The sequence below is a fragment of the Mesorhizobium sp. M1088 genome, assembly GCF_040318575.1.
Taxonomy (GTDB): domain Bacteria; phylum Pseudomonadota; class Alphaproteobacteria; order Rhizobiales; family Rhizobiaceae; genus Mesorhizobium.
Map to the genome: position 1 here is coordinate 1 of NZ_JAMYMO010000028.1, position 83578 is coordinate 83578.

Annotated in this window: 75 protein-coding genes; 37 read left to right on the forward strand and 38 right to left on the reverse strand. The window is 62.8% G+C overall.

Annotation, left to right across the window (positions count from 1 at the left end; genetic code table 11):
* Nucleotides 1-298 precede the first annotated feature (298 nt).
* Nucleotides 299-1768 carry a cobyric acid synthase gene (locus tag NKH49_RS24665; RefSeq protein ID WP_352928326.1) on the reverse strand — a complete coding sequence of 490 codons (1470 nt, stop codon included), beginning with the start codon at nt 1766-1768 and terminating at the stop codon, nt 299-301.
* A 1-nt stretch (nt 1769) separates the two neighbouring features.
* Nucleotides 1770-2384 (reverse strand): dimethylsulfonioproprionate lyase family protein, encoded by a 615-nt coding sequence (locus NKH49_RS24670; RefSeq protein ID WP_352928328.1) that lies wholly within the window; start codon nt 2382-2384, stop codon nt 1770-1772.
* 152 nt (nt 2385-2536) lie between these two features.
* Between NKH49_RS24670 and NKH49_RS24675 the strand changes: the two genes are divergently transcribed.
* Genes NKH49_RS24675 through mmsB form a run of 3 tightly spaced genes read left to right on the forward strand, consistent with a single transcriptional unit; the run spans nt 2537 to nt 5051 of the window.
* The gene (locus NKH49_RS24675; protein ID WP_352613986.1) at nt 2537-3703 is read left to right on the forward strand and encodes an isobutyryl-CoA dehydrogenase; all 1167 of its coding nucleotides are present in this window, start codon (nt 2537-2539) and stop codon (nt 3701-3703) included.
* Between the two features lie 51 nt (nt 3704-3754).
* Complete coding sequence (locus tag NKH49_RS24680) at nt 3755-4123, forward strand: four helix bundle protein (RefSeq protein ID WP_352539673.1); 369 nt, start codon at nt 3755-3757, stop codon at nt 4121-4123.
* 43 nt (nt 4124-4166) lie between these two features.
* Nucleotides 4167-5051 carry a 3-hydroxyisobutyrate dehydrogenase gene (gene mmsB / locus NKH49_RS24685; protein WP_352539672.1) on the forward strand — a complete coding sequence of 295 codons (885 nt, stop codon included), beginning with the start codon at nt 4167-4169 and terminating at the stop codon, nt 5049-5051.
* Nucleotides 5052-5457: 406 nt separating this feature from the next.
* On the opposite strand, the gene NKH49_RS24690 is transcribed toward mmsB, so the two are convergent.
* The 6 genes from NKH49_RS24690 to NKH49_RS24715 all read right to left on the reverse strand — a co-directional run bounded on the left by NKH49_RS24690 (nt 5458) and on the right by NKH49_RS24715 (nt 12442).
* A complete protein-coding gene (locus tag NKH49_RS24690; protein ID WP_352766891.1) occupies nt 5458-6282 on the reverse strand; it encodes a class I SAM-dependent methyltransferase in 825 nt (274 codons plus the stop codon).
* Nucleotides 6283-6394: 112 nt separating this feature from the next.
* Entirely contained in the window at nt 6395-6694 is a 300-nt protein-coding gene (locus tag NKH49_RS24695) for a hypothetical protein (RefSeq protein ID WP_352766893.1), read from the reverse strand.
* A 19-nt stretch (nt 6695-6713) separates the two neighbouring features.
* Nucleotides 6714-7022 carry a DUF6422 family protein gene (locus NKH49_RS24700; protein ID WP_352928331.1) on the reverse strand — a complete coding sequence of 103 codons (309 nt, stop codon included), beginning with the start codon at nt 7020-7022 and terminating at the stop codon, nt 6714-6716.
* 454 nt (nt 7023-7476) lie between these two features.
* Nucleotides 7477-8862, reverse strand: a complete 1386-nt coding sequence (locus tag NKH49_RS24705) for an aspartate aminotransferase family protein (RefSeq protein WP_352766895.1) — start codon at nt 8860-8862, stop codon at nt 7477-7479.
* Between the two features lie 254 nt (nt 8863-9116).
* Nucleotides 9117-11186: a prolyl oligopeptidase family serine peptidase gene (locus NKH49_RS24710; protein WP_352928333.1), complete on the reverse strand. Its 2070-nt coding sequence runs from the start codon at nt 11184-11186 to the stop codon at nt 9117-9119.
* Nucleotides 11187-11281: 95 nt separating this feature from the next.
* Nucleotides 11282-12442, reverse strand: coding sequence for an MFS transporter (locus NKH49_RS24715; protein ID WP_352470304.1), 1161 nt, complete (start codon nt 12440-12442; stop codon nt 11282-11284).
* A 209-nt stretch (nt 12443-12651) separates the two neighbouring features.
* On the opposite strand from NKH49_RS24715, the gene NKH49_RS24720 reads away from it, so the two are divergent.
* The 4 genes from NKH49_RS24720 to NKH49_RS24735 all read left to right on the forward strand — a co-directional run bounded on the left by NKH49_RS24720 (nt 12652) and on the right by NKH49_RS24735 (nt 19952).
* Nucleotides 12652-14229, forward strand: a complete 1578-nt coding sequence (locus NKH49_RS24720; protein ID WP_352470303.1) for a trimethylamine methyltransferase family protein — start codon at nt 12652-12654, stop codon at nt 14227-14229.
* A gap of 132 nt (nt 14230-14361) precedes the next feature.
* Nucleotides 14362-16947, forward strand: a complete 2586-nt coding sequence (locus NKH49_RS24725; RefSeq protein WP_352470302.1) for a GcvT family protein — start codon at nt 14362-14364, stop codon at nt 16945-16947.
* An 88-nt stretch (nt 16948-17035) separates the two neighbouring features.
* Entirely contained in the window at nt 17036-18613 is a 1578-nt protein-coding gene (locus NKH49_RS24730; protein ID WP_352470301.1) for an ArnT family glycosyltransferase, read from the forward strand.
* Nucleotides 18614-18638: 25 nt separating this feature from the next.
* The gene (locus NKH49_RS24735; protein WP_352614063.1) at nt 18639-19952 is read left to right on the forward strand and encodes a M24 family metallopeptidase; all 1314 of its coding nucleotides are present in this window, start codon (nt 18639-18641) and stop codon (nt 19950-19952) included.
* 109 nt (nt 19953-20061) lie between these two features.
* Here NKH49_RS24735 and NKH49_RS24740 read toward each other — a convergent pair whose 3' ends face one another.
* Nucleotides 20062-20862, reverse strand: a complete 801-nt coding sequence (locus tag NKH49_RS24740; protein ID WP_352613979.1) for a phosphate/phosphite/phosphonate ABC transporter substrate-binding protein — start codon at nt 20860-20862, stop codon at nt 20062-20064.
* A gap of 83 nt (nt 20863-20945) precedes the next feature.
* On the reverse strand, nt 20946-21956 hold the full coding sequence (locus NKH49_RS24745; protein WP_352928335.1) for a fatty acid desaturase: 1011 nt from the start codon (nt 21954-21956) through the stop codon (nt 20946-20948).
* 228 nt (nt 21957-22184) lie between these two features.
* On the opposite strand from NKH49_RS24745, the gene NKH49_RS24750 reads away from it, so the two are divergent.
* Both NKH49_RS24750 and bmt read left to right on the forward strand, forming a co-directional pair.
* Nucleotides 22185-23027, forward strand: coding sequence for a helix-turn-helix domain-containing protein (locus tag NKH49_RS24750; protein WP_352928337.1), 843 nt, complete (start codon nt 22185-22187; stop codon nt 23025-23027).
* Nucleotides 23028-23115: 88 nt separating this feature from the next.
* Nucleotides 23116-24132, forward strand: coding sequence for a betaine--homocysteine S-methyltransferase (gene bmt / locus NKH49_RS24755; RefSeq protein ID WP_352454606.1), 1017 nt, complete (start codon nt 23116-23118; stop codon nt 24130-24132).
* Between the two features lie 149 nt (nt 24133-24281).
* Here bmt and NKH49_RS24760 read toward each other — a convergent pair whose 3' ends face one another.
* The 5 genes from NKH49_RS24760 to NKH49_RS24780 all read right to left on the reverse strand — a co-directional run bounded on the left by NKH49_RS24760 (nt 24282) and on the right by NKH49_RS24780 (nt 30234).
* The gene (locus NKH49_RS24760) at nt 24282-26399 is read right to left on the reverse strand and encodes a vWA domain-containing protein (protein ID WP_352470297.1); all 2118 of its coding nucleotides are present in this window, start codon (nt 26397-26399) and stop codon (nt 24282-24284) included.
* A 2-nt stretch (nt 26400-26401) separates the two neighbouring features.
* A complete protein-coding gene (locus tag NKH49_RS24765) occupies nt 26402-26962 on the reverse strand; it encodes an RNA polymerase sigma factor (RefSeq protein WP_352452095.1) in 561 nt (186 codons plus the stop codon).
* 68 nt (nt 26963-27030) lie between these two features.
* On the reverse strand, nt 27031-27777 hold the full coding sequence (locus NKH49_RS24770; protein ID WP_352928339.1) for a dienelactone hydrolase family protein: 747 nt from the start codon (nt 27775-27777) through the stop codon (nt 27031-27033).
* 104 nt (nt 27778-27881) lie between these two features.
* Nucleotides 27882-28553 carry a hypothetical protein gene (locus NKH49_RS24775; protein WP_352928341.1) on the reverse strand — a complete coding sequence of 224 codons (672 nt, stop codon included), beginning with the start codon at nt 28551-28553 and terminating at the stop codon, nt 27882-27884.
* Between the two features lie 106 nt (nt 28554-28659).
* A complete protein-coding gene (locus NKH49_RS24780) occupies nt 28660-30234 on the reverse strand; it encodes a trimethylamine methyltransferase family protein (protein ID WP_352500948.1) in 1575 nt (524 codons plus the stop codon).
* 308 nt (nt 30235-30542) lie between these two features.
* Here NKH49_RS24780 and NKH49_RS24785 point away from each other — a divergent pair, with 308 nt between their 5' ends.
* Entirely contained in the window at nt 30543-31241 is a 699-nt protein-coding gene (locus NKH49_RS24785; RefSeq protein ID WP_023676506.1) for a cobalamin B12-binding domain-containing protein, read from the forward strand.
* An 81-nt stretch (nt 31242-31322) separates the two neighbouring features.
* Here NKH49_RS24785 and NKH49_RS24790 read toward each other — a convergent pair whose 3' ends face one another.
* Nucleotides 31323-31463 (reverse strand): EncA/B family entericidin, encoded by a 141-nt coding sequence (locus NKH49_RS24790; RefSeq protein WP_352928343.1) that lies wholly within the window; start codon nt 31461-31463, stop codon nt 31323-31325.
* 64 nt (nt 31464-31527) lie between these two features.
* Here NKH49_RS24790 and NKH49_RS24795 point away from each other — a divergent pair, with 64 nt between their 5' ends.
* Entirely contained in the window at nt 31528-32157 is a 630-nt protein-coding gene (locus NKH49_RS24795; protein ID WP_352500949.1) for a DUF1638 domain-containing protein, read from the forward strand.
* Nucleotides 32158-32215: 58 nt separating this feature from the next.
* On the opposite strand, the gene NKH49_RS24800 is transcribed toward NKH49_RS24795, so the two are convergent.
* Nucleotides 32216-32731: a hypothetical protein gene (locus NKH49_RS24800; protein WP_352500950.1), complete on the reverse strand. Its 516-nt coding sequence runs from the start codon at nt 32729-32731 to the stop codon at nt 32216-32218.
* Nucleotides 32732-32857: 126 nt separating this feature from the next.
* Entirely contained in the window at nt 32858-33688 is an 831-nt protein-coding gene (locus NKH49_RS24805) for an NAD-dependent epimerase/dehydratase family protein (protein ID WP_352928345.1), read from the reverse strand.
* A gap of 121 nt (nt 33689-33809) precedes the next feature.
* Between NKH49_RS24805 and NKH49_RS24810 the strand changes: the two genes are divergently transcribed.
* The 10 genes from NKH49_RS24810 to NKH49_RS24855 all read left to right on the forward strand — a co-directional run bounded on the left by NKH49_RS24810 (nt 33810) and on the right by NKH49_RS24855 (nt 43302).
* Nucleotides 33810-34385 (forward strand): DUF4893 domain-containing protein, encoded by a 576-nt coding sequence (locus NKH49_RS24810; protein WP_352928347.1) that lies wholly within the window; start codon nt 33810-33812, stop codon nt 34383-34385.
* A gap of 78 nt (nt 34386-34463) precedes the next feature.
* On the forward strand, nt 34464-35246 hold the full coding sequence (locus NKH49_RS24815; protein WP_352679962.1) for a formyl transferase: 783 nt from the start codon (nt 34464-34466) through the stop codon (nt 35244-35246).
* A 43-nt stretch (nt 35247-35289) separates the two neighbouring features.
* Nucleotides 35290-36201: a fatty acid desaturase gene (locus NKH49_RS24820; RefSeq protein WP_352928349.1), complete on the forward strand. Its 912-nt coding sequence runs from the start codon at nt 35290-35292 to the stop codon at nt 36199-36201.
* Between the two features lie 235 nt (nt 36202-36436).
* Entirely contained in the window at nt 36437-36739 is a 303-nt protein-coding gene (locus tag NKH49_RS24825; RefSeq protein WP_352452105.1) for a virulence factor, read from the forward strand.
* Nucleotides 36732-37355, forward strand: coding sequence for a methylenetetrahydrofolate reductase C-terminal domain-containing protein (locus tag NKH49_RS24830; RefSeq protein WP_352454616.1), 624 nt, complete (start codon nt 36732-36734; stop codon nt 37353-37355). Before NKH49_RS24825 ends, NKH49_RS24830 begins: the two co-directional genes overlap by 8 nt.
* On the forward strand, nt 37352-38443 hold the full coding sequence (locus NKH49_RS24835; RefSeq protein WP_023676515.1) for a methylenetetrahydrofolate reductase: 1092 nt from the start codon (nt 37352-37354) through the stop codon (nt 38441-38443). The genes NKH49_RS24830 and NKH49_RS24835 overlap by 4 nt, the downstream gene beginning before the upstream one ends.
* Before the next feature lie 80 nt (nt 38444-38523).
* On the forward strand, nt 38524-39498 hold the full coding sequence (locus NKH49_RS24840) for a methyltetrahydrofolate cobalamin methyltransferase (protein ID WP_023676516.1): 975 nt from the start codon (nt 38524-38526) through the stop codon (nt 39496-39498).
* A 113-nt stretch (nt 39499-39611) separates the two neighbouring features.
* Nucleotides 39612-41681 carry an ASKHA domain-containing protein gene (locus tag NKH49_RS24845; protein ID WP_023676517.1) on the forward strand — a complete coding sequence of 690 codons (2070 nt, stop codon included), beginning with the start codon at nt 39612-39614 and terminating at the stop codon, nt 41679-41681.
* A 186-nt stretch (nt 41682-41867) separates the two neighbouring features.
* Nucleotides 41868-42050, forward strand: coding sequence for a hypothetical protein (locus tag NKH49_RS24850; protein ID WP_352500957.1), 183 nt, complete (start codon nt 41868-41870; stop codon nt 42048-42050).
* Between the two features lie 268 nt (nt 42051-42318).
* Complete coding sequence (locus NKH49_RS24855) at nt 42319-43302, forward strand: alpha/beta hydrolase (RefSeq protein WP_352539654.1); 984 nt, start codon at nt 42319-42321, stop codon at nt 43300-43302.
* A 5-nt stretch (nt 43303-43307) separates the two neighbouring features.
* Here the strand turns inward: NKH49_RS24855 and NKH49_RS24860 are convergent, their stop codons facing one another.
* The gene (locus NKH49_RS24860; RefSeq protein WP_023676521.1) at nt 43308-44207 is read right to left on the reverse strand and encodes a LysR substrate-binding domain-containing protein; all 900 of its coding nucleotides are present in this window, start codon (nt 44205-44207) and stop codon (nt 43308-43310) included.
* Nucleotides 44208-44436: 229 nt separating this feature from the next.
* Between NKH49_RS24860 and NKH49_RS24865 the strand changes: the two genes are divergently transcribed.
* The 4 genes from NKH49_RS24865 to NKH49_RS24880 all read left to right on the forward strand — a co-directional run bounded on the left by NKH49_RS24865 (nt 44437) and on the right by NKH49_RS24880 (nt 46613).
* Nucleotides 44437-44622 (forward strand): hypothetical protein, encoded by a 186-nt coding sequence (locus tag NKH49_RS24865; RefSeq protein ID WP_352452109.1) that lies wholly within the window; start codon nt 44437-44439, stop codon nt 44620-44622.
* 335 nt (nt 44623-44957) lie between these two features.
* Entirely contained in the window at nt 44958-45092 is a 135-nt protein-coding gene (locus tag NKH49_RS24870) for a hypothetical protein (protein WP_013894968.1), read from the forward strand.
* Nucleotides 45093-45442: 350 nt separating this feature from the next.
* Complete coding sequence (locus NKH49_RS24875) at nt 45443-46381, forward strand: GlxA family transcriptional regulator (RefSeq protein ID WP_352501106.1); 939 nt, start codon at nt 45443-45445, stop codon at nt 46379-46381.
* Between the two features lie 58 nt (nt 46382-46439).
* Nucleotides 46440-46613, forward strand: coding sequence for a type II toxin -antitoxin system TacA 1-like antitoxin (locus NKH49_RS24880; RefSeq protein ID WP_352928351.1), 174 nt, complete (start codon nt 46440-46442; stop codon nt 46611-46613).
* Between the two features lie 10 nt (nt 46614-46623).
* Here NKH49_RS24880 and NKH49_RS24885 read toward each other — a convergent pair whose 3' ends face one another.
* The 8 genes from NKH49_RS24885 to NKH49_RS24920 all read right to left on the reverse strand — a co-directional run bounded on the left by NKH49_RS24885 (nt 46624) and on the right by NKH49_RS24920 (nt 56975).
* Nucleotides 46624-47406 (reverse strand): ABC transporter ATP-binding protein, encoded by a 783-nt coding sequence (locus NKH49_RS24885; protein WP_352500960.1) that lies wholly within the window; start codon nt 47404-47406, stop codon nt 46624-46626.
* Nucleotides 47403-48179 (reverse strand): ABC transporter permease, encoded by a 777-nt coding sequence (locus tag NKH49_RS24890; RefSeq protein WP_352539653.1) that lies wholly within the window; start codon nt 48177-48179, stop codon nt 47403-47405. The genes NKH49_RS24885 and NKH49_RS24890 overlap by 4 nt, the downstream gene beginning before the upstream one ends.
* A 71-nt stretch (nt 48180-48250) precedes the next feature.
* Entirely contained in the window at nt 48251-49201 is a 951-nt protein-coding gene (locus tag NKH49_RS24895) for an ABC transporter substrate-binding protein (RefSeq protein ID WP_352452114.1), read from the reverse strand.
* Nucleotides 49202-49315: 114 nt separating this feature from the next.
* On the reverse strand, nt 49316-50164 hold the full coding sequence (locus NKH49_RS24900; protein WP_352681622.1) for a DUF1194 domain-containing protein: 849 nt from the start codon (nt 50162-50164) through the stop codon (nt 49316-49318).
* Between the two features lie 100 nt (nt 50165-50264).
* Nucleotides 50265-50990, reverse strand: coding sequence for a site-2 protease family protein (locus NKH49_RS24905; RefSeq protein ID WP_352928353.1), 726 nt, complete (start codon nt 50988-50990; stop codon nt 50265-50267).
* Between the two features lie 245 nt (nt 50991-51235).
* Entirely contained in the window at nt 51236-53797 is a 2562-nt protein-coding gene (locus NKH49_RS24910; RefSeq protein ID WP_352928355.1) for a GcvT family protein, read from the reverse strand.
* 268 nt (nt 53798-54065) lie between these two features.
* The gene (locus tag NKH49_RS24915) at nt 54066-54329 is read right to left on the reverse strand and encodes a hypothetical protein (protein WP_352452117.1); all 264 of its coding nucleotides are present in this window, start codon (nt 54327-54329) and stop codon (nt 54066-54068) included.
* 156 nt (nt 54330-54485) lie between these two features.
* Complete coding sequence (locus tag NKH49_RS24920) at nt 54486-56975, reverse strand: mechanosensitive ion channel family protein (protein ID WP_352500963.1); 2490 nt, start codon at nt 56973-56975, stop codon at nt 54486-54488.
* Between the two features lie 253 nt (nt 56976-57228).
* On the opposite strand from NKH49_RS24920, the gene NKH49_RS24925 reads away from it, so the two are divergent.
* The 4 genes from NKH49_RS24925 to NKH49_RS24940 all read left to right on the forward strand — a co-directional run bounded on the left by NKH49_RS24925 (nt 57229) and on the right by NKH49_RS24940 (nt 62428).
* Nucleotides 57229-58488: a sarcosine oxidase subunit beta gene (locus NKH49_RS24925; RefSeq protein WP_352928357.1), complete on the forward strand. Its 1260-nt coding sequence runs from the start codon at nt 57229-57231 to the stop codon at nt 58486-58488.
* A gap of 70 nt (nt 58489-58558) precedes the next feature.
* Nucleotides 58559-58855, forward strand: a complete 297-nt coding sequence (locus NKH49_RS24930; protein WP_023676536.1) for a sarcosine oxidase subunit delta — start codon at nt 58559-58561, stop codon at nt 58853-58855.
* Nucleotides 58852-61848: a sarcosine oxidase subunit alpha gene (locus NKH49_RS24935; RefSeq protein WP_352928359.1), complete on the forward strand. Its 2997-nt coding sequence runs from the start codon at nt 58852-58854 to the stop codon at nt 61846-61848. The genes NKH49_RS24930 and NKH49_RS24935 overlap by 4 nt, the downstream gene beginning before the upstream one ends.
* Nucleotides 61841-62428 (forward strand): sarcosine oxidase subunit gamma, encoded by a 588-nt coding sequence (locus NKH49_RS24940; protein ID WP_352928361.1) that lies wholly within the window; start codon nt 61841-61843, stop codon nt 62426-62428. The genes NKH49_RS24935 and NKH49_RS24940 overlap by 8 nt, the downstream gene beginning before the upstream one ends.
* Before the next feature lie 19 nt (nt 62429-62447).
* Here the strand turns inward: NKH49_RS24940 and NKH49_RS24945 are convergent, their stop codons facing one another.
* Complete coding sequence (locus tag NKH49_RS24945; RefSeq protein WP_352452121.1) at nt 62448-63146, reverse strand: nitroreductase; 699 nt, start codon at nt 63144-63146, stop codon at nt 62448-62450.
* A 270-nt stretch (nt 63147-63416) separates the two neighbouring features.
* Here NKH49_RS24945 and NKH49_RS24950 point away from each other — a divergent pair, with 270 nt between their 5' ends.
* The 5 genes from NKH49_RS24950 to NKH49_RS24970 all read left to right on the forward strand — a co-directional run bounded on the left by NKH49_RS24950 (nt 63417) and on the right by NKH49_RS24970 (nt 71089).
* Nucleotides 63417-64010 (forward strand): helix-turn-helix domain-containing protein, encoded by a 594-nt coding sequence (locus NKH49_RS24950; protein WP_352500968.1) that lies wholly within the window; start codon nt 63417-63419, stop codon nt 64008-64010.
* Nucleotides 64011-64087: 77 nt separating this feature from the next.
* The gene (locus NKH49_RS24955) at nt 64088-66541 is read left to right on the forward strand and encodes a GcvT family protein (RefSeq protein ID WP_352928363.1); all 2454 of its coding nucleotides are present in this window, start codon (nt 64088-64090) and stop codon (nt 66539-66541) included.
* Nucleotides 66538-67437, forward strand: a complete 900-nt coding sequence (locus NKH49_RS24960; RefSeq protein ID WP_352500970.1) for a homocysteine S-methyltransferase family protein — start codon at nt 66538-66540, stop codon at nt 67435-67437. The genes NKH49_RS24955 and NKH49_RS24960 overlap by 4 nt, the downstream gene beginning before the upstream one ends.
* On the forward strand, nt 67437-68618 hold the full coding sequence (locus NKH49_RS24965) for a pyridoxal phosphate-dependent aminotransferase (RefSeq protein ID WP_352539644.1): 1182 nt from the start codon (nt 67437-67439) through the stop codon (nt 68616-68618). The genes NKH49_RS24960 and NKH49_RS24965 overlap by 1 nt, the downstream gene beginning before the upstream one ends.
* Nucleotides 68615-71089, forward strand: a complete 2475-nt coding sequence (locus tag NKH49_RS24970; RefSeq protein ID WP_352928365.1) for a GcvT family protein — start codon at nt 68615-68617, stop codon at nt 71087-71089. Before NKH49_RS24965 ends, NKH49_RS24970 begins: the two co-directional genes overlap by 4 nt.
* A gap of 211 nt (nt 71090-71300) precedes the next feature.
* Here NKH49_RS24970 and NKH49_RS24975 read toward each other — a convergent pair whose 3' ends face one another.
* The 6 genes from NKH49_RS24975 to NKH49_RS25000 are packed head-to-tail and all read right to left on the reverse strand — an operon-like array spanning nt 71301 to nt 77280.
* The gene (locus NKH49_RS24975) at nt 71301-71882 is read right to left on the reverse strand and encodes an NAD(P)H-dependent oxidoreductase (RefSeq protein WP_352928367.1); all 582 of its coding nucleotides are present in this window, start codon (nt 71880-71882) and stop codon (nt 71301-71303) included.
* On the reverse strand, nt 71879-73279 hold the full coding sequence (locus tag NKH49_RS24980) for an FAD-binding oxidoreductase (protein ID WP_502907932.1): 1401 nt from the start codon (nt 73277-73279) through the stop codon (nt 71879-71881). The genes NKH49_RS24975 and NKH49_RS24980 overlap by 4 nt, the downstream gene beginning before the upstream one ends.
* The gene (locus NKH49_RS24985) at nt 73276-74574 is read right to left on the reverse strand and encodes a cytosine deaminase (protein ID WP_352919147.1); all 1299 of its coding nucleotides are present in this window, start codon (nt 74572-74574) and stop codon (nt 73276-73278) included. The genes NKH49_RS24980 and NKH49_RS24985 overlap by 4 nt, the downstream gene beginning before the upstream one ends.
* A gap of 17 nt (nt 74575-74591) precedes the next feature.
* Nucleotides 74592-75443 (reverse strand): ABC transporter permease, encoded by an 852-nt coding sequence (locus NKH49_RS24990; protein ID WP_352490743.1) that lies wholly within the window; start codon nt 75441-75443, stop codon nt 74592-74594.
* On the reverse strand, nt 75430-76272 hold the full coding sequence (locus tag NKH49_RS24995; RefSeq protein WP_352613968.1) for an ABC transporter ATP-binding protein: 843 nt from the start codon (nt 76270-76272) through the stop codon (nt 75430-75432). Before NKH49_RS24995 ends, NKH49_RS24990 begins: the two co-directional genes overlap by 14 nt.
* A gap of 3 nt (nt 76273-76275) precedes the next feature.
* On the reverse strand, nt 76276-77280 hold the full coding sequence (locus NKH49_RS25000) for an ABC transporter substrate-binding protein (protein ID WP_352613967.1): 1005 nt from the start codon (nt 77278-77280) through the stop codon (nt 76276-76278).
* 276 nt (nt 77281-77556) lie between these two features.
* Between NKH49_RS25000 and NKH49_RS25005 the strand changes: the two genes are divergently transcribed.
* Entirely contained in the window at nt 77557-77940 is a 384-nt protein-coding gene (locus tag NKH49_RS25005) for a RidA family protein (RefSeq protein WP_352928368.1), read from the forward strand.
* Between the two features lie 57 nt (nt 77941-77997).
* Nucleotides 77998-78801, forward strand: coding sequence for a creatininase family protein (locus NKH49_RS25010; RefSeq protein WP_352928369.1), 804 nt, complete (start codon nt 77998-78000; stop codon nt 78799-78801).
* A 64-nt stretch (nt 78802-78865) separates the two neighbouring features.
* On the opposite strand, the gene NKH49_RS25015 is transcribed toward NKH49_RS25010, so the two are convergent.
* From NKH49_RS25015 to cobD, 3 genes are all read right to left on the reverse strand, one after another.
* Entirely contained in the window at nt 78866-80020 is a 1155-nt protein-coding gene (locus NKH49_RS25015) for a serine hydrolase domain-containing protein (RefSeq protein WP_352928371.1), read from the reverse strand.
* A gap of 119 nt (nt 80021-80139) precedes the next feature.
* The gene (locus NKH49_RS25020) at nt 80140-80643 is read right to left on the reverse strand and encodes a tyrosine phosphatase family protein (RefSeq protein WP_352742316.1); all 504 of its coding nucleotides are present in this window, start codon (nt 80641-80643) and stop codon (nt 80140-80142) included.
* Nucleotides 80640-81698, reverse strand: a complete 1059-nt coding sequence (gene cobD / locus NKH49_RS25025) for a threonine-phosphate decarboxylase CobD (RefSeq protein WP_352928373.1) — start codon at nt 81696-81698, stop codon at nt 80640-80642. Before cobD ends, NKH49_RS25020 begins: the two co-directional genes overlap by 4 nt.
* On the opposite strand from cobD, the gene cbiB reads away from it, so the two are divergent.
* Complete coding sequence (gene cbiB, locus NKH49_RS25030) at nt 81697-82665, forward strand: adenosylcobinamide-phosphate synthase CbiB (protein WP_352928375.1); 969 nt, start codon at nt 81697-81699, stop codon at nt 82663-82665. The genes cobD and cbiB overlap by 2 nt on opposite strands.
* A gap of 27 nt (nt 82666-82692) precedes the next feature.
* Here cbiB and NKH49_RS25035 read toward each other — a convergent pair whose 3' ends face one another.
* Nucleotides 82693-83007 (reverse strand): hypothetical protein, encoded by a 315-nt coding sequence (locus NKH49_RS25035; RefSeq protein WP_352470255.1) that lies wholly within the window; start codon nt 83005-83007, stop codon nt 82693-82695.
* Nucleotides 83008-83578 lie beyond the last annotated feature (571 nt).

An 83578-nucleotide genomic window follows, 5' to 3' on the forward strand; every position in this document is an offset into this window, starting at 1 on the left:
ATAAGGTGTTCCACGGACGGCTCCCTTGTTTGAGATCTCAACGAACTCATTCTGGCACATCCGATGCCGTCGGGCGCCGTCCACCCCATCATGCCGTGACCTTGGCCGAGGAACCAGCGGAGCAGAATTCTGCGCCGCAGCGGCGCTCCGAAGTCAGGGCATGGATCCTGGGGTCTGCGCCGCGTCGCTTCGCTCCTTGCTCCGCCCCAGGATGACGAAGCCATGGACGTTTCCGCTAATCGCCAAGGCATGTGATCCGTCGAAGCCAACGACCGTGCAAAACTTCCGCGCTAAGTATCTAACGCGCCAGCCCAAAAATCGCGTCGCAGTCGAGGTGGGTTTCCAGTTCGGCTGCGATCTCGTCCAGTGCCCGTTCGACCTCGGCGCGGTAGTCGATGCCGCCGCCCTTGACGCCGAGGCTTTCGAGGAATTTCGCCCGGAAGGCGTCGGCGGAAAACAGCCCGTGCATATAGGTGCCCGATACCTTGCCGTCGGCCGAGATAGCGCCGTCATCGACGCCGTTGATAACGGCGGACGGCCGCAGCGTATCCGGACCGGTGGTGCGGCCGAGATGGATCTCGTAGCCCTCGAGCGGCAGATCGAACGGCACCGAGCGCGCGCTGACATTGCGCACCGTCTTTTCCGGCTCCATCACCGTTTCGACGTCGAGCAGGCCAAGCCCTTGTGTCTCGGTAACGCTGCCCTCGATGCCGTCGGGATCGCGCACGCTACGGCCGAGCATCTGGAAGCCGCCGCAAATGCCGACGATGTGGCCACCGCGTTTCCTATGCGCGGCAAGGTCGCGGTCCCAGCCGTTCTCGCGCAATTTCAGGAGATCGCCGATCGTCGACTTCGAGCCGGGAATGACCACCAGACCCGCATCTTCGGGCAAGCGCTCACCAGGCGGCACGAACACCACCTCGACCTGCGGTTCGGCCTTGAGCGGGTCGAGATCGTCGAAATTGGCGATGCGCGAGAGCACCGGCACGGCGATCTTCAGCGCGCGCTTCTCGCCGGACGCCAGTCGCTCGAGCACGACGGAATCTTCCGATGGCAGCCGCGCCGCCGCCTTCAGCCACGGCACGACGCCAAAACAGCGCCAGCCGGTGAATTTTTCGATCGCCTTGATGCCGTCTTCGAACAGCGAGACGTCGCCACGGAACTTGTTGATGAGGTAGCCGACGATCATGCGCCGGTCCTCCTCCGGCAGGATCAGATGGGTGCCGGCGACCGAGGCGATGACGCCGCCGCGATCGATATCGCCGACCAGGATCACCGGCACGCCGGCGCGCGTCGCAAAGCCCATATTGGCAATGTCGCGGCTCCTGAGATTGATCTCGGCCGGCGAGCCGGCGCCCTCGACAATGACCAGATCGGCGCCCTCGCCGACCTTTGCCCAGGAGTCCAGCACCGCATCCATCAGCCGGCCCTTCAGCGCCTGGTAGTCGCGCGCCCGCGCCTCGCCGAACACCTTGCCCTGCACGACGACTTGAGCGCCGACATCGGTCTGCGGCTTGAGCAGCACCGGGTTCATGTGGATGGTCGGCGCCACGCCGCAGGCGATCGCCTGCAGCCATTGGGCGCGGCCGATCTCGCCGCCGCCTGAATCGCCTGGAATATCGGCGACAGCGGCGTTGTTCGACATGTTCTGCGGCTTGAACGGCCGCACTTTCAAGCCGCGCTTCTTCGCCGCGCGGCACAGACCGGCGACGAGCACCGTCTTGCCGACATCCGAACCCGTGCCCTGCAGCATGATCGCCTTGGCCATATCAGTCCCTGCCCTGCGCAACGGTTGCGGTGATCGTCGACTTGGCCGCCAGTGGCCCGCCACGCCAGAGATAGAGCGCCAGCAGCGGCTCCTTGCCGGTGCGCATGGCGTGGTTGATGTCAGAGGCATGGTGGATCACTTCGCCCGCCGCTCGAAGGCGAAAACCGCCGTCGCCCATGCGCCATTCGGTGCCGCCGGTCAGCGGGATGTAGATCTCCTCCGCGACATGGTGGTGATCGGGGTAGACAATGTCGGGCCCAAGGATCAGCAGGCCGCCCGCGACCTCGTCATTGACGAAATGGCCGCGTGTGCCGAACACCTCCAGCCAGCCGTAATTGTCGATGAAAACCGTGCCGAAATCCGTCTCGCCATAGGTCTGGCCCCAGTGCAGATCGCCGCGACGCTCCGCAACCAGCCGCGCCAGCGACTTGGCCGCAGCGGGAGCGAGTTCGACGATCCGGCCGAGTTGGACGAGACAAGGCAGTGCATGCGGTTCGAGCGGCCGGCCCGGCATGTCCCAGTCGATTCGGGCCATGGCGTCGCGCACCAGCGCATCATCGAACGTCTGGAGATAGGCATGGAAGCATCCAAGCAGTTCGTCGAAAGTTGTCGTCACACTTTGCTCCAAAGCGCATTCGCACACAGCCGCTGCCCAGATGGTTGGATGGAGACGATCGGGTTGCGCGGCGGCATCATTGGTCTAGATTGGACGGCGCGCAAAGCCAAAAACGATCAGGCCAGCAGGCCGGAAACATCAGGGAGCACGTCATGGACGCCGCTGTCGATGCGAGCACCAGCCAGTTCGAACTCAACGAGGACCAGCGCGCCATCCAGGAGATGGCGCAAGCCTTCGCCGCCGACCGTGTGGCGCCGAACGCACTCGACTGGGATCGCAACAAGTATTTCCCCGCCGATGTGATCCGCGAGACAGGTCCGCTCGGCCTTGGCGGCATCTATGTCCGCGACGACGTCGGCGGCTCGGGGCTCGGCCGGCTCGACGCCGTGCTGATCTTCGAGGCGCTTTCGCGGGCCGATCCGGCGTTTTCCGCCTTCATCTCGATCCACAACATGGCGGCATCGATGATCGACCGCTTCGGCAGCGACGAGCAGCGCCGGCGTTTCCTGCCGAAGCTGACCTCGATGGAATGGCTGGCAAGCTACTGCCTGACCGAGCCCGGCTCGGGCTCCGATGCCGCGGCGCTGAAGACGCGTGCGGTCAAAAGCGGCGGCGACTATGTGCTGAACGGCGCCAAGCAGTTTATCTCCGGTGCCGGCGACAGCGACCTCTATGTCGTCATGGCGCGCACCGGCGCCGACGGGCCGAAAGGCATTTCCACCTTCGTCGTGCCGAACGATGCGCCCGGCCTTTCCTTCGGCGCCAACGAGCACAAGATGGGCTGGCACATGCAGTCGACGCGCCAGGTCGTCTTCGAGGACTGCAAGGTGCCGGCCGAAAACCTGCTGTCGGTCGAGGGCGCCGGCTTCGGCATCGCCATGGCCGGGTTGGACGGCGGCCGGTTGAACATCGCCGCCTGCTCGCTCGGCGGCGCGCAATCGGCACTCGACAAGGCGCTCGCCTACACCGCCGAGCGCAAGGCTTTCGGCTCGAGGATCAACCAGTTCCAGGCGCTGCAGTTCAAGCTTGCCGACATGGAGACCGAACTGCAGGCAGCGCGCGTCTTCCTCTATACCGCCGCCTCGAAGCTCGACCGCAACGCGCCGGAGGCCTCGAAATGGTCGGCGATGGCCAAGCGCTTCGTTACCGACGCCGGCTTCAATGTCGCCAACGACGCCCTGCAGCTGCACGGCGGCTATGGTTATCTGCACGACTACGGCATCGAGAAGCTGGTGCGCGACCTGCGTGTCCACCAGATTCTCGAAGGCACCAACGAGATCATGCGCGTCATCATCGCTCGCGCGCTGATCGGACGGTAAGGCAGTAGGCAGTAGGCAGTAGGCAGTAGGCAGTAGGCAGTAGGCAGAAAGATGACCGGCAAGATCAATTCGTACAAGGATCTTATCGTATGGCAGCAGGCGATGGATCTGGCCGTCACCACCTACTCCCTGACCAAGGCATGGCCAAAAGAGGAATTGTATGGGTTGACCAGCCAAATCCGCCGCTCAGCAACCTCTATTCCCGCAAACATCGCGGAAGGTTACGGCCGAGACAACAGACGCTCCTATCAGCAATTTCTCAGGATTGCCCAGGGATCGCTGAAGGAGTTCGAGACACACCTCCAGATCGCCGAACGCATTGGCCTTGCTACGTATGATCAAGCTTATCACGTGCTTTTAGCGACCGAGGGCATCGGGAAAATGCTTCGCCAACTTATTAGCAAACTTGCGCCCGAATAGGTCGCTTACTGCCTACTGCCTACCCAAACCACGGAGCGCCATTATGACCACCATCGCCTTCATCGGCCTCGGCAATATGGGCAATCCGATGGCCTCCAACCTGGTCAAGGCCGGGTACGCCGTGCACGGCTTCGACCTGGTGCCGGAGAATCTCGTCATCGCCAGGGAACACGGCGTCGTCATCATGGCCAACGCCGTTGCGGCGGTGAAAGACGCCGATGCGGTCATCACCATGCTGCCAGCCGGTAAGCATGTTCTGTCGGTTTACGCAGACATAGTATCCAGGGCAAAAAAAGGCGCGCTGTTCATCGATTCCTCTACCATCGATGTCGAGTCGGCTCGAAAGGCCCATGCCATCGCCGCCAAGCACGGGTTGCTGTCGATCGACGCGCCGGTCTCCGGCGGCACGGGCGGTGCGGCGGCCGGCACGCTGACCTTCATGGCCGGCGGTTCGAAGGATGCCTTCGCCAAGGCCGAACCAATCCTCAAGCCGATGGCCGGCCGCATCGTTCATTGCGGCGACGACGGCGCCGGACAGGCGGCGAAGATCTGTAACAACATGATTTTGGGCATTTCGATGATCGGCGTTGCCGAGGCCTTCGTGCTGGCAGAAAAGCTCGGCCTGTCGCACCAGGCGCTGTTCGACGTCGCCTCGACCTCGTCCGGCCAGTGCTGGTCGCTGACCACCTATTGCCCGGTGCCCGGCCCGGTGCCGACATCGCCCGCCAACAATGGCTATAAGCCTGGCTTCGCGGCGGCACTGATGCTGAAGGACCTGAAACTGTCGCAGGAGGCCGCACAGAGCGTCGGTGCAGCAACGCCGCTCGGCGCCGAGGCAGCCCAGCTTTATGCGCTGTTCAACGCACAAGGGAATGCCGGCGCGGATTTTTCCGGCATCATTAATTTCCTCCGTGGTGACCCGGCGTAAGCTCCAGGTTCACAGGTTTTCGATCTGCCCAATGCGGAAAGCCGGCAAATTTAGGTTTGCTTAAGCTCTTGCTAACCCTGCAGTAACGATATGCGTTTAAAACGGATTGCGAGGCGGACATCCGCCCGGCGCTCCGGATCAGGTCTCGCGTACCGGAGCCCGTAAGTTTCGCCGTAAGTTTCGCAAGTGTATTGTTGGCGAAGCGCCATGCGTATCTGGCAAAGCCGCGTTCCGATGGAGCGCGGTTTTTGCGTTTCGCATTCTTCAAGGACAATGAGGCGATCGCCCTGGCGTGTCTCCAGATGATCGTCGGCGTCGTGGCTGCTGTCCTGAGCTACGTCGACCCACAGGTGGTCGCGCCCCAATCCCCCAGCGCGTCGGTGCCATGGCTCATCGGTCAGCTACGCTACTTGCGTGCGAGCACGACGTGGGCCTCTTGGGGGAACATCAGCTCCCCTTCAGTTGAATAGATTGCCAGCGAAAAATCTAGATCACCGGTGATCGCTGCGATGACTGCTTCCCGATCCCCGGCATCAATTCTGCTGACCAGCCCGGCCTGCGGAGTCGCTGCCAGCTGTAGTCGCACATATTCCCTAGACGAGGGAAATCGGATGTTTTGTGTCGTCGTGTGGATGGTCACCTGACGAAATCCCGCCTCGGCCACCAATCGGTAAAGCTCGTCCGCATCGGCGAGTGAATGCTCGGACCTTTTCGTTGCCGAAGCGCCTGGACCGAGGTGTCGATCCAAGGCATCCGCCAGCGCCTTCGCCGCAGGAGTGTGCTCAATAGCGCTGAAAACGTTTAAAGCCAGTCGGCCGTCAGGCACCAGAACCCGGAACATCTCACGGAGCGCACTAGATCGATCCGGAAAAAACTGCAGTCCGAGCTGGCAAAGAACCAGATCGAAGGCGGAGTCAGGGAACGGCATTTCGAGCGCGCTTCCCTCGTGCCAGTCGATACGCGCTCCAGCGCCTCTCGGGAGCGACCGAGCAACGGCGAGCATGCCCGTATTGATGTCGAGGCCGACGACCTGCCCACTTCCCATACGCTCGGCCGCCGAGCGTGCCACCACGCCGGTGCCGCAAGCTACGTCCAAAATCCGCTCACCAGATTGAGGCGCAGCACGATCCATCAGGTCCGCAGCCCACAGGGCTGTGATTGCCGGGACCAGGTAGCGCTCGTAGAGGTCCGCGGCGCTGCCTTCCAGCTGCCACTGCTCCTGCTGGGCCATAGTGTCCCTCCCGCACAACGATCTCGGGCAACGGGCCCGATCGGCGCTTCAGCAGCCATCATAAAGCGCGTGTCTGTCGACTAGCAACCGGGCAATGGAAACCGGCAGGGTGCTATTCTTCGCGTTCCGTATCACAACGGTCTTTGCACCATCCGCCCCAAGTAGAATCAAACTCGCATTCTACTGTGCACTCCACGCGCGGCATCTCGCCAATATTTACGAGGCCGATATCCACGAGTTTGTAGCGAGCGATCGCCTTTGGATATTTCCTGAAAACACCCTCAATTTCCGCCACGAAGTCCTTGTGCTCTTCTGGAGCCGGCCTTTTGAAAGGTGTTTTGGCGTCCTGCGCAAGAGATACAGTGATGACCGATTGCATAACCAAGGCTAGGATCAAAGAAATGGTGCGCATCAACTGTCTCCAATACGCCTTACGTGGAGAGATGTTTTGATGGTGGATGGCCGCAACTCCGGGACGAGGGGAAGGCCGTATCGAGGGTAGTCTGCGTCAAACATGGCCCACCATCGCCCGTGTAATCGTTGCACGGGCAGTTGCCGTGCGCCTCTATGTGCGCGTTGCAAGGGTTCCCGAACCCAAACTCATCATCAGGTAAAGTTACTCCCGCCCGCGCCAGTAGGGCCGCGGCTTCTTTCCGCGCGCTGATGATCAAGAACGCGGCCTTTTCCAGGGCTTCCGATTGTTCGCGCGTGAGACCCTCCCGAGACAGATATTTAAACATGTGTCACTCCCTCTGATTTGGATTCGCCAAATGCCTCAATTGGGAAGCAAGCATGCTTCAAATTTGCACACCGCTCGACTTGTTCGCTCTTCAACGTGGCGCAATTCGTTGCGACGTGGCGCTAAGGACAGCTAGTCGCCCATTTTGGTCTCCTTGAACGAATGATCCCTTGCTGAAGTCGATCAGGCGACGTTGACTGGACCGGACTTACGGATGGCTTACGGAAGTCACGCTGATCGGCGGCAGGTGACAAGACGGGCGCCGTTCGCACGCTTGCCGCGCTCGGCATGGACGAGTTTTGCCAGCCGGGGAGTGAGGTAGGCTTGGCGCGCCAAAGGGCGCGTTTCCACCCGCAGCCGAATTCGAACTGACTTTGTCCACGTCCTCGACCATCTGCTCGGCGATCGACGCAGCGATCGCCGAGCGTCCGACTGCAGGACGCCCGGCGATGGTTCTACCTTACCCCCTTGCGCAAATCCGCTTGCGCCAGATCGAGCGCCGTGGCGATGCGGTCGCAGGCCATGTCGATCGTCTCGCGCGTCCAGATCAGCGGCGGCGACAGGATCATCGTGTCGCCGGTAGCGCGCAGCATCATGCCCTGGACAATCGCGTGGTCGCGAACCATCACCGCTGCGCTGCCGGCAGGCAGGAAGCGCTCCTTGGTCACCTTGTCCTTGACGATCTCGATCGCCCCCATCAGCCCGAACGAGCGCACCTCGCCGACCAGATCGTGCCCACCGAGACGTTCCTGCAGGGCCCTGGCGAAGTAAGGCCCGGTGTCGTTCCTGACGCGCTCGACCAGGCCTTCACGCTCGATGATCTCGAGGTTCTTCAGCGCCACCGCGCAGGCCACCGGATGCCCGGCATAGGTGTAGCCGTGATAGAATTCGCCGCCCTTTTCGACCAGCGTCGCCGCGATGCGGTCGCCGACCAGCAGCGCCGACAGCGGCTGATAGCCAGAGGTCAGCGCCTTGGCCGTGGTGATGGTGTCGGGCTCGACATCGAAGGCTTGTGCGGCGAACCACTCGCCTGTGCGGCCATATCCGGTGATGACCTCGTCCAGCATCAGCAGGACATCGTATTTGCGGCAGATGCGCTGCACCTCCGGCCAATAGCTCATCGGCGGGATCTTCACCCCGCCTGCCCCCATCACCGGCTCGCCGATGAAGGCGGCCACCTTGTCGGCGCCGGCTTCGAGGATCGCGTCCTCGACCGCTTTTGCCGCGCGCAGGCCGAAATCATGGTCGCTTTCGCCGGGCAGTGCGAGCTCATAGGCATAGGGCATCATCACATGGACGATGTTGGGCACGGCGCCGCCGAGCTGCTTGTGCATCAAGTCCATGCCGCCGAGCGAGGCGCCGGCGATGGTCGAGCCGTGGTAGCCCATCTTGCGTGAGATGATGCGGTTCTTCTCGGGCCTGCCTTCCAGCACCCAATAGTGACGGACCAGGCGCAGCGCCGTGTCGTTGGCCTCCGAACCGGACGAGCCGTAGAACACCTGGTTGATGTGCCTTGGCGCGATCTCCGCCAGCTTTCTCGACAGCAGAACCGGCGTCGGCGTCGAGCATTTGAAGAAAGAGTTGTAGTAGGGCAACTCCTTCATCTGGGCGTAGGCGGCGTCGGCAAGCTCGTCGCGGCCATAGCCGACATTGACGCACCACAGCCCAGCCATGCCGTCGAGGATTTCCGTCCCTTCGGCATCATAGATGAACGGCCCGTTGGCGTGGGTGATGATGCGCGAGCCGGTCTCGCGCATCTCTTTGTGGTCGGTGAACGGATGAAGGTGATGCGCGGCATCGATCTGCTGAAGCTGCTTCAGCGAATAATTCTGGTAGGTCATGTCTGGTCTTTCCTCTTGAACCAATCCGGCAGCTTTCGCGCCGGGGCGGATTCGTCAGAGGACAGCGGGCGGCGAATAGCCGATGCGAGCGCAGAGCCGCAACAGCTCGGCGCGTAGCGTGCGCGACGACGGCGTCACCGCCACCCCAAATGCGCAACTCGATTTCGCCAGCCGAGCCATGCATGTACCTTAGGCTGCCTCGAGCCCTCAGTTCAAGCCGTGCCGGTCAAGCGACGCCGGTCAATTGGTGCCGGTCAATTGGTGCCAGTCAGGGCCCGCTGCAGGAAGACGTACTTCATCGCCGCCTGTGCGGCCTGCGGCCGCCGGTCGCCGCGTCCACCATGGCCGCCTTCAGTCTCCTCGAAGAACAGCGTCTTGCCGTGGCCGGCCGCCTGCAGCCGTGCCGCCATCTTGCGGGCATGGCCGGGATGGACGCGATCGTCGGCGGTCGAGGTCGTCAGCAACACCGGCGGATAGGCTGCATCCGTGTCTACATGCTGGTAGGGCGAATAGGCGGCGAGCCAGGCTGCCTCTTCCGACTTCGCCGGATCGCCATACTCGGCCATCCATGACGCGCCGGGCGGCAGCACGGTGTAACGCAGCATGTCGAGCAACGGCACGTCGATGATCACTGCACCGAACAATTCCGGGTGCTGGGTCAGCGAGACGCCGGTCAGCAAGCCACCATTCGATCCGCCCTGGATGCCCAGTGTGGCGGGCGTAGCGATGCCGCGTTTGATCAGATCTTGCGCGACGGCAGCGAAATCGTCGAAGGCATTCTGGCGATTGGCCTTGAGCGCTGCCTGGTGCCAGTTCGGGCCGAACTCGCCGCCGCCGCGGATGTTGGCCTGCACATAGGCATTGCCCTTCTCCAGCCACAGCCTGCCGCGCACGCCGGCATAGCCGGGCAGCAGCGGCACTTCGAAGCCGCCATAGCCGTAAAGCAATGTCGGCACGGGTCCATGCAAGTCGCGCTTCCTGACGACGAAGTACGGGATCATCGTGCCATCCTTCGAGCGTGCCTCGAACTGTTCGGAGAGCAGGGACGACGCGTCGAAACGCGCCGGCTGCGACTTCACCGTTGCCAGCCCCGCAGCGTTGTCGTCCGACCAGATGATCGAGCTCGGCGTCAGGAAATCGGTGAAGGAGAAGGAGACGCTGGAACCGAAATGCTCGGCATGGCTGATGCCGACATTGCCGTTTTCGGGCAACGCCACGGGCTTGAACTCCCAGCCGCTGTCGCTGCGCTTGCCGGCGACGACCTTGCCGCGCACATTGTCCATCAAATTGATGAACAGCCGGTCCTGCGTGCGGGCAATACCGGCGATCGAGACACGGTGCGCCGGCTCGAACACGGTATCGAGGGATCTGAATAGCCCGGTTTCGATCCAGCGCTCGAAATCGAGTGAATAGAGTCCGTCGGGCTTACACAGAGTGCCGCCCGGCGCAGTCCACGGGGTACGCACGCCGAAGACGAGCTGGCCCTTGAACAGCGCTGTATCGGTGACGTCGTCCGGCAACGGGATGCGCCTGTTCTCGCCGGAAGGCAGCCGCAGGAAACTGTGCGAGGCGAAGAAGTCGATGGTTCGGGCGAGGAAGACATGACGCTTGTCGCCGTCGAATTCGACGGACCCGCCGGCGGCAAGATCCTGCTTCAGCGCCTCGAAGATCGGCATCGCCGCTTCCAGTGGCGTGCCGCGCCGCCAAAGCTTGACCACGCGCGGATAACCGGACTGGGTCTTGTCGTCCTCCTCGAAGGCGGCGGAAACGATAACCGTGTCCTCGTCCAGCCAGCTAAAGCTCGATTTCGAGGCAGGAGCGCGAAAGCCGCCATCGACGAACGATCTGCTTTCGATATCGAATTCGCGCATCTCGCTGGCATCGCCGCCATCCGGCGACAGGTTGAGCAGGCAGCGGCTGAAGTCGGGGTAGAGCCGGCTGGCGCCGCTGAACACCCATTTCACCCCCTCTTTCGCCGCCAGACTGTCGAAGTCGATGATCGTCTGCCATTCCGGCTTGTCGGTCTTGTAGGAGGCGACGGTGGTGCGCCGCCAGAGGCCGAGTACGTTCGTCCGGTCCTGCCAGAAATTATAGACGTAGCCGTTGATAGCGGCCCCGACGGCGATGTTATCCTCGGCTGTCATCAGGTCGAGCGCCGTCTCGAACGACATCTGATAGGACGGATCACCCTGCAGCTCCCCGACCGTAACTGCATTTTGGTGATGCACCCAGTCGAGCGCCTGCTTGCCCCTCCTGTCCTCAAGCCAGAGAAACGGGTCTTCGGCCGCCGAACCCGGCTGGCCCTTGGTATTCGATTTGCTCATGAGGTCTCCGGTTGAGTCGGGTGGCGACATAGCCAAGATCGACATGGGGCCGCTTACATTCAAGTCATTCGTCAGAAACGGCGGCTTTCTGGCATTCACACCATCCGTCTTCGAATGACCGTTACAACTGCCAGCGCCAGGCAAATGGCACCGAGCGTCATTGGCAGGCCGCCGGCGCCAACAACATCCATGGCGCTGCCCGCCAGCGGCGGCACGGCGATGCCGCCGACGCCCCACATCAGCGAGAAGGCGGCGTTGCCGGCGACCAGTGCCGAGCCGGTGAACCGCTCGCCGAGTTCAATGATCGACATCGTGTAAATGCCGTAGGAAACCGCGCCCCAGATGAAGACGCACGGCCAGATCAGCGGCGTCTCGATGAGAACCGGCAACAGAACGCATCCGAGCACCGTCATCGAAACACAGATGAACCGCACCAGCCGCGCTGTCAGTCGTTCCGCCAGCAGGCCGAGCGGCACCTGCATAGCGATGTTGCCGGCGATCATCACCGACAGCAGCGCCGACATGCGCGCTTCCGCAATGCCATAATGTGTTCCGTAGACCGGCAGCAAGGCGAGCACCGCCTGTTCGAAACCGGCGGCCACGACGACGGCCGATAACAACAGCCAAGCCTGCGGCACGAACCCCAGGACCGAAACCCGGTGCCCGCTCTCGTCGACCTTGGGCAGCCGTGCCAGCACCGAGGCGAGGCAGGCGCCGCAAAACAGGAATGCGGCAATGCCGACGACGAACGGTGGCCACCCCTCGGTGCCGACGGCAAGCAGGCACAGCGGCCCCGCCGCAAAGCCCGCCGAAATGATGGTCGAATAGATGCCCATGACGCGGCCGCGGCGTGTCGGCGGCGCCAGTGCGATCACCCAGACTTCGCTCAGCACGTAGAGCGGGTTGGTGACGGCGCCGATCAAAAAGCGCAGAGGAAACCACAGATAGACATTTTGCGTCCAGCCGATCAGCGCCAGCACCAGCGCGGAAAGTGCCGCGCAAGTAAGCGCGGTGCGCCCTGCCCCGAAACGCCCCGCCAGCGCCGGAACCAGCGGCGACGAGACGATGAAGCCGATCGGCGTCATTGCCGCCGACAGGCCGATCATGGCCGGCGAGACGCCCTGGCGCTGCAGGATGAAGCTCAACAGCGGATAGCTCAGCCCTTGCGCGATGGCGAACACCGAGACGGTGGCGATCACGCCGGTGATCGCCGCCCATTGCACTGTCTCGCCGCTGTCCTGTTCCGCCCGGTCCATGATGCAGGACTAGCGTTTCGCTTTCATCGCGGTAAGCACCGGCAACGAAAACCGCTTGCGCCAGCCGGAAGAGAATAAGAGCCTGACGATCCCTCCGGCTGCCCTTCAGGCATGTCGCTTCCCTCGTCCTAGTGGTCGCCGCCTCCGCAATGGCTGGCCGGCCGGCAGTCCATTATGCCGCCGCATTGCCGCAGCGTACGAGGACTATCATGACCGCCGCCATTCAGCCCGCCGAACCTGCATTGGCAAACGACCGCGCCCGTCGCGGCGGCCGCGCGGGAAAGCGTGCCGGCGGATCGGCGGCGTTCGAGCAGCCGCCGTTTCGGCAGTTGAAGAACCCGCTGGCGCCGACCCGGCTGGTTTCCGACGACGAGCTGGAATCTATCCACCTCGCCTCTCTGCGCGTGCTGCGGGAAATCGGCGTCGACGTGCTGCATGACGAAGCCCGGCGCATCATGAAGGCGCATGGCGCCGATGTACGCGAAGGCGGCGAGCGGGTGCGCTTCGACAGTGACATGATCCTGGAACTGGTTGCGCACTGCCCGCCGGAATTCACCATCCACGCCCGCAACCCGGCGCACAACGTGCGCTTCGGCGGCGATAATCTGATCATCTCGATGATGGCGTCGGCGCCCAATTGCTCCGACGTCGACCGCGGCCGCCGGCCGGGCAACCAGCAGGACTACCGCAACTTCCTCAAGCTTGCGCAGATGCACAACATATTGAACTGCACGGGCGGCTATCCGGTCGAGCCGATCGACATCCATCCGTCCGTCCGCCACCTTGAATGCATACGTGACCTCGCCACGCTGACCGACAAGATGTTCCACATCTATTCGCTCGGCAAGGAGCGCAACGTCGACGGCATCGAGATCACCAGGATCGCACGTGGCATCAGCCATGAGCAGTTGCTTGCGGAGCCGTCGGTATTCACCATCATCAACACCAATTCGCCGCTCAAGCTCGACGTGCCGATGATGGAAGGCATCATCCAGATGTCGAGCAAGGGCCAGGTGGTCATCGTGACGCCGTTCACCCTGTCCGGCGCTATGGCGCCGGTGACGATTGCCGGCGCGCTGGTGCAACAGAATGCCGAGGCGCTGTCCGGCATCGCCTTCGCGCAGATGGTGCGCAAGGGCGCGCCTGTCGGCTACGGCGGCTTCACCTCGAATGTGGACATGAAGTCCGGCGCGCCGGCCTTCGGCACGCCGGAATATATGAAGGCGCAGCTGGTCGGCGGGCAGCTCGCCCGCCGCTACAACATCCCCTACCGCACCTCCAACACCTGCGCAGCCAACACGGTCGACGCGCAGGCCGCCTATGAAAGTGTGTTCTCGCTGTGGGGCGCCATCCAGGGCGGCGGCAACCTGATGATGCATGCCGCCGGCTGGCTCGAAGGCGGCCTGCGCTGCTCCTATGAGAAGACCATCCTGGATATAGACCTGTTGCAGATGGTCGCAGAGTTCCTGACGCCGCTCGATCTTTCCGAGGAAGCACTCGGTTTCGACGCCATACAGTCCGTCGGCCCCGGCGGCCATTTCTTCGGCACCCAGCACACGCAGGACCGCTACAAGACCGCGTTCTATGCGCCTATTATCTCGGACTGGCGCAATTTCGAGAGTTGGGCGGAGGCCGGATCGCCGACGGCGCTCGAAAAGGCCAATCGCGTCTGGAAGGAACGGCTGGCCTCCTATGAAGAGCCTTACATGGATCCGGCAATCCGGGAGGAGCTCAACGCCTTCGTCGACAAGCGCCGGGCCGAAGGCGGCGCGCCGACCGATTTTTGATCATCTGATGAGTAGTCGACCCCCACTCCGTCTTGATGGCAGGCTGGCCCGAAACATCGCTGTATCCCATCTCCGCTTTGTTTTCGCGCCCCGCTCACTCGATTCAATCTCTTCAAAAACGGATCTATCTTCATGAAATCTCATGCAAAAGCGGTTGTCATCGGCGGCGGCGTCGTTGGCTGCTCGGTGCTCTATCATCTGGCCAAATCTGGCTGGACCGACATCATGCTGATCGAGCGTTCGGAGCTCACTTCCGGCTCGTCCTGGCATGCGGCGGGCGGCTTCCATACGCTGAACGGCGATCCCAACGTCGCCAAGCTGCAGGCCTATACGGTGCAGCTTTACAAGGAGATCGAGGAGATTTCCGGCCAATCCTGCTCGCTGCACCTGACCGGCGGCGTGATGATGGCCGACACGCCCGAGCGCATGGACTTCTTGCGGCTCGCCCACGCCAAGGGCCGCTATCTCGGCATGGACACCGAACTGATCACGCCGTCCGAAGCCAAGGCAATGTTCCCGCTGATGGACGAGACGAATTTCGTCGGCGCCATGTGGGATCCAGTCGAGGGCCATCTCGACCCTTCCGGCACCACCCATGCCTATGCCAAGGCCGCCAGGAAGCTAGGCGCCGAGATCGTACTGCGCAACCGCGTCGTGGAACTGACGCAGGAGGTCGACGGCACCTGGAACGTCGTCACTGAGCAAGGCACAGTCAAAGCCGAGCATGTGGTCAACTGCGGCGGCCTGTGGGCGCGCGAGATCGGTCGCATGGTCGGCGTCGAACTGCCAGTGCTGGCCATGGAGCATATGTATCTCCTGACCGAGCCGATGCCGGAGGTCGAGGAATTCAACAAGTCGACCGGCCGCGAGATGATTGGCGTGCTCGATTTCAAGGGCGAGATCTATACCCGCCAGGAGCGCAACGGCATCCTGCTCGGCACCTATGAAAAGGCCTGCAAGCCGTGGTCGCCGGTCAGCACGCCCTGGGATTTCGGCCACGAGCTGCTGCAGCCAGACATCGACCGCATCGCGCCGTCGCTCGAGATCGGCTTCAAGCATTTCCCCGGCATCGAAAAGGCCGGCATCAAGCAGATCATCAACGGCCCCTTCACCTTCGCGCTGGACGGCAACCCGCTGGTCGGCCCGGTGCAGGGCCTGACCAATTTCTGGTGCGCCTGCGCCGTCATGGCCGGCTTCAGCCAGGGCGGCGGCGTCGGCCTGGCGCTGTCGAACTGGATGGTCCATGGCGACCCCGGCTTCGACGTCTGGGGCATGGACGTTGCGCGCTTCGGCGAATGGGCAACGCTGCGCTATACCAACGCAAAGGTCCGCGAAAATTATTCGCGCCGTTTCTCCATCCGCTTTCCCAACGAGGAATTACCGGCGGCAAGACCAGCGCAGACGACCCCGCTTTACGACACCATGATCGCCAACAACGCCGTCATGGGCGACAGCTGGGGTCTCGAAACCCCGCTCTGGTTCGCGCCGAGAGGCTCGGAGCCGAAGGACGTTGTGTCCTTCCACCGCTCCAATGATTTCGGCCCGATCGGCGAGGAAGTGCGCGCCACCCGCGAGAAGGTCGGCGTCACCGAGATCGCCAACTTCGCCAAATACGAAGTCTCCGGACCAGGGGCCGAGGACTTCCTCAACCGTCTGATGACCAATCGCATGCCGAAGACCGGCCGCATCGTGCTGACGCCCATGCTGAACGAGTTCGGCCGGCTGATCGGGGACTTCACCATCGCCAAGGCGAGCCCAAGGGGTGGGGAAGAACGCTTCATGATATGGGGTTCTTCGGCAGCGCAAAAATACCACATGCGCTGGTTCGAGAAGCATCTGCCGAAGGACGGAAGCATCCGCATCCACCGCTTCGACCAGACGCTGGTCGGTCTCTCCATCGCCGGGCCGAAATCCCGCGACCTGCTGCAGAAACTGGTCGATGTCGACATCTCGACCACGGCCTTCCGCTTTATGGATTTCCGCGAAATGGCGGTCGGCGGCGCGCCCTGCATGGTCAATCGCATCACCTACACCGGCGACCTCGGCTACGAGATATGGATGGCGCCTGCCTACCAGCGCTTGGTCTACAAGGCGATCAAGGAGGCTGGCGAAGAGTTTGGGCTTGTCGATTTCGGCATGCGGGCTTTGCTCTCTATGCGCCTTGAAAAGAACTTCCCGACCTGGTTCCGCGAGCTACGTCCGATCTACGGACCGTTCGAAGGCTCGATGGACCGCTTCATCAAGCTGGAGAAGAACGACTTCATCGGCCGGGAAGCAGCGGCCAAGGAACAGGCAGAAGGGCCGAAACTGCGCCGTGTCTCCTTCATCGTCGATGCCGCGGATGCAGACGTCATGGGCGACGAGCCGATCTGGGCCAAGGTCGGCGGCAAGGATTACGGCACCGTGGAAAAGCCGCATGGCTATGGCGCGCCGCGCTTCGACGCGGGCGGCAAGGAAGTGCGCGGCTCGAACGCCGCCGAAGGCGCGTCTGCCGTGCGCGGCATTGTCGACGGCGACTGGCGCGTGGTCGGCTGGGTCACCTCCGGCGGCTATGCGCATTATGTCGAGAAGTCGATGGCGCAGGGATATGTACCGGCGGCGCTTGCCGAGAACGAGAGCGCCGGCCTGTTCGAGATCGAAATCCTCGGGCACCGGCGTCCCGCACGCGTCAATGTCGAACCGCCTTTCGACCCGAGCGGCGAAAAGATGAGGACGTAGGCGCAGCCAGCCGGTCGCATTGTGCGGAGCATACTCTTCATGCTAGCGCAGCCGGCAACACTCTGCTGGCAAGGGCGATGAGATTTCATTGAAGTACAATCTGAGATGGGCCGAGTGGCTGGCCGAGGGACGGATCGGCCCCTTCCCGGCGGCGATCGTCATGGTCGCGGCTTACTTTGCCTTGCAGACCATCATACTGTCCCTGTTGAGCTCTTGGGCGGGAACCGGCGTCGGCATCGATGATGCGGAGCAGCTGATCTATGTTCCGTATCTCTGGGCTGGATATGGCGGCTCGCAACCACCCCTGTACACCTGGATCAACTGGCTGGCCGCGCATGTTTTCGGCACCAGTATCTTCACGCTGAAGCTCGTCAAATACTCCGTGCTGTTCCTTGCCGCCTGCAGCGTGTTCGCCGCCATGCGGCGGTTCAGCTACACCAAAGCGACAGCGGCGGCGGCCATGTTCGGCCTGTTTACCATCCCGCAGATCGTCTGGGAATCGCAGCGCGCCTTGTCGCATTCCGTCGCCGTCGTCGGCTTCTGCTCGCTGCTCCTGCTGGCCATGGCCTATCTTCTCGAGCGGCGAAGCATGATCGCCTATGCGGCGTTTGGCCTGGCCACGGCGGCGGCAATTCTTGCCAAATATAATGATGTCTTCCTCGTGGTGGCCCTTGTTGCGGCCGTGCTGTCGCTGCGCGAATGGCGCAGCGCGATTCTCGATCCGAAGTTCGCCATCAGCATAGCGGTCGCGATATTGGTGCTGGCGCCAACCACCTATTGGAGCCTCATGCATCCCGCCGATTTATTGTCGAGAGGCGAGAAGTTCGGAATAGACGCGCAACAAGGGCGCGTGGCGGCGGCCTTTGTCGGCGCCGGCAAGTTTATCATGGGCACCTTCAATTTCGCGGTCTTGCCGGTGCTCGTTTCCGCCCTCACGTTCTGGCTGGCGAAGTTCCGTTTCTCCGAGCGGCACCCGAAAGGTCCGGCAAGGGAAATTCTGTTGTGGCGTACCTTGGCGCTCGGCTTGGCCATGCTTGCAGTACTTGTACTTGCCACCGGCGTGACGGTGGTCAAGGACCGCTGGCTGCTACCGGTCCTGTTCATGTTGCCGCTGGCCATCGTCGCCACTATGGAACGGCTGGCGCCGCGCGGCAGGAATGCGCAGCTCCTGGTGATCGCGGCTGGAGCGATCATCGCCGTGCTGCTCGCGCCCGCCACCTGGTACGTCCAGATAAACGGGACCAGTGGCCTCTCGCGGATGATCCGCGTGGATTACCCCGCCCTCTATCGCCAACTGACTGCGGACGGACCGGTCAAAACCGCAATATCTGATGGTGCATGGGTCGGAAACCTGCGGTTGGTCGATGAAAACCTGGTCGCACTTGACCAGGAAGTGCCTAATTTCGAAACGCTGATGCAGGAGCCGGCCGTACTCGTCTGGCTTGACCGAGACGATCCGCGTCCGGTCATTTTGGAGCAGCTCAAAGCGGCCGGCTATGAGCCGGACGGCCAACCACGGCAAATGATGGTTCCGCTGTTGCGCGGCACCGGCAAGTCCGCCCGGGCCGGCGCCTATGTAAGATTGAAGAGAATGGCGGTGGGAGAAACCACGGCGCCCAAGGAAGGCGTTAGCGGAGGAGCCGAGGGTGGACAGGAACCCGACTGACCGGCCCCGTCATCACCGCAAGATCATGCCGTTCGAGCCGGACGGCTCGAACGATGTGCTGCACAAAAAATCGCGGCTGAAGGCCGCTGAACTCAACCAGCATGCGCTGGGCTATGGAGCGCTGGCGGAAGTCGAATGGCAGGCGGCGGGCATTGCTGCTCCTGACCTGCCCGCCATGCGCCGATATCGGCTCGAGCGCATCCGCGCCGAGCTGAAGCGCCGCGACTATGCGGGAGCCCTGCTCTACGATCCGGTCAATATCCGCTATGCCACCGACGCAACCAACATGCAGCTCTGGGTCGCACACAATCGGACCAGGCATTGTTTCGTTGCCACCGATGGCCCGGTGGTGCTGTTCGACTATTTCTCCTGCGAGCACCTTTCCGATCATTCCGGCGTCGTCGACGAGGTGCGGCCGGCGGTGTCGTGGGCTTATCTGTACAGCGGCGAGCTGACCGGCCAAAAAGCCCGCCGCTGGGCAGCCGGCATCGCCGACCTGGTATTGGAACATGGCGGCGGCAATCGCCGCATCGCAGTCGACCACATCAATCCCGAGGGCATCGAAGAGCTCGCCCGCCTCGGCATCTCGACCGGCAATGGCGAGGCGGTGATGGAAAATGCGCGGCTGATTAAATCGCCCGACGAAATCCTTGCCATGCGCCGGGCGATCGCCGCTTGCGAGGCGGCAATGGGCGAGATGGAGAAGGCGTTGAGGCCTGGCATCTCCGAGAACGAATTGTGGGCCGAACTCCATCGCGGCAACATCGCGCGCGGCGGCGAATGGATCGAAACCCGGCTCCTGTCGTCGGGTCCGCGCACCAATCCATGGTTCCAGGAGTGTTCGTCGCGGACGATCAAGGCCGGCGAGCTCGTCGCTTTCGACACCGACCTGATCGGTCCTTACGGCTTCTGCGCCGACCTTTCGCGCACCTGGCTTTGCGGTGACGCGCCGCCGTCGCAGGAGCAGCGCGACCTGTTCCGCATCGCCGCCGACCAGATCGCCCACAACACGGAGCTGATGCGGCCGGGCATATCGTTCCGCGACCTCGTCGAGGGCTCGTCAGTGCCACCGGGAGACTGCTTCCCGGCCCGTTACGGGGTGCTCTATCACGGCGTCGGCCTTGCCGACGAATACCCGACTTTGCCGCATGCTGGCGACTGGACCGACGACACACCGGACGGAGTGCTCGAACCTGGCATGGTGCTGTGCGTCGAGAGCTATATCGGTCGGCTTGGCGGCTACGAAGGCGTCAAGATCGAAGAACAGATCCTGATCACTGAAACCGGCTACGAGAAGCTTTCGACCTACCCGCTCGACAATCGGCTGCTTGGCGGCTGAGCGATGCTAATGCATGTCGCGCAAAAGTGTGCAGCGGCTTTGCGATAACGACATGCATAAAACAAGAATCTAAAGCGCGTCGCATGAGGCCGACCGAACGCGACGCGCTTTACGTGAGCGCCGCGATCGCCTCGCGCATCGCGGCGACGATCGTTTCCGGCGTCGTCCTGGCGGTGATGAACGGCAAGCCTTTGCGCCGCCTTGTCCAGCCGACGACCGTCACCTTCTGCGCCGCCGGCTCGAAACGCTGCGCCAGCGCCCAGCTCTCGCAATCGATCGCCGCGACGTCCGCCCTGCCCTCGGCAACGGCAACGATCGAAGCACGGTGCCCACAGCTTTCGCTCAGCGCGGAAAAGATATCCAAACTCTCGCCCAATGCTTGCAGGTCGCGGGCTGGCGCGATGATGCCCGACATGGAATCGAGGCTGTTGAAGGTGAAGCGCTTGCTGCGAAGCTGATCGAGCGGAATGACGGCACCGCCGTCGGCCGGCGCCCTTGCCGGCGGTGCCTCGCCCGCCCTCATGACGATGGCGCTCGAATAGAGTTCGCCCTGTCCACCCTCGAAGGCGTCGTAACGCGGCTGGCCGATGAGCTGGACACGCTGCGACAGGCCGAGTTCCATCGGTCCCCAGCAGGTTTGTGCAAAGAGCAGCGCCGGATGCAGCCAGAGCTGGTGAAAATCCAGTTCGTCCGGCGGCAATGTCGCCGGATCGGGCGCGATGGGTTTTCCCTGATCATCGCGAATACCGCCAGGTACGGGGGGCAAATCGCCGGTGCGGCGGATGATCGTCTCCGGCGCATCGATGCCTTTTTGTCTGAAAGCATCGCGCAGCCGCGCCCATTGCGCGTCGACATCGTCCCGCGCTTCCGGCCAGTCGTACATCGGCAAAGCCGCAATGAATTCGCTCATGCCGGGATTTGACCGTTATGCGGGGAAATTGACAAGGTCAGGAAAGCGTCGTCCGCGCGGCACCGCCTGCAACAACGCAAGAATCATTCTTTCGGCGGCTCGGCGGGTACCGGTGCGCTGCCAAGCCCATTGAGGCTGCGTGCCCTGACGCGCGGCTTGAATGCGCGTCCTGGTTCCGGCATGCGCCGCAGCACGGGATGGACGACCGGCTCCTTCGCCTTGAAGGCATAGGCCTTGAGCAGCGCGAAATAGTTCGGATAGGCGTAGCCATTGTTCATCCGCAGCCATTCGTCGCGGCGGTCGGCGAACAGCTTCGGCAGCCTGTACCAGGCCACCGTCGGGCTCTTGTGATGGACGAAATGCAGATTGTTGTTGAGGAACAGGAAGGACAGCGGCGAGCGCTCGACGATGATCGTGCGGCCTTCCGGATGTTCAGACCATTGGTGCTCGGCGTAGGTGCGGATCGAAATCAGCGACTGCCCAAGCCACACCGGCACCAGTATGTAGAGCCATAACGGCATGCCGAAGCCGAACTGCACGACAGGCAGCACCACGACGAGGCCGATCGCATGCAGCAGCCATGCCTTGCGGATGGACTTGTCGCCCGCGGCAACCTGCTTGGCGTCGTCGATGAAAAAGCCGATGCAGGAAAGCCACGGGCCTAGCACCAAACGCCCGATCATCGTGTTGTTGACCTTCAGCAGGAATTTCATCGCCGACGGCAGCTCCTCGTGCTGCCAGAGAGCCTTGTAATAGCTTTCGGGATCATCGAGCGGATCGGTCAGGCGCTCGTCTGCATGGTGGCGCAGATGAATGGTCTTGAACCGGCGAAACGGCCAGACAAGGCCAATCGGCAGGAACACAAAGGCTTCGTTGAGCCGCGCATTCCGGGTTGGGTGGCCGTGCAGGACCTCGTGCATCAGCGAGGATTGTAGCGCCGCAATCAGGGTCAGAAAGGCGAGTGCCAGCAACGGGTAGGATGGCCAGAGCAGAAAGCCGGCAGCGAGCCAGCCGCCGTAGCATAGAAGTGCGAGAAATACGGTCGGCCATTCGATGGTCGCTGCGCCGTGTCGCCTGTTGCCAATGCTCGTCATGCTATCGACCACTGCCTTCCAGTCGCCGGAACCCGTTTGATTCCTGACAGCATTGTGTCAGGAGCGTTGCGTCGGCGCAACGCGATAAAGCGCACAAACTGTTGCGATTGCGCATTTTCAGCTGCATATGTTATGTATTGTAAACAGCCAACAGGATTCATTTACGCCTGAAGCCCGCGTTCGCGGCTTTAAGCGCAAATTTTTCCTCCTATTGAATGGGGTAGCGATTTGGATAAGCGCGACCTGTCGACGATCTTTCGCGAGCGCCTGAAAATGCTCTTGACAAGGTCCGATTTGAACCAGTCGGCCTTCGCCGCCGCGGTTGGCATTGACCGTTCGGCACTGTCGCAGCTGCTCTCCGGCGCGTCGGTCCGCCTTCCCCGTGCTGAAACGCTGCTCAACATCGCCGCCGAATTCAAAGTCTCGCTCGACTGGCTGCTCGGCCTCAGTCACGATGAGGGCGTCACCGGTGAAATCCGCGAGAGCCTTGAGATCGAGGAGGCGCCGGACGGCTTCGACCGCACGCTGCTGGCTCGCTGGCATGCCGAGGCGGCGGGAACGAAAATCCGCTACGTGCCGGCCGGCATTCCCGATCTTCTGCGCACCGAGGCGCTTGTCGACTACGAAGCTGTCATCGCCAACAAGAGCCGCGAGGCACAGGCCGGCGAGACGCAGTACCGCATCGACTACAACCGACGGCCCGAAACCGACATGGAAGTCTGTATGCCGCGCCACACGCTGGAGATCTTCGCGCGCGGGCTGGGCGTGTGGGACCGCTTTCCGGAGGCCGACCGCCACCAGCAGCTCCTGCACATGGCGACGCTGCTCGACGACCTCTATCCCACCTTCCGCCTGTTTCTCTATGACGGGCGGATGCGCTATTCGATCCCCTACACCATCTTCGGGCCCTATCGCGCCGCCATTTACGTCGGCGACATGTATCTGGTGCTGAACGCCACGCAGCCGATCCGCATCCTGACCAGCCATTTCGACAATCTGATCCGTGCCGCGGACGTCAACGCGCATGAAGCGGCCAGCTTCACACGAAAGCTGGCGGAGATGCGATTTTGACCGGTTGCTCTACGTGCCGACATTGACGGCACATAAAGAATTCTTTATATCCTTATCTCAGTTATTCTTCCGGGAAGGCGTATTTCACATGACCAATCCGATCGACGCTCTGCTTGCCGAAAAGGGCGTCCTGCTCGCCGATGGCGCCACCGGCACGAATCTGTTCGCCATGGGCCTTGAGGCCGGAGAGGCTCCCGAGCTCTTGAACGAGACCGCGCCCGACACCATCACCAGCCTGCACCAGAACTTTGTCGATGCCGGCGCCGACATCATCCTGACCAACTCTTTTGGCGGCACCCGCCATCGGCTCAAGCTGCACCACGCGCAGGACCGGGTCTATGCGCTGAACAAGCGCGCGGCCGAGATCGCAAGCGCCGTCGCCGGCAACGCCGGCCGCAAGGTGATCGTGGCCGGCTCCGTCGGCCCGACCGGCGAGCTGCTGGTGCCGCTCGGCGCCATGACCTATGACGAGGCGGTCGAAGCCTTTGCCGAGCAGATTGAGGGGCTGAAGGCCGGCGGCGCCGAAGTCGCCTGGATCGAAACCATGTCGGCGCCTGACGAAATCCGCGCCGCCGCCGAAGCCGCCATCCGCGTCGGCCTGCCCTATACCTATACCGGCTCCTTCGACACCGCCGGCCGCACCATGATGGGACTGCTGCCGAAGGACATCCACGGCGTCGTCGATGGCCTGTCGCAGACACCGCTCGGTGTCGGCGCCAATTGCGGTGTCGGCGCCTCCGACATTCTCGCGTCGCTGCTCGACATGACCGAGGCGAAGCCGGAAGCAACGGTGATCGTCAAGGGCAATTGCGGCATTCCCGAATTTCGCGGTGCCGAGATCTACTATTCCGGCACACCCGAGCTGATGGCCGACTATGTGCGCCTCGCCGTCGATGCCGGCGCCAAAATCGTCGGCGGCTGCTGCGGCACCTCGTTCCAGCACCTCGCCGCAATGCGCAAGGCGCTCGATGCGCACACCAAGTCGGATCGCCCGACCGTCGAGCAGATCGTCGAACGCATCGGCCCGATGCGCAACAAGCAGGCTACGGTCAATGTCGCCGAGACCAGCGAAGCCCGCCGCGAGCGGCGCCGCGGACGCGCCTGACGCTTTCGTCTGCGACATGGTCCGCGCGAAGCAGTGCGGCCGCGAAAAAAGGCCGGCAAGGTTTCCCTCGCCGGCCTGCCTCACCCGCCCGTAGGCCGGCTCCCCCTATCAGAACGATCCCATCTGAAAGAAACCGGCCATCATTGCCACTACCGGTTACCGCCGAGCGCCGAGGCAAGGCGCACGAGCGAGAGGAACTCGGACCTGTACCCAAATGGGTCGGCTCCCCTGGCGGCGGTGGCAATCTGCATGATCTTGTCGTAGCCGAACTTCGCGGTAGCATCCTCGTCGCGCAGCTTCTGGCCGAAGGCAGCAACGGCAACAGAGAAACGCTGGTCGGTGCTGGCCTGATCGAACGACGCCACCTCGTTGGCTGACGTTACCGGCGTGGTGATCAGCTTCGAGGTGTCCTCGTTCGGCAGCTTGTAGCGGATCTTGACGAAAGCATATTCGTCGGCATTGGCGACACCGCCATTGTTCACCGAGGCCTGGCCGTAGCGCAGTTGGTCGATCTGTTCGCCGCCGCTGCCCTTAGGCGTGATCTCGTAGATCGCGGTGACTGAATGACCTGAGCCGATCTCGCCGGCATCGACCCGGTCATTGTTGAAATCCTCGCGGTTCAAGGCGCGGGTTTCGTAGCCAATCAGCCGGTACTCCGAGACCTTGTTCGGGTTGAACTCGACCTGGATCTTCACGTCCTTGGCGATGGTGAACAGCGTCGAGGAGGCATCCTCGACCAGCACCTTCTCGGCCTCCGCCAACGTATCGATGTAGGCAGCAGTGCCATTGCCGTTCTGGGCGATGGTCTGCATCATCTGGTCGTTCAGATTGTCGCGGCCGAAGCCGAACACCGACAGGAATACGCCTGTCTTGCGCTCCTTTTCGATCAGCCGCTTCAGGTCGTCGTCGTCGGTCTGGCCGACATTGAAGTCGCCATCGGTGGCGAGCATCACCCGATTGATGCCGTCCTTGACGAAGGATTTCTGCGCCAGCCTGTAGGCTTCCTTGATGCCGGCCTCGCCTGCCGTCGAGCCGCCGGATGTCAGATTGTCGATGGCAGCGAGGATCTTGTCCTTTTCCGAAGCCTTGGTGGGCTCCAGCACGGTACCGGCATCGCCCGCATAGGTGACGATCGAGACGGTGTCGTCAGGTCTCAGCTTGTTGACCAGCAGTCGGAAGGCCGACTGCAGGAGCGGAAGCTTGTCCTGCTCGTTCATCGACCCCGACACATCGATCAGGAAGACCAGATTGGCCCTGGGCTGCTCGGCCGGCTTCACGTCGAAACCCTTGATGGCGACATGCATCAGCCTGGTGTGCTCGTTCCACGGTGTCGGCATGACGCTGACGGTCGAGTTGAACGGCGTCGAGGCGGAGTCCGGGCCTTTCCAGTCATAGGGGAAGTAGTTGACCATCTCCTCGACGCGAACCGTGTCGGCCTGCGGGATAAAGCCTTCCTTGAGCGAGCGCCGGACGAAGGAATAGGAAGCGGTGTCGACATCGATCGAGAAGGTCGAGACCGGGTCTTCAAGTGCGGCATGCACCGGGTTGGTCTTGAAATTCTCTACGCGGTCGCGGTTTTCCTCTTGCGGCAGCATCTGGTCGGCCGGCGCAGCGGCGGGCTGCTGTGCCATCAGCTTGGGCTCGGCAACCGTGCCAGGCATGCGGCCGACCCGCGCGCCGCCATCGGCTGAAGGGGCCGCGGAGCTTGCGTCGCCGTTCAACGCAAGCTCGCTGCTCGGCTGCGGTTCGGGTGCATTGCGGCTGAGCACATCCTGCTGCGTCAGCCCGCCGACTGCGGTCGATTCCGCCTTCGGCGGCGATGTCGGCGCCACAAGCGCCTCGCCGGTGTCGCGGCTTTCACTTTCGGCGTCCGCCTTCGTCTGCTTGTCCGCTTCGGCAACGACCGGCGGTTTGACGGTCGTCGGCTTGTCAGCCAGCGTTTCGGTGATCTTATCCCCGCCGAATTCGGGCCCGCCGAATTTGGATTCCCCCAGCATATAAATGGTAGCGTATCCGGCGATCGGCAGGGCAACGAGCCCGGCAATGGCCGGCGTGGCGAAGAGTTTCTTTTGCATGATTTCGCTCCAGAGCCTTTGTGCTCGCTCTGTGAGACGAAGCCCGCTCACCGATCCTTGGGCGCCCGGCAAAGTTTTTTCTTCCATGTCATAGGCGCGCAGCGCGGCCTGGAGGGCACGCGCTTTTGCGTCCGCGTCCGGCGCCGGTGCTGCGATGTCGCGCAGTCTGTTCAGTTCGTTGTCGTCGACCATGGTCACACTTCCCCGGCTGAACGCATCAGCGTCTTCAGCCGTTTCTTCGCTTCATGGATGTGCCAGGAAACCGTTGTCTCCGAGATCGCCATCGCCTCGGCGGCGGCGGCGTGGCTCAGCCCTTCGCCATAAACCAGCAGCACCGCATCGCGCTGCTTGTCCGGCAGCTTGCGCACCGCTGCCCAGAGCGCCTCGGCCGGGTCTTCCGGCTCAGCCGAGATTTCCCCCGAAATCAGCGCATAGGCGCCATAGGCCTCGGTCTTGACCGTCTCGCGGGCGGTCTTGCGCATCATGTCGCGCGCCGCATTCAGCGTCATGGTGTAGAGCCACGTCGTGAAGGCACCGCTGCCGTGATAGTCGCGGATCGCCCGGCCGAGCCGGACGCAGACTTCCTGGGCGATGTCCTCGGCGTCGGCCTTTTTCCCGCACCAACGATAGGCGGCGCGATAGACGAAACCATAGTGCCTTTCGAGCAACTTGCCGAAAGCACCCCGGTCTCCGCCCTTCGCCCGTCCGATCAGTTCGGCGTCGGAGGCTTCGCTTTCGTCCAGCATCATCGCCATCATTTGCCTGTTGGACGAAGGCTAATGGCGGTTCCTTGGGGCGATGGAAAGAATTTTTTGGTGGGCGGTCACGTCGTAATGGTTGGCGTGACTTGGCCGAGCGTCTCCGCAAACAGCGTCGTCAGCCGCTTCCAGTGGCGTTCGGCGCCGGCTGCACTATGGTCCGGCATGCACCAGCCATGCGCCATGCCGGCATAGTTCTCTATGACATGATCAACCTCGGCGGCGCGCAGTGTTTCGGCGAGCCGCGCCGATTGCTCCGGCGGAAAGCTGCGGTCGACACCGGCAGTGCCGATATAGACCCTTGCCTTGAGTGAGGCGGCCTTCCGGTGCGGACTGTCGGCGGCGTCACCGGCCAGATTGCCACCGTGGAAACTGGCAGCAGCGGCGATGCGGTCGGAATAGCTGGCCGCCGCGTTCAGCGCCCGCGCTCCGCCCATGCAGTAGCCGACAATGCCGACCGGCCCGGTCAGGCCTTGCGCAGCGAGCGCATCGAGGAACGCGCCGCTGTCGCGGATCGTCATCTCCTGGGTCGTGCCGCCGACGAGACCTGTGATTGCGGCCTTGCTCCTCTCGTCACTGAACGCAGTCTTGGCTTCGAAAGGGCCGTAGGGCGCGTTGCGGTAAAAAAGGTCCGGCACCAGCACCGCATAGCCTTCGTCGGTAAGCCTTTCCGCCATCTGGTCGAGCGCCGGTCGCGGGCCAAAAGCGTCCATGTAGAGGATGATCGCTGCCTTGGCTGGGGCTGCCGAGCGGAACAGCCCGGCTTTGGCCATGCCGTCACTCGTCTTGATCTGGATCGCTTGCTTGGCCATCGCCCGCTCCGTTGACGTGTCGTGCGATAGATATCCGCGCTGACCGTCGCCGCAAGCTGTAATGAGGCGATCTGCTTCAAGATTTCGTGCGGCATTCGGCGACGCTACAGACGCGCGAATGCTGCCATGTGAAAGGCCTGAACCTCGGCCGGATAGCGATAATCGGTGCCGTAAGGACAGGCGTTGCGATCAAGGCAGCCGCCGGTCCGGCAGGACGCGCCGTTTTGCCCGCGCACATGGGCCAGACAGGTTTCATGTGCAAAACCATTCGCAGAATAAGCCTCGACCGGACAGGATTTCAGGCAAGGTTTTTCCAAACATGTATCGCAAAGGTGAATCACGTCGTAGGGTTCTTGGAGCGCAATCTCATTTTCGAACAGCAGCGCGCCGCGATAGGCATGCCAGAGCCCGTATTGCGGATGCATGAGAATGCCGAGCGGCGACGGCTTCAGCCCCTCCGCACGCATCGCCCATTGCTGGAATGGCAGATAAGGCCTGTCGGACGGCGACACCGCGCGTGCCCCGAATCTTTCGGCCACCGCGCCGATCACTTCGCGAGACCATCTGTCGAGCGGATCGTCGATCGGCTGTGACTGTCTCTCCAGCCAGCGCAGGAAGTGCGGCCAAGGTGCGGCGCCCGCCTGCCCCACCAGCAGAACGGATCTGGCGGCAGCGCCGGAGAGACCGAAAGGTGTTTCCTCGCCGCCCGCAAAATCGAAGCCGCCGCGAAGTATGAGGCCGGAGGCGGAAAGCGCTGCCGCGATTGTTTCAGTCATGCCGCGCTCGGGATCACCCCTTCTTGTCCGGGTCGGAGAAGGCACTCCGCCAGACTTCCTTGTGGATGATGTTGGCGACTTTAGCCCCGCCTGATTCGGGCTCCTTTCAGGTGAAGGCGTCGGCCATCGACGCCTTCTTCCTGCCGATGAAGTCCTTCAGCCCGTCGTCGATGCCCGGATCGAGGTAAGGCGCCTCGTAGCTTTCGAGCCAGCGGCGGGCGAGCTCGTTGGCGCGCTGCGGCGCGGTTTTTTCGCCTTCGGCCAGCCATTGCTCGTAGGAATTGTTATCGGCGATGTTGGAGCGGTAGAACGCGGTCTGGAAATTGGCCTGGGTGTGATCGCAGCCGAGATAGTGGCTGCCTGGGCCGACCTGGCGGATGGCGTCCATCGCCTGGCCGTTTTCCGACAGGTCGACACCCTCAGAGAACTTCTGCGTCATGCCGAGCTGGTCGATATCCATCATGAACTTTTCGTAGCAGGAGGCGAGACCGCCCTCGAGCCAGCCGGCCGAATGCAGCACGAAGTTGGTGCCGGCGAGGATCGTCGAGTTCAGCGTGTTGGCGCTCTCGTAGGCGGCCTGCGCATCGGGGATTTTTGAAGCACAGAGCGAACCGCCGGTGCGAAACGGCAGGCCGAGCCGACGGGCAAGCTGTGCGGCGCCATACGAGACCAGCGACGGCTCCGGCGTGCCGAAGGTCGGCGCGCCCGACTGCATCGAGATCGACGAGGCGAAGGTGCCGAACAGCACCGGCGCACCCGGCCGGATCAGCTGGGTGAACGACGCTCCCGCCAGAACCTCGGCTAAAACCTGGGTCAGCGTGCCGGCGACCGTCACCGGGCTCATCGCACCGGCAAGGATGAACGGCGTGACGATACAGGCCTGATTGTGGCGCGAATAGACCTTCAGCGCTCCCAGCATGGTCTCGTCGAAGACCATCGGCGAGTTGGCGTTGATCAGGCTGGTCAGCACCGTGTTGTTCTCGACGAAATCGTCACCGAACACGATCTTGGCCATCGCCACCGTATCTTCCGCGCGCTCGGGCGCGGTCACCGAGCCCATGAACGGCTTGTCCGAATATTTGATATGGCTGTAGACCATGTCGAGATGCCGTTTGTTGACCGGCACGTCGACCGGCTCGCAAACCGTGCCGCCCGAATGGTGGATCGACGGCGCCATATAGGCGAGTTTCACGAAATTCCGGAAATCCTCGATCGTCGCATAGCGCCTGACGCCGTCGAGATCGCGCACGAAGGGCGGTCCATAGACCGGCGCGAACACTGTCGCGTTGCCGCCGATCTGCACCGAGCGCTCGCCGTTGCGGGCGTGCTGGGTATAGACGGACGGAGCGGTCTTCAACAGCGAGCGGCAGAGGCCCTTGGGGAAATGCACCCGCTCGCCCTTGACGTCGGCGCCCGCCTCTTTCCAAAGCTGCAGCGCCTCGGCGTCGTCGCGGAAGATGATGCCGATCTCCTCCAGCACCGTGTCGGTGTTCTTTTCGATCAGCGCCAGCCCTTCCTCGTCCAGCACTTCATAGACGTTGATCTTGCGCTTGATATAGGTGAGCTGTGTGCCGGGGCCGCCGCCCGAACGCGCGGCCCGTCGGGCTGCGGCGCCACCGCTGGCAGCGCGCCCGCGCCGTGCGTTTGACGCTTCCTGATCGACCGGCGCGTTCTCACTCATAATCGTTCTTCCCTGGCTTTCGTTCTGGCCTGATTTACTCCGGCCGGGCTGTTGTACCGGCCTGAAATCCGTTTGCGGCCGCATATTGCGGTCTCTGGCCGGATCGTAGCCATGCACCCTATTCGAAACGGCCCGCCAGCGCCAACGCCTGTCGCAAAATCGACAAGAATTCCAAGAGATTTACGGTCGCTTTCGTTTTGCGGGAAGTCGCAAATCAGCTATGGACAACCGGCCCGTGCGGGTTAGGTATTGACGCGATATTTTTAAGCTGCCGCGATAGTTGTAGCCGGCAAGGAGCCTGAGAAAAAATGGCCGACGACGAGATCATCCTTTCGGAACTCTCCGACGACGAGTTGGTGCAGCAGATGCACGACGATCTTTATGACGGGTTGAAGGAAGAAATCGAGGAAGGCACCAATATCCTTCTCGAGCGCGGCTGGGCGCCTTACAAGGTGTTGACCGAGGCTCTGGTCGAGGGCATGCGTATCGTCGGCGAGGATTTCCGCGACGGCATCCTGTTCGTTCCCGAAGTGCTGCTGTCGGCCAACGCGATGAAGGCCGGCATGTTCATCCTGCGTCCGCTGCTTGTCGCCACAGGCGCGCCGAAGCAGGGCAAGATGGTGATCGGCACCGTCAAGGGCGACATCCACGACATCGGCAAGAACCTGGTCGGCATGATGATGGAAGGCGCCGGCTTCGATGTCATCGACCTCGGCATCAACAATGCGGTCGAAAAATATCTCGATGCCATCGAAAAGCACCAGCCCGACATCATCGGCATGTCAGCGCTACTGACGACGACCATGCCTTACATGAAAGTCGTCATCGATACGATGAAGGAAAAGGGCATTCGCGACGACTATGTCGTGCTGGTCGGCGGTGCGCCGCTCAACGAGGAATTCGGCAAAGCCGTCGGCGCCGACGCCTATTGCCGCGACGCCGCGGTGGCAGTCGAGACCGCCAAGGACTTCATGAAGCGCAAGCACAACGTGCGCGCTTCGGCCTGAGCCAATAAGTCCGGCACGAACGAGAAAAGCCGCGCCTTGCAGTGCGGCTTTTTTATTCCCAAATGTTTAGAGCCGTGCAGATCAGGGTTTCTTGACGGTATCGTTAACTGCCTTCGCGGTGGATTTGAGATCCTTACCGACGCCGCGCACCGTGTTGGCGCAGGCCGAAACAGCCAAGGCGCAGGCGAGAATAGCGATTGGCGCGACGCGGAACAATTTCATGAATGGTGTCTCCCTCAGCATATAAATTCGCTGGACAGCAACGAAGATGGATTAGACTGGTTCCATGACTACCGCGCGAAAACAACAATCCGATCAAGGCGACAGGCTGCTCGTCATCGCCTGCGGGATGATCGCGCGCGAAGTTTTGGCGGTCAAGGAGCAGCTCGGGCTCGACCATCTCGACCTGACCTGCCTGCCGGCGGAGTTCCATTTCTATCCGGACCGCATCGCGCCGGCCATGGACAGGGCTATCGAGAAGGCCAAGACCGACGGCTACAGACACATCTTCGTCGGCTATGCCGATTGCGGCACGGGTGGCCTGCTCGATCGGATCTGCGAGAAGCATGGCGTCGAGCGCATGGCCGGGCCGCATTGCTTTGCTTTCTACCAGGGCATGGATGCCTATGCGAAGGTCGCTGATGACGACATGATGTCGTTCTACATGACCGACTTCCTCTGCCGGCAATTCGATGCCTTCTTCATGAAGCCGCTCGGCCTCGACAAGCACCCGGAGCTGATCAAGGACTATTTCGGCAACTACGAGAAGCTGATCTATATCGCTCAGACCAACGACCCGGAACTCGACAAAGTCGCCGAAAAGGCGGCGAAAATGCTCGGCCTCGCCTATGAGCGCCGCTCGACCGGCTATGGTGACCTGACGAAGGAACTGGCCAGCGCCTCGGCACATTCGTAAAAGAAATAGCGTCCTCTAAGCGTTTGCCGGAGGCTGCCGTTCATTTTCGCCCACCGATTCACCGATCCGATATGACATCGATAATGCGCCCGGTTTCAAGGCGGATCGGCCCCCGCGCGGTTGGATCTTTAAGCAATATTTCGGCAAGCATTGCATCGACATTGTCGAAATTACTTTGCAGAATTGACGGATCACTTAGCTCCCAATACTCCCCTTCATCGACGACATTGAGACTGGAGAACAAGCGAGTAATTTCGCGAAGAAACCTGATGATCTCGATATGAGCGCCTGCACCTGAAAACTGAGTTTTACAATGTTGTTGAACGAAGAGGTGATTGTCGAACTCAAGCCGCAGCGGTTCCGAATTGGGATGCGGTTGAAGCTCTATTCCAAACACAGGGCCAATATAGTCCACGTTTCGTTCATCAATGACTCGATTGAGCGTCTTCTCGCGCTCATCGATCTCGCGCACCGGCCAGTCTCGCGCAATGGCGAACGCCTTGGCTTCGTGCAGCAAAGCAGCATATTGCTCGTGACCCCGTAACTGTCCTTCAAAGTAGATTGTTACTCCCAACTACCTCTCCCAGTGACGCGCATTCCTGACGAATACCCGCGCTCTTATTCCGCCACAAGCCGGGCGAGCACATCGGCAAAGCTCGTCTTGCAGATGAAACCCAGCCGCTTCCTCGCCCGCGACGCATCATAGACCCGGTCGATCGACGAAAACATCGTCCAGCCTTTCTTCGCGTAGAGCGCCGGAATAATCCGGAAAATAGCGCGCCACGACCGACGGCGCGTCGGCGATCAAGGCCGCGCAATCTTCGGGCTGGAAAGGCGTCGGTGCCGAGATGATGAAAGTGTCGAAGCCCAATTGCGGCGCTTTCTCCAGGGCAGCGATGTGGGCGTCGGCTGCGTCCTCCACCGTCAGCCGGCGGAACAACAGCTCATTGGCCTTGGTGTTGGCATCCGACTGTTCGATCACGTGCGCCATGTCGTCCGCCTCGGGAAAAAACCGGGCGGTGCGCAACACGATCACCGGCAGGCCGAACTGCAAATGATAGAGCCGGCAGAGCTGTTCGGCTGAAAGCTTGGTGACGCCGTAGATGTTGCGCGGTTCAGGCGACATGTCTTCCGTCAGCCATGCCGCCTTGCGCGTCCCGCCGGTGAAGCCGGCGCGAATGGTTTGGGAAATCATCAGCGACGTCGTCGACGTGAACACGAAACGCTGAACGCCGAATGCTGCCGCCGCGTCGAGCAGGTTGAGCGTGCCGCGCACATTCGTCTCGACGAAATCCTCGTTGCGATAACGTTCGATGTCAGGCTTGTGCAGCGCGCTGCTATGGATGATGGCCTCGACGCGGTTCCCCTCGACCGCCCTCATGACCAGGTCGCGATCGGCGACTGAGCCGACGATTGGCGTTTCCGAAGACGGAACGGGATCGAGGCCGGTGACGTCATGGCCAAGAGCCCGCAGGCGCGGCGCCAAGGCGCTGCCCAGCCAACCGGACGATCCCGTCAGCAAGATCCGCATTCTTTCCACCTCGTTTCTGCTGTCGATGCTCAGGCACGGATGACAGAACGCGGCGAAACATTAAGGTATGCGCCAGACAAGAAAACAGCCTGCTCCAGCCATCAAAAAGGAAACGCCACCGATGATCGCTCGCCTCATGTTTGCCGCAGCAACTGTCCTCTGCTTGACCATGCCCGCGTTCGCCGATGGCGAGGTGCAGAAGCTGATAACGGCTGCCGACAAGGCGCGGCTCAACAAGTATGGCGAGACGCGCAGGGCAGCGCTTGACGAGGCGAAGGCCGGCGATCCCGCCGAGGTCAAGCAGCTCGACGCTTTGCTGGCAAAGCCGCTGGTTCCCTTCTCTGACAGGGACCTGACCGGCAAATGGCAATGCCGCACCATCAAGGCCGGCGGATTGAGCCCGCTCGTCATCTATGGCTGGTTCAAATGCAAGGTGAGCGACGACGGTTCCGGCTGGAGACTGGAAAAGATCACCGGCTCGCAGCGCACCAAGGGCCGCTTCTTCGACGATGGCGAGAAACGCGCGATCTATCTCGGTTCCTTCCACGTCAACGACGATCCGGCAAAGCCCTACGGCAGCGGCCCGGAAAGCGATCAGGTCGGCTATGCCTTCCGCAACAGCGCCAGTGAATGGCGCATCGAGTTCCCGGCGCCCTATTACGAATCGAAGCTCGATATCCTCGAATTCAAGCGCTGAGCCCGATCACCAGGGGTTAACCCGGTCAGCCTAGCATTCGCGCGCAAAGAACAGGTTCTTTGCGGGGAGTCGCAGAGCATGGCACTGTCGAAAACAAACCAACGGCCGATCGTCGTCGTCACCGAAGGCGGCCCGCATATCTGGGCGATCGTCAACGCCCTCGCCGATCAACTCGGCCCGGTCAGCGTCATCCTCGAAGCTCCTGAATCCAAAAAGCAATTGCTCCTCGCGCGCGCGCGGCGGCAAGGCTGGACCTCGGCCATCGGTCAACTCGGCACGATGGTGCTGACGCGCCTCGGCAAGCGCTTCTTCGCCGGCCACGCAGCACGGCTTGCCGCCGGGCAGAAGCTGCAAACCGAACCGAAGCCTGGGCAAAAGATCATTTATGTCTCGTCGGCCAACGCGCCGGAGTGCCTGCAGGCGATTGCGGAAATCCAGCCGGGTGTGGTGCTGCTCGCCGGCTGCCGCTTGCTGTCGCGGCAGACGCTGGCGAAAATCCCTTGCCCGGTCCTCAACTACCATGCCGGCATCGCCCCGAAATATCGTGGCATGAACGGCGGTTACTGGGCGCTGGCTTCAGGCGATGCGGAGAACTTCGGCACCACCGTGCATCTGGTCGACGCCGGCGTCGACACTGGCGGCGTGCTGCGGCAGACGCGTGGCAAACCGCAGCCGGGCGACACAGTTTCGAGCTACGCGTTGCGGCAGGCGGCCTTCTCGCGCGACATCTGCGTCGAAGCGGTCAGGGATGCGCTGGCCGGCAAGCTCGGCACGGTGGATCCCGGCCTACCTTCGACACAATGGTATCATCCGACGATATGGTTTTATCTCTGGACGGGGATAAGGAACGGCGTCTGGTGACGCGCCGATTTACCGGACAGCCACCCGCCACTAACATTGCATCATGAGCGACATCGACCACCGCACCATCATTGCCGGCCTTTCGGTCGAGGACCGTCGCGACCTCACCGCCAGGGTTGACCGGCCAGGCATTGTCCGGCTGGCGGTCCATGCCGGGCTGGTTATCCTGCTAGGCGCGCTGATCGCCGCTCGCATCCCGTTCTGGCCCGCGCTCGTCTTGCCGCAGGGAATCCTGATCGTCTTCTTCTTCACGCCGTTGCACGAGACCATCCATGAAACTGCGTTCAGAACGGCGCGGCTCAATCGCACCATCGCCGCCGTGGCCGGCTTCCTTATCCTGCTGCCGCCGGCATGGTTCCGCTATTTCCATTTCGCCCATCACCGCCATACGCACGACCCGGACAACGACCCCGAACTGATGGCCCCGAAGCCGGAGACCGTCAGCCAATATCTGCGCTATCTGTCCGGCGGGCCCTACTGGAGCGGCATGGCCCGCGTGGTCATAACCAACGCGGCTGGCCGCAACCGCGACGGTTTTGTGCCGGAAAAGGGCCGCGCCAAGGTGGCTGCCGAAGCACGGCTGTTCCTGATCGGCTATGCGGCATTGCTGATGATCTCGCTGGCCGCGCAATCGGCGCTGCTGTTGTGGGTCTGGATCGTGCCGGTGCTCATCGGCCAGCCCTTCTTGCGGGCCTACCTGCTGGCTGAGCACGCGTTGTGCCCGCATGTCGCCAACATGCTCGAGAACACCCGCACCACCTTCACCACAAGGCTGGTGCGCTTCGTGGCTTGGAACATGCCGTACCATTCCGAGCACCATTCCTATCCGGCCGTTCCCTTCCACCGCCTGCCGCGCTTCCATGACATCGTCGCGGAGCATTTACGCACGACCGAACGAGGTTACGTGCGCTTCCACAGGAAGCTGGTCGGCAGCTACGATGGCCGCGCCGGCTGACCTGCGCTGGAACAGACATCGCTTTCGTCGGCGCTCGTCGATTGCGTCGCTTTTGAAGGCGCCCGCGTCGTCCCATAACAAGCAGCCCAACAGCGCTTCCGGCAATGCTCGAAACCACTGCATTGGCCAAAAGATCGGAATCGATCTTCGGAGAGCACGATGCAGCGGAGTTAAATGGTAGAGCATCGTTTGTGCGTCCGATTGGACGCACGGCGCTCTGCAGGAGCAGGAAATTATGGCCGATCTGATCGTCGTCTACTGGCGCGACATCCCCGCCCAGGTCATCGTCAAGAAGGGCCGGCAGAACGCCAAGCGCGAACTGCCGCTGCGCTTCACCGAGGCGATCGACATGTGCGCCATGCGCACCGGCGCTGGCGGCACCGACGACTATCTTGCCGAATGGCGCAAGGCAGAACCCCTCCCGGTCAGTGACGATCTTGAAGCCGAGGCCGAGAAGGCTCTTCAGGAACTTGATGCGAAATACGACCGTGAGCGGCTGGTCGCTCTGGTCAAGGCGGGGGGCAAAGAGAATGTCTGATCCCCAATCAATGCCGGCGACGACGGCTCAAGCCGGCGTGACCCAGGCGACCATCGTCAAGAAGGCGGCGCCGAAATCCGACTACAAGCCGGCCGACGTGTCGCCGCAGCGGCGTGTGCAGCGCTCTTTCGCGGTGCGGCTTTGGTCTGTGCGGCATTCGCGGCTGCTCGAATGGTTCTACGGCAAATTCGCCGACATGTTCCTGCTCCTCCATCCGCTGTGGAAGGGCATCGGCTACAGCCGTGTCGAAGGGCCTGTGAAATTCGTCGAAAAGCGCGTCAAGGGATTCATGTTCGACTGCCGCATGTGCGGCCAGTGCATCCTTTCCTCGACCGGCATGTCGTGCCCAATGAACTGCCCCAAGCAATTGCGCAACGGCCCTTGCGGCGGTGTCCGCGCCAACGGCAATTGCGAGGTCGAGCCTGACATGCCTTGCGTCTGGGTCAAAGCCTGGGAAGGCTCGCGGAACATGGTGCATGGCGACAAGATTTTGGAAGTGCAGAAGCCGGTGGATCAGTCCTTGCGCGAAACTTCCGCCTGGCTGCGGGTCACCGCGCAGGCCGCGGCCGCCCGCAATGCGGCCCGGAATACTACGAAGACCGGAGCATCGGCATGATCGGCCGTCAGCCAGACGAGAATCCGGCCGGCATCCATTTGCCGCTCGATCCCCTGCCCGGCCACACCTCGCGTGGCCGGCTGGAACGCGTCCTCAGGCGCGGCGAGTTCGCAGTGACGACCGAGCTCAATCCGCCCGACAGCGCCGATCCGGAAGACGTCTACAACCGCGCCAGGATTTTCGACGGCTGGGTCGACGCCATCAATGCCGTCGACGCTTCCGGCGCCAACTGCCACATGTCGTCGGTCGGCATCTGCGCGCTGCTGACCCGCATGGGCTATGCCCCGATCATGCAGATCGCCTGCCGCGACCGGAACCGCATCGCCATCCAGGGCGACGTGCTTGGGGGTGCTGCGATGGGCGTCGCCAACATGCTGTGCCTGACCGGCGACGGCGTGCAGGCCGGCGACCAGCCCGGCGCCAAGCCGGTGTTCGATCTCGACTGCATGTCGCTGCTCGAAACCTGCCGCGTTATGCGCGATAACGGCAAATTCCTGTCCGGCCGCAAACTCACGACCCCGCCGCAGCTTTTCCTTGGCGCGGCGATCAACCCGTTTGCGCCGCCGATCGATTTCCGGCCCTATCGGCTGGGCAAGAAGATCGCCGCCGGGGCACAGTTCGTGCAGAGCCAGTACTGCTTCGACGTACCGATGTTCCGCACCTACATGCAGAAGGTCCGCGATCTCGGCTATACCGAGAAATGTTTCATCCTGTGCGGCGTCGGGCCGCTGGCCTCGGCCAAGACGGCCAAATGGATCCGCTCCAACGTACCGGGCATTCACATTCCCGATCAGATCGTCAAGCGCCTGGAAGGCGCTCAGGATCAGAAGAAGGAAGGCAAGCAGCTCTGCATCGACATCATCAATGAGGTGAAGGAAATTCCCGGTGTGTCCGGCGTCCATGTGATGGCCTATCGCCAGGAAGAATACGTCGCTGAGATCGTCGACGAATCTGGCGTGCTGAAGGGTCGCCGGCCGTGGAAACGCGAAATCCGCCGCGACGACCAGCTCGTTGCCGACCGGCTCGACCACATACTGCATGACGACCTCACCGAAACCCAGGTCGACATGGTCAAGACCGCGCATTGACAGCGCGAATCGTCAGCATTCGCTTGATCAGAAACAGATAACGATATAAAGAACTCTTTATATCACGATGGAGAGATTTCATGACCCGCACCATCGTCGCCTCGGCGACACGAGAAATCATCATCGGCTTCGATCAGCCCTTCTGCGTGATCGGCGAGCGCATCAATCCGACCGGCCGCAAAAAGCTGGCCGCCGAAATGATCGCCGGCAATTTTGAGACCGTCATCAAGGATGCGCTGGAGCAGGCCGCCTGTGGGGCCACCATGCTCGACGTCAATGCCGGCGTCACTGCAGTCGATCCCAACGCCACCGAGCCGGCGCTGCTGGTGCAGACGCTGGAGATCGTGCAAGGCCTGGTCGACCTGCCGTTGTCGATCGACTCCTCCGTGACTGCGGCAATCGAAGCGGCGCTGAAGGTCGCCAAGGGCCGGCCGCTGGTCAATTCCGTCACCGGCGAGGAGGAAAAGCTCGAAGCCATCCTGCCGTTGATCAAGAAATACAACGTTCCTGTCGTGGCCATTTCCAACGACGAGACCGGTATTTCGATGGACCCCGATGTGCGCTTCGCCGTCGCCAAGAAGATCGTTCAGCGCTGTGCCGACTTCGGCATTCCGGCGCATGATGTGGTCGTCGACCCGCTGGTCATGCCGATCGGCGCGCTGGGCGATGCCGGCCGCCAGGTATTTGCCCTGCTACGCCGGCTGCGCGAGGAGCTCAAGGTCAACACCACCTGCGGCCTCTCCAACATCTCGTTCGGCCTGCCGCACCGTCATGGCATCAACGCCGCCTTCATCCCGATGGTGATCGGCGCCGGCATGACCTCGGCGATCATGAACCCGGTGCGGCCGCAGGAAATGGAAGCGGTGCGTGGCGCCAACGTGCTGAACGGCACCGACGAGAACTGCACCAATTGGATCAGGACCTACAAGGACTACAAGCCTGCTGAAGGCGGCCAGGCCGTTGCCGCCCGGACGCAGGTCAACGCGCCGGGCGATGGCAATGGCAATGGCGGACGCAGGCGCGGCGGCCGCGAAGCGCGTATGGCCCGGGGTTGAGCCAGGTCTTGGCCGACACGATATGGGGCCTAGGACTGGGGAGGAACCGAGACATAGCGGCATCGCTGCCGTAGCCAAGACCCGAGCTGCGTAGAAAGTAAAGTCTGGAACGTATGAACTCTCCCGTCAACATCACCGATCCGCTCGTGCTGTTCATGCCGTCGGGCAAGCGCGGCCGGTTTCCGGTCGGCACGCCGGTTCTGGACGCCGCGCGCCAGCTCGGTGTCTATGTCGAGAGCGTGTGCGGCGGGCGTGCCACTTGCGGGCGTTGCCAGATCGAGGTGCAGGAAGGCAATTTCGCCAAGCACAAGATCGTTTCCTCCAACGATCACCTCTCGCCCAAGGGCGCTAAGGAAGAGCGCTACGAACGCGTCCGCGGCCTGCCCGAGCGCCGCCGGCTGTCCTGCTCGGCGCAGATTCTCGGCGATCTCGTCGTCGACGTGCCGCAGGACACCGTCATCAACGCGCAGACCATCCGCAAGGACGCCGACACCAGGGTCATCGCCCGCGATGCGGCAATCCGCATGTGCTATGTCGAGATCGAAGAACCCGACATGCACAAGCCGCTCGGCGACCTCGACCGTCTGAAGATCGCGCTGATGAAGGACTGGGGCCTCAAGAGCCTCGATTTCGATTTCCATCTGTTGCCGCAGGTGCAAGGCATTTTGCGCAAAGGCAACTGGACCGCGACCGCCGCCATCCACAAGGACACCGACAGCGAGACCGCACGGGTCATCGCTTTGTGGCCCGGCCTCAAGAACGAGGCGTACGGACTTGCCTGCGATATCGGCTCGACCACGATCGCCATGCATCTGGTGTCGTTGCTGTCGGGCCGCGTCGCCGCCTCGTCGGGCACATCCAATCCGCAGATCCGCTTCGGCGAGGATCTGATGAGCCGTGTCTCGTACGTGATGATGAACCCGGACGGCCGCGAAGGCATGACAGTCGCCGTGCGCGAGGCCATTTCGGGGCTTGTGGACAAGGTCTGCACCGAAGGCAACGTCCAACGCAACGACATCCTGGATTCCGTGTTCGTCGGCAATCCGATCATGCATCATCTGTTCCTCGGCATCGATCCGACCGAGCTCGGCGGCGCCCCCTTCGCGCTAGCCGTCTCCGGCGCCGTGCACATCAAGGCATCGGATATCGGTTTGAAGCTCAACCAGGGCGCCAGGCTCTATATGCTTCCTTGCATTGCCGGCCATGTCGGCGCGGACGCTGCCGCAGTGACGCTGTCGGAAGGGCCGCACCGCCAGGACGAGATGATGCTGATCGTCGATGTCGGCACCAATGCCGAGATCGTGCTCGGCAATCGCCAGCGGGTCGTGGCGGCCTCATCGCCAACTGGCCCGGCCTTCGAAGGTGCGGAAATCTCCGGTGGCCAGCGCGCCGCACCGGGTGCCATCGAGCGCGTCCGCATCGATCCTGAAACGCTGGAACCGAAATACCGCGTCATCGGCTCGGAACTCTGGTCCGACGAGCCGGGCTTCCTCGACAGTGTGCAGGCGACCGGCGTCACCGGTATTTGCGGCTCCGGCATCATCGAGGTGGTCGCCGAGATGTATCTCGCCGGCATCATCTCCGAGGACGGCGTCGTCGATGGATCGCTGAGCGGCCACTCGCCCCGCGTCGTCGCCAATGGCCGCACCTTCTCCTATGTGCTGAAGGAAGGCGAGCCCAAGATCACCATCACCCAGACTGATGTGCGCGCTATCCAGCTTGCCAAGGCCGCCCTTTATGCCGGCACCAAGCTTTTGATGGAAAAACAGCACACCGATCATGTCGACCGCATCCACTTCGCCGGCGCATTCGGCTCGTTCATCGACCCGAAATACGCAATGGTGCTGGGCCTGATTCCGGATTGCGACCTCGACAAGGTCTCGGCCGTTGGCAATGCGGCCGGCGCCGGCGCCCGCATGGCGCTGTTGAACCGTGGCTATCGCCGCGAGATCGAGGAAACCGTTAGCAAGATCGAGAAGATCGAGACGGCGCTGGAGCCGAAATTCCAGGAACATTTCGTTTATGCCATGGCGCTCCCGAACAAGATCGACCCGTTTCCCAAGCTGTCGGCGGCGGTGAAACTGCCGCCGCGCAAGACGGTGAGCGAAGACGGCATTGCCGGCGACGCTGCCCCGCGGCGGCGTTCGCGCGAAGGCCATGCCGCGCGGCGCGGGCGGGGATGACTCGCCTCCGCCAGGCTGTCAGAACTTCCATTTTCATTTGTATGCAAATGTTTCCAGATCGCGCCGATCTGGAAACGAAATCGCGTTTTCGTGAAATCCGCCAGATACATAGGCGGAGCATTTAACCGGCATCGAACGGCAGGCGGAAACAGTTTTCGGCCACCGCAACGCTCCAAGGAGATCAAGATGTCGATGTTCGAAAGCTTCGGCCGCTATGGTGCGGCCTTCAAGAAAACACGCGAAGCGCGCAAGTCGCTGCGCATCCTCAACAGCTTGCCGCCTGAGATCCAAAAGGACATTGGCTGGCCGGTGTCGCCGCGTTCGAGCGAAAGGCAGCTTGCGGTCGGATGGGGCACGCAGCGCGGATGAAATTCATCGACAAATGCAAGCTGCTCGGTATTCGCCGGAGCCGCAATGCGGCTCCGGCTGCACCCAGCAATTGGCTGCGCGCCGCGTTGCTGCCGCGGCGTTGAGCTGCACCGGTAGGCCAGAGACTTCATGGCCGGACGCTTTGTCGACAGCTGGGATCAAACGACCGTATTGAGATTGCATCAATCTTGACTTTTTTGGTGGCGACACAATCTTCGAAATAGTCGGGGGTTCTCTTAGTCGGCTCAGCCGAAGTCCGTGTATCTGCATGCCCAGTCTCAAAAGCCACGTCGTGTCGTTCGTCCTCAGGTACAGCCGCAAGAAGGCGTTTTCCAGCCCCGAGAACCTGCAGCGCTGGATCGCCTATGCGCGCAGGACGGAAAACCATCAGCCGCCTGCGTCGCTGTGGTCACGCCTGGAGATCACAACCCGCACGATCAACGGCTTTCCCGTCTACGAGATCGCTCCCCAGGCTGGTGAGCGGAGGCGGATTCTCTACCTGCACGGCGGCGCTTACGTCTTTGAAATCACACCCTATCATTGGCGGCTGATCGCCGACATGGCCGACCGCCTCGGGTTCGGTATCACCGTGCCGATCTATCCCATTGCTCCCGAACACGATTTTCACGCCATGTTCGGCATGGTCGGCGCCGTCTACCGCCAGATGTTCGGCGAAACCAGGGCGAATGATATCATCTTCATGGGCGATTCCGCCGGCGGAAACATGGCCGTCGTGCTGACCATGATGGCTGCGCAAGACGGCCTGCCCTTGCCATCACGCCACGTGCTGATTTCGCCCGGTCTCGACGTGTCGCTCGCCAACCCAGAAATGTATGAGGCCGAACGCAACGATCCGTGGCTGGGCATTGCCGGCGGCCGCGAGGCGATCCGGCTTTACAGCGCCGGCATCGATCCCACCGACTGGCGCATCAGCCCGGTTTACGGCGACCTGTCGGTGCTGCCCAAAACGCTGCTGCTGACCGGTTCACGCGATCTGCTCACCCCCGACAATCTGATTTTCGCGGAAAAGGCACGCGCGGCCGGCGTCGAAATTGAGGTCGTCCACGAGCAAGGCATGTTCCATGTCTGGCCGTTGATCGACATGCCGGAGGCGCGTCGCGCGCGGGACAGCATAGTGGCCTTCTTGACCAACGAAACTGACAGTTATCATGCCAAGGCAGGAGAGTTGTCGCTGCAAAGGGCAGACCGCGACGGAACGCCTCGCGATCTGGTTGCGCCGCTCAGGTCGTAGTTGGCTCAGAACTTCCCAGTTTCCCTGAACATCTCAAACGTCGCGCGGATATGGTCGGCGACTGCCTTCACTGGAGCGCTGGCGTCCGGCGTCACCACCATGGCCAGATTGTAGGTGCCGATGTCAGGCATGCCGTCCTTCGGGCACAGCTCGACCATATCGCTGCCGAGGAACGATTTCGGCAGCGGCGCGACTGCAAGATCCGCCATGATCGCGGCGCGCTGGCCGGCCGTGTGTGCGCTCATATAGGCGATACGGTAGTTGCGGCCCTCGCGGCCAAGCGCCTCCAATGCCCCTGCCCGCCAGGCACAGCCCTCTTCCCACAATGAGACCGGCAGCGGCTCACGCAGATGCGCGCAACCGCCCTTGGCACCGGCCCAGACGATCGGCTCGGTGAGCAGCACTTCGGCGCCGATCGCGCTGGTCTTGTAGGAGTTGGTGAGCAACGTGATGTCGAGCGCCCGGTCGTCCATGCGCCGGCGCAGATTGACGCTCTGGTCGATGGTGACGTCGACCGCGATCGATGGATGCGACTGTGCGAACCGCTTCAGCACATGCGGCAGCACACGTTCGCCGTAATCGTCCGGCGAGCCGAGCCGCACCACCCCGACAATGTCTGGAATGATGAACTTCGACACCACCTCGCGATTGATCGACAGCAGCCGGCGCGCATAGCCGAGCAGCATCTCGCCATCGGTGGTCAGCGTCACCGAACGGGCGTCGCGCGCGAACACCGAGCGGCCGAGAATGTCCTCCAGCTTCTTGATCTGCATCGAGACGGCCGACGGCGTGCGGAAGACCGCATTGGCCGCAGTGGTGAAGCTGCCGGTCTCGGCGATCGCGACGAAAGTGCGCAGAACATCCAGATCGAGCAGCGGCAGCGGATGATTGAGTGGGGCGTTCATGGCAAGCGACCTTCAATTTTTCTGATGCAAACCATCATTCCATTTCGTTTGATTGAACATCAGTTTGGGAGGATAGTCAACTCGGTCGGAGGCAGGACGCATCGAAGTGGTCGCGAAACAACCATGACACGGACCTGCAATCGACACGAAATGAAGCTGAAACAAAGCCGGTGTACCGCCTGACGCTGCAAGCGCCGGGACGACCCGGCCCAACGCGAAGGAGAATGAGATGTCTATCCTGTCATCCATCGGTCGGATCGCGACCGAGTTCAGCGAGGCCCGTGCCCGCTACCAGACGGAACGCGCCATCCGCGCGCTGCCGATTGAACTGCAGAAGGATATCGGCTGGCCCGAAGCTGCCGATGCCAAGGCCGGCACTCGCCATGGTGTGGGATCGTGGGCTGGAGCAAAGTAAACCGTGTGTATCAACAGCTGAAGGCCTGCCGCGCAGATCAGCCCGGCAGGCCTTTTTGTTTGTACTCCAATGATTTTCCCGAGCCATGTCGCCGTCGCATGCCGCATATGAGCAAGTCGCATAGCAGCCCGCACTGGCAATCAATGCATTGTAAATAATCGAAAATCCTGGGCAGAATGCCCAAATTTGTCGCATTCCGTGTCGCTTTTCATATCAAGTGCTTCGCTTTTGCGATTTAGTTTCCCCTCACGTAAGCCTATATCATCATCAACAAACGAGCTGCCCCACTCCATCAAGCGAAGGCGACCCGTCTGAGCAACCGAATGGAGATGATCATGAAGCTTTTTGCCCGCCTCTTTGCCCGTCGCGAAATGAACCTGACGACCGCGCTCGAGCGCCAGCGCCTGGCCAACACCATGCCTGGCCAGACCGGTGCCATGGCTGCCGCGCGCCTCGGCTTCGTCGCCTGAGACGCGGCAATCCCGGCGGAAGCAGCCTTGCGCTGCTTCGAAGTCGATCCAGCGCCGCTTCGGTTTTGCCGAGGCGGCGTTTTCGTGTGCGCAGACTGCATAGGCTCGGTTGGTCGATCCGGCGGCATGTCGCGTCCTTCGCCGCATAGCGATCGCCCATTTGCGACCCGTGTCGCAAATAAAGTCGCTCCGTTGCCGTCTAGCCAATTGACAGGAAACGTCTTTCCTGATGTCGCTGTGCTAATCGCGACATCCTGTTCGCGCCATTGCAGCGTGAGGATCTACCCGTGAATGTCGTAAAGCACCCGATCCGGCGATCGTTCGTATTCTTCCTGGTCCCCGATTTCACCATGATCGCCTTCGCGACGGCGCTCGACCCGTTGCGTTCGGCCAACCGCATGCTCGGCTATGAAGCCTATCGCTGGCGGCTCGCCAGCATCGACGGCAAGCCGGTGCGCGCCTCGAACGGCGTCGAATGCGCCGTCAACACCTCGCTAGAGGAAGAGCGCAAGAAAATGTCCGGACCGGACCGGCCGAACATGGCCATCGTCTGCAGCGGCATCAATGTCGAGCGCTACCAGAACAAATCGGCCTTTGCCTGGTTGCGCGAGGAGTACAATCGCGGCGTTGCCGTCGGCGGCCTGTGCACTGGCGCGCATATCCTGGCCGCCGCAGGCCTGCTGTCCAACAAGCGCTGCGCCATCCATTGGGAGAACCTGCCGGGCTTTTCCGAGGCGTTCCCCAAGGCCAATGTCTTCGCCGACCTCTTCGAGATCGACCAGAACATCTACACCTGCGCCGGCGGCACCGCCGCGCTCGATATGATGCTGAAGCTGATCGGCGACGATTTCGACGAAAGCCTCGTCAACCGCGTCTGCGAGCAGGTGCTGACTGATCGCGTGCGCAGCCCGACCGACCGCCAGCGCCTGCCGCTGCGCGCCCGCCTTGGCGTGCAGAATTCCAAGGTTCTGGCCATTATCGAGCTGATGGAAGCCAATCTCTCCGAGCCGCTCTCGCTGATCGAGGTCGCTGATCATGTCGACCTGTCGCGCCGGCAGATTGAGCGCCTGTTCCGCACCGAGATGGGGCGCTCCCCTGCCCGTTACTATCTGGAGATCCGCCTCGACCGCGCCCGGCACCTGCTGATCCAGTCGTCGTTGCCGGTGGTCGAAGTGGCGGTCGCCTGCGGCTTTGTTTCCGCCTCGCATTTCTCCAAATGCTATCGCGAGTTGTACGCCCGCTCGCCGCAACAGGAACGCGTCGATCGCAAGCAATTGCTGGCGGCTTGATCTGGCAAATCAGCAGAGGACCGGCGAAGTGTGATATTCCCGCATCGAGAGATGCCGCATGACCACGAGTTCGAGCCTATCCCAAAAACCGGCCGACCCGCACAGCTTCCGCCTCGATGCAGAAAAATGGGCCGCGTTCATGGCGGCAATGGACGCCCCTACGCGCGACCTTCCACGCCTAAAGCGCCTGTTGAGCGAACCGAGCATCTTTTCCGGTCGCGGTCGAGTGTAGGTTGCGGCGACTATACCTGCGCCGTGCGCATAGCCTCGACGCGGATGTCTTCCGTCAGCCGCGCTTTCAGCGCCGAAAATTCCGGGCTGGTCTTCAGCGTGTAGTGGCGCGGATGCGGCAGGTCGACGGCAACGTCCGATTTGATGCGGCCCGGCCGTGCCGTCATCACGACCACGCGCGACGCCATGAAGATCGCCTCCTCGATGTCGTGGGTGACGAACAGCACCGTTTTTTGCCGGCGCTCCCAGATGCCGAGAAGCAGTTCCTGCATCAGCCCGCGGGTCTGGTTGTCAAGCGCGCCGAACGGCTCGTCGAGCAGCAGGATCTCCGGATCGTTGGCCAGTGCCCGGGCAATCGCGGTGCGCTGCTGCATGCCGCCGGAAAGCTGCTTCGGCCAATGGTTTTCAAAACCTCTCAGCCCGACGAGATCGACGTAAGAAGCGACGATCTCGCTGCGCTCGTGCTCGGCCATTCCACGTTCGCGCAGGCCGAAGGCGATGTTCTCGGCGACCGTCAGCCACGGAAACAGCGTATAGGACTGGAAAACCATGCCGCGGTCTGGACCGGGCCGGTCCACCACCCTGCCGTCGAGCAGAACACGTCCCCCACTCGGCGCTTCGAGGCCGGCGACGATCCTGAGCAGTGTCGACTTTCCACAGCCGGATGGCCCCAGGATGGTGATGAAGTCGTTGGCGGCGACCGCCAGATCGATCGGCATCAGCGCCTTGACCGGCTGCCCACCGCCGACACCGGCGAAGGTGCGCGAGACGCCTTCGATGAGCAGCTTGCTCACGCCAGGCTCCATGGAAACAGCCAACGGTTGAGCGCCTTGAAGGCGAAATCGGACAACAGCCCGATCAGGCCGATGACGATGATGCCGAAGATGATCTGCCCTGTCGCCAGCCGCGACTGGCTGTTGATGATCATGTAGCCGATGCCCGACGACGAGCCGATCAGCTCGGCGACGATGACATAGGTCCAGGCCCAGCCGAGCACCAGCCGCAGGGTCTCGGCAATCTCCGGCGCATTGGCCGGCATGATCACGCGCCGCACGATGCCGTTGTCGGACGAGCCAAGCGTGTAGGCCGCCTCGACTAGGTCGCGCCGTGTGCCGCCGACCTTGACCGCGATGATCAGGATGATCTGGAACACCGAGCCGACGAAGATCACCAGCAGTTTTTCGAGCTCGCCAACGCCCGCCCACAGGATGAGCAGCGGGATGAAGGCCGATGCCGGCAGATAGCGGGCGAAGGAGACGAACGGCTCCAGGAACGCCTCCACGGGCTTCCAGGCACCCATCAAGATGCCGAGCGGCACGGCAACGATGGCCGCCATCAGGAACCCGCCGAAGACGCGCCAGATGGTGATAAGGATGTCGAGCCAGAAGCGGTCCTCGACCAGCAGCCGCCAGCCGTCTCTCACCATCGACAGCGGATCGGCAAGGAAAATGCGATTGACGTGGCCGCCAAGCGTGATCCACGCCCAGAACGCCACGAACAGCACGAAGAACGAAATGCCGAGCACGGTTCGAATGCCCGGCGAGACCGGATGCAAGGGGCGCGGCATCTTCGACCGTCCTCTGATCTGAATGAAAAAGCGGCGGCGCACGCGCCGCCGCCGGGCGACAATCCTGGCGGTTAGTCGGCGACGGCGCTGGTGTCGGCCAACGTCGAGACGTCAGGCGCTTCCTTGATCAAACCCATCTGCAGCAGAAGCTCGCCGGCGGTCTTGGAAAAGTCCTGGAATTCCTTGGTGAAGAACTGCTTGTTTTCAGCCTTGTCGGCCCATTTCAGGTATTTGGCCGACTCTTCGAATTCCTTGGCCGACTGCTTCACGTCGGCACCCATCGTCTCATAGGATTTCGCCGGATCGCTCTTGATCAGGTCGAGTGCCTCGAAATAGCTGTCGGCAAGCGCCTTGCCCGCATCCGGATTGGCCTTGAGGAACTCCGGCGTGCAGCCGACCGTATCGAGCACCATCGGATAGTCGAGAGTGGTGACAAGGATATGGCCCTGGTCGGACTTTTCGCGCACCGCCGAGATGAACGGCTCATAGGTGACCGCCGCATCGTTCTGGCCGGCGAGAAACGCCTGCGCCGCCGCATCCGGCTCCAGGTTGACGACCGTCACGTCCTTGGTCGACATGCCGTTCTTGTTGAGCACCCAGGCCAGCATGAAATAGGGCGAGGTGCCCGGCGCCGAAGACGCGACCGACTTACCTTTGAGATCGGCGACGGTCTTGATGTCGTTGCGGGCGACGATGCCGTCGGCGCCGTAGGATTTGTCGAGCTGGAATATCTGCTTGGTCGTCACGCCATTGGCGTTCCAGACCAGCCAGGTCTCGACCGTGGTGGCGGCGCATTGCAGGTCGCCGCTGGCGATGGCGAGCGGCCGGCTGGCTTGCGGCACCTTCTTCAAGGTGACGTCGAGGCCGTGCTTTTCGAAGATGCCGGCCTGCTTGGCGAGCGTCAGCGGCGCAAAGCCGGTCCACCCACTGATGCCGATGCTGACCGATGTGGCGGCCATCGCCGGCGCGGACAATCCGACGGCAAGCGTCAAGCTTGCGGCAAGAATTCCGATCCTGTTCATGTCGGTTCCCCTTTAATGTGTTCGGATGCGGAATTGTGTCACAGACGCCCGCAGGCTTGTCAATGAAGCAGATGCTGCACTGCGGTATGTCACCATCGACAGCAAACTCCGCCATCAGCGGCTGTCGTACATCCAGCTGCGGTCGCGCCACATTTTTTCGCCAACCAGGCAGTCGGTGACGGGGATGTCCTGTGCCAGCACCAATGGCGGATGCGCCGCCCCTTCCGCCGCTCGCTGCGGCGAGGCCGGACCGGCAAGCTCCAGCACCAGCTTGCGGCGGATGGCCGCCGGAAACTGCGTCCAGTCATTGACCGGGATCATGAAGGAGCCCGGCCCGCCGATGACGCAGTCGCTGTAGTAGCGGTCGAGATTGTTGACATCGTAAGCGCTGCTGAACCCGCCCCTGGTCATCAGCGGCAGGCCGTTGATGGTGATGCCTTGCTTGATCACAGCGTCGCGGGTGATATCGACAGGTGCGCCCTGGTTGTTGGGGCCGTCACCCGAAATGTCGATCACCCGCTTGACGCCCTGGAAGCCGCTTTCAGCAAAGAGATCGCTGGCGAATTCCAGCGCGCCGGAGATCGAGGTGCGCCTGGCACTGGCCGGCGGATGAGCGGAAAGCTGCGCTGCCAGCCGCTCGGCGTCGGCACGATTGGCGATCACCGTCCACGGCACAACGACCTGCTGCCAGGTCGCGCCAGCCCATTCGACATAGGTGACGGCAATCTTGCCATGAGCGCCTTCGCCGATTGCCTGCAGGACATCGTCATGCGTCAGCGCCGCCGCATAGCCATGACGCTGGATTTCGAGCTCGTCCGGCGACATGGACAGCGAAACGTCGACCGCCAGTACCAGTTCGACGTCAACCGGCTCGGCGGCGCGGGAGTTTGCAGTCAGCCATAGCACCGACGCCAGCGCGGCGGCACCCGAGACGAGATGTCTTGCACGGGCAAAACCAGACATGCCGCACGGTAAGCGAAAATCGCCGATCGACAAAGAGAAAAGCCCGGTGGAGAGCCGGGCTCATTCTGTCACATTTTTGCGAACCGCCGGAAAACGAATTTCATTTGTGGATGCGGCGCCCGCCCCGTCCCCGCCATTCCACGGCCTTCTCGACATCCGTCTCGGAGGATGGGTCCGGCTTCGGTTTTCTAGCACCGACCCCGCGCGCTGCCGTCCAGTTCGGCTTGAATGACGGCGGAAGCCACAACAGAATACCTGCAACCGCGGCAGGCAAGATGATCGCAAAACGCAGAATTGAAAGTACGATGCCGCAGATGCCGACGATCTGCGCGGCCCGGCGGACGCCGAAGCGTCTCAGGAACAAATGTCTTGCAATCACGCCGCCATCCAGATCGTAGGCGGGCAGGATGTTGAGAATGATAAGTGACACGTTCAACAATGCGCCAATCCAAAGCGTCCATTCCAGAGGACCGGCCGACCTTGACGGCAGCCACCCGAATGGCCTTTCGGGTACAACTGGGATGAGTTCTCCAAAAACCAGATAATAGGCCGCATCGAAAAACGCGGCGAGCGCGATGTTCGCCAGGGGACCCGCTATCGCAATCCGCGCCCAGGCAGGCGATGGTGCTGCGGCGCGTTTGAAACGCGTGAACCCGCCGAAGAGATATAATTCTATCCTGTCGGTGGCGACGCCTTGTCGGCGTCCGATCCATGCGTGTGCCAGTTCGTGCAGAAATATCGACGCAAACAGAAGCGCTGCAAAGATAGAGGTATGGATCAATGCATCCTTGGGTCGGCTCGCCCACTCGTTCAGGAAGGGCAGCACAATGGGGAATTGCGAAGGTCCAGCTGACGCGAACCGGGATATTCCGGTTCAGCTGAAACACAAGCGCATCGTTTTTTCTATCCCAGCCGATCCGCCGCAAAGGCACCCCCCAATCGCAGCGCGACGGTAAGCGAGAATCATCGCTCCACAAAGCGAGAAGCCCGACAATGAATCGGGCTTCTGCATTCAGGTCCTGCCGGCACTGCTCGGCTTGCCTGTGTGGAGAATCGGCAGGCAAGCAACGGTTAGCTGCGAGGATTGAGGTTCTCCGGGTCGTAGAGCGGCCTGTAGCCGACGGCGGCCACTTCGACCGGGTACTTCTCGCCGAAATATTCGACGCTCAGCTTGCGGCCCTCCTGGCAATACGCCCAGGGCAGGTAGGCGAGCGCGATGTTCTTGCCGAGGGTCGGACCATAGGCCACCGAAGTCGTGAAGGAGCGGCGGCCGAGCTCGTCGACGAGCGTCTCACCGGTTTGCGGGTCCATCACCGGCATCGTGCCGACCGGATAGCGGGGAACGCCATTGGAATCGGTATTGTCCGTCAAGATAAGCGTGCAAAGCATGGCCGGCTGATGCGCCCGGGCGCGATATTCCAGATGCTTTGCCTTGCCGCAGAAATCGGCCTCCTTGACTTTCGGACGGGCAAGGTCGGCTTCCAGCAGATTGTATTCGGTCAATAGGTCCGCATTCTGCAGGCGCAGGCTCTTCTCCAGGCGGCGGCTGTTGGCATAGGTCTCGACGCCAAAGGCCATCACGCCGGTCGACCGCAGCGCGTCCCAGACAGCCAGGCCGTCGTCGTAGCGCATGTGCAGTTCCCAGCCTTGCTCGCCGACATAGGAGATGCGGAAGGCGGTCACGTCCTTGCCGGCGATCCTGACGGGCTTGATCGCGGCAAAGGGAAAATTCTCCGGCGTCAGCCCATCGGGGTTTTCCACGCACTTGCTCAATGTCGCCCGCGCGTTCGGACCCCAGATGCCGACGGTCACATATCTCTCGGTCACATCGGTGACGCTAACGTCGAAGCCTTTGTCCTCTGCCGTCCGGCGCATGTACTGGAAGTCGCGCGGCCCGGCATCGGCGCCGTCGATGACGCGGCAGCGGCCGGCCATGCGGATGACGGTCAGGTCGGCGCGCACCATGCCTTCCTCGTCGAGGAAATGGGTATAGATGCCCTTGCCGATATTGCCGTCACCGCCGATTTTTGCCGCGCACAGCCATTCCATCAGCGCGACATGGTCCGGGCCTTCCACGTCGTACATGGCGAAATGCGACAGGTTGACGATGCCGCAATCCTCGCTCATCGCGAGATGCTCGGCGTTCGAGACGCGCCAGAAGTGGCGGTTATCCCATTCGTTTTGGCGCACCGGCACCCGGTTGCCGTATTTCTCGAGCAGATGCTCGTTGGCGGCGTAGCCATGGGCGCGCTCCCAGCCGCCGAGTTCCATGAAATAGCCGCCGAGTTCCTTCTCGCGCTCCCAGAAGGGCGAGCGGCGGACATTGCGAGCCTTGGAGAAGGGCTCGCGTGGATGGACCGCTGGGTTGTAGACCTTCATAGCGGTTTCGGTGCAGCGATCCCAGATGAACTGTTCTTTCGTCTGGTGCGGATAGAAACGCGAATAGTCGATGGCGTGGTGGTCGATCGCCGTGCGGCCGTCCGTCATCCAGTCGGCGATGAGCTTGCCCATGCCGGGGCCGTCCTTGACCCAAATCGCCACCGCATACCAGAGGCCCCTGACCTTCTGGCTTTCGCCCATCGAGGGGCCGCCGTCCGCCGTCACCTGCAATAGGCCGTTGAAGGAATGGCTCTCATTGTAGCCCAGCTCGCCCAGGATCGGCGTCAGTTCCATGGCGCGCTCGAGCGGCGCCAGGATCTGCTCCATGTCGAGATCGCGTTGCGACGGCGAAAGCCGCGCCTCGTTTTTCTCGAGAATATCGCGCGGATGGCAAAGGCGCGGATTGGTCTCTTCGTAATAACCCCATTCGATCTGCCCGCCTTCGGCGGTCTTGGGGTCGCCGGTATCGCGCATGTAAGCCGAGTTGCCCTGGTCGCGCAGCAGCGGCCAGCCGATCTCCTTGCCGGTGCCGGCGAACTCGGTGTACGGCCCGAAGAAGGTAAGCGGATGGTCGATCGGCATGACCGGCAGGTCCTCGCCCGCCATTTCCGCGATCAGCCGTCCCCAGATGCCGGTGCAGACCACGACATAGTCGGCCTCGATGGTGCCGCGGTCGGTCACCACGCCCTTGATGCGGCCGTTCTCGATGACGAGCGACCTGGCCGACGTATTGGCAAACGCCCTGAGTTTGCCGGAAGCTTCCGCCTGGTCGACAAGCTTGCCGGCGACGGTCTGCGAGCGCGGGATGACGAGGCCGGCGTCGGGGTCCCACAGGCCGCCCTGTACCATCTGTTCTTCGATCAGCGGGAATTTTTCCTTGATCTCGGCGGGATCGATCAGGCGGGCGCGTGTGCCGAAGGCCTTCGCCGAAGCGATCTTGCGCTTGATCTCCGCCATGCGGGCGTCGTCGCCGACGCGGGCAACCTCGAGGCCGCCGATGCGCGCATAGTGACCCATCTTTTCGTAGAAATCGATGGAGTAGAGCGTCGTCCAGCACGACAGGAAGTCATGGCTGGTCGTGTAGCAGAAATCGGAAGCGTGTGCCGTCGAGCCGATATCGGTCGGGATGCCCGATTTGTCGATGCCGACAATATCGTCCCATCCGCGCTCGATCAGGTGATGGGCGACCGATGCGCCGACGATGCCGCCCAGCCCGACGATGACGACCTTCGCCTTTTCCGGAAACCCTGCCATTGCCCGCGACTCCAAGATGCTATTGCGAGCAGACTATAGGGCGGCGCGGCGCCGCGCTTGCAGCCTGTTTGCGACATCGCCAAAAAAGCCCGCGCCACCAGCCCGTCGAATGCAGTTAGACCTACGCCTTCGCCCTGCTCGGTATGAAGGCGCTGCTAGAGCCCGTCCTGCGCAGCTTCGAAGAAAAATGCATACCTTCATCGCCGATTACCGGAAGCAAATAAAAGGCCGGGCGTTTGCCCGGCCTTCAAAAATCATGGCGTCGACTTTACTTGATGCGCGCGACGCCGCCCGAGATCTCGATCGTCTCCGAACCGGTCAGCGCCTCGAGGTCGCCATTCGGCAAGGTAACAAAACAGCCGCTCGGGCAAAATTCCACGGTTTCGCCAGCGGCCAGCGCCAGCTCGGTCTTGCCGCCGCCTTCCGTCACGATCAGCGTGCGGGTCTCGGCGTCCTTGTTGACCGCGCTGGCGGCATGGGCCGAACCGCCCACGGCCAGAAAAGCGACGGCGGCGACGAGAGACTTCCACATTTTGCAGTATCGGTGTTGCCACCGCCTCTGTTGCATTTCGCAAGGCATTCTCGCCGTTTGCAGGTGAGCTTATATGTAATGCAAGCTGAACGGCAACTGAATGCCGCATTCATGCCGCAATTGGTTTCCGAAGGCTTGAAGGCAAGCTCCAAACAGCTAGTCAGGATCGGGCTTCCGTACCTTGCGTCCCGACTTGGCGAGACGTTTCGCCTCGACCGCCGCCAAGGCTTTTGCTTGTTCCCGCTCGGCGAATTCGACTTCGATCTTGTCGTCGTCGATCGGCCACGCCTCGTGCTTTTTGGTCTCGACGACGGCGCGCGGTGTCGACGGAATTTCGATATGCTGGTCGGCGAACACATCGAAGATGGCAAAGCGGATGTCGTTCTGGACGATATTGCCACTAAGAACGTCTGCCAGGAATACGCGGATCTCGAATTCGAGCGCGGCCGGGCCGAAATTGGAAAACAGCACAAAGGGTTCCGGGTTCTTCAGCACCAGCGGATGGCTGCGTGCGATCTCCAACAGGACGCCATGCACGTGCTTGACGTCGCTGCCATAGGCAACGCCGACCTTGATGTCGACGCGGCCGAGCTTGTTGCGGTGCGTCCAGTTGCCGACCGCATTGTTGATCAGGTTTGAATTGGGCAGGATCACCGATTGCCGTTGGAACGTCTCGATCTCGGTGGCGCGCACGCTGATCTTCTTGACCGTGCCGCTGATGTCGCCGGCGACGATCCAGTCGCCGACCTTGAACGGCCGCTCGGCCAACAGGATCAGGCCCGACACGAAATTCGAGACGACATTCTGCAAGCCGAAACCGATGCCGAGGGACAAGGCGCCGGCGACCAGCGCGAGATTGGAGAGGTCGATACCGGCCGCCGAGATGCCGACCAGTGCCGCGACCGCGACACCGGCATAACCGACCGCCAGCCGGATCGAATTGCGCACGCCGGTGTCAACCCGGCCGCGCGCCATCACCGAGCCGTCGAGCCAGCCCTGGAACCAGCGCGTCAGGAAATAGCCAATGATGAAGACGACGACGCCGGTGAGAATGCCGGTGACCGAGATCGTCACCGAGCCGATAGTGAGGCCGGTCGCCAGCTTGTAGGCCCAGGCCTGGATGTCGCCGGGCTGGAAGCCCCACATCAACAGGATCAGCGGCAGGAACACCAGCACAATCATGATGTTGATGGCGGCGCTGACGACAAGCCCGAGCTGGTCGAGGGCGGTCTCTTCGTAGCTTGAATTGGCCGCTAGCCAGCGCCCGATCGAAGTTTTGGCGAAACCGCCTTCCTCGCCGATCGCTCGCGCCGACAGGAAGCCGATATAGGCGGTGACCAGGATGGTGCCGGTGACCACGACCTGCAGCGAGACGAAAATTGCAAGGCCGATATAGCCAAGCAGTGCCGATGCGATGGTGAATAGGCCTAGCGCGACGGCGGTGTAGCGCAGCCACGCCGGCCACGGGCGCCAGCTTCCGTCGGGGGCCTTGAACGGCTTCAGCAGGCCCATAAGGATCAGGATGATGCCGACGACGATGGTGGCGATGAAGCTTCTGGCGATGGTCAGCGACAGTGGCGAGCCCATCTTGTCGTTGACGACAGACAGGAAGTTGTTGCTGCCGATGACGACAGCCATGGCGGTCGTCAGCCGCACCAGCCAGCGCGCCGGGCCGGTTTCGACCGGGATCAAACGCCAGTTCGGCAGTCGGGGCTCGAGCGCTGCGTTGGTCAGGCGGTTGACGCAGAACACCACCGCGATAACGGCAACCAGCGAATTCAGGAAGATGCCGATGTCACCGCGTAAAACATTGTAATAATCGAAGAAGAAGATCGTCGAGACAAGGAAGGCGCCGACCGCCAGCGTCGGCAGCAACGTCGACCAGAACGCCACCGACAGGCGGCTGAGATAGGAGGGGTCCTCGACGGAGGGATCCGCTTCGAAGACGCGGCCGAACAGGCGTCGGCCGCCGATAAAAAGCACTGCAGCGAATGCGAGCGCCATCAAAGTCGCGGCAAGAATGGCCTGGAACTTGAACTTGAAGGCGAAGCTCAGCCAGGATGACACCGCCTTATAGAAGCCGGAAAACTCAGCGTTGGCGTCGGAAAAGACTTCGGGGCTAAGCGCATCGGACAGCACGTAGCGTTTGGTAAGCACATTGCGGAACAGCTCGCTGCGCATGTTGCCGATCTTCTCGATCAGCCCACTGATGCGGATCGACAGGTTCTGCGCGCTGGCAATAACGGCGTTGATCTCGGCTTTTTCGGAAGCCAAGGCCTGGCGTTCACCGGTTACGATGTCTGGCTCGGCCGGCTGGCCCGCGGCCGGCGGAGGTCCCAGCATCTCAATCCGATCGTTGATATCGCCGAGACGCGAGCGGAACGCCAGCGCGCTGGTGAGCGCCGCCCGCGACAGATCCTCCAATTGCAGACGGATTTCCACGAGGGTGGCATCGTCTTGGCCGTCCTGCTGTATCTTCTTCTCGAGACCGTCGGTTTTGGCCGTCAGACTCTGGATGACCTTCTGCTGGTCTGCGATCAACCCGGCGGCGCCCTGCCCGAGTGCCTGCGCCATAGCAACGAGCGACGGCGGCGCCGAGACAACAAGCGCAAGAATCAAGACCAGGCGGAATAAACGAAAGAACATGATTTTTCTGGCGACTCGCGGGCGGCATCGGCAGTTTTGAAGCACGTCCTTGATAAAGAGGCTCATATCACGGGGCAAGTCATCCCAGGCGTCTCGTTTTTCGAAGTCCCGCCAATCGAAGTCGGCCAATCCAATCGAAGTCGGCCAAATCCAATCGAAGTCGGGGAGTCGAAAAGCGATGGCGCAATCTTGGCTTTGCGTTTGCAGCCTGGTCTATACTCTGCCGTAAAGCCTGAAATGGATGACAATAAGAATGGCGGAATATTCGGCCTTTTCGCTTCTCAAGAACGCGCTGACCGGAAACAAGGACTGGACGCCGGCCTGGCGCAAGCCCGACCCGAAAGCGTCCTACGACGTGATCGTCATCGGCGGCGGCGGCCATGGCCTGTCGACCGCCTACTATCTCGCCAAGGAGCACGGCATCACAAATGTCGCGGTGCTGGAGAAGGGCTGGCTCGGCTCCGGCAATGTCGGCCGCAACACCACGGCGGTCCGTTCCAACTATCTCCTGCCGGCCAACACGCGTTTCTACGAACATTCGATGAAGCTGTGGGAGAACCTGGCCCATGACCTCAACTACAACGTCATGTTCTCGCAGCGCGGCTGCCTGAACCTCGCCCACACACCTGCTCAGCTCGACGACTATGCCCGGCGCGGAAACGCCATGCGCCATCTCGGCGTTGACGCCGAACTGATGACCACGGCCGAAATCGCGCGCCTGGTGCCGGCGCTCGACGTCTCGGCCACCGCGCGTTTCCCGATCGTCGGTGGCCTGATGCAGCGGCGCGCCGGCACCGCCCGCCACGACGCCGTCGCCTGGGGCTATGCGCGCGGCGCAGATCGCCGCGGCGTCGACATCATCGAAAATTGCGAGGTCACCGGCTTCCTGCGCGACGGCGACCGCATCATCGGCGTCACGACAACGCGCGGCGAAATCCGCGCAAAAAAGGTAGCGGTCGCGGTTGCCGGCAGCACCGGGCGGGTCATGCGGCTTGCCGGCATCGAGACGATGCCGATCGAGAGCCACGTGCTGCAGGCCTTCGTCACGGAATCGCTAAAACCGTTCATCGATACGGTCCTGACCTTCGGCATGGGCCATTTCTATATGTCGCAATCGGACAAGGGCGGCCTTGTCTATGGCGGCGATCTCGACGGCTACAACAGCTACGCCCAACGCGGCAGCCTGCCGATCGTCGATGAGGTGATGAGCGAGATGCTGGCGCTGTTCCCTGGGCTGGCCCGTGTCCGCATGCTGCGCTCATGGGGCGGCGTCTGCGACATGTCGATGGACGGCTCGCCAATCATCACCACCGGTCCGCTGCCGGGCATGTATCTCAACTGCGGCTGGTGCTATGGCGGCTTCAAGGCGACGCCGGCTTCCGGCTGGTGCTTTGCCTGGACCATCGCCAAGGACGAGCCGCACGGTCTCAACGCGGCCTTCACGCTCGACCGCTTTTACCGTGGCATGGTGATCGACGACAAGGGCCAGGGCGCCACGCCCCGGCTGCATTAGGCCATGATCCCGAAAAGTGGAAACCGGTTTTCGGACAAGATCATGGTCAAACGAGAAGTTTAAGAGATCCATGCTCATCACCTGCCCCTATTGCGGCCCGCGCGACGTGATCGAATTCACCTATCAGGGCGACGGCAATCGCCAGCGCCCACAGCCCGCCTCGCAGAACCTCGACGCCTGGAACGCCTATGTCTACGACCGACTCAACCCGGCCGGCGACCACAATGAGATCTGGCAGCATTCCGGCGGCTGCCGCGCCCATCTCAGGGTCGTGCGCAATACGCTGACGCACGAGATCTCCAGCACCGCGTTCGCGCGCGGCGACCACAACTCGGTTGCGCGGCACCGGGCCGAGGACAAGCCATGAGCCCGCGCCGTACAGAGGCCGGGGGCCGCATCGACCGGCTGCGGACCATCCGTTTCACCTTCGACGGCGCGCCTTATACCGGCCATGCCGGCGACACGCTGGCTTCGGCGCTGCTGGCCAACGGCGTCACCCTGTTTGGGCGTTCGTTCAAATATCACCGCCCGCGCGGCGTGCTGACCGCCGGCGTCGAGGAACCGAACGCGCTGGTCACAGTGTTGAGGGGCGAGGTTCGCGAGCCGAACATCCCCGCCACAATGGTCGAGATTTATGACGGGCTGGCCGCAATCAGCCAGAACCGCTTCCCTTCGCTTGCCTGGGACGTCAGTGCCGTGAACCAGCTCGGCGGCAAGCTTTTGTCGGCTGGCTTCTACTACAAGACCTTCATGGGACCGGTGATCGGTCCGCTGAAGGGCACTCGCTTCTGGATGTTCTGTGAGCATTTCATCCGCCGTGCCGCCGGCCTGGGCAAGGCAGGCACGGCTCCCGATACGGCGCGCTACGAACGCATGAACGCGTTTTGCGATGTGCTGGTAGTCGGCTCCGGCCCGGCGGGGCTGATGGCCGCCAGGGCGGCTGCCGATCAGGGTGCACGCGTCATCCTGGCCGAGCTCGAGCCGCATTTCGGCGGCTCGGCCAATTGGTCGCGCGAGACGATCGATGGCATGCCGGCCGCCGACTGGGCAGCGCGCGCCGCCGGTCAGCTTGAAGGCCGTGACAATATCCGCCTTTTGCCGCGCACTACTGTCTGGGGTTATTATGACGGCAACACGCTTGCCGCGCTCGAACGTGTCACCGACCACAAGGAAAAGGCCGGCAAGGGCGAGCCGCGCCATCGCTATTGGACGATCCGCGCCAAGTCGGTGGTGCTGGCCACCGGCTCCCTGGAGCGTCCGCTGGTCTTTCCGGGCAACGATCGGCCAGGCGTGATGCTGGCGCATGCTGCCGAGCGCTATGCCAATCAATATGGCGTGCTGCCGGGCGACAGGGTCGCGCTGTTCACCAACAATGACAGCGCCTATCGCTCCGCGCTTGCGCTGAAGAAGGCCGGCGCCGTCGTCGTCGCCATCGTCGACGTGCGCCCAGAACTTTCGAGCGAAATGCGCAAGCTGGCCGGCGAAGCGGAGGCCGAGATCCTTTCTGGCCACGCGGTGATCGCCACCGAGGGCGGCAAGGCGCTTTCCGGCTTCAAGGTGCAGCGCTTCGACGTGGTCAACGGCGCGCTTTCCGGCGAAGCGCGCAGCATCCACGCCGATTGCCTGCTGATGTCGGGCGGATGGTCGCCGACCATTCATCTGGCCAGCCAGGCCGGCGCGAGAGCGGAATGGAACGAAGCATTGCAAGCGTTCCTGCCGCCCAAGCCGACGACGCGGCAATGGATCGGCGCCGGCGCCTTCACCGGCAGTTTCTCCACCGCCGAGGCGATCGCCGAAGGCCGCGCCGCCGGCCTTTCCGCAGCGGGCGCAACCGCCACGCCGGCGGCCTTGCCTGCCGTCGAGGCAGCACCTGGCGATCCCGATCCGGCGCCGGTGCTCGAGATCAAGGCCAAGGGAAAGAGTTTCGTCGACTTCCAGCATGACGTGACGGCGGATGACGTGCGGCTGGCGCATCGCGAAGGCTTCGTCTCGGTCGAGCATCTGAAGCGCTACACCACGCTCGGCATGGCAACCGACCAGGGCAAGAGCTCCAACATACCCGGCCTCGCCATCATGGCCGAGGCGCTCGGCAAGCCGATCCCAGAGGTCGGCACGACGCGCTTTCGCCCGCCCTTTTCGGCGGTGTCGATCGGCTCGCTAGCCGCCGAACGCTTCGGCGATCTGAAGCCCGAGCGGCTGACGCCGATGCATGACTGGCACGTCGCCAACGGCGCCACCATGTATTCGGCCGGCCTGTGGTATCGGCCGATGATCTACGGCCATCCCGGCGAGACGATCGAGCAGGCCTATGTGCGCGAAGCGAGAGCCACGCGCGAGAGCGCCGGCATCGTCGATGTCTCGACACTGGGCAAGATCGCGGTGCAAGGCCCCGACGCGGCGGAATTCCTCGACCGCGTCTACACCAACGTGTTTTCGACGCTGGCCGTCGGCAAGGCGCGTTATGGGCTGATGCTGCGCGAGGACGGTCTCGCCTTTGACGACGGCACCACATGGCGGCTCGGCGCGCAGGATTTCCTGATGACCACCACCACCGCCAATGCCGGCAAGGTGATGCAGCATCTGGAATATTTCCTCGACGTGATCTGGCCGGAGCTGAAAGTCCACGTCGCCTCGGTCACCGACCAATGGGCCGGTGCCGCCATCGGTGGGCCGAAGGCAAGGCAGATACTGGCTGCTTGCGTCAGCGGCACCGCCGTCGACAATGCCGCCCTGCCCTTCATGGGCATCGTCCACGGCGAAATCGCCGGCGTGCCGGTGATGATCTGCCGGCTGTCCTTCTCCGGCGAAATGGCCTTCGAGGTCTATTCCGGCGCCGGCTACGGCACCCATGTTTGGGAGGCGCTGATCGAAGCCGGCAAGCCGTTCGGGCTGGTGACCTACGGGCTGGAGGCGCTGGGCACCATGCGCATCGAGAAAGGCCACGTCACCGGTGCCGAGATCGACGGCCGTACCACGGCACGCGACCTGCATCTCGACTGGATGCTGTCGAAGAAGAAGTCGTTCATCGGCTCGGCGATGATGGATCGCGAGGGGCTGATCGCACCCGACCGCCTGGAACTCGTCGGTATTGTTTCGCTCGACAACCAGCCGCTCAATGGCGGCGCACACATCGTCGAGGAGCTTGACGAAGCCAATCCACACGGCTCGCTTGGCCACATCACCGCCTGCTGCTATTCGCCGGCGCTCGGCAAATATATCGCGCTTGCCCTGGTCAAGGGCGGCAAGGCGCGGCGCGGCTCGCGTGCCTACGTTTCCGATCCGTTGCGCAACAGGTTCGGGCCGGTCGAGATCGTCTCCAACCATTTCTTCGATCCGGACGGGAGCCGCATGCATGGTTGAACGCCAATCACCGCTTGAGCCGGTGCTGCATCCGGGCTCGCATGGCAATTTCGAGCACGGTGTCGAAATCATCCTCTCCGAAACCAGGCCGGGGTCGATCCTGCAGCTCGCCGCCTGGCCCGGCGAGGAGAAGACGTTGATGGCCGGCATCCATGCGGTCACCGGCCTGGCTTTGCCCGACGGCGCCGGTGGCGGTGTGACGAACGGCGCCAGGTCGGTGTTCGGCTTTGCGCCGGGAAAATTTACGGTTGTCGATGAAGCCGAGGGATTGGCGCCGGCCTTTGCCGATGTCGTTACTTCGGCCATCGGTACGGTGACCGACCTTTCGCACGGCCGCACCGCGATCCGTATCGCCGGGCCGAAGGCCGAGTGGGTGCTGGCGAAATTCTTCGCCATCGACTTCGCGCTGCCGGCCTTCCCGATCGGCGCCGGCCGCTCGACCATGCATCACGACGTCTTCGCGCAGATCCAGCGCACGGGCGCCGATCAGTTCGACATCTATGTGTTCCGCTCGTTCGCCCGCTCGTTCTGGAAAGCGCTCTGCCATGCGAGCGAGGAAGTCGGCTACGAAGTGCAGTAGAGCCGGACGGCGCTTCACGTCACTCCGCGAACGTCACCCACTCTTCCAGCGGCGCGCGGTCGGTGCGGAAGGCATTTTCGGGCTTGGACGTATCCTCATGGCCGAGCGCCATGCCGCAGACGACGATCTCCTCGTCGGGAATGTTGAGCACCGGCCTGATCTGCCGGTGATAGGGCGCGAAGGCAGCTTGCGGACAGGTGTGCAGGCCCCTGCCCCGCGCGGCGACCATGATGTTTTGCAGGAACATGCCGTAGTCGATCCACGACCCCTTGTTCAGCCGCCGGTCGACGGTGAAGATCATGCCGACCGGCGCGTCGAAGAAGACGAAGTTGCGGTCGTGCTGCGCACGCATCCTGTCGACCTCGCGCCGGCCGATGCCGAGCACGCCGTAGAGGCCGAAGCCGTTGGCGCGCCGTCGCGTCAGATAGGGTTCGAAGAACTGGTCGGGATAGTAGCGGTACTCGTCCCACTCGGCCTTTTCGGCGCGGATGCCCGAACTGAGGATGGCATCGGTGATGCGCTGCTTGACCTCGCCCTTGGTCACATAGACTTTCCAGGGCTGCATGTTGGTGCCTGAGGGCGCGCGCGCGGCAACGGCGAGAATATCGCGGATGGTCTCGTCGTCGACCATATCGGGCAAGAAGGCGCGTACCGACCGCCGCGAGGTGATCGCGTCATCGACGATCGCCGCCGCAATCCGGGAGTTGTTTTCCAGCATGGCCGTCCCTTTGCGTATGATGCCGAATCCGATTTTCCGGAAGGATCATGCGCCGACTAGAAGTGATGGAGCATCCTTGCGCGTCTTTTTGAACGCCCGATAGCCTACCCGCCTCGACCGGACGCCCCACTCGCCGCTCGTGCGCCGAGCCTTTGCCCGAACCGTCAAAATGGCGCAAGTAAATCTTGTGAGTGCATGAAAATCCTCTTGATCTTTTTCATGAACCCGCCATCAAATGAAATTTGCTGGGAATTTTTCATCGAGACAGGGATGGCTTTGCCCTCAACCGCCGCCAGATCGGAACAGGACAGCGGCGAACGGCTGCTGGCCGGCGACATCCGCGCGTTGCGCAAGGCGCGCGGCCTGACGCTTGCTGAAATCGCACTGAAGCTCGGCCGTTCCGTCGGCTGGGTCAGCCAGGTCGAGCGCGGTCTGTCGGTCCCGTCGCTCGGCGATCTCAGGGCCTTCGCCGAATTGTTCGGCGTGCCGGTCAGCCTGTTCTTCAGCCATGACGTACCTGTCGAGACCGAGCGCGGCGTGGTCGTGCGTGCCGGCAACCGGCGCACGCTTGGCACAAGCGATTCCGGCCTGGTGGAGGAGCTTCTGTCGCCCGATCTCGGCGGTAGCTTCGAGATGCTGCGTTCGGTCTTCGCCCCGGGTGCCGAGCTGCAGACCGAGTCGCGCCGGCCGACCGAGGAAGCCGGCTACGTCGCTTCCGGCAGTTTCGATATCGAAATTGCCGGCGTCTGGCACCGGCTTGGCGAAGGCGATTCCTTCCGCTTCGACGGCAAGCCGTTCCGCTGGCGCAATCCTGGAGCGGAACCGGCTGTGGTGATCTGGGTGGTTTCGCCGCCTGTCTATTGAACGAATGCATGTCGCCCAAAAGTGCGTGGCGGTTTTGGGACAACGACATGCATCAAAACAAATAGTCGGAGAAGAACATGGCCGGTTTGCCGACCACGGCACGCGTTGTGATCATCGGAGGTGGTGCCGTCGGCACCTCCTCGCTCTACCATCTCGCCAAGGCGGGCTGGACCGACTGCGTGCTTCTGGAGAAGAACGAGCTGACCTCCGGCTCGACCTGGCATGCCGCCGGCAACGTGCCGACTTTCTCCTCGTCATGGTCGCTGATGAACATGCAGCGTTATTCGACCGAGCTCTATCGCCGGCTGGCCGACGAGGTCGGCTATCCCATGAACTACCACGTCACCGGCTCGCTCAGGCTAGCCCATAGCGCGGAGCGCATGCAGGAATTCCAGCGCGCCAAGGGCATGGGCCGTTACCAGGGCATGGATATCGACGTGGTCGGGCTCGACGAGATCAAGCGCCGTTACCCCTTCATCGAGACGCATGAGCTGAAAGGCGCGCTCTACGATCCGAATGATGGCGATATCGATCCAGCGCAATTGACCCAGGCACTGGCCAAGGGCGCGCGTGACATGGGCGCGAAGATCATCCGCTTCTGTCCGGTCACCGGCGTGCGCCGCGACAACGACGAGTGGGTGGTCGAGACAACGCAAGGCGAGATCCGCTGCGAGATCGTCGTCAACGCCGCCGGCTACCGCGCCGCCGAGGTCGGCAGGATGTTCGGCCGCGAGGTGCCGATGATGGTGATGAGCCATCAATACATCCTGTTTGAGGAAATCCCCGAACTGGCCGCATGGTCGAAGGAGCAGGGCAAGAAGCTGCCGCTGCTGCGCGACGTCGATACGTCCTATTATCTGCGCCAGGAAAAGAACGGCATGAATCTCGGCCCCTATGAGCGCAATTGCCGCGCCCACTGGGTCGGCCACAACGACCCAATGCCCGACGACTTTTCGTTCCAGCTGTTTCCCGACGATCTCGACCAGCTGGAACATTACCTGGCCGATGCTGTCGCCCGCGTGCCGATCCTCGGCACCGCCGGCCTGTCCAAGGTCATCAACGGGCCGATCCCCTATGCGCCGGACGGCAACCCGCTGATCGGCCCGATGCCCGGCGTGCCCAACGCCTTCGAGGCCTGCGTCTTCACCTTCGGCATCGCCCAGGGCGGCGGCGCCGGCAAGGTGCTGGCCGAATGGGTGACCGAGGGCCAGACCGAATGGGACATGTGGTCGTGCGATCCGCGCCGTTTCACCGCCTTTGCCTCGGCCCCGGATTATTGCGTCGCCAAGGGCATGGAGATCTATGGCAACGAATATGCCATCCAGTTCCCGCGCCATGCCTGGCCGGCCGGGCGCGACCGCAAGCTGTCGCCGCTCCACGACCGCATCAAGGCACTCGGCGCCCGGTTCGACGCCTATAATGGCTGGGAACGCGCCACCTGGTATGCGAAGCCAGGCGACGACATCTCCGAACAATCCACGCTGACCTTCCGCCGCGACGGGCCGTGGCAGCATCGTGTGCGCGAGGAATGCCTCGCCGTGCGCGATGCCGCCGGCATTCTGGACCTGCCGGGGTTTTCCCGTTTCAATCTCGATGGTCCGGGTGCCGCCGAATGGCTGAGCCTCCAGGTGACAGGCCTGGTGCCGAAACCCGGCCGCATCGGCCTCGTCTATTTTGCCGACGACAAGGGCCGCATCGTCACCGAAATGTCGGTGGTCCGCCACGACGAGAACCTGATGACGCTGATCACCGCCGCGGTGGCTCAGTGGCATGATTTCGAATGGCTGAAATCGCGCATCCCGAAGGACGCCACTTTCAAGCTGGTCGACCGGACGGAGGAATACTCCACCCAGATCCTCGCCGGCCCCAACTCGCGAAAAATCCTCGCCGAACTCTGCGCGGCCGACCTCACCCTGCCCTGGCTGACGCATCAGGAAACCAGTATCGCCGGACGTTGGGCAAAGCTGGTGCGCGTATCCTTCGCGGGCGAGCTCGGCTGGGAAGTCCACAGCAAGGTCGACGATACCGCAGCCATCTTCGACGCCCTCTGGGCAGCCGGCCAGAAGCACAGCCTGAAACCGTTCGGCATGTACGCGCTGGATTCGCTGCGGCTCGAAAAAGGTTACCGCACCTGGAAGGGCGACCTGTCGACCGACTATTCGATCCTGCAGGGCGGGCTGGAGCGCTTCGTCAGATGGGATAAGCCCGACTTCCGCGGCAAGGCGGCGCTGCAGAACGAGAAGCAGCAGGGCATCAAGAGGCGCTTCGTCACGCTGGTCGTCGAAAACCCCGGCGACTGCGATGCGCCCTACATGTCGACGCTGTGGCATGACGGCCGGATCGTCGGCGAGACGACATCCGGCGGTTGGGGTCATCGCATCGACAAGTCGATCGCGCTCGGCATGCTGCGCGCCGACCTCACCGAGCCGGGAACCGCTGTCGAGGTCGAGATCTTCGGCGAACGTTTTCGGGCGGTCGTGCAGAGGGATGAGCCGTTATGGGATCCAAAGAACGAGAGGCTCAGAGCATGAAGACTGTTATCCTTACCGATGGTGGCATGGGCCAGGAGCTGGTCCGCCGCAGCAGTTCCGAGCCGACGCCGCTGTGGTCGGCCAGGGTGCTGATCGACGAACCGGATCTGGTGCGCGACCTGCATGCGGAATTCATCCGTGCCGGCGCCCGCGTCATCACCATCAACACCTATTCGGCCACGCCGGAGCGGCTGGCACGCGAAGGCGCGGAAGAGCTGTTCAAGCCGCTGCAGAAGCGCGGCATCGAACTGGCAAGGCAAGCCCGCGACCAGGCCGGCGACGCGGCGATTGCCGGCTGCCTGTCGCCGCTGTTCGGCAGCTATGCGCCGGCGCTGACGATATCCTTCCAGGATACGCTCGACATCTATCGCCGTATCGTTGCCGAGCAGGCGGACGGCGTCGATCTGTTTCTGTGCGAAACCATGGCGTCGGCCGAAGAGGCGCGCGCCGCCGTCACCGCGGCGTCGGAAAGCGGCAAGCCCGTATGGGTGTCGTGGACGCTTGCCGACCACGGCACGCCGCGCCTGCGCAGCGGCGAAGCCATTGCGGCGGCGTCGGGCGCTCTTGCCGGCCTGCCCGTCGCGGCCCGGCTGATCAATTGCTGCCGGCCCGAAGCGATCGCTGCAGCGCTGCCCGAACTGATCGCTCTCGGCGGGCCGGTCGGCGCTTATGCCAACGGCTTCACCTCGATTGAGGCGCTCAAGCATGGCGGTACGGTGGAAGTGCTGCACGCCCGCCACGACCTCGATCCGGATGCCTATGCCGGCCAGGCGGTCGATTGGGTCGAGGCCGGCGCCGGCATCGTCGGCGGCTGCTGCGAAGTCGGACCGGCCCACATCGCCGCGCTGCGCGACCGGCTCGAACAGGCCGGTTATGAAATTTCGGGAGCAGCATAATGCCCAGGCCATCTTCGCGCATTTCCGGCATCGTGCCTTCGGGCAAGGATGGCTGGGAGGTTCATTCCGCTGCCTGGGCGCGCAAGCAGGCCGGCGAGGACATCATCATGCTGTCGGTCGGCGACCATGATTTCGACACGCCGAGCGAGACGATCGAAGCCTGCGTGACGGCGGTTCGCGCCAGCAATCACCACTACACCCCGCTTGCCGGCGTTCCGCGCCTGCGCAAGGCGATGGCGGCGGCCTCGACGCGGTGCACCGGGGTTGCGACAAATCCCGACCAGGTCATCGCCACCCCGGGCGGGCAGGCCGCGCTTTACGCGGCCATACAAGCGGTTCTCGACCAGGGCGACCATGCCATCGTCGTCGCGCCCTATTACGCCACCTATCCCAACACCTTCAGTGCGGCGGGCGCCGAGTTCAGCGTCGTCGAGACCCCCGCCGAGGATGGCTTTCAGCCGCGCGCCGCCGACATTCGCGCCGCCCTTCGGCCGAACACCCGCGCCATCCTGATCAACACGCCGAACAATCCCACGGGCGCCGTCTATTCGCGCGAGCGCCTGGAAGAGCTGGCGCAGATCTGCCGCGAACATGACCTCTGGCTGCTGTCGGACGAGGTCTACTGGACGCTGGGCGGCGGCGAGCACGTCTCACCACGCTCGCTGCCCGGCATGGCGGAACGCACGCTGGTCATCAACTCGATGTCCAAGAGCCACGGCATGACCGGCTGGCGCATGGGCTGGCTGACCGGGCCGGAACCGATGGTCTCGCTGCTGACCGACCTCAATCTGGTGATGACCTACGGCCTGCCGGCCTTCATCAGCCTCGCCTGCGCCGAGGCGCTCGAAAATGGCTACGGCGTCAAGGAAATCGCCGAGCGCTACGCCGCGAGGCGCACCGTCGTCCTCGATGCCATGCGCGGTATGAACAACATCACCGTGCGCGGCTCCGAAGGCGGCATGTACGTCATGCTCGACATATCGGCGATCGAGCCGGACGACGAAAAATTCGCCTGGGCCTTCCTCGACCAGGAAAAGGTCGGCGTCATGCCCGGCTCGAGCTTCGGCGAGGCTGCAGCCGGCCACATCCGCTTCAGCCTCTGCCAGCCTGAGCCGGTGCTGATGGAGGCTGCCACGCGCCTGCGCCGCTTTGCCTCCAGCTATGGTCGCGAGGCCGCATGAACGCCTCGCCCACCAAAACCATTCCGACCAAGGTCATTCCTCCCAAAGCGCGGGCGGTCATCATCGGCGGCGGCGTCTCCGGCTGCTCGGTCGCCTATCATCTGGCCAAGCTCGGCTGGACCGATATCGTGCTGCTCGAGCGCAAGCAGCTGACGTCGGGCACGACATGGCACGCCGCCGGCCTGATCGGCCAGCTGCGCGGCTCGCAGAACATGACGCGGCTGGCGAAATACTCGGCCGACCTCTACGTCAAGCTGGAGGCCGAGACCGATGTCGGCACCGGCATGCGCCAGGTCGGCTCGATCACGGTGGCGCTTACCGAGGAGCGCAAGCACGAGATCTATCGGCAGGCGTCTCTCGCCCGCGCCTTCGATGTCGATGTGCGCGAGATTTCGCCTAGTGAAGTCAAGCAGATGTACCCGCATCTCAATGTGTCAGATGTGGTCGGCGCCGTGCACCTGCCGCTCGACGGCCAGTGCGATCCGGCCAATATCGCCATGGCGTTGGCCAAGGGCGCGCGCCAGCGCGGTGCAACGATCGTCGAGAACGTCAAGGTGACCAAGGTGCATACCAGGGCCGGCCGCGTCACCGGCGTTTCCTGGGTGCAGGGCGACGAGCAAGGCCTGATCGAGGCCGATATCGTCGTCAACTGCGCCGGCATGTGGGCACGCGAACTTGGCGCCCGGAACGGCGTCACCATCCCGTTGCACGCCTGCGAACATTTCTATCTCGTCACGGAACCGATCCCCGGCCTTTCCCGCTTGCCGGTGCTGCGCGTGCCGGACGAGTGCGCCTACTACAAGGAAGATGCCGGCAAGATGATGCTCGGCGCTTTCGAGCCGGTGGCCAAGCCCTGGGGCATGAACGGCATAAGCGAGGATTTCTGCTTCGACCAGTTGCCGCAGGACATGGACCATTTCGAGCCGATCCTGGAAATGGGCGTCAACCGCATGCCGATGCTGGCCACCGCCGGCATCCACACCTTCTTCAACGGCCCCGAGAGTTTTACCCCCGACGATCGCTATTATCTCGGCGAGGCGCCGGAGCTTTCCGGCTACTGGATGGCGACCGGCTACAATTCGATCGGCATCGTCTCCTCCGGTGGCGCCGGCATGGCGCTGGCGCAATGGATCAATGACGGCGAGGCGCCCTTCGACCTCTGGGAGGTCGACATCCGCCGCGCCCAGCCGTTCCAGAAGAACCGCCGCTATCTCAAGGAGCGCGTCTCCGAAACGCTCGGCCTGCTCTATGCCGATCATTTTCCGTACCGGCAGATGGCAACCTCGCGAAACGTCCGCCGTTCGCCGCTGCACGAACATCTGAAGGCGCGCGGCGCGGTGTTCGGCGAGGTCGCCGGCTGGGAGCGCGCCAACTGGTTTGCGCGGGAGGGCCAGGAGCGCGAATACCGCTATTCCTGGAAACGGCAGAACTGGTTCGACAACCAGCGCGAGGAGCATCTGGCGGTCCGAAACGGCGTCGGCCTGTTCGACATGACCTCGTTCGGCAAGATCCGCGTCGAGGGCCGCGACGCCTGCGCCTTCCTGCAAAGGCTCTGCGCCAACGACATGGACGTGACGCCGGGCAAGATCGTCTACACCCAGATGCTCAACCAGCGCGGCGGCATTGAGAGCGACCTCACCGTCTCGCGATTGTCCGAAACAGCCTTCTTGCTCGTCGTGCCCGGCGCCACGCTGCAGCGCGACCTGGCCTGGCTGCGAAAACACCTTGCCGACGAGTTCGTCGTCATCACCGATGTGACCGCTGCCGAAGCCGTGCTTTGCCTGATGGGCCCGGATTCGAGGAAGCTGATCCAAAAGGTCAGCCCCAACGATTTCTCCAACGGGAACAATCCGTTCGGCACGTTTCAGGAGATCGAAATCGGCATGGGCCTGGCCCGCGCCCACCGCGTCACCTATGTCGGCGAGCTCGGCTGGGAGCTTTATGTCTCGACCGACCAGGCCGCCCACGTCTTCGAGGCGATACAAGAAGCCGGCGCCGACGTCGGCCTGAAGCTATGCGGCCTGCACACACTGGATTCCTGCCGCATCGAAAAGGCGTTCAGGCATTTCGGCCACGACATCACCGACGAGGACAATGTGCTGGAGGCCGGGCTGGGTTTCGCGGTGAAGACGGCCAAGGGCAACTTCATCGGCCGCGATGTGGTGCTGAAGAAGAAAGAAACCGGCCTGTCACGCCGGCTGGTGCAGTTCCGCCTGAACGACACCGAGCCGCTGCTCTTCCACAATGAGGCGATCCTGCGCGACGGCAAGATCGTCGGTCCGATCACCTCGGGCAATTACGGCCATCATCTCGGCGGCGCGATCGGGCTTGGTTACGTGCCGTGCCAGGGCGAGAGCGAGGCGGATGTCCTGTCGTCGTCCTACGAGATCGAGATCGCCGGCGAGCGCTTTGCCGCCGAGGCCTCGCTCAAGCCGATGTACGATCCGAAGGCGGAACGGGTGCGGATGTAAGTCTTTTCCTTCTCCCCCTGTGGGAGAAGGTGGCCGAGCGAAGCTCGGTCGGATGAGGGGTGTTGGAAGGATCGCTACCTCAAGGGAATTAGCGTTTACTCCCGTCCCAATCTTCCCACGCCGCGTTTCTTCCAGCACCCCTCATCCGGCTCGGCGCTACGCGCCGATCCACCTTCTCCCACAAGGGGAGAAGGAAAAGTCCCCTCCCGCGTCAGAACGCGTCCATCCTGGCCGCGACTTTCGCCACGAACCTCGTCCGACTGCCCTCGGTCGACAGGTTCATCGAGTAATGCGCAAGGTAGGAAACCGACCCGCCGGGCTTGATCGTCGCACGCAGCACCCGCTTGACCAGCTTGCGCGGCGGGTCACCCATCAGCATGGCTCGGAACCGGCTGCCGCCATAGGTCGTGACCGCGACCACCTTGCGGATGTTGTGCAGTGACGGCTGCACCTTGCCGTCGACCAGCTTGAACGACACGCCGGGCAGGAAGACGCGATCGAAAAAGCCTTTCAGAATGGCCGGATAGCCGAAGTTCCACACCGGAAACGACAGCACCAGCGCCTCGGCCCGCAACAGGCGCTCGACATAAGGCGCCGCCGGATCGCCGGCACTGCGCGCGTCGTGATAGGACAGCCGCTCGGCGTGCGTCAGCCTGGGATCGAAACCCTCGGCATAGAGATCGCAATCGTCGACCACATGGCCGGCCGCTTTCAGCCGCTCGACGATCGTCCGGTGCAGATCGGCGTTGAAGCTGGTCTCCACCGGATGAGCGTAGAGGACGAGGATTTTCAACCCGCCTTCTCCAGCCCCTTGAACAGGAACGACTTGCCCGAGCGATAATCATAGTCCGGGTTTTCCCAGGCGATCATCTTGCCCGGATTGAGCAGCCCTTGCGGGTCGGTTTCGCGCTTGAAGGCGAGCTGCACCTCGTCGGTGCGCTTCATGCCGCCTTCTTCCAGCGTGTAGCGGTGCGGGTTGAAGATCCAGCAGCCATTGTCCTCGTGGATGCGGATGATCTCGTCGAGCCGCTCCGCCGTGGTGAAGCGCACCAGCGGCAGCCCTGCAATGCCGATTGCGCCGTCGAAGCGGATGAATTCGAGATGCGCCGGCACCTCGTCGCCGAAGCGGTCGACCATCGCCTTGACGTGGCCGAGGTGGTCCGGCGACGGGTAGCGGGTCTGCAGGTAGGTGATCGTCGGATCGACCCGGATGGCACGCAGCGTCGTGTGGTTCCAGGTCAGCTCATAGGCCGGCGGCAATCCCTTGAGATCGGCCTCCTTGTCGGCGCGGAAGACGATCTCGCCCTTGCTGCGCGCCGTGAAGGCGAGGAAGGCATCCATCGCATGCGGCGCGATCATCAGGACGACGATGCTTTGGCCGCGCCGGAAAAACCGCTGGTGGCGCTTGAAGTAATCGTAGGGGATCGGTGCTGCGATCGGCGTGATCAGTTTCGCCAGTATGCCGTCCTGGATGGCGAGGTCGTTGCCGAAGCCGGCCGCATCCATGAAATCGTCGAAGCCGACGATGACGTCGATCCAGTCATAGCTGGCGGTCAGCGGCATCTCGACTTCGGTGATGATGCCGTTGGTGCCGTAGGCGTGCATGACCTTCAGCACGTCCTCGCCGGTGAGCTCCATGACCCGCGGCTGTGCCTCCATCGTCACGGTCCTCAGCCGGATGACGTTGCCGAGGTCGCGCAGTCCGCCCCAGCGGATCGAGCCGATACCGCCGGAGCCGCCGGCGACGAAGCCGCCGATCGATGCGGTGTTGTAGGTCGACGGCGACATGCGGAGCTCCTGGCCGGAATGCGCCCGCGTCGCTCTGTCGATGTCGGCGAGCACGGCGCCGGGGCCGGTGACGACACGGCCGGGGGCGATCGTCTTGACCGCGTTCATCTCGGCGAGATTGAGCACGACGCCGCCGGACAAGGGCATCGCTTGGCCGTAGTTGCCAGTGCCGCTGCCGCGCGGCGTCACCGGGACGCCATGCCGGTGACAGGCGGCGAGAATGCGGACGACCTCGTCTTCGGTTTTCGGCGTCACGATCAGGTCGCCGGTGACGTGATCGAGCTGCTGCTTCAGCACCGGGCTGTACCAGTAGAAGTCGCGGCTCTTCTGCTGGACGATCGCCGGATGGTCGTCGATCTTCAAACCGTCCAGATCGCGCTTGAGCGCCGCAATATCCATCATTCCACCATCAGATCATCGAGTTCGGCATAATCGGGCAGCTGGCGCTCGATCGCCTGGCCGTCGCGCACGACGATGCGGTCCGATTCGGGTCGCGACAGCAATTCCGTCCAGCTTCGCCCCCTGAAGACGACGAAATCGGCCGGCGCTCCGGCGGCAAGCGTGCCGAAACCATCGAGCCGCATCACCTTGGCCGGCGTTGCGGTGACAGCTTGCGGCCAGTCGGCGACGGGATGGTCTAGATGCAGGATGCGCGTCGCCATGCGATAGACCTCCAGCATGTCGAGATCGCCATAGGCGTAGAACGGGTCGCGCGTATTGTCGGAGGCGACGGCGACGGCAATGCCGCGCGCCTTCATCTCGTGCAGCAGCGTCACCCCGCGCCAGCGCGGCGTTGTCCTGTCGCCTCGCCGGTCCTGCAGATAGAGATTGCACATCGGCAGCGACACCACCGCCAGGCCGGCCTTGGCGACCTTATCCAGGGTGTCGAGCACGTCGAGATCGGGCTGGCGTGCCAGCGAGCAGCAATGGCCGACCAGGATGTTCCCGTCAAAACCGTTCCAAAGGGCGGCTTCGGCGATTTTCTTCAACGAGATCGCCGCGATATCGTCGGTCTCGTCGGCATGGAAATCGAGGTCGAGGCCATGCTTGATCGCCTGCGCAAACACCTGGTCGAGCAGTTCTTCGAGGTCCGGCATCATATAGGTGACGACGCCGAGCACGCCCTTGGCGGCAGCCACCCGCTTGGCCAGCCTCTCGAACCATTTCCTGTCGCGCACGCCTTCGATGCCGAGCAGGCAGGCCGCCTGCAGCTCGATGCGGCCGCGCCATTTCTCCCGCATCGCCTCGAACACCGGCCAGGAGATCTCTTCCTGCGGCGCGACGCTGTCGAGATGCGTGCGCAGCGCCCTGGTGCCGTGCGCGTAGGCGCAGCGCAGCGAAAAATCCATGCGGCGGGCAACGTCGTCGGCGCTCCAGCGCGCCGCGCGGTCGGCGCCGGTGGCGTTCAAAGCGCCCATGAAGGTGCCGTCCGGGTTGGGCTTTCGGGGCCAGATGTGGCCCTTGTCGATATGGGTGTGGCAGTCGACAAAGCACGGCAGCACGATGCGGCCGCCGAGGTCGGTGGCGTCCGCCGGTGCGTTGGATCGATGCGCCGTAATCCCGGAGATCTTGCCATCGGCGACGGCAATGTCCGCGAGCGCAAATCCGTCGGCGTCAAAGGCAGCCGCAAGCCCCGGCGTCAGCGACGCGTGAAGCCGGACGTTGGAAAGATGGTAGGAACCAGAAGCCGGTATCAAGGCGGCGCTGCTCACCATCACCGCTCCTGCCTCAGCGCGCTCTCGTGCCAGCGCCGCAAAATGAGATGCGAAATCAGCGACAGCACCAGGAAGATCAGGATGCCCGTGAGCGAGATCAGGATCAGCGCCGCGAACAGTCTTGGTGCATTGAGCCGGTAGCCGGCCTCGATGATGCGCGAGGCGAGGCCGGACGACTGGCCGGTGGCGCCGGCGACGAACTCTGCCACCACCGCGCCGATCAGCGACAGGCCGCCGGCGATCTTCAGCCCGCCGAGGAAATAAGGCATCGCCGCCGGCAGCCGCAGATAGCGCAATTGCTGCCAGCGGGTCGCACCGTTGAGCTTGAACATGTCGCGCAGATTGCGGTCGACAGAATTGAGGCCGAGCGTGGTGTTGGAGAGGATCGGGAAGAAGGCGACGATCCAGGCGCAAAGCAAAAGCTTCGTCGTCTGGTTGTCGACATAGATATTGATCAGCGGAAAGATCGCGACGATCGGCGTCACCTGCAGCACGATGGCGAAGGGAAAGAACGACATCTCGACCCATTTCGACTGAGCGAACAGCACTGCCAGCCCGACACCGCCGACCACGGCGAGAAGCAGGCTCAAGAAGGTGATCCTGAGTGTCACTAGCAGCGAGGAGAACAGCAGCCCGGCATCGTCGTGCAGCGTTTGCAGCACCACACCGGGACGCGGCAGGATGTATTTCGGGATGTCGTTCCAGACGCAGATGCGGTCCCACAGCCAGATGGCCAGGATCATGATCGCCAGCGGCAGCAGCCATCTGCCGATGCGCTCGAAGCGCTCCTGGCGGACGCGGCGCGCCTCCTCCGGGTCGAGCGCCAGGACTGGTTCTTCAATGGCCGTCATGATGCGGTCCGGCAGTTGAGTTGATGGCGCCGATCAGCACGTCGGATGCCTGGCGGCAGAGCGCGGCATAGTCGGGCGAGGTGCGAAACGCCTCGTCGCGCGGATAGGATGCATCGACGGCAAGCTCGGCAAACACCCGGCCCGGCCGCGCCGCCATGACGACGATGCGGTTGGAGAGGAATACGCTTTCGAAGACGCTGTGGGTGACGAAAACGACGGTAAAACGCTCATCCTGCCATAGCTCGAGAAGGTCGTTGTTGAGCTTGAAGCGGGTGATCTCGTCGAGTGCGGCGAACGGCTCGTCCATCAACAGAATGCGCGGCTTGGTTACCATGGCGCGGGCGATAGAGACGCGCATCTTCATGCCGCCGGACAGTTCGCGCGGCACGGCATTCTCGAAGCCGGTCAGGTGAACCCGCGCCAGCATCTCCATCACCGCCGGCGCCGCCTTGGCACGCGACACGCCCTTCAGCCGCAGCGGCAGCCAGACATTGTCAAAGACGTCGGCCCAGGGCAGCAGCGTCGGCTCCTGGAAGACGAAGCCGATATTTGAACGGTCGCCGATATTCGAACGCTCGAGGGCGCCGCTGCCGCGCCAGTCGAGCACGCCCGAGGTCGGCGTCGACAGGCCGGCAATCAGCCGCAGCGCCGTCGACTTGCCGCAGCCCGACGGCCCGAGCAGGCTGAGGAAGTCGCCTTCCCGGATCGTCAGCTCGACATTGCTGAGCGCGGTAACGCCGTTGGAAAACACCTTGCCGACACCGCGCAGCGCCAACAGCGTCGGCCCTGGTATACTTCCTGGCTGTTGCGCCACTTTCTCCAGCTTCACGGCCTACTTCTTCAGGTCGAGCCCGACGCTCTTGTTGACGAAGGCCAGCGTGTAGGCCTTCTTGATGTCGATGCCCGCCGGCGTGACCTTGGCCTTGATCATCTTGTCGTAGAAACTCTGGATGCGCGCATCGGTCATGGCGCCGATGCCGAGCTTTTCGCTGTCGCCGGAATCGACCACGCCGAACTTCTTCAGCTGCTCGATCGAGAAGGCGATCTGCTCATCCGTCATGTCCGGATTTTCCTTTTTGATCATCTCGTTGGCGGCCTTGTTGTCACCGTAGAGATAATTGTACCAGCCCTTGGCCGAGCCATCGACGAAGCACTGGACCACCTCGGGACGCTTGTCGATCGTCTCCTGCATGGTCTCGACCGTCGTTGCATATGTGTCCCAGCCATAGTCGGCCAGCAGAAACTGGTTCGGCGTGAAACCGCCCTGCTTCTGGACGGCGAATGGCTCCGAGGTGACGTAACCCTGCTGGATCGACTTCTTGTTGGCGATGAACGGTGCCGGGTTGAAGGTGTAGGGCACGCGCTTGGCGGCATCGAAGCCGAGGTCGGTGACCATCCACTGGAAGAAGGTCTGCGCACCTTCGTCGCCGAGGATGTACTGCTCGGCGTTCTTCAGGTCTTCCCATTTGTCCAGCCCCTGCCCGGGATGGGACATGATGACCTGCGGGTCCTTCTGGAAGTCGGCCGCCACGACGCGCATCGGTATGCCTTGCTGCACGGCATCGAAGGCCGACAGCAGATTGCCGCCCATGTAAAAATCGATCTTGCCGGCCAGCAGCAGCGGCCGGCCGCTGACCTGTGGGCCGCCCTGCATGATCGTCACGTCGATGCCGCAAGCGGCATAGGTGCCGTCCACCACGGCCTGGTAGTAACCGCCATGCTCCGGCTCGGCCAGCCAGTTGGTGCCGAAGGTGACTTTTTCGTTCGCTGCCGCGGCAAGCGTGCCTGCGCCAAGCAGCACGATCACGCCCGCCGAAATCTTGAGTTTTCCGTACATCCACACCACCCTTTGTTCGCTCCGGCGCGTCACGCGTCGGGCTCGACACCATTGTTTCAAGAAGCAAGACACATGCCACCGGCGCGTTGCGCCGGGACCGCCCGCTTGTGCAATGCCCGCCTGTGCAATGGCGGCGCGAAGGCCGGACGGGTCATGCTGTACGAAAGGCATCGTGCCTATTTTTTGATCGCCTGTCCACAATCGCCCTCGTGACATGCACCGCCATCTTGATGCCCGCATCGATCCGGCCTTAGGCTGCCGTGAACGGAGATTGCCATGTTCAAATTTCTCACGCCGAAGTCGATCAAGCCGCCCTTCGCCCGCTACAGCCATGGCGTCGAACTGCCGCCCGGCAAGCGGCTGGTGCTGTGTTCGGGCCAGGTCGCAATCACCCCGGACGACCAGATCCCCGAGGAGGCCGGCGCCCAAACCGAACTCTGTTTCCAGAACATATCGGCGATTCTCGGCGAGGCGGGGCTCGGCCTGTCCGACATCGTCCGCATCAATGCCTACGTCACCGACCGCGCCTTCCTGCGCCCCTATATGGAGGTTCGCGACCGACTGTTCACCAGCCCTGCGCCCGCCTCGACGCTGATGATCGTGTCCGGTTTTGCCCGGCCGGAATTCAAGGTCGAGATCGAGGTCATTGCGGCGGGATGATCGACAGCCGATCGTTCCCGCGTTAGGTCTGGGCTTGTCGGTTCAAGAGGGCATGACATGACCGCTGCAAAAAAACGCGTATGGTGGGGTGACTACCGGACCACCGAATACGCGACCGTCGATCCTGAGGCGACCATTGCCGTTCTGCCGCTGGCGGCGATCGAGCAGCACGGGCCGCATCTGCCGGTCTCGACCGACACCTCGATCATGAACGGCATGCTGGAAACGGTGATCGCGCGCCTGCCCGGCGATCTCGACATCCGCATCCTGCCGGTCCAGGCGGTAGGCAAGTCGAACGAGCATTTGCATGCACCGGGCACCCTCACCCTGCCGGCGACGACCTTGGTCGAGGCGTGGACCGAACTTGGCCTGTCGGTCGCGCGCGCCGGCGTCCGAAAACTGATTGTCGTCAACTCGCATGGCGGCAATGAGGAGATCATGGGCCTCGTCACCCGCGAATTGCGCGTGCGGGCAAAGATGCTGGCGGTAAAGACCAGCTGGCAGCGTTTTGGCCGGCCGGCCGGCATGTACACCGAGCTCGAAGACCGCCACGGCATTCATGGCGGCGACGTCGAGACCTCGTTGATGCTGCATTTCCGGCCCGACCTCGTCGACATGGCCAAGGCCGACAATTTCGTGTCCAAGGTCGCCCGCGCCGAAAAGGAATTTTCGCTGCTGCGCCACACCGGAACGCACGCCTTCGCCTGGATCGCCAGCGACCTCAACCCGAATGGCGTGGTCGGCGACGCCAGCATTGCCACCGCCGAAAAAGGCCGGCTGACCGCCGAACATCAGGCCGACGGCTTCATCGGCCTGCTGAGGGACGTGGGCAAGGCAAAGCTGGCGGATTGGTTGGCTTAGGTGTTTGATCCCACCAGCTCAGGCCTCGCTCACGAGGGGCGATTCCATTCGCGCGCGAGGATCCTTACTTCACCTCTTGAAGCGGCGACACCGTGTAGATTTCGTCCAGTATCTTCACCATCAAGGTGTTGGCGGTCGCCTGGCCGTCGAGCGCGAGAGTCAGGTTGGTCCATATGACCAGGGTCACGTCATTGGCCGGATCGTAGCCCATGAAGGACTGGTAACCGGGCATCTCGCCTTCGTGATAGTAGATTTCGTTACGCCCGAAGGTCAGCGTTAGGATGCCATAGCCGTATTTTTGCATGGCGGGTTCGCCCGGCTCCGGCGCCTCAGGGCTTGCAAGCCACTGCCGCTGAAAGTCGGCATTGAAGAGCTTGCCCCCGACCAGCGCGCGCATCCAGGTCGCGAGGTCATCCGCGGTGGAGATGACTCCGCCAGCCGCAAAGTAGGCGGACGGGTTCTGCCATGTGTCGTCGTTGGGCTTGAGCGTTCCCGCCCTGGCCGCAGCCTGGAGGTCGTCCGGATAGGGCGCATCAGCCAGGGCGTACGAAGTACTGCCGTAGAGATAGCCGTTTGAGTATGGCTCGGGGATGGCGTTCGACGTGCTCGGCGGCAAAGCGGTGTTCTTCATGCCGAGCGGTCCGAACAGGCGGTCCCGGAAGATGGTCGAGAGCGGCTTGCCGTCGATCTTCTCGGCAACAAGGCCGAGCAGATAGTAGTTGGTGTTGTTGTACTCGAATTCGGCACCCGGCGCGAAGTCCGGCGGCCGTTTGAACGCCATGCCGAGTACTTCATCAGCGGTCCATACCTTGTAAGGATACTTGTCCAGGCTTTCGGCAAGTTCCGGCGCATTGGTGAAGTTAGGGAGGCCGCTCCGCATTGTTATGAGCTGCCGAATGGTTATCTCGTCGCCGTTGGGAACGCGCTGGACGTATTTCGAGATCAGATCGGCGAAGCTCAGTTTCCCTTCCTGCACCAGTTGCACGATGACAGCGGCGGTCATCGTCTTGGTGTTCGAGGCCGCACGGAAGTGGGTATCGGCGCGCGGCGGGTTCGTGGCACCCAGTTCAGTCGTACCGTAGCCGAAGACGAGGTTGCCCCGCGGAGTCTTGAGCAAAACCATGGCACCGGGCAGCATAAGTTCCTTGGCCAAACCCTCGACAGTGGCTTGGAGCGCTGCCAGGTCGATCGACTTGAGAGCCGGCACGGACGCGGCCATGGCGCTGCCTGTCGCGCAGACCACGCCAACAACCATGGCCAAAATTCTCCCGATCATCATTCGCCCCTTGGCCGTGTGCTAGAACTCCTGCGCACTTTTCCTGGAATTTGTTTTTAGGCTCAGATTTTCAATTCGAACGGCGTGCCTTCGAAAGCATCCGCGCCGCGCCCGATCGCCTGGATCGCTTCGATCATCCGGCCTCTGCGATCGAGCAGTGCGTCGGCAATTGCGATCAGCCGAGGATTGGGTGTCGCCGTGGGCGACAGCGCGCGCAGCGTCTCGGCCAACTCGGCCTCGTCGCGCTTCGGCGCCAGCGCTGCCGCGATGATGTAGGCCGAGGCGGTCGAGCGGCTGATGCCGGCATAGCAATGCACCACCAGCGGCCGCGACCGATTCCATTGCCGTGCGAAATCGAGCAGGTTCAGAACATGCTCCTCGCCCGGCATCGTCATGCCCTCTTGCGCCACCGCAATGTCATGCATGACCAGATGCAGATGGTTTTCCCTGGTGATCGAGGCCGGTCGCATCACCTCCGTTCCGGCGGCAAGCAGCGAAAGCAGCCGGCCGGCCCCGGTCTTCGTTACCGTTTCCTCGACTTTGGACAGCGAGCAGACATGGATCATTGGGTCGTTTCTCCCTTGGCATTATCGTCGCGCCGCGAGGCCCAGCCGGCAAGTGCCGATTCGAGCCGCCGCCATTCTTCATCGGCTCCCGGCAGGCCGGCGCGCAGCACATTCGGACGATCGGCGAAATGCCGAAGCAGGATGCCGCGCTGGCCGAGCACCGAAAACAGGCCGGCGGCGTTCGCCAGCCTGAGATAGCGGAACAGCGTGGTGCCACCGGCGACAGGCACGCCGAAGCGGCCGAACAGCGTATCGAGCCGTGCGGCATCCTCTGCCAGACGGCGCCGCATCCCGGCCTGCCAGCCGGTGTCGGCAAGCGCCCTTATGCCATATTCGAGCGCCGGCCCGGCAACCGCCCATGGCCCGAACTGCGCCTCCAGCCGCTCGACCGTCAGCGCATCGGCCAGTACAAAGCCAAGCCGCAGGCCGGCCAGGCCGAAGAACTTACCGAACGAACGCAGCACGACGATGCCGCCCTGGTCGACGTCGCCGGCCAGGCTTTCGCTGCGCGGGCCGACATCCATGAAGGCCTCGTCGACCACCAGCAGCCCGCCTCTGGCGCGTAATGTCCCGGCAAGTCGAAGCAATCTTTCGCGCTCGACGACGCGCCCGTCCGGGTTGTTGGGATTGACGACGACGGCAAGGTCGGCCGCCGCCAGGGCTTCGAAATCATCGACTTCAGCCGCCGCATGGCCGGCGATCGCCGCTGCCCGCCGATGCTCGGCATAAGTCGGCCCGAGCACCAGCGCCGTGCCCGGGCTGACCAGGGAAGCGACGCGCGGCAACAGGATCTGCGTGCCGGGCGCCGCTGCGACATTCGCCGCCGACGGGGCGCCATAGGCGCTTGCCGCGAGTTCAGCCAAGTCGCGGCTGCGCGCTGTTTCCGGCAATCGCGACAGGGCGGTGGCGGGCAAATCGAAAAGCGGGTAGGAGTGCGGATTGATCCCGGTCGAGAGGTCGACGAAAGGCAGCGGCGCGTGAGGGAAAAGCGCCCTCGCCCGGCCAAGGCTTCCGCCGTGGTCCACTGCCGCCGTCACTCCATCAAGAGACTTCATGCCGATCCTGATCACTTTCCTGTCGCTGGCCATCGAACTTGTACTCGGCTACCCGGCCCGGCTCTTCGATGCCATTGGCCATCCCGTCACCTGGTTCGGCAGGCTGATATCCTTTCTCGACCGCAGGCTCAACCGCGCCACTGATTCCGACGCCCACCGTCGCGGCTGGGGCGTCGTCGCGCTGCTGGTGATCGTGCTGGTGCCGGCCGCCCTCGCCCTCTGGCTCGAAACCTTGCTTTGGAGCATTCCCCTCGGCTTGTTGGTCACCGCAATCCTGGCGACGTCGCTGCTGTCGCAGAAGAGCCTGGCCGAGCATGTCGAAGCGGTCGCCGACGCACTCGACAGCGGCGGACTGGATATGGGCCGCATTGCCGTCTCGCGGATCGTCGGTCGCGACCCGGAAAAGCTCGACAGGGCCGCTGTCTGCCGCGCCGCGATCGAAAGCCTGGCCGAGAATTTCTCCGACGGTGTCGTCGCGCCGGCCTTCTGGCTCGGTATTGGCGGGCTCGCCGGCGGCGTCGCCTACAAGGCCGCCAACACCGCCGATTCGATGATCGGCCATCGCACCCCGCGCCACGAAGCCTTCGGCTGGGCGGCTGCGCGCTTCGACGATTGGATCAATCTGCCGGCGTCGCGGCTGACGGCGCTGCTGATCGTACTCGCCGCTTTCCTGGTCAAGGGCGCCGACGCCAAGGGCGCCTGGCACGCCGTGCGGCGCGATGCGAAAAAACACCGCTCACCCAATGCCGGCTGGCCGGAAGCAGCGATGGCCGGCGCGCTCGGCCTGGCGCTCGCCGGCCCCCGCTCCTACGACGGCGTCATGGTCGAAGACGCGTTGATGGGCGAAGGCGGCCGGCACGAGGTGGAGAGCGCCGACATCCGACGAGCCCTCAAACTCTACCGCGTCGCCGACTTACTGCTGATCGCGCTGTTCGGGATCATCGTGGTGATCGTCATCGCCGCGTGAACGTCCGAATGGGTCGGCAAACCCGACCTACCAGGTGACACGGACTTCCTTTGCGCTCGGATCGGCTTCCACGCCAAACCTTTTGATCGCGTACCCACCGGCAGCTACGGGAGAAGATTTCAATAAGGGTTCGACTACGACAAAAAGTCGTTCAGCGTTTGGCCCATACATGTAGAGGATGCATTCGCCTTCACCAAACAAGTCACCGTCAAACTCGCCGACCGATGCATCCTCGATAGCTTTCTCTAGCCGATCCTCGAGCGCATAAATGGATTCGCGTTCGTCAGCGGCACCAAACTGACCATCATTGAGAATAAGATAGACGATTACCGCCTGGTCCACGAACAATCTCCAGCTTCGCAAGCGACCAGAACTCTATCCCCTGACATCCGGCGGCACTGAAACTCTACCGGATCGCCGACTTTCTGCTGATCGCACTGTTTGGGGTAATCTCGACGGTCGTAATTCTGTTGTGATCTTCGCCCGATCTCAGGCGAAACAAAAACCCGCCATGCGGCGGGTCGTTGGAGCCAATTAGCACCATACCGAAATTAGTAGCATAGCTGCCGGCACAAAGCAAGAACAAAAAATAGGGCTACGCCTCAAATGATCGCTTCAGGTCGGCGCTGCCCCTCACCCTTACCATTCCAGGGGCGAGCCGCTTCGTGCGGCTTTCCCTTCTCCCCTTGTGGAAGAAGGTGGCCGCGAAGCGAGGTCGGATGAGGGGTGCTCCAGCTTGGCACCGGCGGCGCTCCGTCCAACACCCCTCAACCGTCTCGGCGCTCCGCGCCGAGCCACCTTCTCCCACAGGGAGGGCTTTGCATGAAGGGTGTGCTTAACCTGATTGGCCTACTGGGCGTCTTTTGAAGGCGTCTAAGGCCTCGCCCTGTCGCCCTGGCGCGGCATCGACCGG

Excerpts from the sequence above, each read along its gene's own strand:
- NKH49_RS24895 (WP_352452114.1), bottom strand. The coding sequence starts at position 49,201 with ATGAACAGGATCGGAATTCTTGCCGCAAGCTTGACGCTTGCCGTCGGA.
- NKH49_RS24930 (WP_023676536.1), top strand. The coding sequence starts at position 58,559 with ATGCTCATCACCTGCCCCTATTGCGGCCCGCGCGACGTGATCGAATTC.
- NKH49_RS24725 (WP_352470302.1), top strand. The coding sequence starts at position 14,362 with ATGAAATCTCATGCAAAAGCGGTTGTCATCGGCGGCGGCGTCGTTGGC.
- NKH49_RS25015 (WP_352928371.1), bottom strand. The coding sequence starts at position 80,020 with ATGGCCGCGTCCGTGCCGGCTCTCAAGTCGATCGACCTGGCAGCGCTC.
- NKH49_RS24955 (WP_352928363.1), top strand. The coding sequence starts at position 64,088 with ATGGCCGGTTTGCCGACCACGGCACGCGTTGTGATCATCGGAGGTGGT.
- NKH49_RS24805 (WP_352928345.1), bottom strand. The coding sequence starts at position 33,688 with ATGCGGATCTTGCTGACGGGATCGTCCGGTTGGCTGGGCAGCGCCTTG.
- NKH49_RS24915 (WP_352452117.1), bottom strand. The coding sequence starts at position 54,329 with ATGTGGAAGTCTCTCGTCGCCGCCGTCGCTTTTCTGGCCGTGGGCGGT.
- NKH49_RS24720 (WP_352470303.1), top strand. The coding sequence starts at position 12,652 with ATGACCGCCGCCATTCAGCCCGCCGAACCTGCATTGGCAAACGACCGC.
- NKH49_RS24990 (WP_352490743.1), bottom strand. The coding sequence starts at position 75,443 with ATGACGGCCATTGAAGAACCAGTCCTGGCGCTCGACCCGGAGGAGGCG.
- NKH49_RS24850 (WP_352500957.1), top strand. The coding sequence starts at position 41,868 with ATGTCGATGTTCGAAAGCTTCGGCCGCTATGGTGCGGCCTTCAAGAAA.
- NKH49_RS24935 (WP_352928359.1), top strand. The coding sequence starts at position 58,852 with ATGAGCCCGCGCCGTACAGAGGCCGGGGGCCGCATCGACCGGCTGCGG.
- NKH49_RS24815 (WP_352679962.1), top strand. The coding sequence starts at position 34,464 with ATGGCACTGTCGAAAACAAACCAACGGCCGATCGTCGTCGTCACCGAA.
- NKH49_RS24835 (WP_023676515.1), top strand. The coding sequence starts at position 37,352 with ATGATCGGCCGTCAGCCAGACGAGAATCCGGCCGGCATCCATTTGCCG.
- NKH49_RS24980 (WP_502907932.1), bottom strand. The coding sequence starts at position 73,279 with ATGATGGATATTGCGGCGCTCAAGCGCGATCTGGACGGTTTGAAGATC.
- NKH49_RS24845 (WP_023676517.1), top strand. The coding sequence starts at position 39,612 with ATGAACTCTCCCGTCAACATCACCGATCCGCTCGTGCTGTTCATGCCG.
- NKH49_RS24740 (WP_352613979.1), bottom strand. The coding sequence starts at position 20,862 with ATGAGCGAATTCATTGCGGCTTTGCCGATGTACGACTGGCCGGAAGCG.
- NKH49_RS24860 (WP_023676521.1), bottom strand. The coding sequence starts at position 44,207 with ATGAACGCCCCACTCAATCATCCGCTGCCGCTGCTCGATCTGGATGTT.
- NKH49_RS24810 (WP_352928347.1), top strand. The coding sequence starts at position 33,810 with ATGATCGCTCGCCTCATGTTTGCCGCAGCAACTGTCCTCTGCTTGACC.
- NKH49_RS24940 (WP_352928361.1), top strand. The coding sequence starts at position 61,841 with ATGGTTGAACGCCAATCACCGCTTGAGCCGGTGCTGCATCCGGGCTCG.
- NKH49_RS24705 (WP_352766895.1), bottom strand. The coding sequence starts at position 8,862 with ATGACCTACCAGAATTATTCGCTGAAGCAGCTTCAGCAGATCGATGCC.
- NKH49_RS24770 (WP_352928339.1), bottom strand. The coding sequence starts at position 27,777 with ATGGCCAAGCAAGCGATCCAGATCAAGACGAGTGACGGCATGGCCAAA.
- NKH49_RS24870 (WP_013894968.1), top strand. The coding sequence starts at position 44,958 with ATGAAGCTTTTTGCCCGCCTCTTTGCCCGTCGCGAAATGAACCTGACG.
- NKH49_RS24665 (WP_352928326.1), bottom strand. The coding sequence starts at position 1,768 with ATGGCCAAGGCGATCATGCTGCAGGGCACGGGTTCGGATGTCGGCAAG.
- NKH49_RS24715 (WP_352470304.1), bottom strand. The coding sequence starts at position 12,442 with ATGGACCGGGCGGAACAGGACAGCGGCGAGACAGTGCAATGGGCGGCG.
- NKH49_RS24925 (WP_352928357.1), top strand. The coding sequence starts at position 57,229 with ATGGCGGAATATTCGGCCTTTTCGCTTCTCAAGAACGCGCTGACCGGA.
- NKH49_RS24765 (WP_352452095.1), bottom strand. The coding sequence starts at position 26,962 with ATGGCGATGATGCTGGACGAAAGCGAAGCCTCCGACGCCGAACTGATC.
- NKH49_RS24760 (WP_352470297.1), bottom strand. The coding sequence starts at position 26,399 with ATGGTCGACGACAACGAACTGAACAGACTGCGCGACATCGCAGCACCG.
- NKH49_RS24790 (WP_352928343.1), bottom strand. The coding sequence starts at position 31,463 with ATGAAATTGTTCCGCGTCGCGCCAATCGCTATTCTCGCCTGCGCCTTG.
- NKH49_RS24900 (WP_352681622.1), bottom strand. The coding sequence starts at position 50,164 with ATGTCTGGTTTTGCCCGTGCAAGACATCTCGTCTCGGGTGCCGCCGCG.
- NKH49_RS24710 (WP_352928333.1), bottom strand. The coding sequence starts at position 11,186 with ATGAGCAAATCGAATACCAAGGGCCAGCCGGGTTCGGCGGCCGAAGAC.
- NKH49_RS25005 (WP_352928368.1), top strand. The coding sequence starts at position 77,557 with ATGTTCAAATTTCTCACGCCGAAGTCGATCAAGCCGCCCTTCGCCCGC.
- NKH49_RS24920 (WP_352500963.1), bottom strand. The coding sequence starts at position 56,975 with ATGTTCTTTCGTTTATTCCGCCTGGTCTTGATTCTTGCGCTTGTTGTC.
- NKH49_RS24795 (WP_352500949.1), top strand. The coding sequence starts at position 31,528 with ATGACTACCGCGCGAAAACAACAATCCGATCAAGGCGACAGGCTGCTC.
- cobD (WP_352928373.1), bottom strand. The coding sequence starts at position 81,698 with ATGAAGTCTCTTGATGGAGTGACGGCGGCAGTGGACCACGGCGGAAGC.
- mmsB (WP_352539672.1), top strand. The coding sequence starts at position 4,167 with ATGACCACCATCGCCTTCATCGGCCTCGGCAATATGGGCAATCCGATG.
- cbiB (WP_352928375.1), top strand. The coding sequence starts at position 81,697 with ATGCCGATCCTGATCACTTTCCTGTCGCTGGCCATCGAACTTGTACTC.
- NKH49_RS24825 (WP_352452105.1), top strand. The coding sequence starts at position 36,437 with ATGGCCGATCTGATCGTCGTCTACTGGCGCGACATCCCCGCCCAGGTC.
- NKH49_RS24865 (WP_352452109.1), top strand. The coding sequence starts at position 44,437 with ATGTCTATCCTGTCATCCATCGGTCGGATCGCGACCGAGTTCAGCGAG.
- NKH49_RS24680 (WP_352539673.1), top strand. The coding sequence starts at position 3,755 with ATGACCGGCAAGATCAATTCGTACAAGGATCTTATCGTATGGCAGCAG.
- NKH49_RS24950 (WP_352500968.1), top strand. The coding sequence starts at position 63,417 with ATGGCTTTGCCCTCAACCGCCGCCAGATCGGAACAGGACAGCGGCGAA.
- NKH49_RS24745 (WP_352928335.1), bottom strand. The coding sequence starts at position 21,956 with ATGACGAGCATTGGCAACAGGCGACACGGCGCAGCGACCATCGAATGG.
- NKH49_RS24690 (WP_352766891.1), bottom strand. The coding sequence starts at position 6,282 with ATGGCCCAGCAGGAGCAGTGGCAGCTGGAAGGCAGCGCCGCGGACCTC.
- NKH49_RS24830 (WP_352454616.1), top strand. The coding sequence starts at position 36,732 with ATGTCTGATCCCCAATCAATGCCGGCGACGACGGCTCAAGCCGGCGTG.
- NKH49_RS24890 (WP_352539653.1), bottom strand. The coding sequence starts at position 48,179 with ATGCCGCGCCCCTTGCATCCGGTCTCGCCGGGCATTCGAACCGTGCTC.
- NKH49_RS24780 (WP_352500948.1), bottom strand. The coding sequence starts at position 30,234 with ATGAGTGAGAACGCGCCGGTCGATCAGGAAGCGTCAAACGCACGGCGC.
- NKH49_RS24700 (WP_352928331.1), bottom strand. The coding sequence starts at position 7,022 with ATGTTTAAATATCTGTCTCGGGAGGGTCTCACGCGCGAACAATCGGAA.
- NKH49_RS24965 (WP_352539644.1), top strand. The coding sequence starts at position 67,437 with ATGCCCAGGCCATCTTCGCGCATTTCCGGCATCGTGCCTTCGGGCAAG.
- NKH49_RS24970 (WP_352928365.1), top strand. The coding sequence starts at position 68,615 with ATGAACGCCTCGCCCACCAAAACCATTCCGACCAAGGTCATTCCTCCC.
- NKH49_RS24880 (WP_352928351.1), top strand. The coding sequence starts at position 46,440 with ATGACCACGAGTTCGAGCCTATCCCAAAAACCGGCCGACCCGCACAGC.
- NKH49_RS24785 (WP_023676506.1), top strand. The coding sequence starts at position 30,543 with ATGGCCGACGACGAGATCATCCTTTCGGAACTCTCCGACGACGAGTTG.
- NKH49_RS25020 (WP_352742316.1), bottom strand. The coding sequence starts at position 80,643 with ATGATCCATGTCTGCTCGCTGTCCAAAGTCGAGGAAACGGTAACGAAG.
- NKH49_RS24820 (WP_352928349.1), top strand. The coding sequence starts at position 35,290 with ATGAGCGACATCGACCACCGCACCATCATTGCCGGCCTTTCGGTCGAG.
- NKH49_RS24910 (WP_352928355.1), bottom strand. The coding sequence starts at position 53,797 with ATGGCAGGGTTTCCGGAAAAGGCGAAGGTCGTCATCGTCGGGCTGGGC.
- NKH49_RS24675 (WP_352613986.1), top strand. The coding sequence starts at position 2,537 with ATGGACGCCGCTGTCGATGCGAGCACCAGCCAGTTCGAACTCAACGAG.
- NKH49_RS24840 (WP_023676516.1), top strand. The coding sequence starts at position 38,524 with ATGACCCGCACCATCGTCGCCTCGGCGACACGAGAAATCATCATCGGC.
- NKH49_RS24855 (WP_352539654.1), top strand. The coding sequence starts at position 42,319 with ATGCCCAGTCTCAAAAGCCACGTCGTGTCGTTCGTCCTCAGGTACAGC.
- bmt (WP_352454606.1), top strand. The coding sequence starts at position 23,116 with ATGACCAATCCGATCGACGCTCTGCTTGCCGAAAAGGGCGTCCTGCTC.
- NKH49_RS25010 (WP_352928369.1), top strand. The coding sequence starts at position 77,998 with ATGACCGCTGCAAAAAAACGCGTATGGTGGGGTGACTACCGGACCACC.
- NKH49_RS24960 (WP_352500970.1), top strand. The coding sequence starts at position 66,538 with ATGAAGACTGTTATCCTTACCGATGGTGGCATGGGCCAGGAGCTGGTC.
- NKH49_RS25000 (WP_352613967.1), bottom strand. The coding sequence starts at position 77,280 with ATGTACGGAAAACTCAAGATTTCGGCGGGCGTGATCGTGCTGCTTGGC.
- NKH49_RS24695 (WP_352766893.1), bottom strand. The coding sequence starts at position 6,694 with ATGCGCACCATTTCTTTGATCCTAGCCTTGGTTATGCAATCGGTCATC.
- NKH49_RS24875 (WP_352501106.1), top strand. The coding sequence starts at position 45,443 with ATGATCGCCTTCGCGACGGCGCTCGACCCGTTGCGTTCGGCCAACCGC.
- NKH49_RS24945 (WP_352452121.1), bottom strand. The coding sequence starts at position 63,146 with ATGCTGGAAAACAACTCCCGGATTGCGGCGGCGATCGTCGATGACGCG.
- NKH49_RS24735 (WP_352614063.1), top strand. The coding sequence starts at position 18,639 with ATGCCGTTCGAGCCGGACGGCTCGAACGATGTGCTGCACAAAAAATCG.
- NKH49_RS24775 (WP_352928341.1), bottom strand. The coding sequence starts at position 28,553 with ATGACTGAAACAATCGCGGCAGCGCTTTCCGCCTCCGGCCTCATACTT.